Source organism: Robbsia andropogonis, from assembly GCF_034047095.1.
Taxonomy (GTDB): domain Bacteria; phylum Pseudomonadota; class Gammaproteobacteria; order Burkholderiales; family Burkholderiaceae; genus Robbsia; species Robbsia andropogonis.
This window is the reverse complement of record NZ_CP139166.1, coordinates 1,038,086-1,153,428: the sequence shown is the minus strand read 5'-3', so window position 1 is coordinate 1,153,428 and position 115,343 is coordinate 1,038,086. Positions and strand designations below refer to the sequence as shown.

96 protein-coding genes and 1 riboswitch (2 of these 97 running past the window's edge) are annotated in these 115,343 nt (G+C 58.0%); of the genes, 30 read left to right on the top strand and 66 right to left on the bottom strand.

Annotation, left to right across the window (positions count from 1 at the left end; translation table 11 throughout):
• The 14 genes from SJQ66_RS09835 to SJQ66_RS09770 form a co-directional block, all read right to left on the bottom strand.
• Window positions 1-34, bottom strand: partial view of an IlvD/Edd family dehydratase gene (locus SJQ66_RS09835; protein ID WP_024903844.1) — the 5' portion only. The gene continues 1,856 nt to the left of window position 1, outside the view; only the first 34 of its 1,890 coding nucleotides appear in the window; the start codon lies at window positions 32-34; the stop codon falls past the left edge of the window.
• Window positions 35-334: 300 nt separating this feature from the next.
• Window positions 335-994, bottom strand: coding sequence for an amino acid ABC transporter permease (locus SJQ66_RS09830; protein ID WP_024903845.1), 660 nt, complete (start codon window positions 992-994; stop codon window positions 335-337).
• Window positions 995-1,007: 13 nt separating this feature from the next.
• Entirely contained in the window at window positions 1,008-1,841 is an 834-nt protein-coding gene (locus tag SJQ66_RS09825; RefSeq protein ID WP_024903846.1) for a cystine ABC transporter substrate-binding protein, read from the bottom strand.
• A gap of 146 nt (window positions 1,842-1,987) precedes the next feature.
• The gene (locus SJQ66_RS09820; protein WP_024903847.1) at window positions 1,988-3,385 is read right to left on the bottom strand and encodes a GntP family permease; all 1,398 of its coding nucleotides are present in this window, start codon (window positions 3,383-3,385) and stop codon (window positions 1,988-1,990) included.
• A 275-nt stretch (window positions 3,386-3,660) separates the two neighbouring features.
• Complete coding sequence (locus SJQ66_RS09815; protein ID WP_320534001.1) at window positions 3,661-4,524, bottom strand: EamA family transporter; 864 nt, start codon at window positions 4,522-4,524, stop codon at window positions 3,661-3,663.
• 191 nt (window positions 4,525-4,715) lie between these two features.
• A complete protein-coding gene (locus tag SJQ66_RS09810; protein WP_320534000.1) occupies window positions 4,716-6,437 on the bottom strand; it encodes a cobaltochelatase CobT-related protein in 1,722 nt (573 codons plus the stop codon).
• Window positions 6,430-7,656, bottom strand: a complete 1,227-nt coding sequence (locus SJQ66_RS09805; RefSeq protein ID WP_024903850.1) for an AAA family ATPase — start codon at window positions 7,654-7,656, stop codon at window positions 6,430-6,432. The genes SJQ66_RS09810 and SJQ66_RS09805 overlap by 8 nt, the downstream gene beginning before the upstream one ends.
• Complete coding sequence (locus tag SJQ66_RS09800) at window positions 7,653-8,210, bottom strand: GNAT family N-acetyltransferase (protein ID WP_024903851.1); 558 nt, start codon at window positions 8,208-8,210, stop codon at window positions 7,653-7,655. The genes SJQ66_RS09805 and SJQ66_RS09800 overlap by 4 nt, the downstream gene beginning before the upstream one ends.
• 102 nt (window positions 8,211-8,312) lie before the next feature.
• On the bottom strand, window positions 8,313-8,954 hold the full coding sequence (locus SJQ66_RS09795) for a glutathione S-transferase family protein (protein WP_320533999.1): 642 nt from the start codon (window positions 8,952-8,954) through the stop codon (window positions 8,313-8,315).
• A 22-nt stretch (window positions 8,955-8,976) separates the two neighbouring features.
• Complete coding sequence (locus SJQ66_RS09790) at window positions 8,977-9,126, bottom strand: SRPBCC family protein (RefSeq protein WP_407691473.1); 150 nt, start codon at window positions 9,124-9,126, stop codon at window positions 8,977-8,979.
• A gap of 133 nt (window positions 9,127-9,259) precedes the next feature.
• Window positions 9,260-9,511 carry a hypothetical protein gene (locus SJQ66_RS09785; protein ID WP_320533998.1) on the bottom strand — a complete coding sequence of 84 codons (252 nt, stop codon included), beginning with the start codon at window positions 9,509-9,511 and terminating at the stop codon, window positions 9,260-9,262.
• Window positions 9,463-10,200 carry a DUF535 family protein gene (locus tag SJQ66_RS09780; RefSeq protein ID WP_320533997.1) on the bottom strand — a complete coding sequence of 246 codons (738 nt, stop codon included), beginning with the start codon at window positions 10,198-10,200 and terminating at the stop codon, window positions 9,463-9,465. The genes SJQ66_RS09785 and SJQ66_RS09780 overlap by 49 nt, the downstream gene beginning before the upstream one ends.
• A gap of 433 nt (window positions 10,201-10,633) precedes the next feature.
• Window positions 10,634-11,398, bottom strand: coding sequence for a flagellar brake protein (locus SJQ66_RS09775; RefSeq protein ID WP_024903854.1), 765 nt, complete (start codon window positions 11,396-11,398; stop codon window positions 10,634-10,636).
• A gap of 279 nt (window positions 11,399-11,677) precedes the next feature.
• Entirely contained in the window at window positions 11,678-12,313 is a 636-nt protein-coding gene (locus tag SJQ66_RS09770; protein WP_024903855.1) for a LysE family translocator, read from the bottom strand.
• Window positions 12,314-12,570: 257 nt separating this feature from the next.
• Here SJQ66_RS09770 and SJQ66_RS09765 point away from each other — a divergent pair, with 257 nt between their 5' ends.
• A complete protein-coding gene (locus tag SJQ66_RS09765; protein WP_320533996.1) occupies window positions 12,571-14,322 on the top strand; it encodes an exodeoxyribonuclease VII large subunit in 1,752 nt (583 codons plus the stop codon).
• Window positions 14,315-14,578: an exodeoxyribonuclease VII small subunit gene (xseB, locus tag SJQ66_RS09760; RefSeq protein WP_024903857.1), complete on the top strand. Its 264-nt coding sequence runs from the start codon at window positions 14,315-14,317 to the stop codon at window positions 14,576-14,578. The genes SJQ66_RS09765 and xseB overlap by 8 nt, the downstream gene beginning before the upstream one ends.
• 72 nt (window positions 14,579-14,650) lie before the next feature.
• On the opposite strand, the gene ppk2 is transcribed toward xseB, so the two are convergent.
• Window positions 14,651-15,574: a polyphosphate kinase 2 gene (gene ppk2 / locus SJQ66_RS09755; protein ID WP_024903858.1), complete on the bottom strand. Its 924-nt coding sequence runs from the start codon at window positions 15,572-15,574 to the stop codon at window positions 14,651-14,653.
• A 584-nt stretch (window positions 15,575-16,158) separates the two neighbouring features.
• Between ppk2 and SJQ66_RS09750 the strand changes: the two genes are divergently transcribed.
• Window positions 16,159-18,357, top strand: a complete 2,199-nt coding sequence (locus tag SJQ66_RS09750) for a TonB-dependent receptor (RefSeq protein ID WP_320533995.1) — start codon at window positions 16,159-16,161, stop codon at window positions 18,355-18,357.
• Window positions 18,358-18,488: 131 nt separating this feature from the next.
• Here SJQ66_RS09750 and SJQ66_RS09745 read toward each other — a convergent pair whose 3' ends face one another.
• Window positions 18,489-19,397, bottom strand: coding sequence for a LysR family transcriptional regulator (locus SJQ66_RS09745; RefSeq protein WP_024903861.1), 909 nt, complete (start codon window positions 19,395-19,397; stop codon window positions 18,489-18,491).
• A gap of 138 nt (window positions 19,398-19,535) precedes the next feature.
• On the opposite strand from SJQ66_RS09745, the gene metE reads away from it, so the two are divergent.
• Window positions 19,536-21,827, top strand: a complete 2,292-nt coding sequence (metE, locus tag SJQ66_RS09740) for a 5-methyltetrahydropteroyltriglutamate--homocysteine S-methyltransferase (RefSeq protein ID WP_253464425.1) — start codon at window positions 19,536-19,538, stop codon at window positions 21,825-21,827.
• A 116-nt stretch (window positions 21,828-21,943) separates the two neighbouring features.
• Here the strand turns inward: metE and SJQ66_RS09735 are convergent, their stop codons facing one another.
• The 6 genes from SJQ66_RS09735 to SJQ66_RS09710 form a co-directional block, all read right to left on the bottom strand.
• On the bottom strand, window positions 21,944-23,386 hold the full coding sequence (locus tag SJQ66_RS09735; RefSeq protein WP_236693461.1) for a PepSY-associated TM helix domain-containing protein: 1,443 nt from the start codon (window positions 23,384-23,386) through the stop codon (window positions 21,944-21,946).
• 97 nt (window positions 23,387-23,483) lie between these two features.
• The gene (locus SJQ66_RS09730; protein ID WP_253464428.1) at window positions 23,484-25,739 is read right to left on the bottom strand and encodes a TonB-dependent receptor; all 2,256 of its coding nucleotides are present in this window, start codon (window positions 25,737-25,739) and stop codon (window positions 23,484-23,486) included.
• A 232-nt stretch (window positions 25,740-25,971) separates the two neighbouring features.
• Complete coding sequence (locus tag SJQ66_RS09725) at window positions 25,972-26,538, bottom strand: hypothetical protein (RefSeq protein WP_320533994.1); 567 nt, start codon at window positions 26,536-26,538, stop codon at window positions 25,972-25,974.
• Window positions 26,539-26,589: 51 nt separating this feature from the next.
• Window positions 26,590-27,606 (bottom strand): sterol desaturase family protein, encoded by a 1,017-nt coding sequence (locus SJQ66_RS09720; RefSeq protein ID WP_024903868.1) that lies wholly within the window; start codon window positions 27,604-27,606, stop codon window positions 26,590-26,592.
• Window positions 27,607-27,613: 7 nt separating this feature from the next.
• Window positions 27,614-28,612: a YVTN family beta-propeller repeat protein gene (locus SJQ66_RS09715; RefSeq protein ID WP_024903869.1), complete on the bottom strand. Its 999-nt coding sequence runs from the start codon at window positions 28,610-28,612 to the stop codon at window positions 27,614-27,616.
• 93 nt (window positions 28,613-28,705) lie between these two features.
• Window positions 28,706-29,995: an SGNH/GDSL hydrolase family protein gene (locus SJQ66_RS09710; RefSeq protein ID WP_024903870.1), complete on the bottom strand. Its 1,290-nt coding sequence runs from the start codon at window positions 29,993-29,995 to the stop codon at window positions 28,706-28,708.
• Between the two features lie 414 nt (window positions 29,996-30,409).
• On the opposite strand from SJQ66_RS09710, the gene SJQ66_RS09705 reads away from it, so the two are divergent.
• A complete protein-coding gene (locus SJQ66_RS09705) occupies window positions 30,410-32,530 on the top strand; it encodes a hypothetical protein (RefSeq protein WP_024903872.1) in 2,121 nt (706 codons plus the stop codon).
• 577 nt (window positions 32,531-33,107) lie between these two features.
• On the top strand, window positions 33,108-33,353 hold the full coding sequence (locus tag SJQ66_RS09700; RefSeq protein ID WP_024903873.1) for a hypothetical protein: 246 nt from the start codon (window positions 33,108-33,110) through the stop codon (window positions 33,351-33,353).
• A gap of 47 nt (window positions 33,354-33,400) precedes the next feature.
• Here SJQ66_RS09700 and SJQ66_RS09695 read toward each other — a convergent pair whose 3' ends face one another.
• Window positions 33,401-34,753, bottom strand: a complete 1,353-nt coding sequence (locus SJQ66_RS09695) for a voltage-gated chloride channel family protein (RefSeq protein ID WP_046152853.1) — start codon at window positions 34,751-34,753, stop codon at window positions 33,401-33,403.
• Window positions 34,754-34,846: 93 nt separating this feature from the next.
• Window positions 34,847-34,949, bottom strand: a riboswitch (Fluoride riboswitch).
• A gap of 217 nt (window positions 34,950-35,166) precedes the next feature.
• Between SJQ66_RS09695 and SJQ66_RS09690 the strand changes: the two genes are divergently transcribed.
• Together SJQ66_RS09690 and SJQ66_RS09685 are read left to right on the top strand one after the other, a co-directional pair.
• Window positions 35,167-35,907 (top strand): sulfite exporter TauE/SafE family protein, encoded by a 741-nt coding sequence (locus SJQ66_RS09690; RefSeq protein ID WP_024903875.1) that lies wholly within the window; start codon window positions 35,167-35,169, stop codon window positions 35,905-35,907.
• A gap of 178 nt (window positions 35,908-36,085) precedes the next feature.
• Window positions 36,086-37,555 carry a reverse transcriptase family protein gene (locus SJQ66_RS09685; RefSeq protein WP_244141711.1) on the top strand — a complete coding sequence of 490 codons (1,470 nt, stop codon included), beginning with the start codon at window positions 36,086-36,088 and terminating at the stop codon, window positions 37,553-37,555.
• Window positions 37,556-37,566: 11 nt separating this feature from the next.
• Here SJQ66_RS09685 and gabT read toward each other — a convergent pair whose 3' ends face one another.
• From gabT to SJQ66_RS09645, 8 genes are all read right to left on the bottom strand, one after another.
• Window positions 37,567-38,853: a 4-aminobutyrate--2-oxoglutarate transaminase gene (gabT, locus tag SJQ66_RS09680; RefSeq protein ID WP_024903877.1), complete on the bottom strand. Its 1,287-nt coding sequence runs from the start codon at window positions 38,851-38,853 to the stop codon at window positions 37,567-37,569.
• A 61-nt stretch (window positions 38,854-38,914) separates the two neighbouring features.
• A complete protein-coding gene (locus tag SJQ66_RS09675; RefSeq protein WP_320533993.1) occupies window positions 38,915-41,917 on the bottom strand; it encodes an FAD-binding and (Fe-S)-binding domain-containing protein in 3,003 nt (1,000 codons plus the stop codon).
• 178 nt (window positions 41,918-42,095) lie between these two features.
• Window positions 42,096-43,577: an NAD-dependent succinate-semialdehyde dehydrogenase gene (locus SJQ66_RS09670; RefSeq protein ID WP_024903879.1), complete on the bottom strand. Its 1,482-nt coding sequence runs from the start codon at window positions 43,575-43,577 to the stop codon at window positions 42,096-42,098.
• Between the two features lie 62 nt (window positions 43,578-43,639).
• Window positions 43,640-45,391 (bottom strand): ABC transporter ATP-binding protein, encoded by a 1,752-nt coding sequence (locus tag SJQ66_RS09665; protein ID WP_253464439.1) that lies wholly within the window; start codon window positions 45,389-45,391, stop codon window positions 43,640-43,642.
• 2 nt (window positions 45,392-45,393) lie between these two features.
• The gene (locus tag SJQ66_RS09660) at window positions 45,394-46,356 is read right to left on the bottom strand and encodes an ABC transporter permease (protein ID WP_081764966.1); all 963 of its coding nucleotides are present in this window, start codon (window positions 46,354-46,356) and stop codon (window positions 45,394-45,396) included.
• 106 nt (window positions 46,357-46,462) lie between these two features.
• Window positions 46,463-47,419, bottom strand: coding sequence for an ABC transporter permease (locus tag SJQ66_RS09655; RefSeq protein ID WP_024903882.1), 957 nt, complete (start codon window positions 47,417-47,419; stop codon window positions 46,463-46,465).
• Between the two features lie 85 nt (window positions 47,420-47,504).
• A complete protein-coding gene (locus SJQ66_RS09650; RefSeq protein ID WP_024903883.1) occupies window positions 47,505-49,124 on the bottom strand; it encodes an ABC transporter substrate-binding protein in 1,620 nt (539 codons plus the stop codon).
• 57 nt (window positions 49,125-49,181) lie between these two features.
• Window positions 49,182-50,477: an NAD(P)/FAD-dependent oxidoreductase gene (locus SJQ66_RS09645; RefSeq protein ID WP_024903884.1), complete on the bottom strand. Its 1,296-nt coding sequence runs from the start codon at window positions 50,475-50,477 to the stop codon at window positions 49,182-49,184.
• Window positions 50,478-50,767: 290 nt separating this feature from the next.
• Between SJQ66_RS09645 and SJQ66_RS09640 the strand changes: the two genes are divergently transcribed.
• A complete protein-coding gene (locus SJQ66_RS09640; protein ID WP_024903885.1) occupies window positions 50,768-51,661 on the top strand; it encodes a GNAT family N-acetyltransferase in 894 nt (297 codons plus the stop codon).
• Window positions 51,662-51,808: 147 nt separating this feature from the next.
• Window positions 51,809-52,303 (top strand): Lrp/AsnC family transcriptional regulator, encoded by a 495-nt coding sequence (locus tag SJQ66_RS09635; protein WP_024903886.1) that lies wholly within the window; start codon window positions 51,809-51,811, stop codon window positions 52,301-52,303.
• A 94-nt stretch (window positions 52,304-52,397) separates the two neighbouring features.
• Here the strand turns inward: SJQ66_RS09635 and SJQ66_RS09630 are convergent, their stop codons facing one another.
• Genes SJQ66_RS09630 through SJQ66_RS09620 form a run of 3 tightly spaced genes read right to left on the bottom strand, consistent with a single transcriptional unit; the run spans window position 52,398 to window position 54,055 of the window.
• Window positions 52,398-52,751 (bottom strand): cupin domain-containing protein, encoded by a 354-nt coding sequence (locus SJQ66_RS09630; protein ID WP_024903887.1) that lies wholly within the window; start codon window positions 52,749-52,751, stop codon window positions 52,398-52,400.
• Between the two features lie 24 nt (window positions 52,752-52,775).
• Window positions 52,776-53,474, bottom strand: a complete 699-nt coding sequence (locus SJQ66_RS09625; protein ID WP_024903888.1) for an HAD-IA family hydrolase — start codon at window positions 53,472-53,474, stop codon at window positions 52,776-52,778.
• A complete protein-coding gene (locus SJQ66_RS09620) occupies window positions 53,471-54,055 on the bottom strand; it encodes a helix-turn-helix transcriptional regulator (RefSeq protein ID WP_157685770.1) in 585 nt (194 codons plus the stop codon). The genes SJQ66_RS09625 and SJQ66_RS09620 overlap by 4 nt, the downstream gene beginning before the upstream one ends.
• A gap of 582 nt (window positions 54,056-54,637) precedes the next feature.
• Here SJQ66_RS09620 and SJQ66_RS09615 point away from each other — a divergent pair.
• Window positions 54,638-55,615 carry a 2-hydroxyacid dehydrogenase gene (locus SJQ66_RS09615; protein ID WP_024903890.1) on the top strand — a complete coding sequence of 326 codons (978 nt, stop codon included), beginning with the start codon at window positions 54,638-54,640 and terminating at the stop codon, window positions 55,613-55,615.
• A 119-nt stretch (window positions 55,616-55,734) separates the two neighbouring features.
• Here the strand turns inward: SJQ66_RS09615 and SJQ66_RS09610 are convergent, their stop codons facing one another.
• Window positions 55,735-57,615 carry an AI-2E family transporter gene (locus tag SJQ66_RS09610; protein WP_253464442.1) on the bottom strand — a complete coding sequence of 627 codons (1,881 nt, stop codon included), beginning with the start codon at window positions 57,613-57,615 and terminating at the stop codon, window positions 55,735-55,737.
• Window positions 57,616-57,903: 288 nt separating this feature from the next.
• On the opposite strand from SJQ66_RS09610, the gene SJQ66_RS09605 reads away from it, so the two are divergent.
• Together SJQ66_RS09605 and SJQ66_RS09600 are read left to right on the top strand one after the other, a co-directional pair.
• Window positions 57,904-58,800, top strand: coding sequence for a hypothetical protein (locus SJQ66_RS09605; protein ID WP_320533992.1), 897 nt, complete (start codon window positions 57,904-57,906; stop codon window positions 58,798-58,800).
• A gap of 165 nt (window positions 58,801-58,965) precedes the next feature.
• Entirely contained in the window at window positions 58,966-61,056 is a 2,091-nt protein-coding gene (locus SJQ66_RS09600; protein WP_162199060.1) for a response regulator, read from the top strand.
• A 96-nt stretch (window positions 61,057-61,152) separates the two neighbouring features.
• Here SJQ66_RS09600 and SJQ66_RS09595 read toward each other — a convergent pair whose 3' ends face one another.
• Entirely contained in the window at window positions 61,153-61,335 is a 183-nt protein-coding gene (locus tag SJQ66_RS09595; RefSeq protein ID WP_157685068.1) for a hypothetical protein, read from the bottom strand.
• A 226-nt stretch (window positions 61,336-61,561) separates the two neighbouring features.
• The gene (locus SJQ66_RS09590) at window positions 61,562-62,842 is read right to left on the bottom strand and encodes an MFS transporter (RefSeq protein WP_320533991.1); all 1,281 of its coding nucleotides are present in this window, start codon (window positions 62,840-62,842) and stop codon (window positions 61,562-61,564) included.
• A gap of 201 nt (window positions 62,843-63,043) precedes the next feature.
• Between SJQ66_RS09590 and SJQ66_RS09585 the strand changes: the two genes are divergently transcribed.
• Window positions 63,044-63,988, top strand: a complete 945-nt coding sequence (locus tag SJQ66_RS09585; RefSeq protein ID WP_024903894.1) for a LysR substrate-binding domain-containing protein — start codon at window positions 63,044-63,046, stop codon at window positions 63,986-63,988.
• An 88-nt stretch (window positions 63,989-64,076) separates the two neighbouring features.
• Here the strand turns inward: SJQ66_RS09585 and SJQ66_RS09580 are convergent, their stop codons facing one another.
• From SJQ66_RS09580 to pdxR, 4 genes are all read right to left on the bottom strand, one after another.
• Entirely contained in the window at window positions 64,077-65,612 is a 1,536-nt protein-coding gene (locus tag SJQ66_RS09580) for a c-type cytochrome (protein ID WP_320533990.1), read from the bottom strand.
• Window positions 65,609-67,240 carry a GMC family oxidoreductase gene (locus SJQ66_RS09575; protein ID WP_320533989.1) on the bottom strand — a complete coding sequence of 544 codons (1,632 nt, stop codon included), beginning with the start codon at window positions 67,238-67,240 and terminating at the stop codon, window positions 65,609-65,611. Before SJQ66_RS09575 ends, SJQ66_RS09580 begins: the two co-directional genes overlap by 4 nt.
• A 77-nt stretch (window positions 67,241-67,317) precedes the next feature.
• Window positions 67,318-67,857: a sugar dehydrogenase complex small subunit gene (locus SJQ66_RS09570; protein ID WP_024903897.1), complete on the bottom strand. Its 540-nt coding sequence runs from the start codon at window positions 67,855-67,857 to the stop codon at window positions 67,318-67,320.
• A gap of 367 nt (window positions 67,858-68,224) precedes the next feature.
• Window positions 68,225-69,679 (bottom strand): MocR-like pyridoxine biosynthesis transcription factor PdxR, encoded by a 1,455-nt coding sequence (gene pdxR, locus SJQ66_RS09565; RefSeq protein ID WP_407691472.1) that lies wholly within the window; start codon window positions 69,677-69,679, stop codon window positions 68,225-68,227.
• 124 nt (window positions 69,680-69,803) lie between these two features.
• Here pdxR and SJQ66_RS09560 point away from each other — a divergent pair, with 124 nt between their 5' ends.
• On the top strand, window positions 69,804-70,730 hold the full coding sequence (locus SJQ66_RS09560) for a DMT family transporter (protein WP_046152794.1): 927 nt from the start codon (window positions 69,804-69,806) through the stop codon (window positions 70,728-70,730).
• A gap of 34 nt (window positions 70,731-70,764) precedes the next feature.
• On the opposite strand, the gene SJQ66_RS09555 is transcribed toward SJQ66_RS09560, so the two are convergent.
• The 3 genes from SJQ66_RS09555 to SJQ66_RS09545 all read right to left on the bottom strand — a co-directional run bounded on the left by SJQ66_RS09555 (window position 70,765) and on the right by SJQ66_RS09545 (window position 73,547).
• The gene (locus SJQ66_RS09555; protein ID WP_320533988.1) at window positions 70,765-71,343 is read right to left on the bottom strand and encodes a hypothetical protein; all 579 of its coding nucleotides are present in this window, start codon (window positions 71,341-71,343) and stop codon (window positions 70,765-70,767) included.
• 41 nt (window positions 71,344-71,384) lie between these two features.
• Window positions 71,385-72,146 (bottom strand): hypothetical protein, encoded by a 762-nt coding sequence (locus SJQ66_RS09550; protein ID WP_157685070.1) that lies wholly within the window; start codon window positions 72,144-72,146, stop codon window positions 71,385-71,387.
• 771 nt (window positions 72,147-72,917) lie between these two features.
• Complete coding sequence (locus SJQ66_RS09545; protein WP_036010403.1) at window positions 72,918-73,547, bottom strand: TetR/AcrR family transcriptional regulator; 630 nt, start codon at window positions 73,545-73,547, stop codon at window positions 72,918-72,920.
• Between the two features lie 176 nt (window positions 73,548-73,723).
• Between SJQ66_RS09545 and SJQ66_RS09540 the strand changes: the two genes are divergently transcribed.
• The gene (locus SJQ66_RS09540) at window positions 73,724-74,851 is read left to right on the top strand and encodes an MBL fold metallo-hydrolase (RefSeq protein ID WP_320534185.1); all 1,128 of its coding nucleotides are present in this window, start codon (window positions 73,724-73,726) and stop codon (window positions 74,849-74,851) included.
• On the opposite strand, the gene SJQ66_RS09535 is transcribed toward SJQ66_RS09540, so the two are convergent.
• From SJQ66_RS09535 to SJQ66_RS09515, 5 genes are all read right to left on the bottom strand, one after another.
• Entirely contained in the window at window positions 74,799-75,857 is a 1,059-nt protein-coding gene (locus SJQ66_RS09535) for a FecCD family ABC transporter permease (RefSeq protein WP_046152841.1), read from the bottom strand. The two genes, SJQ66_RS09540 and SJQ66_RS09535, sit on opposite strands and share 53 nt — an antisense overlap.
• Before the next feature lie 39 nt (window positions 75,858-75,896).
• Window positions 75,897-76,868, bottom strand: coding sequence for an ABC transporter substrate-binding protein (locus SJQ66_RS09530; protein ID WP_052738271.1), 972 nt, complete (start codon window positions 76,866-76,868; stop codon window positions 75,897-75,899).
• A 110-nt stretch (window positions 76,869-76,978) separates the two neighbouring features.
• Window positions 76,979-77,818: an ABC transporter ATP-binding protein gene (locus SJQ66_RS09525; protein ID WP_024903906.1), complete on the bottom strand. Its 840-nt coding sequence runs from the start codon at window positions 77,816-77,818 to the stop codon at window positions 76,979-76,981.
• 57 nt (window positions 77,819-77,875) lie between these two features.
• On the bottom strand, window positions 77,876-78,883 hold the full coding sequence (locus SJQ66_RS09520) for a TonB-dependent receptor (protein WP_320533987.1): 1,008 nt from the start codon (window positions 78,881-78,883) through the stop codon (window positions 77,876-77,878).
• Window positions 78,880-80,007 (bottom strand): TonB-dependent siderophore receptor, encoded by a 1,128-nt coding sequence (locus tag SJQ66_RS09515; protein WP_320533986.1) that lies wholly within the window; start codon window positions 80,005-80,007, stop codon window positions 78,880-78,882. The genes SJQ66_RS09520 and SJQ66_RS09515 overlap by 4 nt, the downstream gene beginning before the upstream one ends.
• A gap of 262 nt (window positions 80,008-80,269) precedes the next feature.
• On the opposite strand from SJQ66_RS09515, the gene ku reads away from it, so the two are divergent.
• Both ku and ligD read left to right on the top strand, forming a co-directional pair.
• Complete coding sequence (gene ku / locus SJQ66_RS09510) at window positions 80,270-81,199, top strand: non-homologous end joining protein Ku (protein WP_320533985.1); 930 nt, start codon at window positions 80,270-80,272, stop codon at window positions 81,197-81,199.
• Complete coding sequence (gene ligD / locus SJQ66_RS09505) at window positions 81,196-84,048, top strand: DNA ligase D (RefSeq protein WP_169786167.1); 2,853 nt, start codon at window positions 81,196-81,198, stop codon at window positions 84,046-84,048. Before ku ends, ligD begins: the two co-directional genes overlap by 4 nt.
• Before the next feature lie 40 nt (window positions 84,049-84,088).
• Here ligD and SJQ66_RS09500 read toward each other — a convergent pair whose 3' ends face one another.
• From SJQ66_RS09500 to SJQ66_RS09475, 6 genes are all read right to left on the bottom strand, one after another.
• Window positions 84,089-84,469, bottom strand: coding sequence for a RidA family protein (locus tag SJQ66_RS09500; RefSeq protein ID WP_024903909.1), 381 nt, complete (start codon window positions 84,467-84,469; stop codon window positions 84,089-84,091).
• 285 nt (window positions 84,470-84,754) lie between these two features.
• The gene (eutC, locus tag SJQ66_RS09495; protein ID WP_024903910.1) at window positions 84,755-85,603 is read right to left on the bottom strand and encodes an ethanolamine ammonia-lyase subunit EutC; all 849 of its coding nucleotides are present in this window, start codon (window positions 85,601-85,603) and stop codon (window positions 84,755-84,757) included.
• A complete protein-coding gene (locus tag SJQ66_RS09490; protein ID WP_036010426.1) occupies window positions 85,600-86,979 on the bottom strand; it encodes an ethanolamine ammonia-lyase subunit EutB in 1,380 nt (459 codons plus the stop codon). Before SJQ66_RS09490 ends, eutC begins: the two co-directional genes overlap by 4 nt.
• 33 nt (window positions 86,980-87,012) lie before the next feature.
• Window positions 87,013-88,149, bottom strand: a complete 1,137-nt coding sequence (locus SJQ66_RS09485; RefSeq protein ID WP_036010429.1) for a branched-chain amino acid ABC transporter substrate-binding protein — start codon at window positions 88,147-88,149, stop codon at window positions 87,013-87,015.
• A 12-nt stretch (window positions 88,150-88,161) separates the two neighbouring features.
• Window positions 88,162-89,421 (bottom strand): NAD(P)/FAD-dependent oxidoreductase, encoded by a 1,260-nt coding sequence (locus tag SJQ66_RS09480; RefSeq protein WP_024903911.1) that lies wholly within the window; start codon window positions 89,419-89,421, stop codon window positions 88,162-88,164.
• Window positions 89,421-90,854 carry an amino acid permease gene (locus SJQ66_RS09475; RefSeq protein WP_407691471.1) on the bottom strand — a complete coding sequence of 478 codons (1,434 nt, stop codon included), beginning with the start codon at window positions 90,852-90,854 and terminating at the stop codon, window positions 89,421-89,423. The genes SJQ66_RS09480 and SJQ66_RS09475 overlap by 1 nt, the downstream gene beginning before the upstream one ends.
• A gap of 268 nt (window positions 90,855-91,122) precedes the next feature.
• Between SJQ66_RS09475 and SJQ66_RS09470 the strand changes: the two genes are divergently transcribed.
• The 3 genes from SJQ66_RS09470 (at window position 91,123) to SJQ66_RS09465 (ending at window position 95,356) form a co-directional block, all read left to right on the top strand.
• Window positions 91,123-92,556: an aminotransferase-like domain-containing protein gene (locus SJQ66_RS09470; RefSeq protein ID WP_320533984.1), complete on the top strand. Its 1,434-nt coding sequence runs from the start codon at window positions 91,123-91,125 to the stop codon at window positions 92,554-92,556.
• Between the two features lie 104 nt (window positions 92,557-92,660).
• Entirely contained in the window at window positions 92,661-93,053 is a 393-nt protein-coding gene (locus SJQ66_RS29640) for a hypothetical protein (protein ID WP_024903914.1), read from the top strand.
• Window positions 93,050-95,356 carry an ATP-dependent DNA helicase gene (locus tag SJQ66_RS09465; protein ID WP_024903915.1) on the top strand — a complete coding sequence of 769 codons (2,307 nt, stop codon included), beginning with the start codon at window positions 93,050-93,052 and terminating at the stop codon, window positions 95,354-95,356. The genes SJQ66_RS29640 and SJQ66_RS09465 overlap by 4 nt, the downstream gene beginning before the upstream one ends.
• 41 nt (window positions 95,357-95,397) lie before the next feature.
• Here the strand turns inward: SJQ66_RS09465 and SJQ66_RS09460 are convergent, their stop codons facing one another.
• A complete protein-coding gene (locus SJQ66_RS09460) occupies window positions 95,398-96,192 on the bottom strand; it encodes an SDR family NAD(P)-dependent oxidoreductase (protein WP_320533983.1) in 795 nt (264 codons plus the stop codon).
• 183 nt (window positions 96,193-96,375) lie between these two features.
• Between SJQ66_RS09460 and SJQ66_RS09455 the strand changes: the two genes are divergently transcribed.
• From SJQ66_RS09455 to SJQ66_RS09440, 4 genes are all read left to right on the top strand, one after another.
• A complete protein-coding gene (locus SJQ66_RS09455) occupies window positions 96,376-97,131 on the top strand; it encodes a FadR/GntR family transcriptional regulator (protein WP_320533982.1) in 756 nt (251 codons plus the stop codon).
• Window positions 97,132-97,143: 12 nt separating this feature from the next.
• Window positions 97,144-97,911, top strand: a complete 768-nt coding sequence (locus SJQ66_RS09450; RefSeq protein WP_024903918.1) for an SDR family oxidoreductase — start codon at window positions 97,144-97,146, stop codon at window positions 97,909-97,911.
• A 61-nt stretch (window positions 97,912-97,972) separates the two neighbouring features.
• A complete protein-coding gene (locus tag SJQ66_RS09445; protein WP_024903919.1) occupies window positions 97,973-99,271 on the top strand; it encodes an MFS transporter in 1,299 nt (432 codons plus the stop codon).
• A gap of 87 nt (window positions 99,272-99,358) precedes the next feature.
• Window positions 99,359-100,606 (top strand): enolase C-terminal domain-like protein, encoded by a 1,248-nt coding sequence (locus tag SJQ66_RS09440; RefSeq protein WP_024903920.1) that lies wholly within the window; start codon window positions 99,359-99,361, stop codon window positions 100,604-100,606.
• Here the strand turns inward: SJQ66_RS09440 and SJQ66_RS09435 are convergent, their stop codons facing one another.
• A complete protein-coding gene (locus tag SJQ66_RS09435; protein ID WP_320533981.1) occupies window positions 100,607-101,752 on the bottom strand; it encodes a glycerate kinase in 1,146 nt (381 codons plus the stop codon).
• A 344-nt stretch (window positions 101,753-102,096) separates the two neighbouring features.
• Here SJQ66_RS09435 and SJQ66_RS09430 point away from each other — a divergent pair, with 344 nt between their 5' ends.
• Window positions 102,097-102,663, top strand: coding sequence for a GNAT family N-acetyltransferase (locus SJQ66_RS09430; RefSeq protein ID WP_320533980.1), 567 nt, complete (start codon window positions 102,097-102,099; stop codon window positions 102,661-102,663).
• A 58-nt stretch (window positions 102,664-102,721) separates the two neighbouring features.
• On the opposite strand, the gene SJQ66_RS09425 is transcribed toward SJQ66_RS09430, so the two are convergent.
• From SJQ66_RS09425 to katG, 3 genes are all read right to left on the bottom strand, one after another.
• On the bottom strand, window positions 102,722-103,000 hold the full coding sequence (locus tag SJQ66_RS09425; RefSeq protein ID WP_024903923.1) for a CppA family protein: 279 nt from the start codon (window positions 102,998-103,000) through the stop codon (window positions 102,722-102,724).
• Between the two features lie 322 nt (window positions 103,001-103,322).
• On the bottom strand, window positions 103,323-103,790 hold the full coding sequence (locus SJQ66_RS09420) for a pseudoazurin (protein ID WP_024903924.1): 468 nt from the start codon (window positions 103,788-103,790) through the stop codon (window positions 103,323-103,325).
• Window positions 103,791-103,842: 52 nt separating this feature from the next.
• A complete protein-coding gene (katG, locus tag SJQ66_RS09415) occupies window positions 103,843-106,023 on the bottom strand; it encodes a catalase/peroxidase HPI (RefSeq protein ID WP_407691488.1) in 2,181 nt (726 codons plus the stop codon).
• 1,378 nt (window positions 106,024-107,401) lie between these two features.
• On the opposite strand from katG, the gene SJQ66_RS09410 reads away from it, so the two are divergent.
• Together SJQ66_RS09410 and SJQ66_RS09405 are read left to right on the top strand one after the other, a co-directional pair.
• Window positions 107,402-107,956, top strand: a complete 555-nt coding sequence (locus SJQ66_RS09410) for a flavodoxin family protein (protein ID WP_024903926.1) — start codon at window positions 107,402-107,404, stop codon at window positions 107,954-107,956.
• A 174-nt stretch (window positions 107,957-108,130) separates the two neighbouring features.
• Complete coding sequence (locus tag SJQ66_RS09405) at window positions 108,131-109,000, top strand: DMT family transporter (RefSeq protein ID WP_320533979.1); 870 nt, start codon at window positions 108,131-108,133, stop codon at window positions 108,998-109,000.
• 108 nt (window positions 109,001-109,108) lie between these two features.
• On the opposite strand, the gene SJQ66_RS09400 is transcribed toward SJQ66_RS09405, so the two are convergent.
• Complete coding sequence (locus SJQ66_RS09400) at window positions 109,109-110,374, bottom strand: lytic transglycosylase domain-containing protein (protein ID WP_081764977.1); 1,266 nt, start codon at window positions 110,372-110,374, stop codon at window positions 109,109-109,111.
• Window positions 110,375-110,607: 233 nt separating this feature from the next.
• On the opposite strand from SJQ66_RS09400, the gene SJQ66_RS09395 reads away from it, so the two are divergent.
• Window positions 110,608-110,868 carry an aldo-keto reductase family protein gene (locus SJQ66_RS09395; RefSeq protein WP_320533978.1) on the top strand — a complete coding sequence of 87 codons (261 nt, stop codon included), beginning with the start codon at window positions 110,608-110,610 and terminating at the stop codon, window positions 110,866-110,868.
• Window positions 110,869-111,100: 232 nt separating this feature from the next.
• On the opposite strand, the gene SJQ66_RS09390 is transcribed toward SJQ66_RS09395, so the two are convergent.
• The 5 genes from SJQ66_RS09390 to SJQ66_RS09375 form a co-directional block, all read right to left on the bottom strand.
• The gene (locus SJQ66_RS09390) at window positions 111,101-111,712 is read right to left on the bottom strand and encodes a PqiC family protein (protein WP_253464475.1); all 612 of its coding nucleotides are present in this window, start codon (window positions 111,710-111,712) and stop codon (window positions 111,101-111,103) included.
• A gap of 148 nt (window positions 111,713-111,860) precedes the next feature.
• Complete coding sequence (locus SJQ66_RS29635; RefSeq protein ID WP_024903931.1) at window positions 111,861-112,127, bottom strand: DUF1883 domain-containing protein; 267 nt, start codon at window positions 112,125-112,127, stop codon at window positions 111,861-111,863.
• A 239-nt stretch (window positions 112,128-112,366) separates the two neighbouring features.
• Window positions 112,367-112,501 (bottom strand): hypothetical protein, encoded by a 135-nt coding sequence (locus tag SJQ66_RS09385; protein WP_269083085.1) that lies wholly within the window; start codon window positions 112,499-112,501, stop codon window positions 112,367-112,369.
• Between the two features lie 235 nt (window positions 112,502-112,736).
• Complete coding sequence (locus tag SJQ66_RS09380; protein WP_407691470.1) at window positions 112,737-113,297, bottom strand: lipocalin family protein; 561 nt, start codon at window positions 113,295-113,297, stop codon at window positions 112,737-112,739.
• A 216-nt stretch (window positions 113,298-113,513) separates the two neighbouring features.
• A complete protein-coding gene (locus tag SJQ66_RS09375) occupies window positions 113,514-114,053 on the bottom strand; it encodes a GNAT family N-acetyltransferase (protein ID WP_024903933.1) in 540 nt (179 codons plus the stop codon).
• Window positions 114,054-114,531: 478 nt separating this feature from the next.
• Between SJQ66_RS09375 and SJQ66_RS09370 the strand changes: the two genes are divergently transcribed.
• A protein-coding gene (locus tag SJQ66_RS09370) for an ABC transporter substrate-binding protein (protein ID WP_407691487.1) crosses the window boundary here: on the top strand, window positions 114,532-115,343 show its 5' portion. Its footprint extends 748 nt past the window's final position; only the first 812 of its 1,560 coding nucleotides appear in the window; its start codon is at window positions 114,532-114,534; its stop codon lies off the right edge, out of view.

The following is a 115,343-nucleotide window of genomic DNA, read 5'->3' as shown; positions in this document are numbered from 1 at the left end:
CAAGCCGCACGTCGGATGCGCGATCCTCGCTCATATGTCTCCTCCTGATTATTTTCCCTCATTATAGTCAGACTATTGAGACAGGTTATTCGGGTTAACGCGTTTATTAGGGCAAAGTTCGATCTTTGCCCGCATGTTGCACTAACAAAAGACCGACTATTGCAATGTTGTTCCGGCAAGGCGGTGAGAGCGAGCCGGCAATCGTGTCGCGTAGCCAGCTAGATCAGCGGTTCCGATATCTCGATAAGCGCATGGTGGCTTTGATGTCGACGCATGTCAGAACAAGATGATCCAGGTGATGCATGCGTGTCTTCAAGCTACTCTTCCATGGCGATCAATGTTTCCCAGGTAAAGACAGTCGCCGTTCCACGTGCCGCTGAATGATCTCGAGCACCGTACACATGATCCAGTATGTCGCCGCCGCGACCAGGTAGAAGGGCAGTGTGTAGAAAGTTGATGCGATCAGCTCTTGCGTGCTGCGCAACAGTTCCGTCACGGTGATCACCGACACCAGCGACGTATCCTTGATGAGGCTGATGAGGCTATTCGCCAGGCTTGGTGTGGCAATCCGCAGTGCCTGTGGACCGATCACGAAGCGCAGCGCCTGACCGCGACGCAAGCCGAGACTGTACGCCGCAAGCCATTGTCCCGGGGCGATCCCGAGAATCGCGCCTCGCATGCTTTCGGAGAGGTAAGCCGCCACGTTGGCCGACAGGGCAAGCACGCCCGCCGGTGTCGGATCCAACGAAATTCCCAGCGCGGGCAGGCCGTAGTACACGACAAAGATCTGTACCAATAAAGGCGTGCCACGCATCACACTGACATACAGGCGTGCGATGCCCGCGAGCAAACGATTGCCGCTGATGCCCATCGTTGCAAGGACCACGGCGGCGACCAACCCGAAGATCATCGACAAGACCGCGAACTTGACGGTCAGCCAGGCGCCTAGCGCCAACGCGGGCGCCGATTGAAGCAGGATGTCGGAGAAATTCATCGCCTGCCGAAACTCACTTTGCCGCAGTCGCTGACAGTGGCTTGGACACGTCCACGCCAAACCATTTGTCGGACAGTCTGGTCAATGTGCCGTCGCTGCGCATGTCGGCCAGCGCGTTATTCACCGCCTTTGCAAAGGCGGGATTATCCTTGCGGAATGGGATGCCCATCTCGGAAGGGTCGCCAGCCGTGCCGCTGGTACGCAACGGCAGTGCCGAATGCTTCAGCAGATAGGCGAGCATCAGGCGATCGTTCAGTGCCGCATCGATCCGTCCCGCCGCCAGGTCCGACAGATATTCCGGCGCGCCTGGGTAGGTGCGAACGTCGATGCCCGGCACCGCCTTGGCCATATCGTTATAGTTGCTGCCTAACGAGACGCCCAGCTTGTGGCCCTTCAAATCGTCAAGCGAACGGAATTGCCGGTCGTCGTTCTTCCGCTGGATCAGTTGGCCAATGGAATAGGTGTAAGGCGTCGAGAAATCCAGCATTTTCTGACGGGCGGCGGTAATCCCCACCTGATTGACGATCACATCGTATTTGCCCGCCTGGAGGCCAGCGATAATGCCGCTCCATTCGGTTGTCACAAAATGCGGCTTGACGCCGAGGCGACGGGCCAACTCTGTTGCAACGTCGACGTCAAAGCCTTGCAGGTCGCCGCCAGGCGCCTTGAAACCAAACGGAGGATAGGTGCCTTCCAAGCCGATTTCGAGCGTGCCGCGATGCTTCACGGTGTCGAGAAGATCCGCCGCATGCGCACATGGGGCGATGAAGGACAGCGCCGAGAGTGAAAACGCGGTGGCGCTGAAGAAGGCACGCGCCACGTTGCGCGGGGAAAAACGACTGGCCATTGCGACTCCTGCTGATGGAAAAACCGCCGGCGTCCGTCACGGACGCCGAGTTATCGGGACAGAGGAGGTCGAGCTTACCAAAAGATGGCAATCCAGGCGCAACGGCACGCGATATTCCCGCGCCGTATAAGGCTGGTCGTAAGATATCAAACGATACCGAACGCGTAGTACAACGCAATCACGAAGAATGCCGCCGCGATCTTGATCAAGGTCATGACGAAGATATTGCCGTACGACTCGCGATGACTGAGCCCCGTGACCGCTAGCAACGTAATCACCGCGCCATTGTGCGGCAAGGTATCCATGCCGCCGGAGGCCATCGCGGCGACCCGGTGCATGACTTCCATAGGAATATGCGCGGCATTGGCCGCGGCGATGAACTGGTCGGACATTGCCGCCAGCGCGATGCTCAGGCCTCCGGATGCCGAACCGGTGATGCCTGCGAGCAGGTTGATCGCGATCGCTTCGTTGATCAGTGGATTCGGAATGGCCTTCAGCCCTTCGGCGATCAACAGGAAGCCAGGTAGCGCCGCGATGATCGCGCCAAAGCCATATTCGGAGGCCGTGTTCATTGTCGCCAGCATGGCGCCGCTGACGGCGGTTTTTGTCCCCTCGGCAATGCCAGGACCATTGCGCATTCCGCGCCAACCGAAAATCAAGACAAACAGTGAACCGGAAGCCAACGCGGCAAGCACCGCCCAGATCCCGACGAGCTTCGTAGCGTCCACCGGGATAGGGGATGGCAGGCCGGGCAGGGCGAGTGAGTATACCCCCGGGAACCATACGGGGATCGCCCTGGTATAAATCAGATTGCTGACGCCGACGATGATCAAGGGGGCGAGCGCGATCAGCGGATGTGGCAACGCGATATTCGCCGGGGTTTCGGGTTCATTGCGCAGATTGGTGCCATAGCCTTCATTGGCCCGTTGTGCACGGCTGCGCGCCCGCTCGAGATAGACAATGCCGAGAATGAAGACGAAGAAGGATCCGAGAAGGCCCAGCCAGGGGGAGGCCCAGGCAGTGGTATGAAAGAAGGTTGTCGGGATAATGTTTTGAATCTGCGGCGTGCCCGGCATGGCGTCCATCGTGAAGGTGAACGCGCCCAAGGCGATGGTGGCCGGCATCAACCGTTTTGGTATGCCGCTCTGGCGGAACATTTCGGCCGCGAACGGATAGACGGCAAACACGACAACGAAGAGTGATACGCCCCCATAGGTCAGCAATGCGCACACGACGACAATGACAGGAATAGCGCGTTCGCGCCCGAGCAAGCGTATGACCGCCTCGACAATCGCCCGGGAAAACCCCGATAGTTCGACAAGCTTGCCGAACAGGGCGCCAAGCAGGAATACGGGGAAATACAGCTTTATGAATCCGACCATCTTGTCCATGAAGAGCCCCGAGAAAGCAGGCGCCACAGCGGACGGATCGGTGAGCAGTACCGCGCCCAGCGCGGCAAGGGGGGCAAACAGGATGACGCTATAGCCGCGGTAGGCAGCCAGCATCAACGCGCCAAGCGCGAGAATGGCGATGACGATGCTCATGGTCGAGGCTCGCTTTTTTTGTTGATATGTCGTCCGCTGCCGACGGCCGGGGCAGCGATGTGGCATCCATTCGGATAGCGTATCAGTGCCCCGTTGTCTCCAGTCGCTTCCGGCAAAATACCTCGAATTGGCGAACGTTCACGGCTAAAGTCAAATTCAGTGTAGCGCAGGAATGATGGCAGTGCGTCCTCGGTGCGAAACAAGCTGAGAAAATAGGTATCGACCTTGGCGAAACGCCGGATCCGCGCGGCGTCGGCTTACCCTATTGGACGCCGTCAGGTCCGGTGTCGCGAAAACCGCGCACTTCCCGCACAGGCCACGGTGATCGCACCGATGCCGAGACATTGCCAGGGGCTTAATGTCTCGCCCAGCACGATCCAGCTTGCCAGTGCGGCGATTGCGGGAGATGCACTCATCAGTACGCCAAAAACGCGAGACGGCAGGGCGTGCAGTGCAAACATGTCCAGTAGATACGGAATCATGCTCGACAGTAACGCGACCGCAAAACCGATCGCCAGGACAGGTCCTTGCCATAGTGTCGCGCCCGCCTGATGCACGCCAATCGGGACGGCGAAACTGGCGGCGATCAACATCCCGCTGGCCACTGCTCGGGTACCCAGATGGGCGACACGGGCGCCGAAGGTCATGTACAAGGCCCAGCATAGCGCCGCGGCCAGTGCGAAACCAATACCCCGTGGATCCAGGCCGCCACCTAGTGCGCTAAAGGGCAACAGACACAAGCCCACAACGGATAACGCAATCCATACCAGGTCGATCCTTCTCCGGGACAAGAGCAACGCCACGCCGAGTGGGCCAATCACCTCGATCGATACCGCGATGCTGACCGGGATGGTGGCGAAGGCGTGATAGATCATCAGGTTCATCAGGCCCAGCGTGACACCATAGCCTATTAACGCAGGCCAGATGCCCGGCGTGCGCCAGCAACGCCATGGACGGATCAGGGCGGCAAGCAACACCGCCGACAGCGCCAGGCGGAGTGCCGCCATGCCTTCCGGGCCCACCATCGGGAACAGCGTCTTGGCAAAGGCCGCGCCGGTCTGTACGGACACCATGCCGGCGATTGCCGCAAGGGACGCCAGCGATGCCGTCCGCGATGAGGTCTCATTTCGTTGGGGCAAAGCGTCTCCTCGACATCACACGTCCACGATGAAGCTTGGGCAATACCATGCATTGCCGGTCGTGCAGCATTTCACTTTCCAACGGATTATGCAAGTACGGATGGTGCGTGGCGGGCGTTGGACCTGAGGAGATGGTTTTAGGCGGATCAGGCGGGTGTTCGCCTGACGGCGAGACACTCCCTATGCAAATGTCAGCGATGGCGCCGCTTCAGCAAAGCCTTGCCGAGCAAGGTAAAGGCGCTATCCGGCAGGTCCTGTAACGTGTCTACCACGGCGGTCAAGGGATAGAACGACTCGACGGCATCGTTGAGGATACCGACGCCGACCAGCGCAACGCCTTGCATGCGCCATTCCTCCACCCGTCGCTTCAGGTCGGAACCCAGCAGGGCCGGGTCGCCGTCCGCGGTCGAGGGATAGCCGTCGGAGAACACCATCATCACGTGGCGTCGTTCGCGGCGGTCCATCAGTCGTGTTGCCGCCCAGCTAAGCGCTTCGCCGTCTGGATTTTCATGACCGCATTCGATGCAGGCGATGCCGGACAGGTTATGGGAATCAAAGCGCTTGTAGATTTGGAGATCCAATTTCTCGACGAAGCGGTTATACCCTTCCGGCTGATTTCCGGCGTCGCGCCAGCGGTGATAGAAATCGCGCATTTCCGGATCTTCCACCGAACAGTAGCCCAATACCTCGCATGCAAATCCAAGCCGCGTCACCGCGTCACTCAATGCCGCCACGCAGAGGCGCGCGAGCGCAATCTTGCTGGCGGCCATTGATCCGCTCCGGTCGACCAGCAGGGTGATCGCGGTATCGCGCGTGGGCATGAGGCGTCGGGTCTGGAACGGCGTGCGATATCCTGGGAATGCCGCAAACCGGAACAACGCCGCGCGATTGAGTTCGCCACGCTCCTGTTCGCTTCGCCAGTGCGTGGCTTCCTCGGACTGCAAGACGCGTTCGAGTGCTGCCCGTAACGGCGCGGTCTGCGCGCGCGCCGCATTGCGCAGTCGGCGCCAGGCCAGCGGGGCACCTTGCCCGGTTACATCGGTGACCGTATCGAAAGCCGTGGTGATCGGAATCGAGTGGTTCAACGGCATTGCTCCCGGCGGCGCGGAAGCACGGTCGGCAACATCGCCCGCCGACGGCGCCCTCGCTGATTCCGCCGAGTCGGCGAGGGCACCTGCCGCCGCGTCGCCAGCTTGTGGCGGCCGCGTTCTGTCTGCATCAGGCAAGGTGTCGCCCACGTCGTCATCCGATCCGTCCGCTGCGTCACCACCGCTGTCGCCGTCCGGGACGAACATCATCGCATTGACGCCATCGGTGTTCAGCGCACGGACGCGAGCGGCCAGAGCGAACGCAAAACGAATGCTGTCGAATGTCGATGACGCGGTACGCGCCGCGACAAGAATATCCGCGATGCCATCGAGAACCCGTCGGCTTTCCGCATCCGGATCATCGATGGTAGGGGTTGTCTGCCAGAGTGTTTGTTCGATGTGCCAGATTAAGCGTTGCCGCCAGGGCAGATCGGGCCAGCGTTGGCGCATCTGTCGTGCCTGCTCCGCCCGTGCCGCGGCGATGAAGCATCGCGCGCCAGGGTGACGCGCCGTCAGTCGCGCCGCGGTACGGTGATCGTCGAGAACCTGGGCTAGGCTGCGTAGCATCGGCGTGCGCAACGCATCGATTGCCGGCATGTCGGTGAAGCAGGCTCTGGCAGCGAGCTGATCGACATAGCCGATCATCGTCGCGAGCGATGCCCTCTCGTCGATCAATCGTGCCGGCAGCGTGATGTACCGGCCATCCCGCGACGCGCTGCCGGCAGTGAAGACGACCGTTGCGTCATTGACGCCAATCAGGGTGCGCGCCACCTTCGACAGGTGGTCGGCAAGCGCATGTTCTGACGTGAGCGGAGAATCAGGCATCGCCTTCGATATCGATGGCGATATGGTGCCGGATGATGCTGCCGATCAATGCGGCGTCCTCGGCATCCACCTTCGCATAGATCGTCGGTCCCGCCGCGATCTCCGGGTCGCCGGTACGCAACATCATCGCGGTCCAGTCAAGCAGCCGTCTCGTGGAGAAAGCGCTGCCGATGTCTTCGCGGATAAAAGCCGCCCGACAGTCCGCGGCGATGGCCGCAAGCGTGCGGGCCATGCCGTCGGACAGGCTGTTGAACGTCTGACGCAGTACGACGGCTTCGTCCTCGGGCGAGAGATAGTCGATCAGATAGACGCGCCAACGATCAAGAAATGCCTCGTTCATCAGGTTGGCCCCTTGATACAAGTGCCGGAAGCGGCTCATCGCACCAACGGCGTTGGCTGTGGCGAAAAGACGGAATGCAGGATGCGGCGCGATGATCTCGTTGCCTTTCTCCTTCAGCATCAGGTTGCCACCCGGTTCCAGCACCGCGGTCAGGACAGAGAGGATGGCCGGCTCCGCGAAATCGATCTCGTCGATGATCAGCCACAGGCCTTGTCGCATCGCGATGGGCAGCACACCATCGACCCATACCGTCTCGCCGCCCTTGACGGTCCAGAAGCCGACAAAATCGCCTACGCTCGTCTGGCCGTTCATATTGGCGCGCAGCACCCCTTGCTTGCAACGTGCCGCGGCCTGTTCGATCAGGCTTGTCTTGCCGGTGCCGGTATGGCCGATCAACATGATGCGCCGATTCTCGTTGACGTCTCGCAGCACGTCGTCCGAGCGTGCGGCGAACAGATAGGCATTGTTGACGGGAGGCACCAAGGGACCGCCCGTGCCGGTCGGCACCACCACGTGGCCGATGGTCACGCCAGCGCGATCGTTCGCGCGCTCCACGGCGTGCAAGCGTGCTGCCGCGTCACGGAGATCCGGCATGAAAGTGGGATGCGAAAAAGACGATGTATCGCGATCGACAGTGCGTTTGACGAATCCCTCGCGTTGCCATTTGTTGAGCTTCGCGTGTAGATTATCGAGATCGACGACGGTGTCCACCTTGACCGATTGTCCGGGTAGCCCATGCTGTATTCGGTAAAGATTCGGACGATCGGAGCGGGAGACATGCCAGCGTCCCGCACCCTCATTGCCCGGATGTGCATATTCTCCGAGTAATGCGTCGTCGGGTGCAAGAAGGGAAGCGGACGGAGAATGGCGAATAGTCATGGCCGAAAGGCGTGAGATGTGTGCTGCATGCCGGCAGAAGGTTGATCTGGCATTGGACGCGTGTCCAGCAGCAATTGCATGAAGGCAAGGTCGAGCCAGACGCCGAATTTGGTGCCGACTTCTTTCATGTGGCCCACTTGCACGAATCCCAATTTCTCGTGCAAGCGCACCGAACCTTTGTTGTTCGCTTCGATCGCCGCGACCATGATGTGCTTGCCGAGCGCTTGCGCACGGCAGATCAGTGCGTCCATTAATGTTTTGCCAATGCCTTGGCCGCGCTGATCGCTCCGGACGTATACCGAATGTTCGACCGTATAGCGATATCCATCGAATGCGCGCCAATCGCCGAACGAGGCATAACCTAGAACGGTATTGTGTTCATCCACGGCAACCAATACCGGATAGCCGGTTTCTCGACGAGACGTGAGCCATGCGGCGCGATTAGCCACATCTACCGTCACATCGTTCCAGATCGCTGTGGTGTGTTCCACGGCGTGGTTATAAATAGCCGTAATGCCTTCGAGGTGTTCGGCGGCGGCATCGCGAACGTTCATGTAAATCTCCCGTGTTGATCGGCATCATGATACCTAGCGTATCGAAGCTGCATACGAAAATGCGCCTGGACTGCCCGGGAATAGCTCATGCAAAAAGCGAATTTAGGCCAACATCGGTGTCAGGTCCGGATCGCCTTTGGCCATTGCACGCCGATACGCGGGGCGCTCGCCCATCCGTTGCAAATAGGTGCGAATGGCGGGATAGGGCGCGAGATCGATCGGATAAAACAAGCGCATGGTCGTCAGCGAAAAGACGGTCATGATGTCGGCCGCGGTGAACGCGTCGCCTGCGAGACAAGCATTTCGGGACAGATGGTCATTCATCAGCGCCAGCACTTTTGCAAGGCGTTCCTGCGTTGCCTTGATGGTCGGGTGATCGTTGGCGAGACCGCAGCGTCCGGCAGTCAACGCGCGCATGATCACGGGTTGCAGATTGCCGTTTGCAAAGTGGAACCAGTAGAGATACGGCGCGAAACCAGGGTGATCGGGCCCATGCTGCAACCTTCCATTGCCGAATTTAGCCAGAATATACTCGACGATTGCAGCCGACTCCGCAAGTATCAGGCCGTTGGTTTCCAACAGCGGTGATGCTCCCAGCGGATGCAAGGCTTTCAATTCCGGCGGGGATAGACGGGTAATCGGGTCACGTGTGTACTTTTCAATCTCGTACGGCACGTCGAGTTCTTCGCAGAGCCAGAGTATGCGCTCGGATTGAGAGTGGCCGAGGTGGTGGATTTTCAACATCGGAGGCTCCTGGTCGATACCGTTATTTCAGCGTAACGGCAAAATCGTCAAGCTGTGTGATCATCGCGTTCCATCCATCATGCAAGCCAAGCTTTTCGTGCCGTTCACGTGCCGCTTCGTCCAGAAGCAGCACGCGCGCAACGTAGCGGGTGCCACTGCCTTCGTCGGCCATCGTGATGCTCCTGTCAGGATCGTTTCGAGACTATCGCAAAAAACCAGGGTGGGTAGAAAAGTTTCCGCGCGGCCCATAGTGAAAAAGGCACATTGGCATGTTTGTCGTGCCGGCCAATAAGGCGCCGCCGCTGTCATTGCCGCAACGGCTGAGTGGGCGTGGTGGAAGCGATTGGATGATTGTTCCATGGGCTCTCGTCTTGCAGGCCGAACAATTCGCGCACCCTTTTTTGAATCTCTGCGTTAATCTCGGTCTTCAACTGACGCTTGCGCAAGGTGCGCGTGCGGTGCTTGCTGCGAATGGCGTCAAGAGGTTTTTCCAAAGCGCCCGGAACGACTACGAAATAGCCGTTATCAGTGTGAATTGCACCGGCTTCCTGCCACATCGCATAGTATTCAAGGAGATTTTCTCGCCAGCATAGCCCATCGCGGCTTGGCCGTCGGACGACACGCCAACGATATAGCCAATGCCCATCGCTTGCGCCAGGGCTTTCGACGCAACCAGCAACATCGCGTTGGGCACGATTTCGCCATTGGACTTTGCCGCCATGCGGATCTGCTCGCGGCAGTCGACGCCCCCTTGTACACCGCCGATGAAGATCACTTCGCCGTGCGGCAAATTGATGTCGCGGCCGCGCAAGAACGAGAACGTCAGCGTGCACAATGTCAGATCACCCATCGTAAAACGCAGTTGGCTTTCGCCTTCCATCGGCGAAAGCGCTGACTGTTCGACGACGATGTTGAAGGCATGTCCCAGTGCTTCGTCACGGCGCTCCCATAGCGTCGCACCGGTGGTCCATCGTGCACCGAGGCGAGGATCGGTGATTTTGCGCGTCAGGAATCCATAGTGATGCATTAAAATCTGGCGACGTGCCTCGGTGTTCATGAATTCCGAGAGATAGACGCCAAGATATTTCAGGTCGATCAATTTATCATCTGACGCAACACCGGCTTGCCGCGCCATGCGGATGACATGCAAATATTCGGCATGCTCGGCGCGATGTGACACGAAATGCAGCAATTGCCTTGTACGTTTGACGAGCTTGCGAGGCGAATTCAACAACCGGGCCAGCATGACATTTTCCCTGGGATGCGTGTTGCGTTCTTATTCTCATTGTTTATCGCGGCGCTTCTGATAAAGCAACGATTTTCTTAAAAGGGTACCGTTACCTTGTTTTCTTTCGGTAAAAACGTAAATGCTTGTCAAAAAAAGAAAATCAAATGCCTCGACAGCACAAGGCCGCGTCGATTATCCATAGACGTAATTCATTGGTCAATGACGGGATTGGTGCCGTGATTTTTGGCAGCCGATTTAAGCGTGCACCTGCAAAACACGTCTCATTAAGATATTGGGGAAGCGTGGCATGTATCCGGTGCGTGTATTGCGGATTGCCGTTTCCGAAGTTTTCGCGAATGGAGTGGAAAAACGTGATGACCAAACTCGTGTCGAAATGGCGATTGTTCGCTACGCCGAACTATGCCATTTCGTGATGCCAATGCCTGTGGCATCACAGGTTTTCTTCCAGTGCCTTACGCTGCGTTTCGAGTTGCATGATCACACGCTGTAATACACGCTCCGCCAAGGCGGAGCGTTCCACAAAGCGGCAACTAATCACGTAGCGAATTTCGCCTGTCTCCGAAGTTGCCTGCCTTGGTGCGATAATTTCCAGGTTGACGCTCAGTGAACCGAAATGCCCCAACTCGAGCGCCACATCGTGAAGTACGCTACCAATTTCGAGTCCGCTGAATCGCGCTTCATAGGTCCGCAGTGCAACGCCGCCGAGTGATAAGTCTTGCAATTCAAGCCTGAAAGCGCCACCGGCGGCAGCCGGACCGTGTGCCACGAAGGGATCCGCCACCGGCGTTGGTACGCGAAAATATTCCCGGCGTTGCACATAGAACAGTGTCTCCGGGAATCGTGCTTCAAATGCAGGCCGCCCGTCGAGTCGTACTTTCGACGCGGCGCCCGTCGTGAAATGGGTGTGAAGCGCCCCAGGCAAGCTTCGGAACGTCAATTCGTCGGCTTTGAGCAAAGCTTCGTTGTCGGCTTCCAAAGTGCCGTAGTCAAACATGAAAGTCCCGTTGCGCGGGTCAACCGCGAGCACGTGCGCGACGTACTGTCGTTCCGCGAATTCCACCGTCATGCGGTCGCGTCGCGACATCAGTGTGCGCAAGGACATGGAAATCTGCAACGGATCACGCTGCTCGTAGTCCGGGCCTATATCCTGCGACGGATCGGTTGCGTCAGGGCCGGGGACGGAATCGGTAGTCATCGTGAGGTCGGTGTGTTCATGGGGCTTACCTGTTAACGGCAGCGCGCCGGCATTCCTTGATAGAAACCGTTTTCTTGTGTGCCAGATTGCTTCATCGCGTCAAAAGGCGCAATATTATTGCGCATAAAGACAAACGTTCGAATTATTTGATGGAAATTCGCGGAATTTGTGAGAAGGATGCCGTGCCGTTGCGATGCTCATGAGCACCAGGTGCGTTCTTGGCGCCACCGCATGCACTTAAAGAGCGAGCGTACGACGAGCGGGGATGGGCAAAATCGCTTACGCGACAGGTCGGCGTACCATCGCGAGCAATATACCGAAGCTGACCATCATTGCGCCGCTGGCGCGATTTAGCCAACGGAAACCTTTCGGATGCTTCGCAAGGGAGCGCAGTCGTGCGCCAATAGCCGCATATATGGCAATCGCAACCCACTCCAACGCCAAAAACGTCGCACCGATGACGGTAAAGCTGCTCGCGTAATGCGTACGGTCGACAAATTGCGGCAGGAACGCAGTGAAAATCAGGATGGCTTTCGGGTTGCCTGCCGCCACGTAGAACTCCTGCTTGAAATCCTGGGACAAAGTTCTCTGTGTGTGGTGTGATGACGCGGTTGCGGCAAGCATGTCTATCGGCCGCGAGCGCAGCAACCTGATGCCGATCCATATCAAGTACGCCGCGCCTCCCAGTTTCAAGATGGTAAAGAGCGTCGCCGAGGCAAGTAACAGGGTGCTCAGCCCCAGGCCGGTAATGGTGATCATCACCGTGAATGCCAACAACCGGCCTGATGATGCCCACACCGCGTGCATGATGCCGCTACGCGCGCCGTTCGAAACCGACAGGACATTGTTCGGTCCGAACGACATGTTCAGCGCAAAGCAGGCAGGGAGGAAGAAAAGCCAGGCATGAAACGACATCGGTGCACCCGTCGCGGTATGGTGATCCGGCTATTTTACAAAGGTCGGCCGAGTGGGGCGGGAAAGTGCACGGCGCCCCCTGTTGGCTAGGCTGAATAGTCGAACCTGCCGATCGCTTCGAAATGGAACCGCCATCGCGGTGGTAAACTCGGAGCGATCATCGCAATCGGGCGATGATCGCGTTTGCGTCTTGATTTCGACGAAATTTCGGGTGCTCCAGTCGCATGCGCGGTGGATCTCCCGACCATCACTGGAAAATGAGCCAATATCTCGAGGTACCGTTCCGGGAAAAAGACGCCGCGAAAGCGCTTGGCGCCCGCTGGGATGGGAGTGCCAAGAAATGGTACGTCCCGGACGGCACGGCACTCGCGCCCTTCCAGGCTTGGTTACCCGCGTCGTCAGCCGCTGCGGGCGACCTTGTCGACGCGGCTTTGGATACCCTGCCTGGAGATGAGTCCGCCTCGCGTGATCTCGCCGTGCCGGAGAAGGGCATTCGGCTTTCGCAACTCCTGGCTGGCGTCTCCCAACTCGTTGCCAATGCCTATAAAGCGCCGGTGTGGACCATGGTTGAAGTCATCGAGGTCAGCAGTCGTGGCGGACATGTGTACCTCGACCTCTCGGAGCGTACATCGGAAGGCCGGGTCCTTGCGCGCGCACGCGGCATGATCTGGGCGAGCGTTGCACGGGCGATCCTGCCGGAATTCGAGCGGGTTACCGGCGCGACGCTCGCACCGGGCATCAAACTCCTGGTTCGCGGCAGGCCGGTCTTCAAGCCTGAATTTGGCTTCAGTATCGAAGTCGACGCAATCGACCCCGAATATACATTGGGCGACCTCGAAGCACGAAAACGGGAAATTCGCGCGCGCTTGCAGAAGGAGGGCATTTACGAAGCAAACCGCGCGTTGCCCGGTGTGTGGGACTTTAACGCGGTTCTGGTCGTTGCACCAGAGTCTGCCGCCGGTCTAGGCGACTTCCAGGCCGAGGCAAAACGTCTGGAAAGCCATGCGGTCTGCCGCTTTGTTTATGTCCATAGCCGATTTCAGGGGGAAGGGGCGGCACAGCAGATACGTAAGGCGCTGTTGGACGGTTTGGCGACATGGCATGACGCAAACGTGTCGCCCCCCGATGCGGTAGTGATTATCCGTGGTGGTGGCGCGGTAAATGATCTCGCCTGGCTCAACGATTATGAACTGGCGCAAACGGTTTGCACGTTGTCGATTCCTGTGTTGACCGGCCTGGGACATGAGCGTGACAGTACGATCCTCGACGAAGTGGCCAATCATGCGTACGACACGCCTAGTAAAGTCGCCGCCGGCATCGAGCAGACCGTCCGGCAGCGGGTTGCGGAAGTGCATTATCATTTTCAGCTTGTCGTCGATCGCGCCATGAGTGCCACCCGGGCGGCGGACGCCGTTGTCGAGCGCCAGTTCACGGCAACGCGGGCGGGTGCGGATCGGCAGATCGCCGCGGCGCGGCAAGCCACATCGGCCGTCTTGAGTGAAGTGCGATGGCAAGCCGGCAAGACGGTTCAAGCGGCAAAGTTCTCCGATCGGCAATTAATTAACGCAGTGGCTGATCGCGCCCGCACGTTGGTGGCTCACGCCAAGCAGCAGGTGCCCACGATGTTTGTGGATATCACCGTGAATGCAACGAAGACCGTGGCCCGATCGCATGAACAAGCGCGTTCGCAATATGAGGCGGTTTGTGATGTCACTGGCGCGGCAACGCGGCGGCGACGTGAAGCGCTCCAGTCGAGCATGCAGGATATCGGACGCGCGGCGCGGCGCACCGTCATACAAGCGAAAACGGACGTGGCATCGCACTTTCAGTCGGTCGTGGGAATGGGGCCAAACCGGACGCTGCAGCGTGGTTTCGCAATCGTGCGCGACAACGCGGATGCAACCGTGACGTCAGCGGCGCAAGCGGCGATCAAAAATGATCTCGAAATAGAATTCCGCGACGGCCGTATTGCCGTGCATATCATCAGGAAAGCAGGAAAAAATGGCTGAGCAAACTTTCAAGAGCGCCTATGGCATCCTCAAAAAGCACGCTGATGCGTTGCGTACTCAGCAGGAGCCCAACATTGACGATTTGCTGTCGATCGTGAACGAGTCGGTGGAAGCGTATAAGGTCTGCAAGGCTCGGATCGATGCCGTGGAGGCGGCGTTGGAACAGGCGCTTCGCGAGGGGGCCTACGAGGAAAGCGCAGAAATGACCCCGGTGGCGGCATCCGCGGACGAGCGTGACGACGACGTGCCCTTCTGAAAACATCGAACGCCAGCGTCGCTGCGCGCCAGGGCGATGCTGAAAAAGCTTGCTGCCTGGCGCGGCTTGCGGTCAATACACTTCCGGCACGATCATCGACGCGGGAACCGGCTGGCGGATATAGTCGTCATGGTGTTCGCGCGGGGGCAACGCGATCGTAGGGTGCGCAACGCCGTGGTAGGGGACCTGCGTCAGCAAATGTTGAATGCAGTTCAAGCGTGCGCGCTTCTTGTCCACCGCTTGCACAACCCACCAAGGCGCTTCCGGGATATGCGAACGCTGCAGCATGACTTCCTTTGCCTGCGTATAAGCCTCCCATCGGCGCCGGCTTTCCAGATCCATGGGACTCAGCTTCCATTGCTTTAACGGGTCGTGAATACGTGTCTGGAAGCGTACCTCTTGTTCCTCATCGGTAATCGAGAACCAATACTTGACAATCTGGATGCCGCTGCGCACCAGCATTTTCTCGAATTCAGGGACCGACCGGAAGAATTCTTCGTACTCGTCGTCCGTGCAAAAACCCATTACACGCTCTACGCCCGCGCGGTTGTACCAGCTTCGATCGAACAGCACCATTTCACCACCGGCCGGCAAGTGCGTCGCGTATCGCTGGAAGTACCACTGCGTTCTTTCGCGATTGTTCGGCGCAGGAAGCGCGGCAACGCGACAGACGCGTGGATTGAGTCGCTGGGTAATGCGCTTGATCGCACCACCTTTGCCTGCCGCATCGCGGCCCTCGAAAATCACGACCAGACGATGCCCGGTGGCCACGATCCAATCCTGCAGTTTCACGAGTTCACCCTGCAGGCGATACAGTTCGCGGAAATAGCTTTTCCGCGCATTCCGCGCTTCAAGATCGAGTTGCGCGTCCCCCTCGAGAATGCGATCGTCGATCTCCATTTCGAGCTCTTCATCGTAGGCGTCGATCATTTCCTCGTGAAAGCGATTGAGCCGTTCGCGAAAATAGTCGGATTCTTCGCTGGACCGATCACTCATTCCTGCTCTCCCAAAATAGCGGTATTGATTCTACGATTTTCAGCTCGGCGTATGGCAAACGCATGTATGTGCGCGTCAGATATTGCGTGCCCGGACCCGAAACACCGATTGAACGCAGTGTCGCGTGACAGGTCATGAAACGGCTTTTGTCGGCGAATTCCTTATTTTCAGGCTGATTCCGGCCGAAAAGCATCGAATTTTGTGTATTTTAAGAAAATTAGTCAAAAATCGCACACGGTGTCCGATTGTTAGCGGTCCAGGCTTGGACTCACGAAGCCGCTAAAGTGGTATGGGTGATTCGCGCCCTCGACCACGTCACATGTATCCAGCGCATGTCGTCAACCGTATTTCAGCGCGGTGACGGTCTCCACGCTAGCTCATGGACCCCGCGATTGACGCAGTTACTTGCGTGGCGATGAAAAACGCGGCCTTCTGCCGCGCGTGTTCACCATGGGTTTTTCCGATTCGTTAACACAACAATTCTTATCCGATTCGTAAGATTTCTATTGGAATCTTAAAATATCGTCGTTACAATCGCGAACGATTCTTATTCCGATAACACCTGTAATCATTAACCGATCGATATGTCTAACCGGATCACGCACTCGGGGATGCGCGTGCAGCGCACCGCAATTCCACGGGCCATCGGCCGCTTCTTGATTGGGGCACTCAGTGCCGCGACGGTTCCGGCAATTGCGCATGCGCAGGCTACGGTATCGCAGAATACAACGTCATCGACGGTGGACTCGGCCTTGCCGGCGGTATCCGTAAAAGCGAGCGTGGAACCGGGCGCACAGCCACCGGCGTATGCGGGCGGCCAGCTCGCCAGCGGTGGCAGCATCGGCATATTGGGTAGGGCAAAGGTCATCAACCAGCCGTTCAGCGTGGCCAACTACACAGAGCAGTTTATTCAGGACACGCAGGCCCGCACGATCGGTGATGTGGTGATCAATAACGCGTCGGTGCGTACCGAGCAAAGCAGCGGAGGTTTTGGCGATGCCTTCCAGATTCGGGGATTCGATGTCTCCGCGAACGATGTGGCATTGAATGGCTTATATGGCATGGTGTCCACTGCGCGCATGCCGGTAAACCTGCTGGATCGTATCGAAGTGTTGCAGGGGCCGGGTTCGCTGATGTATGGGATGGGTCCGTCCGGCAGCGTGGGGGGCGCGATCAATATCGTAACCAAGCGCGCCGACGACGTGCCGTTGACGCGTGTCACCGCACTCTATCAATCAAAGGGGCAGTTTGGCACCGAGGTGGACGTGGGGCGCCGTTTTGGCGATCAGGATCAATGGGGCATCCGGGTCAACGGCGCGTACAAGGATGGGCAGACCGGTATCGCGCATGGCAATCAAAGCCAAGGTGATGGTTCTGTTGCGTTGGATTATCGCGGCCGGAAACTACGGTGGTCGCTCGATGCGTATAACAGCTCGGAAAACACCGATCAGTATCGGTCACAGATCGGCTTTGGTCTCGCGACGGCGTTGCCAACGTCGCCGTCCGCCTACAGCAACCTGTATCCGGGGAATAAGCTGAAATTGCGCGATACGGCGGTCATGACGCGTGCCGAATACGACATCAATCAATATGTCACGCTGTATGGCGCTGTCGGGGAGCACTACGGCACGTCGGACCAGAACTTTCCGTACACGCCTGGCGTGCACAACGACGGTAATTTCTCTGTCTACAACGGCTACTACGACGAATACAACCGTACGCGCACCGTCGATGTGGGCGCACGCTTCCACTTCGATACCTTTGGCGTGAAGCATACATTGGTCGCCGGGGTGACATCGCTCAATGAAGAGCAGGGGTATTTTTATGCCTTGTCCGCCACCAGCGCCGCGTCGAGCATCTACAATCCGTCGCCACTCCCGGCGATGACCGTTGCTCGCGATGAGCCGCAGCGCAACAGTCATACCCGTTTGTTCAGCGAGCAACTGGTCGATACGATCTCCCTCTGGAATGATCGGCTTTTGATCACGGGCGGCTTCCGACATCAAACGATCGGTTCCGATACGTATGACACTACGTCGGGGGCACAAACCGCCAGCTACACGAAGGAGGCCATCTCGCCATTGGCCGGCATCGTCTTCAAGCCGCTGTCATATGTCTCCGTATATGGCAACTTCACATCGGGATTGACGGACGGCGGTAGCGCACCGGCCTATGCGGCGAATGCGAACCAGGCGTTTGCACCGTACAAGTCGAACCAGTATGAGGCGGGTGTCAAGGCCGACTGGGGGCGTGTCATGACGACTGTGTCAATCTTCCAGATAGCACAGCCGAATTACACCACCAACGCGGTTACCAATGTCTATGGCCAGGAAGGCAAGAAGCAGGTGCGCGGCTTGGAATTGTCCGCATATGGCCAAGCATTCCGCAACCTGCGGCTGATGGCGAGCGCCACGTTCTATGATGCCAAGCTCAAGGATGTCACCGATGGCAGCGCGTATGGCGACCACGCCACGAATGTCCCGTCGTTCACATTCAATTTCGGTGCGGATTATGACCTGCCGTGGGTACAGGGCTTGAGCGTCAATGCACGGATTATCCACAACGGCGCGCAGTACTATAACGGTGCGGCCGAATTCCGCATTCCTGCCTGGACTCGTTATGACATGGGTGCCCGCTATCGCACACAGATCGCGCGAAAGAAGGTCGTGTTCCGCGGCAATATCGAAAATCTGTTTGGTAGTCGCTATTGGCTGCAACAAGGGACCTATCTGACGACGGCCGCACCCCGTACGCTGTTCCTGTCGGCGCAGGTCGATTTCTGAGATAAAAAGCGGAGCACGCTTGATGCCGACGACTGTCCCGTCGACTTCATAGCAGCGTCATGCGCCCGTACGCCGTTGCCGCTTCCGTTCAACGGGCGTGTCGGGGCCGAATGTCGATCGATTCGTCATCACTAGGCGCGCACCCTGGCATTCCGGGTATCGGCCGCTCGCGCGAATGCAACGAACGATGCAAGATAGTCGATCGATGCGTCTGCTTCCCGCATTCCCAGAAATATCTGCTTGGCGATGCCATGCTCGCCCAGCTTGACCGCGGTCACGGCCATTCTGTCCGCGTATTCTTCGGCAAGCCAGCGCGGTAATGCCGCCACGCCACGGCCGTTTGCGACCATTTGCAATTGAATATCCGTCGTTTCGATGGTCTTGTGACGATGCGGCGTGATGCCGGCCGGCCTCAGGAACTGGTTATAGATGTCGAGGCGGTCCGTTTCAACCGGATAGGTAATCAGCGTCTCGTCGCGCAATGCCTCTGGCTCGATATGATCGACCCCTGCAAGCCGGTGCGTATCGGCAACGACCAACACCTGCTCGTAATCGAAAACGGGTTCGAAGCGCAGCCCGGGTCGGATCAAAGGATCCGGCGTGACGAGCATATCGATGTCATAGCCAAGCAAGGCGCCGATGCCGCCGAACTGGAAGCGCTGTTTCACGTCGACATCCACGTCAGGCCAACGCGTCAGGTATGGCGACACGATGTTCAACAGCCATTGGTAGCAAGGGTGGCATTCCATGCCAATCCGTAATGTCCCACGCTCGCCTTTAGCGAACTGCCGCATGCGTATTTCCGCGTGCTCGAATTGCGGCAACAAACGTTCAGCGAGTGCCAATAGGTACTGCCCCGCTTGTGTCAGTCGCAAGCTTCTCCCTTCTCGATCCCAGATCGGCGTGCCAAGTTGCTGTTCGATCTTCTTGACTGTATGACTCAGTGCCGACTGGGTCAAATGCAAGACGCTGGCGGCGGCGGTCAGCGAGCCCTGACGTTCGACCTCCCGAATGATGACGAGATGAAATCGATCCAGCATGGCCGTGTGCATCCCTATCGATGAAAATTATTAATGGATGAATGAAATAATGCCATTATATTTCATCGATGCAAATCCCTATCATCATCTTCAGCGCGAAATCAGCGACTCCTCTACCTCTTTCAGGATGCCAGTGTCATGGTGATGACTCACAATCTCGGATTCCCTCGTATCGGTGCAAAACGTGAACTCAAGTTCGGACTCGAACGTTATTGGGCGGGCACGTCGTCGCGCGATGATTTGCTGGCATTAGGCGCTCGGTTGCGTGAGCGCCACTGGAAAGACCAGGAGCGACTCGATCTTTTGCCGGTGGGCGATTTCGCGTTCTACGATCAAGTCTTGGACATGAGTTTTACGCTGGGTAACTTGCCGGGCCGGGTGCGGCACTTCCATGGCGATGCGCTCGACAACTATTTTCGCGTGGCTCGGGGGCGTTCCGCGCAAAGCGTCGACGCACATCTCGCATGCGATGGGGTTGCCGCCGGGGAAATGACAAAATGGTTTGATACCAATTATCACTTCATTGTTCCGGAATTCCATCGGCACACGACATTTGAACTGGATGCGTCGCGACTGGTCACGCAGCTTGCCGAAGCGCGTGCGCAAGGGCGAAAAAGCAAGCCGGTCATCATTGGACCACTTACCTATCTATGGCTCGGAAAAGCGAAGGACGATTCGGATAAGCTGGCCCTGCTGGCGCGGCTTTTGCCGATCTATTCGGCCTTGCTGGATACCCTTGCCCGGGAAGGCGTTGAGTGGGTACAGATCGACGAGCCGGCATTGGTCATGGATCTCGACCCGCAATGGCAACGCGCTTACATCAGGGCCTACGATGTGCTGCAGACATCAAGCGTCAAGCTGCTTCTCGCGACGTACTTTGGCCCGTTGCAAGACAATCTCGACCTTGCCGCGGGACTACCTGTCGACGGGATTCATATCGACGCCATCAATGCCGCCGAAGAGGTGCCGATACTATCTCAAAAAATGTCGGCACCCCGCGTGCTGTCCGTCGGCGTGATAAACGGTCGAAATATCTGGAAGACCGACCTGGAAGCCGCGCTGGCATGGCTCGAGCCATTGGCGCGACAACGTGGCGCGGCGTTGTGGTTGGCGCCGTCTTGTTCTTTGTTGCATGTGCCTGTCGACCTCGACAGTGAAGTGGCGCTCGAGCCGGACATCAAGGCGTGGTTGGCGTTTGCGCTGCAGAAGCTCGATGAATTGAACATTTTAGCGATCGCGTTGAAGGAGGGACGGGATAAGGTGGCCGAGGCGCTCGCTGAAAATGCCGACGCCATGGCGCGGCGGCGCCACTCGCCGCGCGTCAACAATCCCGTGGTCAAGGCGGCAATCGCCGATATTGATGTCACGCTGGGCCAGCGGAAAAGCCCTTATCCCGCCCGCGCAGCGAGACAATCCGCGTTGCTGCAACTGCCACCGTTTCCCACGACGACGATTGGTTCATTTCCCCAGACGCCGGAGATCCGGCAGGCACGCAGCGAATACAAGTGCGGCGCACTCGACGAGACGCGCTATCGTGATGCAATGCGTGCCGAGATCGCGCGCAGTGTGCGCGAGCAGGAAGCATTGGGCCTGGACGTGCTCGTGCACGGTGAAGCAGAGCGCAACGACATGGTCGAATATTTCGGTGAGCAGTTGGACGGTTATGCGTTCAGTCAGTTCGGCTGGGTACAATCCTACGGCTCACGTTGTGTGAAACCCCCTATTCTGTTCGGAGACATCAGCCGGCCGAAGCCGATGACCGTGGAGTGGATACGATACGCACAATCACTGACGTCACGGCCGATGAAAGGCATGTTGACGGGCCCAGTGACCATATTGAATTGGTCTTTTGTTCGCGATGACCAACCGCGTTCGGTGTCGTGTTACCAGCTGGCGCTGGCGATTCGCGATGAAGTCCGTGATCTTGAGAAAGCAGGTGTACGGATCATTCAAATCGACGAAGCGGCGTTGCGGGAAGGTCTCCCATTACGCCGTTCGCAATGGGATCACTATCTGCGATGGGCCGTTGAGGCGTTTCGCATCGCGGCAAATGGTGTCAACGACGAAACGCAGATTCATACGCATATGTGCTATTCAGAGTTCAACGACATCATCGCATCGATCGCCGACATGGATGCGGATGTCATCACCATCGAGACATCACGCTCGGACATGGAATTATTGGATGCGTTCGATCATTACCAGTATCCGAATGAAATCGGGCCTGGTGTGTATGACATTCACTCCCCCAATATCCCTACCGAGGCGCATATCGTCGCGTTGATGCAGAAGGCGGCAACGCGTATTCCCGCGCAGCGATTGTGGATCAATCCAGACTGCGGCCTGAAAACACGTCAGTGGGCGGAAGTCATTCCGGCACTGAGAAACATGGTGGCTGCAGCGAAGACGTTGCGTGCCACGGTGCAGTAACCCAGGCGGCATGGGTTGTTGGCAGGCCATGTCCGGACAAAGCATGACGTTGGCGGAGGAACGCATGGCGGATGGCGTCCGACTCGCTTCCTTCGCGCGCCAGTCCGCCGCTTCGATCAGACTGGCACGGTGCCGCGATCGTGTCTTCCCGCGATCCAGTTATCGAACAACCATGTCAATAACAATGTCAGGCCGAGCAGGGGGAAAAGAATCCCAAGCCCGGCCAAGCCGACGATCCAGGCCCGCATCGCCGGGACACTGGCAGGACGGGCAGGGGCGGCCAGTTGCCCTGTTGGGCGACGTTTCAACCATAGCCAAAAGCCACTGAGCGCCAGCGCCATGATGCTGAGAGAGATGGCGGTGCAAAGCAGTTGATTGGCCAGGCCGAAGACACGGCCCATATGCAAGCTGGTGCCGTATGAGACGGCTGCGCCCATGAAGCCATAATCGCGAAAGCCGATATCCTTCAGCACGCGTCCGTCGTAGCGGTCGATGTGCAAGGTGCGCTCGTCGCGAGGATCAAGGGCAAAGTAGGTCACCGTATAAACGTCGGTCGGCCGTTTCGGCAGCACGATCTGATAGCCGCTTGTTACGTGATGCGCCGCCGCCAATGCGACAACGCGATCGATGGAAATCGACGGTGCGTTTTCCGCTGCCGTCGTGGGAACAGGCAATGCGCCTACGGCCCATGGCAGTTGTTTCACGGGCAAATCGTCCATGACCATGCCCGGCATGACGTCCGAGTGCGCGTCAGGTTGGCGAGCGGCAGACGGCGCTGCACCGGGTGGCAGGGAATGAACGCTCTGGGGCGCATAGGTGTCGAGTGGATAGCCGACCCTGGCGGTGGTCACCACTTGCTTGAACCACTTGCCCCAGGTACTGGTCCAGGGCAGTCCGGAGAGGACGAAGGCGAGGGCCCCCATCACGACCCAGGCACCCAGTGCCATATGTGCGTCGCGCCACCAGGCGCGTCCGGTGCGGCGCTTGTCCGGCCATAAACGGGCGGGCTGTCTTGATGACGGCCACCACATGGCAACGCCAGTGCCCAACATCACCAGCGTCCAGCATCCGACCAGTTCCATGACGATCTCGCCTGGCTTGCCTAACAGCAAGCCGCGATGGATCATCCGCACTTGTTGCGTGAAGCGATGTTCGACGCTGAGACGGCCCAGTATCGCACCCGTATACGGATTAACGAATACGCTTTCTTTTTCGCCGTTCGCGAGCTTGAACCGATATTCGACCGAACGGTCGGGGGCGCTTTCAACGGATAACGTGGTGGCGACTGCCCGACTTGGTTCGGCGTTTTTCGCCTTATCGAGCAAGATGTCATAACTCAGCCGTGGTCCCGTCGACACCGGTACGACGAACAGATCGCGATGCAACAACCGGTCGATCTGCGGCTGGAAGCAATACAGGATGCCTGTAACCGCGAGCACCACCAGGAAGGGCATGACGAACAAACCCGCATAGAAATGCCAGCGCCACAGCATCCTATAGCGTGCGGCGGCTTGCGCATCGTCACCACGTGGCATCGGGGAAGGGTGGGTTAGCTGCATGTTGTGCCTCTCTCATCAATACGGTACGGGAGTTCGCATTGCCGGGTCCGGGTAGGATACGCCTGTGCCAAGAATGCGAACCTAGCCTGAGCGCGTCTCAAAATCGGTAGTCCAGCAACAACTCGAAGCGTCGATCGTTCCCGAGCAAGTACTGCGTCTCGTTGTAATAGGCGCTTTGCACATAGCGTCGATTCAATATGTTGTAGCCGCGCAGCGTGATTGTCGTATCGCGACGTGCTTGCCATGCCAGGCCGAGATCGACAGTCGTGTACGACGGCATGCTGTATTGGTTTGCGCTATCGGCGTAACGTTTTCCGACAAACTTCAATCCTGCAATGGCGGTCCACGCTGGCTTGAAGCGATATCGCAACCAGAGATTGCCCAGTCGTTGTGGCACACCCGCCGGGACGTTGCCAGCCTGCGATACAAGCGCGCCATTGATATTGGCTGCGTAGTCGTCGTATTTCGCGCGCAGCAGCGATACGTTGGCATCGACATGAAGGTTGCGCGTGATATCGGCACCGACCGTCGCCTCCACGCCCCGGGACGATTGCTGACCGATTTGTATCGAATTGTCGGGGTTCGCGGGATCGGGGGACACCAAGTTGTTCTTGACGATCCGATAGGCTGCCAGTGTCGCCTCCGCGCGGCCGTCAAGGAAGATCTGCTTGATGCCGACTTCAATCTGTTTACCCGTGCCCAACTTGTATTGGGCACTGGTGGCGTTCAGCATCAGCAGTGAACTGACGGGATCAGCGGCTTCGGCATATTGCGCATAGAGGGCCGTATTCTCGGTCAAGTCAAAGACAGACCCCACACGCCAGCCGGTGTTGGCGACAACTTTCGAGAAACCCCCGCCGTTGACGAGGTCGATCCGATTGATTGAAGCATGGTCATAGCGGACGCCACCAATCACGGACCAACGGGATGTCAGGTCCAGCCGATCTTCCGCGAACAGGGCGAATGCGTTCGATTGCGATCGGTATTTCGGTTTCGTGCCCGGAATATTGATGAACAGTCCTGGATCGAAATCGTATGCATCAACGGTCGACGTACCGGAATACGGTGAGTTGTTGTCGTGCTGGAACGTGGTGTGATTGATGTCGAAGCCGACGGCCACCCGATTCTTCAGTCCACCGATATCATGTGTCAGCGTGGCGGACGTGGTATTGCCGATCTGTTCCTGGTCGTGGAAGATCTCCGTGTAGTCTCCGCGGGCGATCTGCCCGCTGGATGGCACGTAGCTGTAGTCTTCGACATCCCGCCAGTGGCGATTGCTTTTCATTCTGTAAAACGTACTTGAAATGCGCAGCGCATCACTGGGGCGCCATTGCGCTGCCAGCGTGGCCCAGCTGTCGCGGTAGGAGATCACGCTGTCGGCTACGTTGTAATTCTTGTTGTATAGCGACCGGTCCAACGTGCCATTGACCAGTGGAATACCGAAATAGCGCATGGGATGTTGATATCCTTGCGCGTAGGATGCAGTGACATCCAATGTGGGCGTGATGTCATAGCGTACGGCGGCGGAGAATGACAGGTCCTTGCTGTTACCGCGATCTACCCAGTTGTCGGAGCGATTGCCGCTGACATCGAGTCGATAAGACAGTTTATCGTTGATGGCGCCGCCGCTGCCGAACGCCACGCGTGCGGTCTTTTCCGTACCAACACCAAGCCGTATTTCATTTTCAATCGGCCCTTGCGTTGGTTTTTTTGGCACGATGTTCACAATGCCGCCAATCGCCCCTTCGCCGTATATTACCGAGGCGGGGCCACGTAGGACGTCAATATAGTCGACGGACCAGGTGTCGAATGGATAGGTCACGCCAATCGCCCCGTATGGCTTTACGCCGTCGAACAACTGTGTGACTGAACTGCTGCCGATGAAGCCGCGCGCCGCCAGCTCACTGCCGCCGTTTCCAGGATGTGGCGATTCGCTGAAACCGGCGGCCCGGCTGACTGCGTCGGTGATGTTTTCATCACCTCGCGTTCGAAGCGTCTGTTGATCAATACGCTCGATGCTTGCTGGCGTTTCAAATATCGAAAGGCCCAGATTGGAGCCGGTGCTCGTGGTGCGATCGAGCGTGGTCTCGCGTACGGCCTTTACCGAAACCGCAGGCAATGCGCTTGTATCCCATCGATGCGTCGAGTCACTTGGGATATCGGTCGATTTTTGCACTGCTCCGTCCACCGAGGACGGAAAAGTGTTCGCCTGCGCGAGCGCATTTTGGGCCATGTATAGCGTTGCCAGCAGACCGATGATCTTCAGTCGTCGTGCGAGAAAAGTAGAGCGAAAGGGCGGCGGGACCCAGGGGCCGTATGCCGAGCGCATCGGCATGTCGCGTCGAGAAAACATGAAAAATAGCGTAATGGATACTGTTGTCGTTCATCAATGGCAACATGCGATCCTTTGTCGAAGACGAGTCGCCCCATGGCGCGAACAGAATTTCTGGTATGCGCCGCATCGTCACGCGTACGTGCCTCTCGACAAGTGCGAGAAACGAAAAGCCAGCCGGAAAACGTCGGCACGAGCGTCGACGTGCCTGGCGCGCAATGCGCCTGGCAGGCAAATCAGGGCGAACGGATTATCAAGCGGGATGCGGGGGAAAGGGCGGCGCGCGGCTAAGCGGCAGTGAGAAAGGCAAGGGCGTTCGGATGACAACTCGAACGAATCGATTACGCACGCGTCGGATGGTCGGCAACGCGACCATCAGCAAAAGCGCGACAAACAGTGCGCCAATGCCGGTCAGCAAGGCCGCGCTAAATGCACAGATATTGCTTACGGACGTGGTGCCATGCATCGGCATGCTGTCTGACATTGCGCCGGGAATGAGCGTTGACGAGCGGTCTGAATCCGTCGATGTGACGGTGGACATCGGCATTGGCATCGACATGTCCATTGCCATGTCGGTGTGACTTGCCGCCCTGTCATCCGGCATGGGCGGCAAGTGGTCGTTCGGGTCTTTCGCGGTCGCCGGAAACATCGGGCCAAAGCCGGAGCAGATGACCAGCCCGAAACTACCCGCTGGCGCGTTCATGTCGAACATGACGGCACCGCAGAGCAGTCCGCGGCATAGCATTACCAGTACGGCGCCCCATCGAAGCAGACGCGCACGGTAGCTATTGCCACGGCAAAGGGACAGAACAGGGAACATAACCCCGCATTCTATCCTTTTTGAGACGATGATTACCGTCTATTTCCGCGATTACAAAGATGGCGTGCTGCGTTGGGGCGGGATACGGCGGCCAAGGATTCGCCGCGCCGCGATGCGCTGAAGTGCTAAGCATTGCTGCGCGAGTACCCCGTTTCCGTAGTATCGGCCTGGCTGGCCACCTGTGCGCAACTGATCGCGTATACCGGTTGGCTCGATCGTTTTCGTCCAGACAGCTGTTCGAAACAGCATGTCCCACCATGGCAGCAGCACGCCGAAATTACAGCCGTAGTGCATGCCTTCATGGCCATAGCCTATGGCGTGGTGCCGGCGATGGAATGCCGGACTGACGATAACGCGCTCCAGCACCGATCCATACGGCAACCGGGCATTGATATGTTGCACGCTCTGCATGAAATTGCCTACGGCGACCAGCACGACGAATTGTGCCGGCTCGACGCCGATAAACAGAGAAATAAGTGCGAAGAACGCCGCTTGCAGGAAGGTATCGAGGATATGATTGCGGTCGTCATTCCAGAACGACATTTGACGCTGGCTGTGGTGCACCGCGTGCAATTCCCACCATACGCCGAACTTATGCTGCCAGCGGTGATACCAATAGCCGGCAAAATCCAGAATGACGAGATAGAGGCAGAATGAAACCAATGGCTGATCGGTCAGGCCGGGCCACAGCGCATCGATGTCGATATTCGGAATGCCATACAGCGTGATCAAGCTTTGCCAATGGAAGAAAAGTGGTTGAAACAGAACGAAGAACGCCAGGTTGAGCAATCCCAGCTTGGCAATCCACGTGTACACCACGTCGGCGTGCAGCGCTTTGCGTTCCGCCCAATGCTCTACCGGTCGCCACGCTTCCAGCGGACGTAATACCGCGTAGGTCAGCAGTACCTGGATTGCGCCGACGATGACCATGTACAACGCGTCATAGGTGTCCTCGTCGTAACCCATCAATCCAAAGCGGAAGAACAGCGGCTGCACTACGTGCTCGTATAGTTGCGTCTGCAGAAACGATACCGCTGTATCCGCGAGCGTCAGGATGTGGTCGATCATGTCCGCCTCAATCGGGATTCGGGGACAGGATCGGCGCGCGATCCGCCAGGAAAATACCGTGTGGCGATCGACCGACGCGGATGGTATCGATCAACTGCCGCGTGCCGAGGTCGATGATGCCCACGTGTTTGGCGAATCGGAACGTCACCCACAGATAGCGGTGATCGGATGTCAATTCCATGTCGTCCGGTCCGGGCAACAGGCCGGTGATATCTCCGGCGTTGGTCAGCGTGTTGTAATCGATCAGGCTGATCGTATTGGCAACGCGATTCGATACCGCGACGTGCGAGCCATCGTCCAGATAGCGGAAATTATGTGCCCCCCGCCCGGTGTGGATGCGTTTTACAATCTGGCGATTCCGCCAATCGACTACTGCCACATCATCCTCGCCGGTCATGCCGACCAGCAGGTAGCGATCCTGGGGAGTCATCCACAGCCCGGCCGGTTGCGTGCCGACGGGCATGCGCCACAAGATCGTCTGCGTTGGCAGGTCAATCGCCGCCAATTCACCGGAATCCTGCAACGTGACGAAGACGGTCCGGTTGTCGGATGCAAAGGTCAGGTGACTGGGCGTCATGCCAATGGGAATGCGCTTGACAAGGGTCACGTCGGTGCCGTCGTAGCGATAGATATCCACGCGGTTTATCCGCAGGGCGGCGGTGACGAACCACTTGTGATCAGGGGAAAAGCCGAGTTGATACGGGTCCTCGATATGTGGAATCGTGCGTTGGATGTCGCCAGTATGCGGGTCGACGAGCATCAGATTATTGGATACCGAGTTCGCCACCATCAGAGATCGGCCATCGGGTGTGACCATCAGGTGGTGCGGCTCCTTTCCGGTCGCGATATTGCCAACGACGGTTCGGGTGGCGGGATCAATCAGTGTCAACTGCGCTTGCGCGGAGTCAAGGACAATGACGCGATCCGTGGCGCCAGCCCGTCCGGCGAGGCAGAGACTCGTGACGATCACGGTGACGAGGGCATGACAGACACGGTTCAGCGGCATGGATGATCACGTTGGCGGACAAGACACGCCGACGCGGCGTGCTGTGTGATCGTAAAACGTGAGAGGCGCCAAAATGGTTGACGTACTTTCGGGTCAATCAGCAAAAAACGGCAGTGGAATGGCAGCGGCCATTGCGCGGTAGCCGGCATCGTTGGGATGGATGTGATCGCCGCTGTCGTATTTTCGCAGCAGCATCGACGGATGAACAGGGTCTCGCAGCGCCTGGTCGAAGTCGATGATACTGTCGAATCCATTGCCTCCGCGTATCCATCGATTGACAGCCAGGCGAATCTTTTCGCGATCCGGTGGCAGCGACGCCGGCGTCAACGTCGCGCCGGTCAACCGTTTTCCTGCGCGATGCGCGCGCATGATCAGATCTTTGTAACCGTCGATCAGGTCCACGGCCGTGACTTTCGTATGGGGGAAATCGCAGTCGAGCCCGGCGCGTGGCGGCATCGCCTGGAAATTGATGTCATTGATACCGATCAGGAGAATAATGTCACGAGCGCCCGCGATCTCCAACGCATCGTGATCGAACCGCGCGCGTAATGCCTTGCCATAGCATGGGGAATCGCTGAGTAAGCGATTGCCGCTGATCCCCATGTTTACAACGGTCGGGTTGCCGCGGGCGTCGTTGGCATTGCTTTGAGCGGCGAGGCGCTCGGCCAGCCGGTCCGGCCAACGCGCATTGGCGTTCAGTGTCGACCGCATGCCGTCCGTGATTGAATCGCCAATGGCGACGATGACACCGGCCGGCGGCTTTGTGGCGACCAGCAACATGTCCATGAAAAGCCACGATGTCGGACCGATGTGAAAGGCACTGGCCGCGCGATCCTTGGTGCGGTCGCCTGCGGCGACGAAGGTGACCTGGCTCGACAGTTTATGCCAGGTCCGCGGTGCCGCGGTGCCGTCGTCTATCGCCAAGCTGATCGATAGCGGGCCAGGCTGCAAGGCGGCGGCGATCGGATCGCTCAACCGCTCCTCGCCCGGTGCAAGCGTAACCGATCCCGCGGTGCCGAATGTCAGCGGGAGGGGCGTGCCGGCCAGCGCTGCCCCATTCCGGGCCTGGGCCAAGGTGCCGGCGGTAATCGTGACCGGCGTTTCGCCGTACCGATTTGATAAACGGAGTCGCCAGAGCGTGCCTCCTGTCCGCACCTGAATGACTTCGCGCACTGTCCGGCCTGCGACAGCCGGCGCGAGATTATAGAGTGGTGCATGGGTGGCGGGAGGCACGGACTGCATCGCCGTGCCCCACGCAGCCTGCCATGTCTCATCATGCGTCGTCCCGGCACCGCTGTCAGCATGTGCCACGCGTAAAAACGCGATCGCGAAAACGAGTGCCAGGCACGTATGGCGCAAACGCGCGTCAACAGGGTGGATCATCTGTGATTCACTTTGTTTTGTAGTGTTTTCCGTTGCATCAACAGGTGCGATGTTTGCCGGAGAGGATGCGCCCGCCGTCAACTGCCGGCCAGGCAGGACGTGGACGCACTGGGTCGATCCAGCATCAACATTGCCGGCTCCGCGATTATCTCTCGTCTTGCTCGACCGTCAAGCGTCTCTCGCTGCGCAAACGCCGGTTCAGGCTTACAGCCACGCATGGCCGTCTCATGGCATCGATTCCGCGCGGATGTTGGCTGTTGCTGCAGCGGTATCGATGTGCCGGACTTCCCTCGTTGCGGGCAACGCGTAAAGAGATCGCAAGCTCACAATCAGCGCTGCAATTTTGCGACTACATTGAGGAAGCGATGACCGACGGCAAGCGTCGGAGACAACAATACATGAAGGAGTAACGGCATGGACGCTTCAACGGCGCGATATTCCGATGCGTTTTCCGCTGAACCGTTGGTCGCCGATGGCGCGTGGCCGACAACCGGACGTTGCTTGGATGAGGACATCGCGTCGCCGCCCATGTTTCCTTTCCGTAAGGAGCATGCCGCTACGCTACCCGGCCTCCCCTTCGAACTCATCGGTTCAATCAGCGAGCACCTGGACGCGCGTGGCGCGGCGTTTTTGGGGATGTCTTCCCAGTCGACATTGGCAGCAATGCAAATCAGCCTGGCACGATTCGTTCAGGTCGCCTCGGTGGCGGATAGAATTTATCTAGCGTCCGGCGAGAGGAGACTGTCGGGTTTTATAGAAGCGCTCAAGACGATTGCGCTTTTCCCGTTCGACGCACGGCCTGTGGCGCTGCTGCTGTTGGTCCAGCGGCTTGCGCATCGGCAGGGAGATTTCGAGAAAGAATTGGGCGTCGCACCCGCACAATCGGAGATTGTCAGTCTCTGGCGTATGCCGGTATGCGAGCATAAGGACGGTAGTCCCGCGTTGATGGCATGCAAACAATGGCGCGCGGCGGCGGATGTGATCAGGCAGCACCATGCCGTGTCCTCATCATCTTCACCATTACTGCGCAATACGGCCTTGCAGCAGTTGTGTAAGGCGGAAACCTATCTGCCTTGGTTGAGTCTTGTTCGCTATCCTCTATGCCATCTCGACCACGTTTTGAAAGTCACGGTCGGGCTACCGCTATCGTACTGGCCGGACATCTTGTCATTGGTGCAGCCGCTGTTGGGCATGCCGGTATTTGCAAAGCTCAATCGGGCCTTTCATTGGTTTTCAATCCGTTATCGGGAAGTGTCGGAGCCTGTACCGCGGGAGCTGTTGGTCAACGTGCTTCGCTACCTCGTTTCGATCGATCAACGTGATACGGTACGTGACGCATTGGTCACGCGTTTCAGCATTTCCGCGACGCGGGATTCCGCGGGCATCGTGTCGGCGGTTGCGAAGACCATTGCGATGACGTTGCTAAACAAGGGCAAAAACCCGTTCGGAACGCCAGTTGACCGTCGATCACGGCTATCGGATATTCTCGTTGAGCAATTGACGCGATGGGACATTGACGATGACGGAATGTTAAACGAAGTAAATCGTTTTCTGGTGGATGGGGTCGCGAGACAATCGCATGCATTGGGGGATTGCTGGGAAAACTTTTCCCCAAAAGTGCAAAAGCATTACCGCGATAAAGTGCTGGGCGCGCCCGATGACGTGGTGCAAGCATGGGGCCATGCACGGCAAACAACGTTGCCGTTCTGGTCTATCTATCTCGATATAACGTGCACACCGGAATTCGACGACCTGACGGTGTTATGGGAACGTATCAATGTCGCACCGTGGCAATTGCAAGGCACCCTTGTTTTGCGGTTATGGACGGAGTATAGACGGCGTTCTCTGCATTTCTCTGAAGATTTTGCCTTTGAGATGTCTTCGCAATGCGTTGCATGGGAAGGTCGGCAGAGTACGAACGCCTTGAATGCTCGCACGCCCGCGCTGGCGCTGCGGGCGATTTTGGCGTCCGTGCAATGGCAGGTGACGTGTGCCAGGCAAATGCGCGATGATTGGACACGCCACGAAAATTGGGATCAGGAAACGTGCCGGCCGCGATGCCCGATAATCAGCGACCCTGGCGCCGGGGTGATCGAGCAGGTCTCGGCTGTGGATAGCGTCGAGCTGATTGGCGCGCTCGTGGCCATGCGTGAAAGCATGGTCACCGCGGGATTTTCATGGCGCTACGACAGCTATATACAGTCGAGCTTGCGGGACTTGCTATGTGATTGCAATACGACTTTATTGCGGCCGTCGTGGAAAGTGGCATGCGCTATCTCGGAAGCGGTCGCCGATGTGTGGTGGGATATCCCCGATGCCGCCGACGAACATCTGAGTCGCTTCGACCGTTTTGCGCGACGATTCGATTTGCCACCAGATGCGCGTGATCGCGCATGGCAGCGCGTCGTGATGCATGCCGTCATTTGCATCGGACGTGGCGATTTCACTATCGACATGGCGATCACCCACGGCGGTTTCTCAACGGAGGCGGAGCGGAAGACGCTGGCTTTTCATCGCTCAAGGATGGGCACTTGAACGTCTCGGCATTCAATGACGCGTCGGCCACGACGAACATGATGATTGGTGTAGATCAGTCTTGAAATCCACCGCGTTTACTAGGCCTATGGTTGAAAAGTTTATGGTCCGAGGTGGCGGGAGGAAGATCCGCGGTAAACGCCCCGTGCACGACAAACAGGCGCTTGCTCTGGAAGAATCGGGTGTCGTAGTAAAATGCACTGTTTGATATAGAAGGCATCCCTGACGGACGAACTGTTGTCAAATGTGTATTAAACGACTCTTTGTATTATTTCCTAATACGAAGGGCTTGGCCGACATTAATCATCCGCAATAATCATCGCGTAAGATTTTTTCCCATTAGTCGACTAAAACGGCTTAGAATGCGATCTATCGCCAAGGCGCGGTTCCAGGCTTTTCGCCATAAGGCCCAGAGTGGATTTGTCGTTTTTTCCGGAACGACATTGGCTGGTTAGGCTGGATCTGCATCGTCAGGCGCAGGTTTTGCTAAAATATCGATTCGATAAGACCGCTAATCCAAATCGGTCCGGTACGGGCAATCCGTGCCGTCGTAGTGCAATCGGAGAGTAAATCCATAATGAAGGACACGCGCTTTCCCACCGACAAGGTCGCGATGCGCAGGAACGACGATGCAATCGCGCGGTTTAATGCGCTATTCAAGTCTCGCAGCGAACTGGAACGTGACGCTGAAGAAGCGGAGCGGGCACAACGCGCCGCGGAAACTGCTATCAAATGGCGTGCTCAGCGCGATGAAGCACTGGAAACAGTGCGTGCGTCGATCAGCGCGCACGGTTTTTCTCAAGCTGAACTGTTTGATCACTGATTCGTAAGGTTATCTGCCGCGTTGCGTCGATGATTATCGAATCCGAATCAAACGCTATTTTCGGGGTTTTTCGGGCTTTTGGCATCGCCAACAGTATCGGCGCGTCCGAGTTCCGATAGACGCAGCGTTTCAGGAATATACCGTTGGTTCGAGCGATATTTGCCTGAGCCGAAGCGCTGAGCGTGATAAATCCCGGTATGGCCTGAAAAAAAGTAGGCCATGACGCAGGCTATGGCGGCAAATGGGCCGATGTCGACGCCAAACAACTCGATGGCCATCAGAATGGTCGCCACGGGCGTGTTGGCCGCTCCTGCGAATACGGCAACAAAGCCGATTCCCGCTAGCATCGATATCGGCAGGTGCAGGAATGGCGCCAGTGCATTGCCAAGCGTTGCACCGATGTAGAAGAGCGGTGTTACTTCTCCGCCTTTGAACCCGCTGCCGAGCGAACCAACCGTGTAGACAAATTTTCCGATGAAGTCCCACGGTCGCATGGGCTCGTTGAAAGCAAGGACAATGTCTGGAATGCCCAGGCCGATGTAGTGGTAGGTATCGAACACCCAGACGGCAGTGGCGATCACAGCCCCACCGAATAATGGGCGAAATGGCGCGAAAGGGATCATACGCTTGATGGCCCTACCTAGCGCGTGCGTTGCATTTGCAAATACCCTGCTGACGAGACCGAACAGTATTCCCGCAAGCATGACGGTGAAGGCGCTATGAAAACTGATCGATGTGATCTCGGAGACGAGATAGTGGGTGTGAACCGCACCCCATGCGCGGCAAACCTGGTCCGCCACCAACCCCGCGATCAGGCAGGGTAGCAACGCGTCGTATCGCATCCGGCCGATTGCCAATACTTCCAGGCCGAAGATCGTACCGGCCAGCGGCGTTCCAAATATTGAGGCAAACCCTGCGCTGATGCCACTCATCAGCAGAATGCGCCGGTCTTCGTGCTGGAGTTTGAACACATGCGTCAATTGATCGGCTAGCGCGCCTCCCATCTGAACAGCGGTGCCTTCACGGCCGACCGACGCGCCGAACAAGTGCGAAGCGATGGTTCCACCCAGCACGAGCGGCGCCATCCGCAGAGGGATGACCCGCTTCGGATCGTGTATCTCATCGATCAGCAGGTTGTTGCCACCATCTACGGACTGACCATAGCGGTGATACAGCAGACCGACTCCACAGCCGGCAAAAGGCAGCAGCCAGATAATCCAGCGATGCGCTTCACGCCAGGACGTGACGTGGTCGAGTGCGACCAGGAATAATGCGGACGCTGATCCGGACAGGACCGCAACAATACTGGACAGCGTGAACCATTTGCCAAGATACAGCAGCGAGGCCAGCGGTTCCGGAGGAACGCCAAGGCGTTGCAGTAAGCGCAGAAAAATCGGCATGGCGGCACAGGCAAGGAAAATAAGGGCCTGACGCACGCTGGGGTGGGGGCGGCGACAATGCGCGCGCGCCTACAGCCCCGGACGTAAATCAGGGAAACTGTAGGCGCCATCGGCCTCGCGTCCTGCGGAATAATATATTCAGCGATCGACGGGGCGGTTTGTCTAAACCAGGAGGAGCACCATCTCCTGCGCGGCTGGTCCTCTAGAAAAGCCGCATGCCCGCATTATTCCCAAATAGCGCCAACCTGTCCAGTCTGTCAGGACGGCACCGTGCGGTGAAATGCGTGGCGGTACAATCGCAGGCAACCCATGCGCGGCGTTGATCAGGCGCCTCCTGCAGACCAAGTTTCGGCTTTGAGGACGATTATTGCCTCGGGGACGCACGCGCCGACGAAGAACAGGGAGACGATGGGATGGTCTGGTTGTGTTGCGCATTTTTGCTGGCGGGTCTGGTCAAGGGGATTTCCGGGATGGGATTGCCGACTGTCGCGATGGGATTGCTCGGCAGTGTGATGTCGCCAGCCAGCGCGGCGGCGATTCTGGTGATTCCTTCGTTCGTGACGAACGTCTGGCAATTGGTGGCTGGCGGCGGGTTACATGTTTTATGGCGGCGTCTATCGAGGATGTTGCTAGGCATCGTTATTGGGACGGTGGCCGGTGCTGTATTGTTGGTGGGCGGATCGTCTCATTATTCTGGCGTCGCGCTGGGTGCGGCGTTGATCGTCTATGGCGGTTATGCATTGCTTGGACCGTCCTTGCGTGTGCCGCTCGCCTGGGAGTGGTGGTTATCTCCGGTGATTGGCGTGGTGACTGGCCTGATTACCGGTGTGACCGGCGTGTTCGTCATGCCTGCGGTCCCTTATCTGCAAGCGTTGGATATGGATAAAGACCGGCTGGTGCAGGCGCTCGGTTTGTCATTCACCGTATCGACGATTGCGTTGGCGTTAGCTTTGCTCTTGCACGGTGGCCTGCCGATCGCACGCGTGGGGCTGTCGATATTGGCCGTGATCCCGGCGTTGATCGGTATGTGGATCGGGCAGAAAGTGCGAAACCGTATCAGCGCACGCGCGTTTCGTCGTGGCTTTCTCATTTTTCTGATTCTCCTTGGCGGTGAACTTGTGGCGCGCGGCATCATTGGCCTGATTCATTCGTGATCCGGCGCGGTTTCCGCGATGAGTCGGCGCATCCTCATCCGTGGAAGAGGTCAGCCGGTCTTATTGACAGCGAGTCGCTCTCGGCGATAAGGTGCTTGCCTGGAGCACGGATCAAGCTTATTCCTCGGGCGCTGTCATTTTGGCCCAGGACCACGGGGCTACCCCGTGGATGATTTGGATGTCGCATTGCACCGCAAGAGCCCCGTTGCGCACGGCGCAAGCCCGCTCTCGCCACACCGGTACGTTGATTCGTGGCTCCTCTTTTACTATGCAACTCGATCTATCAGCTGCGGTACAGCTTATCGCGGAAGCTGCCCTTGCAGGCCCGTCCAAACACGCCAGTGTCGTCGAGCGGATCGTAGCGGTAGTCGGTGCCGACCCGCCGTGGTGTCACGATGTCGCGACCCTTGCCGTGCAACGCTTCGCGTATTGCTGGCGGGAGGCATCACCGGAAGACCTCGCACTGCTGATCGTCGATGTCCCGGCCTTCGCCGCGGCGTGGTCTGGCGTGGATCGTCCCACATTCGTTCGGGTGTTGAAGCGCGTCCCCACGCAAGTCGCGCCCCCCGTCTCGCTGGCGCATATCTCGATCCCGCTGTTGCCGACACTGGCAGACCTCGCCGATTGGCTGGAGTTGCGCTCTACCGATCTGGAATGGCTTGCCGATCGTTGGCGTGTGGAGGGCCATGCGCGCCGGCTGCATCATTACGGCTATCACGCTTGCGAAAAACGAGACGGCCGCTACCGTTTGATTGAGCGGCCGAAGCCGCTGCTACGTTCGGCCCAGCATAAAATCCTGCATCAAATACTCGATCATATTCCCGTGCATGCTGCCGCGCACGGGTTCTGTAAAAGGCGCAACATCGTCTCATTCGCGGCGCCGCATGCCGGGCAAGCGATGGTGTTGTCGTTTGATCTTCAGGATTTCTTCAGTTCTGTGACAGCCGGGAGGGTGCATGCGATCTTCCGAACCCTGGGCTATCCATTCGCCGTGGCGCGCGCGATCACGGCCTTGACGACAAATCGTGTGCCAAGTGCATATTTCGACGCGCCTCCGTTACGCGGAAAATTCACATGGCATGAACGTGAGCGCTTGCGCGCTCGGCATTTACCGCAAGGTGCGGCGACGTCGCCCGCGCTGGCCAATTTATGCGCATTTCGACTCGATATGCGGCTATCCGCATTGGCTCGCGCCCTCGGCGCACGCTATACGCGCTATGCCGACGATCTGGCGTTCTCCGGCGGCAGCGTACTCGCGCGCGCCAGCGAGCGGCTATCCATCCAGGTCGCGGCGATTGCTTTGGAGGAAGGGTTCGAAGTGCATTCGCGTAAAACGCATGGAATGCCGCGAGGCGTTCGGCAACAGCTTGCCGGTGTCGTCATCAATCGACATCCGAACCTGGCGCGTGATTGCTACGACCGATGCAAAGCCGTGCTGCATAACTGCGCGCTCCATGGTCCCGCATCTCAAAATCGTGAAGCACATGGGGACTTTCGCGCTCACCTGATGGGAAAGGTGGCGCACGCGACAATGCTCAATCCGCGACGCGGCGCAAAGCTCAAGGTTTTGTTCGATCGCATCATATGGCCTGAGGACGCCCCGGCCCGACCGCCGGACGACGGTACGGTGCACGCGATGCCGCAATGATTATCTTGCCATCATGCCGCGCGGCAATGTGCAATCGCGCTATCGAGGATAGCCAGCGCTTCCTCCGCGACCGACTTCGGTGTGTTCAGCGGCGCGAGCAGGCGTAACGTGTTGCGATGGACCCCGCACTTGATCACCAGCAGGCCTTCCTCGCGGCAGCGATCGATTACCGCCTGCGCGAAGTGTGCGTCCGGCTGGAACGGATCGGCATCCTTGACGAATTCCAGCGCTGCCATCGGTCCCACGCCACGCACGATGCCCACTTCCGGCGACGCGGCGGCGATACGCTGCAGACCGGCACGAAGTTGCTCGCCCAAAGCACGTCCTTGCTCCAGGAGCTTTTCCGCCTCGAAAACATCCAATACCGCGAGAGCAGCGGCGCACGCAAGCGGATTCCCCGCATACGTGCCGCCGAGACCGCCTGGTAGTGGCGCATCCATTATCTCGGCACGCCCGACCACGCCCGACAAAGGCAGTCCACCTGCGAGCGACTTCGCCACCGTCACGAGATCCGGTTGAATACCAAAATGCTGGAAGCCGAACATTTCGCCGGTACGGCCGAAACCGGACTGGATCTCGTCGAGAATCAGGACAATGCCGTGTTTCCGCGTCAGATCACGTAATGCATGCATGAACTCCTTGCCCGCCGGCAGGAAACCGCCGTCGCCTTGCACCGGTTCGATAATGATTGCGGCAACGCGGTCCGGCATGATTTGCGTGGCGAACAGATCTTCCAATGCACGGATGGCATCCGCTGCGCTGAAGCCGCGATAGTCATCGGGATAGGGCGTGTGATACACATCGCCTGCCAGTGGTCCGAAATTCTGCTTGTAGGGCGAACTCATGCCGGTTAGTGTCGAGCCCAACAACGTACGGCCATGGAAACCGCCTCGGAACGCGATGATACCTGGCACATTGCGATAGGCCCGCGCGATCTTTACCGCGTTTTCTACCGCTTCCACGCCGGTGGTCGCGAAGAACGTCTTGTACGGTGTATCGCCGCCAATCATCTTGTTCAGCTTTGCCGCCAACGTTACATAGCCGTCGTAACCGACGACCTGGAATGCCGCGTGCGTGACACGCTTCAACTGCTCATGCACGGCCGCGATCACTTTAGGATGTGAGTGACCGATATTTTGCACCCCGATACCGCCGACGAAGTCGATATAGCGACGACCTTCCACATCCCATAACTCCGCGCCCGCCGCCTTGTCGGCGAAGATCGGATGCGCGGTGACGACACCTCGCGGCACGTGTTGTTGACGGAAAGTGTTGAAAGCGGCGTTATCGCGGGTCATGACGAAAAGTTCTCCAGAAAAACAGCGGATCGGACCGCAAATAAGGTGTCGAGACGTGAGCTCAGGGCGTGGTGCGAGCGGCACTGACCGTTGTTGGGTCAGGGACCGCGGACGATGTGTCGTGGTCTTCCGGGGGCAGCGACGCGGCCAGGATTTCCGCGAGGTGGCGCGCGTGGCGCCCACTGAGGCGTTTGATCTGCGTGCGGCAACTGAAGCCATCCGCGACCACGGTGCTGTCGGCCGACAGCGAGTGGAGTGCGGGCAGCAATTCGCGTTCGCCGACCGTCTTAGCCACCGAGGCGGTTTTTTCGTGATAGCCGAAGGCACCCGCCATGCCGCAACAACCGGTATCGAGCACATTCGCGCCAATCGCTTTTTCCGCGCCGGCACCGCCGCAGGCGCGTTGATGGCAATGTGGGTGCAAGTGCACGGCGTCGTTAGCCAGTGCGTCCACTCGCAGCCCGTGTTTCCGCGCGTATTCCGCCATCGTGATGCAGGCTGCCGCCAACGCGTCGGCACGCGCGTCATGGGCAATCAAGGCGCGCATTTCGTCGCGGAAAACGGAAAGGCAACTGGGTTCCAGAACCAGGATCGGCACATTCGCCGCCACTGGCGGGCCCATCATGTCGAGGATGGCGTGCAACTGCGTGCGCGCCTCGTCCAGCAGGCCGACGTCGTACAGCGGGCGACCACAGCAGACATGGCGCGGTGTCAACCGTGGCGTGCCCCCCGCGGCACGTACCACTTGCACGGCGGCTTCGAGCACTTCAGGCGTAAAGCCGTTGTTGAACGTGTCGGTCCAGATCACGACATCGTTCTCGCCAAAGCCGTTCGACCAATCGGACGACAGCGTCTTCGCCACCACGCCGTCACGAAATGCCTTGCGCGCAATATCGGGGAACTGCGCGGTCTCGGCCAAGCCAAAGCGACGCGCGGCACGCTTGACCACGGGGTTGCGCATGGCGCCATTCAATACGCCGCTGAAACGGGTGGCAAGGGGCAACCAACTGCCGATACGACCCACGGCCGCATCCATCGGCGCGCGGCGCCGGGTCTGATAGTAGCGATGCAGAAACTCCGCACGGTATTTCGGGATGTCGACATGGGTCGGGCAGTCGTTCTTGCAGCCCTTGCACGACAGGCATAGATCCATCGACTCCTTGACGGCATCGGCATCGCGAGATTCACTGATGATTTCGCCGTTCAACATCTCGAAAAAGAGTCGGGCACGACCTCGTGTCGAATACCGTTCCTCGCGCGTGGCTTTGAAGCTCGGGCACATGGTCCCCGCATCGAGCGACCGACATTTTCCCATGCCGATGCAGCGCTCGGTTTCGCGTCCGTAACCGCGATCCTGCTTTTGTCCGGTTTCGGAACTGTCTCCGGAAACGGTATGTGCCGCCATCGGATACGTGAAGGCACCCGTAATATCGCCACGGCGATAGTCCGGGCCCATGCGCAGATGGGCATCGGCAGGCATGGCGTCAATCAACTTACCGGGGTTCATCAACTGTTGCGGGTCCCACAGTGCCTTGAATTCCCGAAAAGCCTGCATCAGCGTGGGTGGGTACATCAATGGCAGGAACTCGCCTTTGGCTTGTCCATCGCCGTGTTCGCCCGATAGCGATCCCTTGTACTTGACGACGAGTCTGGCGGCCTCTTCCAGGAAATCGCGCCACGACCGCACGCCGGTTTTGGAGCGCAAGTCGAATGTAATGCGGGAATGGATGCAGCCGTCGCCGAAATGACCATATAGATTGGTCTTGTAACCGTAACGCGCTACCAGTGCGGTGAATTCACGCAAGTAAGGGCCAAGCAAAGCGGGTTCTACCGCAGCGTCTTCCCAGCCCACCACCGGATCGGGCACCCCAGGAATGTGAGATAGCGACGTGGCCGAGGCACCTGTTTCGCGAATCGTCCACAGACGATTCATCAACGTGGCGTCGTCGACAAAGCGCACGCTTGGGCGTTGCGGGAAATGTTGCGCGGCTGCCACCATCGTTTGTGCTTGCGCAATAGCTTCGGCACGCGTTGCCGCGCCGAATTCGACCAAGAGCCAGGCATCGCCGGCGGGAAGTTCCGCAATGTCGTCCAATTTCAGACGCAAAGCCTTCAGACCGCCGATGATGCCCTGGTCTAGGCCTTCCATCGCGATAGCGCCCAGGGGCAGCAGATCGGGGACGCTGTCCGCCGCGTCGAAGATCGTCTCGAAACCGAGCACTACGAGCACGCGCTCCGGGCGACCTTCCACGAGCGTCGTCTGTGCCCGCAGCGTGGTGGCGAGCGTGCCTTCGCTTCCTACCAGGGCACGGGCAATATTGAATCCGTTTTCCGGTAGCAGTTGATCGAGGTTGTAGCCCGATACGCGTCGCTTTAACTTCGGGAAGCCCGCGCGGATGTCGTCCGCATACCGGGTGACCAGATCACGCAGACCGGCGACGATGCGGGCCTGGTCGCCGCCCGCCGCCATATGTGCCGCATACGCCGCGTCGTCGGTCGCGCCAACCCAGAAACGTGCGCCGGTGGTGGTCAAAATCTCGAGACGCTCGATGTTCTCGACGGTCTTGCCCGCCATCACCGAATGGGCGCCGCACGAGTTATTGCCGATCATGCCGCCCAGCGTGCATCGGCTATGCGTGGCCGGGTCCGGGCCGAACGTCAGGCCATGTTTCGCGGCGGCTTTCTTGAGTTGATCGCAGATGACGCCGGGTTGCACGATTGCATGGCGCGCCGTGGCATCAACATGCTCGATTTCGTGCAGGTATTTCGAATGATCGATACAGATCGCATCATTGACGGACTGGCCACACATCGATGTACCGGCGCCGCGCGGTAACATCGCGATACCCAATTCCGCGCAAAGTCGCACCGTTTTCTCGAAATCGTCGGTCGAACGTGGCACGACGACGCCAATCGGCGGTTGCCTGTAGTTCGACGCCTCGGAAGCATAGACGGCACGCGTCGCTGCGTCGAAACGCACCTCGGCAGTGGTTTCCGCTTGCAATCGACGACGCAATGTCATCATGCGATTCAGATCCGCGCCGCGTGTGAAGGACGATTTCATTGATCGATTTAGCACCAGAAGAGCACGAAGTGCAGTACCTAGTATAGGAAGTCGCGGTGACGCGAAACTATCGAAAAGACCGTGTGGTGCGGCACCGGATGCTGAATTTCAAGGAATGACGGCAGATCCTTCGATCCCCTTGCCGGACCTTGAGGGCGCCGCCGTTGGTGAGCGGTTTTTAACGCAGAGAGCCTTGGCAGATGTACTTGATGTGCATGTATTCCTGGATACCGTGGCGCGAGCCTTCACGGCCGTAACCCGAGTCCTTGATACCGCCAAACGGCGCCGCTTCAGCGGCGAGTGCGCCTTCGTTTACGCCAATGATGCCGCTTTCGATTGCATCGGCCAGGCGCCAGATCCTGCGCACATCGTTCGAGTAGAAATACGCGGCGAGACCGAATGGGGTTGCATTCGCGTCGGCGATCACGTCGGCCTCGGTCGTGAAGCGCGTCACGGGTACGACGGGGCCGAAGGTTTCTTCGCACGAACAATCCATCGAAGGAGTGGCGCCTGTCAATACGGTGGGTGCAAAGTAGTTTCCGCTCTTGATATGCGGCCCGGTGATGCGTTCGCCGCCCACCACGAGCTCTGCGCCCTGTTCAACCGCGTTGCGTACATGGCGCGCTATCTTGTCCACGGCTCGTGCGTTGATCATCGGACCGATCTGTGATGTCGGGTCCGTTGCGGGTCCGACTTTCAAGGCCGACACGCGCGCCGCGAGCTTGTCGACGAACGCGTCGTGCACGCTGTCCTGCACGTAGATACGATTGGGGCAGACACAGGTCTGGCCGCCGTTGCGGAACTTTGCGATCATCAGCCCCTCGACGGCCGCGTCGAGGTCGGCGTCGTCGAATACGATGAACGGAGCGTTGCCGCCGAGTTCCAGCGACAACTTCTTCAGTGTGTCCGCACTGCGGCGTGCCAGATGCTTTCCGACCGGTGTCGAGCCGGTGAACGTGATCTTGCGCACGCGCCTGTCATCGAGCCAGACGTCGACAACATCGGGCGTATGCGCGCGCGAGGCGGTGACGATATTCAAGACGCCCTTCGGCACACCGGCCTGCTCGGCGAGCTTTACCAGTGCCAGAGACGTCAGCGGCGTGTCTTCCGCGGGTTTGCATACCACCGTGCAACCGGCGGCCAGTGCCGGGGCGATCTTGCGGGCGATCATCGCGGCGGGGAAGTTCCATGGGGTGACCGCGGCAATGACGCCAACCGGTTCACGCAAGGCAAACATCATGCGGCCCGCGGCAGGAGAAGGGATGATGTCGCCGTCTGTCCGGGTGGCCTCCTCCGCGAACCACTCGACATAGCTGGCGGCGTACGACACTTCGCCTTTGCCTTCGGCAAGCGGCTTGCCCTGTTCGCGCGAGATTAGCTTGCCCAAGTCATCGGCGTGCTCGATGATCAAATCGTTCCAGCGTTTGATGATGCTCGCCCGTTGCTTCGCCGGCACTTTGCGCCATGTGGCGAATGCGCGATGCGCGGCATCCACCGCGCGTCGGGCATCCTCGGCACTGCTGTCCGGGACCGACATGAAAACCTCATCCGTTGCCGGGTCGGAGACACCGAAGGTGGCGCCATCGGCCGCGTCGACCCATGCACCGTCAATATGATTCTGGCCCAACAACAGGGCGGCGTTTTTCATCGTCAAAGACATGATCGATTTTCCTCGGATTTGTACGGTAGAAGCGCGTTATCGCGCCATGAATGTGATGTCGGCTAGACAGCCAATGGTGTATTTCGTGCGGCTTCTTCGGCCAGTGTTCGTACGCCGCGAAGATCGACTTCGTCGATCCATCCCCGTCGTAGTTCCGGCACCGACTTGGAAAGCAACGCATAGTAGGGATGCGGCTCGGGTTGGTCATAGTCGGCACGCGCGATCTGCGTGACTTTGCGTCCGTATTGCATGACGACGATTTCATCGCAGATCGCGCGCACCGTGTGCAGATCGTGGCTGATGAACAGATACGATACACCCAGCTCCTTCCGGAGTTCCGCCATCAGGTCCAGTACCGCCGCGGCGACGACCGTGTCCAATGCGGAGGTGACTTCATCGCACAATATCAAGTCGGGTTCCGCCGCCAAGGCTCGCGCGAGGTTGATACGTTGCTTTTGCCCGCCCGACAACGCGGCCGGATAGCGATGCATCGTATCGCGCGGCATGCGTACCATATCCAGCAACGCTGCAATGCGCGTCTGCAGCGCCCGCCCTTTCAGCCCGTGGTAGAACTGCAGTGGCCTGGCCAGGATGCGCTCGATCGTATGACCCGGATTCAACGCGGTATCGGCCATCTGGAAAACGATCTGTATACGACGCAGTTCTTCGCGGCTGCGCCGGCCGAGGTCGTGCGCCAGCGTTTGGCCGTCGAAGCGAATGCGCCCCTCGTAAGGTGCGATAAGCCCGGCGATCGCGCGTGCGAGCGTCGTCTTGCCCGACCCGGATTCTCCAATCACGCCGATTGCTTGGCCACGATACAGTTTCAAGTCGACGCGATCCAGAATCTGGTTTTCAGGGCGACCCTGTTTATCGAGGCGACCATAGCCGGCGCAAAGCACGTCCACTTGCAGCAATGGCTGTTTCGGCGTCACCGTTCCCCTGGATGTCACGTCGGGCGATGTCGACGATGCCCCGCTCACCTCTGAAGCGGGCGCTGCCATGGCGGCACCGTCTATGACATGGCCACTTCTAACCCGTGTGTCAGGCCGCACGGCCGCGAGCAGCCTGCGCGTGTAGTCGTGGGTTGGCGCATGCAGGATCTGATCGGTGTCGCCGAACTCCTGCATCTGGCCATTGCGTAAAACCAGAATGCGGTCGGCCACCTGTGCGACAACCGCGAGATCGTGGCTGACGTAGACCGCGGTTGTTTGACGTTCGCGCACCGCCCGCTTGAATGCACGCAACACATCGACCTGCGTGGTCACGTCAAGTGCCGTTGTGGGCTCATCGAGAATCACGACATCGGGGTCCGTGATCAGCGCCATCGCCGCCATCAGGCGCTGTAGTTGGCCCCCGGAGACTTGGTGCGGGTAACGCGCCCCGATGTGATCCGGGTCCGGCAGCGACAACTCGCGGAACAAGGCCACTGCCTTACGTTCGGCGGCATCTCGCGTCATCGTCTTGTGGATCAAGGCGGGCTCCACCACTTGATCGATGATCGTCCGCGAGGGATTGAACGACGCCGAGGCGCTTTGCGCGACGTAGGTGATCTTGCGGCCGCGCAAAGCACGCTGCGCCTCCGCGGACAGTTCCAGCACGTGAACGCCGCCTACGTCGATTGTGCTGTCGTCTGCAATCGCACAACCGCTGCGGGCATATCCCATCAATGAGAGCGCGGTGGTTGTTTTGCCGGAGCCGGACTCGCCGATCAGCGCCAGCACTTCGCCGGGACGAATATCAAAATGCAACTTGTCTACCAGCACGGCATCGCCAGCGGTGATCGTCAGGTTATTGACGTGAATCGAGACGCCCATTATTACTTCTCCGAGTGCGTGTCGCCAGTGCGGTTCATTACGTCTATCTTTGCTTTACGTTTAAGCAACGTCTTGCCGCCGGCGAGGTTGTCGATCAGCACGTTCACTGCAATCGTGAGGCTGGCGATAGCCAATGCCGGCGCGATCACGGCGAGGCTGCCTTCGGCCAAGCCATCGAGGTTCTCCCGTACCAACGAACCCCAGTCCGCGTTGGGCGGTTGAATACCCAGGCCAAGGAAACTCAGGCTCGCCAATAACAAGACGACGTAGACGAAACGTAGGCCGAGATCCGCCAGCATCGGACCGGCGATATTTGGCAGAATCTCCTGTGTCATGATGTAGGCAAGCCCTTCACCGCGTGTACGGGCAACGGCAATATAATCCATCGCGTAAATGTTGACGGCGAGTGAGCGTGCGATGCGGTAGGCGCCTGGCAGGTAGATGACGGCCGCGGTCGCCCCCAACATCCAGGTGGACGATCCGAACGCCGCCACCATGATCAGCGCGAACATTTTGCTGGGAATCGCCGTCAATGTGTCCAATACCCGACTGAGCGTATTGTCCACGGTGGTGCCGCCCACGGTTGCGATCAAAGCCAGTGCCGTGCCAAGGCCGCTCGCTACCAGTGTTGCAACTAGCGCCAAGCCAACGGTATAACGGGCGCCCATGATGACACGCGCCAGCATGTCTCGGCCAAGATAGTCGGTTCCCAGCCAATGCTGTGCGCTGATGCCGGCGAATATCTGGACATCGCCATTGCCGTAACTGGCGCCGTTCGCGCCACCGAAGGCCGCGCCGAAGATGGCGGCGCTGACCCATCCCACAATGACGCATAAGCCCGCCCATCCCGCAATGCCAAGGCGTGCACGGCAACGGCGAAACGGGGCAAGCAGGCCGCCGGCCGGCACACCCGTCGGTTCCGCTGCGACGCTTTCGTCGATGCCGCTTTGCGTGGCTTTGTTCATCGATTCATACTCCATCCAGTAACGTGAAAAGCGGTGCAGTGCGTGTGGCGTCATTTCCGGGTGCGCCTTGCGAAAACACGGGCACACGGGAAGCCTGTCCGTCCATTCAACGATGACGCAGACGCGGGTTTGCGACAATGCCGAAGATGTCCGCGGTAGTGACCAGAATCAGGTAGCCGGCGCAAAAGATCATCGCGCATGCCTGAACGATCGGCATATCTCGTTGACTGACACTGTCCACCATCAACTTTGCAATGCCGGGATAGTTGAATATCGTCTCGACAATGATGACACCGCCCAATAGATAAGAGAGGCTCAACGCAACCGCGTTCGCAATTGGCCCAACTGCATTGGGCAACGCATGCAGCATGACCAAGCGTACCGGCGATGCACCTTTCAGGCGAACCATCTCGATATACGGCGCCTGCAGTTGATCGATCAACGCGGCGCGTGTCATGCGCACCATCTGCGCGACGATCACGCAGCACAAGGTCATCACGGGCATGGCCATTGACCGCAACATCTTGCCGAGTGGGTCGCCGTCGTTGATGTAAGTCAATGCAGGCAACCAATGCAATTTCACCGCAAACAGCAATACGGCCAGTGTGGCTACCAGAAACTCGGGGACCGACACGACGCTGACAACCGCCACGCTGACGCCCCGATCGAATGCGGAGCCGCGACGCACGGCGCAGAGAATACCGAGGCCCAGCGCGATGGGTACGGAGATCAGTGCGGTCATGCCCGCCAAGAAAAGGGAATGGGCCAGACGCCCCCCCACCAAGGTTCCCACCGATGAATGCGTGACCAACGAGTCACCCGGCTGACCGGTCATCAGCCCACCTAGCCAATGCCAGTAGCGCACGGGGGCCGGTACGTCGAGTCCCATCTGCGCCCGAAGCGCAGCCACCGCTTCCGGCGTGGCGTCCTGACCGAGTTGCGCTTGCGCTGCATCTCCTGGAAGAACGGCGGTGATGGCGAATACGACGACCGAAATCGCCAGGAGCGACAGTACGGCTGCAGCGATACGCCGCACGAGCAGTTGGAGGATGGCAGTGTTCACGCGAAATCTCCTTCGTTGAAGCGGGCAGGCACGCGCGGCGGGCGGTGCATGGACGTGCGTGGGGCAGTGGATAAGCCGCTGGCGCTTACGTCTCCAACCAGACGTGTTCGGCGAATGAATAGCCCATCATTCCGCCCAGGGGAATGGGCGACAGACCCTTCAACTTATTGTTATAGCCATCGAGCGATGCAAGGAATAGGGGAATGCCAATACCCGCATCGGTGCGGATCATCGATTGCATGTCGCCGTAAAGTTGTTTGCGTTTGGCGAGGTCCGTCTCCGCGCGGGCCGCGAGCAGCAATTGATCGAACTTCTGGTCTTTCCAGCGCGATTCATTCCACGGCGCATCCGATTTGAAAAATTGCGTCAATAGCGTATCCGCATTGGGCCGTGGATTCACGGTTCCAAAACCTACTGGTGCAGTCAGCCAATAGTTCGACCAGAAACCGTCGGCAGGCATGCGCTTGACGTCCAGATTCAATCCCGCCTGGCGTGCCGTCTGTTGCAAGATCAACGCCATGTCGACGGAATACATCGCCGCGGGGGACGCGACGACCGGGATGGGTGCACTGCCGAGGTTTGCTTTCTTGAGATGGAATTTCGCCTTGTCCAGGTCGAGCATCGTCTGCGGTTGTCCCGCCGCATAGAAGCGATTTGTCGGATCGATCGGCTGGTCGTTGCCAATTACCGCGTAGCCCAGCGCAATCGACTGCTTCATCAGGTTTCGATCGAGCAGCAACTTCATCCCTTTGACGAAGTCCGGGTTCGCGCCCGGTCCGGCGTCGCGATGCATGATCAGATCGGTGTACAGACCCGATTGCGTGACGAATACCGCATGGTCGGACGAACCCTTGATCCGCGTCACCGAACGCGGATTGATGCTGGCGATCAGGTCCATGTCGCCGGATAGCAATGCATTGACACGGGCACTTTCGTCGCCGATGCCGACGAATTCGATTTCATCGAGATGTGGCAGACCCGGCTTCCAGTAACCCGGATTTCGAACAACAACGGAGCGTACCCCCGGTTGGAACGTCTGCAGTTTAAACGGCCCGGTGCCGATGCCTGTCGAGAAGTCGATTGTACCGTCCTTGACGATATGAAAATAAAACGTGCCGAGGATAACCGGAAAATCCGCGTTGGCGGCGCTGAGCACGACGGTTACCTCGTTGGGCCCACTGGCTTTCACGCTTTCAATCTGGTCCGCGAGCGTCTTCGCTTTTGACGCGACTGCAGGATCCTTGTGGCGCATCAATGAGAAGACGACGTCGGCCGGTGTCAAAGCCTTGCCGTCATGGAATGTGACACCCTTGCGTAGTTTGAAGAGCCAGGTCTTGGCGTCCTGTGTCGTAAACGACTCGGCAAGAGAAGGCTGAGGCGTCAGCGTGGCGTCCAGCTCGGTCAGATTGTTGTAAAGCATCGTGCCGCGGCAGTAGTCGGTTTTGTTCGACTGCTTTGCCGGGTCGAGCGTATCACTGGCGGACGTATTATCGCCCGCGACGCGTATCTTCCCGCCGCGACGTGGCGTGTCGGCGTGCGCACGGGTTGCAACCCCGGCCAGGCTACTGGCAAGCGCCAACTGCATGCCGCCCGCGGCAAGAATCGCGAGCACGTCGCGCCGCGTGGCGCCGCGATTCAGGGCGGACATCAACTGATCCGATTGCCGTGTGCCAACTAGGGTGTCGAGTTGCTTGCGCTGCGTCATGGTGTCTGGTTCCCGGGAGCATTGCGATGCGCTTGTTAAAAAGGGGGCAGGTCTCACTCAGGCCAATGCGTCCTTCATTCGATAGTACATGCCCATCAACGGCAAAAACCACGGCGGTCCGAGATGTCCCGGAATAGCGGGCCAATTGCGATATCGCCATGGATTCGCCTCTGTCTCGCCCAGCATGACCCGCGCGATCCGTTGACCGGTATGGACGGACATCTGTGTACCGTGACCGCTGAAGCCCATGGCGTAGTACAGTCCGTGTCGCACGCCGGCGTGCGGCAGGCGATCTCGTGTCATATCGACGATGCCGCCCCAGCAGTGCGTCAATGGGACGTCTTGCAATTGCGGAAAGGTCTCCAGAAGCCCCGCCTGTAAAATCTTGCCACTTGCGGCATCGGACAGCGGATTGGAGATCGCGAAGCGCGCGCGACCGCCGAAGATCAGACGGTGATCGGGCGAAATGCGGAAGTAATGATGCAGGTTCGATGTGGTGACGTAGGTGCGTCGTTCGCGCAGCAGTGCGGTGGCGCGTGCTTCACCCAACGGCGCGGTGGCGACGATAAAGCTCCCGATCGGCACGATGCGTCGGCGTATCCACCCAAAGGAACCATAGCCGCCGTGACGCGAGGCGCCGGTTGCAAGCAAGACGCGATCTGCACCGATCACCCCGCGCGGTGTGTGTACCCTATACCCGTGCGCGCTGCCGCCTATGCGCGTCAGCTTTTCGACCGGTGTCGCCAGATGCAGCGTCGCGCCATGCCTGACGGCGGCTTCGGCCAGGCCTCGACCAAAACGGCCCATATGCATCTGGCCACTTTTCTTGTATAGCAACCCGCCGTGATATATATCGCTGTCCACTTCGGCGCGTACGGTGGCTTGGTCGAGCAATGCCATATCCGTATCCACGCGATCGTCGGCCAGCCGTTTGAAGCTGCGGGCCAGCGCCTCGAAATGCGCGGGACGGGATGCGAGCTTCAGTTTGCCGTGCCGCAGGAAATCGCAATCGATCTGTTCCTGCCGCACCAGCCGTTCGACGGTGTCCACGGCATCGTCATAGACATGATAGATCGCGCGGGCCTGCTCGGTCCCCAATTTCTCGGCTAACGTGGCGTAATCGACGGCAAGGCCGTTATTCACATGGCCTCCGTTGCGGCCCGACGCTTCGGCCGTCACGCTGTCATGGGCTTCAAGAATGGCAACACGCAAGCCATTGCGCGCGAGTTCCAGGGCGGCGGAGAGGCCACAGAATCCCGCACCGATCACCGCGACGTCAACGGCCTCTGGTAGCGCGCTTGTGTCCCAGTGCGCCGGAGCGAGTCCTTCTTTCCAGTAAGAATCGAGTTTCATCGGTGCCGGGCAGTCCGCAGAAGGTGTGGGGGAAATGGTGACCGCATTGTGTCAACGGAATAATTGAATCACGTCAAAACCATGGCTTCGTCTCGTATTGACCATGTTCCGCAGCGGGAACTGCGGTTTGATGGGTCGTACACGGCATTGTTTGCGGTGCCCGAGCAATTATTTTGATGGGACTGGCTCGCGTCGCAAAGAGAGCCGAATTTTCCTAGCCTGTTCTGGTGGCGTATCCGCATCATCAAATCTGGCCTGCACTTCCTGTCGCATCCGTTTTACCTCGAACCATGAGCGCTTCGACGTCCTTTCCCAGCCCAACCGATGTCGGTCCTCCGATCTCGGGCATACGCGATATGACCGCGGCGGACCTTGCCGCCGCGCTGCATTTGTCCGAAGACATTGGATGGCCGCACAGGCTGAGTGACTGGCGTTTGTTCAGTAGCCTGGGTCGAGGCCGAGTCGCGATGGTTCAGGGTAGAGTGGCGGTGGTGGGGCAACGTTGGACTTGGGGTGAGCAGGCTGGCACGATTGGCTTGCTTGTTACCGCGCCGCCGTTTCGCGGTAGTGAGATCGAACAGCAGTTGCTTGCGGACCTGATGGCTGGCATGGGCCGCCGGACGATGCTGATATACCCGTTCGGCGGCCTCGAACAACTGGCGCGACGTGCCGGCTTTCAACACGATGGCGGCGTCGAGCAATGGCAGGGACGACCCCGTCCCGCGCCGCTCATGCCGCTGCCGGACGGGGCCCGTCTGCGCCCGGCGAGCCGCAACGACCTTTCTGCATTGACGGGCCTGGATGCAAGAGCGACGGGTTTGTCGCGAGGGCCGATGATTGCTGCCTGGCTCGATCATGCGGTCAACGCCATCGTCCTCGATCAGGGTTCGGCGGTATCAGGGTTCGCCATCATGCGTCGTTTTGGGCGTGGCGTGTATATCGGCCCCGTGGTGGCGCCCGACGTCGAACAGGCCCAGTCAATGATTGCGCACCTGTGCAGTGCTGCAACCGGGCGATTTTTGAGAATCGATATTCGAAGTGACGTGCTCTCCGGCATGCGCACTTGGCTGACCGGATTGGGGCTGAGTTGTGTAACAACGGTGCCGATGATGCGCCATGGCCCGGCACTTGAAACGGATCCGCGTGTGCGAAATATCGCCATCGCGGCCCAGGCGATGGCGTAGCGGTGCCCGCGGGCCTATTGGTCCGAGCGCATCAGGGTTGCCTTCATACGGGGCCGCGCGGTACTCTCCTAAAATTGTACCCCATCGGCGTGGCGGGGTACCGTTTGCGTGGCAGCGAACCAAGACCTCCTTCCTGGCTGGAATTTCATGGCAGCAAATCTGAAACTCGATCGACTCGATCTCCGCATACTCAGCCAATTGCAGAAAAACGGCCGGATGACGAACGTTGATCTGGCCGAAGCAGTGGGCTTGTCCGCGAGTCCTTGTCTTAATCGCGTCAAGCGGCTTGAGCAGGGGGGCTTCATCGATGGCTATAGCGCGCAGATTCGGATGGAGAAGCTGGGCGATACATTGACCGTCTTCACCGAGGTAACGCTATCCGACCATCATCGTGAAGATTTCATCCGTTTTGAAAAAGCGGTGAAGGAGATGGACGAAATCATCGAATGCCATCTCGTCAGCGGCGGATACGATTACTTGTTGAAAGTTATCACGCGCGGAGTGAATCACTATCAGGAATTGATGGAAGGGCTGCTTGAACGCAATATCGGTATCGAGAAGTATTTCAGTTTCATTGTGATCAAGTCTCCTTTCATCAAGACGCACTATCCAATCGAGCGATTATTCTCGCCGCCGGCCTAGCGCGTGAAGATACACGATGCGCGTCTGCATACCGTCGGACGCGCGACAATGCACGCGCCTGTTCATAGCAGTACGCGCACGTGTGTTGACCGTTTCACGCTGCCATTACCACATACACTTTGCGGATCGGTGATGTGACATTCCAGACACCTTCTGTGTTTGCCGGGAAGAATAGCGTATCGCCCGAGCGAATCTCCAGTGTTTCACCACCCGTTGGCGTAAATGTGCATTCGCCGGACAGAATGTGCATGACCTCTGCATTGGCGAGTTGGCGTTCGAAGCGTCCGATGCTGACTTCCCAGATGCCGGTTCGATTTTCTCCCTGGCCTTCCAATGGCACCTCGTGGCTTTTCGCCACGGCGGCGGGGGCGGACAATGGCCGCGCGACCGGGCCATCTTCGGTCAACGTATTCAGAGTTGCAGATTGACGCAAAATTGTGATCGGCATAATGGGGAGCGTTTCTACTGTAAGTTATTGATTGGCGTCCACCGCATCGGCTAATTGCGCGAGCGTGTGAAAGTGGTAATCCGGAATCGTATGCTCGGATTCGATCGTGCCGCCAGAGCCAGTCTGGCCGTGCCGTCGTTCGATCCAGCACGTTGCAATACCGAGTTTTTTCGAGATGCCGATATCGTGATACTGGCTCTGCGCGACGTGCAGGTTATCTTGCTGTGTATAACCCCATTTCTCCTCAAAGCGGCCGCGCGCATACGCGAAATATTGGGGGTCCGGTTTTTCGCAACGGGAATCATCAGCGCTTAATTGCAAGTCGAACGGCTGATCGAGCGTTGCTGCAAAATGTTCGAGAGCCCAACGTTGCCCGTTTGTCATTGTCACCAGTCGGAAGTGCCTGCGCAACCGTTTCAGCGCGTCGATGGAATCTGGAAATGCCGGCCATTGTGACACCGAGTCTCGGAATCCTTGCGCAGTGGCGTCATCGTCAGGTAACCCCAGGCCTGGCGCCACGATGTGCCAGCAGTGTTCAATATCATCCGGATACGCAATGGTATCAGGGCGTTTGCGCGCTTGGCGGTAGGCAGCGAGGAACGCCTCATCCTGCACCTTTGAATCCGGCGCGACTGCGCGCAGGTAGTTCAACATGCCACGCTCGAAATCGATCAGCGTGCCGACGACGTCGAACGTCAGGACCTTGAAACGCTTCAGGCTCATGAACAATGCTCTGTAAGAGGAAGTGGAATAGCGAGATTTCCAACGAGGACGCCTGGTTCGTCCAGGGCAGGAAATATCGGCCGTTGCAGTAAGTCGAATGCGTGTTGCGTGATCGGGCGGCGTATTTGCAACGCGGCGCTGATGGCTTTCACACTTCGCGAGAGGTGACTTTGATCGTAAAAACCGCTGGCCAATGCAGCCTGCAGAGGTGTTGCACCATGTTCCAGCAATGCGAGGGCATGCCTAATCCGGACCAAACAGACATACCGATGAGGCGGCATGCCGACTTTCTGTTTGAACACGCGTGCGAAACGGCCCACGCTCAATCGCGCAATGCCCGCCAGGCGCGGCACTGCGTGATTATCCGCCGGTCGGCGATGGATGTGCTCACGTACCGTGTGAATGGCCAAGTTGTTGCGTTGCGATACCTTCTCACGCGCACTGCCTGCCGCGAGGTCAGGCGGGGCGCCGAAATCGTCGTGCAAGATAAATGTACCGGTCCCGGCAGGTGCTCCACCAAATCGTGGCGCGTGTGCTGTCACGGGAACCGGGGGCGTCGCGAGCGTAGCGGAAGCAGCCATGGCGATTGGGACCATCGAGTACATGCAGCAAAGCATAAGCGAGTCCGAGCCGTCGAAAAAACTGATTTCGCGCGCATGCGCCGCAGCGAATAGCGATAAGGCAATGCATCGCCGCAGAATCTATGCCGTCTTGCCATGACAGTGAGTGGCAGGGCGACCGATGCTGATTCCAGTACTGATCGTGCATGCGGAGATTATCCGTTAAGGTCTGGCTCACGGCGTTGATGTGCGGTCGGATTCGTCGATGCAAAGTCATTGGCGTCGTGGGCACTTCTTGGTAACGGAAAGGGCGAAGACAATGCGGAGCGTGATACGTCTAGGAGACGCGACCAGCCGCGGCAGCAAGGTGTTGAATGGGCGACCGGCAGCCACGTAATGGACCGTCCCGTACTCGATTCGAACGCGCGCTCGATGCGCGTCACACACTTCTCTCACGGACTACGGCGATTATTTGTTCGTTCATAAATGAATTTTCTGGCGGCTTCGAATATAAATTAATTCAGCAGTTGATATGGTAAATTTGCGGTATTGGAATGCGCACCACGCTGCGGGTTCATCAGCCTTGTTCCTTATTGACTCCCCATGCAAACGGATTCTTCAGACCTTCCTCGTGCATATCTTTGTCGCCGCTTCCCGGTATCGATCGAGGCGTCGCTGCGCGAAAAGTATCAACTCTCCGTCAACAATGAAGACAGCATCTTGTCTCCCGCCGGGATTGCCCGACAGGCGCAAGGTGTGTCGATCTTGTTTGTTTCGGCGACTGAGCGCGTTGATGCATCGGTGATTGCGTCTTTATCGCCGACGCTTCGCACGATCGCGACACTGTCGGTGGGACTCGACCACATCGACATTGTCGCCGCACGTGTGCATGGGGTTAGCGTGTTGCACACACCGGACGTTTTGAACGATGCATGCGCGGAAATTGCCATGCTCCATGTCCTGAACACGTGCCGTCGCGGTTATGAGGGTGACAAAATGATTCGGGATGGCGCGTGGCAGGGTTGCGCTCCGACGCAAATGCTAGGCAAGGGGCTGGTTGGCGCACGACTGGGTATTTTCGGAATGGGGCGCATCGGTCGTGCCATTGCGCGACGGGCCCAGGCGTTTGACATGGTGATCCATTATCACAATCGTAGTCGTCTCCCGGAGCGCTTGGAGGCCGGGGCAGTCTATCATTCCACGCTGGACGAACTCGCGACGGTATCGGATGTGCTAGTCATCGCGGCACCGGGAACGCCGGAGTCGCGCGGCGCGATCAATGCGGATCGCATCGCGCTGTTGCCGAAAGGAAGCGTTGTCGTCAACATTTCGCGGGGTGACCTCGTCGACGATACGGCGCTGATTGCGGCATTGACGTCTGGACATTTGATGGCAGCCGGGCTTGACGTGTTCGCTAACGAGCCATACGTCGATATGCGTTATCGCACTCTGCCCAATGTCTTTATGACTCCCCACATCGGTAGCGCGACGCATCAAACCCGTGAAGCGATGGGCCAGATGTTGATTGACGGGCTTGATCAGTTGGCGGCGGGAAAGCGGCCTACGAACCTTGTCGTCTGACTATCTTTGCGCACCAGTCTGGACCTGCTAGGTCCTCGTCAAGATCTACCTGGCCGAAAACGGTAGGGCTGTCATGCCAGGTCCGCACTACGGCCCAATCCGCGCACTGTTTGGCATGATCAGAAGATCTTGCCTATGGCGGCATTGTCATCCACCGCCTGCAGGGTGAAATCGAGCGCATCGCTGAATGAGGTAACCTGTTTCTCCACCGCCGCTGGCGGTGGGGCTTTCCCATTATCGGTAAATGGATCGACGATCCGTACCGCGGCGCGAGCCGCGTCCGGCACGCCTGCTGCGATTTTATTGGTTAAATCGGTGACACGCGCCTCGGTTTCCGCATCGCTAATGGTATAAAGCAGCAGGCACACGCCGACCAATGCCGGGTCCGCATCTGGTGGCGGGGACAGGAACTCCTCAAACGTGAGGTGACGTGCGTCGAGATCGCGCGCGCGCAGTACCCTTACCAGAATCTCGGCAAGCAATGCGTCATGTATGGGATGGGACGGTATGACGAGAATCAGCGAGCGGGGTGGGCCGTTAACGGGACCTTGCATCTTGCCCAGCATTGCCTCACGTCGGGATCGCAGTATTTGGCCCAGGCTCATGCCATCGCTCAATGTGATCTTGGGCATGCGCTGACGTCGTGTCGTGCTTGTCGTAATGTCCTCGAGGACCACGAGGATCGAATTCCCCACCGCTTGGCGCTCGGTTTCGCCAATCGTGCCACGGTCCAGATCGGCCTTGGCAAGCATCAGTGCCGGAAGCAAGACCTTGTCGCAATACGCTGCCAGGGATCGCTTTCGTATGTATTTGCGCGCATCACGGCTGATCTCGATGGCGTCGTTCGACAACGCGCGTTGGTAGAATCGTTCCGACAGCGTCAAGGCGGGAAGATCCGCGAGCAATATCTCGAAAATACGCAGGGATTCGAAGTGGCGACCGAAGACGACAAGGCAGAGCGTGAGTGGCGTGGATAGCACGAGGCCCACGGGACCCCATAACCAGGCCCATACGATAGCGGAAAGCACGACTGACAGAGGCGAAAGGCCTGTACTATGTCCATAGAACAGCGGTTCGACAAATTGCGAAAAGACCAGTTCCACGCTGATAAAAATCACGAGGACTGTAACGGCGAGCGTCCAGCCGTCGGATGAAATCATGCCCATGAAGGCGGCGGCCGCCGCCGCAATCAGTACCCCGACATACGGTACATAGCGGAATACGAAAGCCAGAATACCGAATAACAGCGCGCCGGACAGATCCGCGATCCACAGCGCGATTGCGATCGTAATGCCAACACAGGCGTTGACGATCAGTTGTGAAACGAAATAGTGGGACAGTTTCTCGCCCGCTTCGTTAACGGCCACCGTGGTGGCGCGGATATCGCGGGTGCCGGTAACGCGGATAAATCGGTCACGCAACGCCTCATGTTCGAACAGCACGAATACGAGGACTGCCAGTACCACCCCGGTCGATGACAATATAGGCCAGGCGAAATGGATTGCCCAGCGCAAGAGGAAGCGCGGATCGGTGGCAAGTGCCATCTCGGTTGGGGGTACTCGCGCCGCCGCGCGAGCGCGTGATGAGGAACCACCCATCCGTTCCAATGTTCCATAGTCAAGTACTGACCGGAACCGCTCGCTCAGCCAGTTCGTGCCAACGTCGGCGAAGTTCGAGAGCGCGAGCAATTTTTGATGCAGTACCGTCGCATAGAGGGGCATCTCCGCAGCGAGTTGAACAACGCGCGACGCAATCAGGATACCGATGAATCCGGCGACGATCACGGCAATCAGTACCGCCAATGCAATCGACAGATTATGACCGATGCCGACACGACGCAGCCGGGCGACCAACGGCATGATCAGGAAGCTTAGGATGATCGACAGCGTGACGGGGATCAACACTTCGGCGGCAAAATGCAATGCGGCGACAATGATGACGAACGCAATCGCATAGACGCTGCGCTCGAAAAGCGTTGAGGCGGGGTTGGTTTTCTGCACGGTCGGATCGGTCAAGTCAGTGCGAGGGCAGGGGTGGCGGGCCAGGACACATTGGCATCGGCGTGTGGTTACACGCTTCAAGCTCACGTCGCAATGGTCATCTTTGTAGCGGATGGTCCGAAAGAGGCGCGTTTGCAGCCTGTTTGCATCTGCCTTGCTAATCTACCACGCTGACTACCATCTACTGCAGGCAAGATGTCGCAAAAGTGTTGCTATCCTTCCAATTGTAACAAATAATTATTTTATATTACAATTGCGAAAAATGAAGTGTGGTCTTGCCTGTGGTGGGTGACAGGGCTGTTTCATTCCGTAGTGATGGAGGCCTTCTTCACAATTTCTCGAAAAACCTTTCAAGCGTTCAGTGAAATGTACAAGCTACGACTGGGGCATTATTTCAAGATTAGTTGGTCCGATGGAACGAGAGCTATCTTGAATCGGCCACTTTTAAGTGTCGGAATTTTTGCGGCAATTTTCGCTTCGTCCTTGTGGCGAACCGAAATTGTTGAAATGGCGCGCGTTGCCGGGGCGGCTCGGGGCCAGGGCGGCATGCCGGCATTGATTCACATACTTCTTGCTCGCGTATTACAGTCATTCGCCACGATGGCGTTGACGGTCCATGTCATTCGGTATGCATTACTGGGCGGAAATGGGAGCGGACACGTATCCATGCTTCGCGGCATCTGGCGGGCATATCGCGTAACGTCGTTACTAAGTGTGTTCGCGGTGCTTGGTGGCGGCGTGCTTGTGCTACTGATGTTTTTTACGCTTCACCATCTCGCCTGGGGTGCGCACCACGGCATCGCTTCAACCTTCGTCAGCATCACTTTTCCGATAGCGCTGTGCTTTTTTATTATGGTACGGCTATCGTTTCTGACTTGTAGCGGCGCGATCGGGGAACGATTGTCCATATCCGCAGCCTGGCATCTCACCGAAGGGCATTTTTGGGCGCTCGCACGCATGCACTTTCTTGTCGGTGCGCCGTTGGTAGGAATGGTCATTGCTCACGCGTGCATCGACATCTTCCTGGTGCGTCATATTTCACATGGCAACTTCCTGCTGGAAACCAAGGCTGTAGAGGCGATCTTAGTGATATTGGGCGTGAGCGTGGGTGCTACCTGTCTTGCCTGGCTTTACCGCGACATGTCGGCTCACGCGACCGTCCTGGCGGTAAACGCCGACCATTGATCCCGCGGCGGCATCGGGCCCATTCTTGTCACATTCACCTTGTTCGCCGTTTTTAATTACTGATCGGGCGTGGCGATATGTCGCTTTCGGATGACTTTCATACGCGCATCGGCCAGGAGATATGATAAAAAGGACCGTGAACTATTCCTACAGGTTTTGGCCGGCATGCGAATTGATCCCGTGTCAGAGATTCGTCCTACAAAGAACGATCGTATCTTCCAGGTGACGCAAACGGGAGCGCGGCTATTGCCGATCATGGCGATGGTAGTCGTATTATTTTCGTTATGGCGACAAGCCGGTGCACCAGGGCGGGCCGAAACCCAGCCAGTAGCCATGGCAATGTTGACGTCTATCGGCATCGTGTGCCTGTCATGCTCGGGTTTATTGCACCCGCAGAGCGCGGAACGTTCGATTCGCGCCTTGAATGGCGCGGCATTGGCAACGGCACTGATCGCCTTGCTTTCGCAGGTTTTCACCGGGGCCGACGTGATCAGTCCTGTGCTCTCGAAATTGGCCATGCCGCGCGGCGCCGCATCGCAGGCGCAGACGTCCATCGCCACCGCGGTCACCATCGCGCTGCTATCCATCGGTCAATTACGGCGCCTTGCACAGCATACGACTTCGGCCGACTACTTGACCGGGGCAGCCATGCTGTTTGCCAGCGCGGCGTTATTAGGATCGGCTCTTGGGGTGCCGGATTTGCACCACATTTTCCTTTATTCGACAATGGCGACGTCCACCGCCATGGCACTCTTCATTCTTGCGCTTGCTTTCGTCGTTGCCGATCCCACGCGTGGTTGGGCCGCACTGATCACGTCGACAAGCGGGGCGGGGCGGGCCACCCGACGTCACTTGGTGTTGGCGCTTTTCCCCATTCTGGTGGCCGCTGGTTTGCTACGCGGTGTTCATGCCGCAGTGCTGAGCGTGGAAGCCGCGATGACATTCGCGATCTTGTTGATCCTGGCGCCATTAGTGATCTTGACATTCCGGGAAGGAGGCGCGCGCGAGAACAGGGAAAAAGCGACTGATGCGTTGGCGCGGTTCCAGCAGCAAGCGGCGACCGATCTTAAACGGCAGTTGGCCGAGCAAGCCGCGTTGCTGCTGACAGAGGGCGAGGAACGCCGTAAGGCGGAGTCGGGCATGTATCGTGCGCAACGGCTTGAAGCGCTCGGTCAGGTGACCGGCGGCATCGCGCATGACTTCAACAACGTGCTGATGGCAATCAGTGGCAATTTGCATCTGATGCGTCAGTTCGTATCCGTTACGCATCCCGGACACGGCTATCTTGAAAGCATCGCGATGGCAGCGCAGCGCGGCGCAAAGCTGACCAAGCAGTTACTGGTTTTTTCCCGGACGCAACTGATCGATGTACGGGCCGTGGCGTTGGACACGGTTATCGAAGGTGCCCGTGAGCTCGTCGGCAATGCGCTTGGTCCCGATGTCAACGTGGTGCTCGATCTGCAAACCGCCGATGTCTGGGTACGTACCGACCCAGAGCAACTGCAACTGGCTATTCTCAATCTTGCGATCAATGCGCGCGATGCGATGCCGAACGGCGGCAATCTTCGCATTGGAACATCGGCGTCGGTCATCGAGGCTGTCGACGGACAGCCTCGTCAATTTGTCGCCGTACACGTCGTTGATGACGGCATCGGCATGTCCGCCGATGTCGCGGCGCGGGCAATAGAGCCTTTTTTTACAACGAAGGAAGCAAGCAAACGGTCGGGGCTCGGTCTGGCCCAAGTGTATGGCGTGATGCGGCAAAGCGGCGGTGAATTGCGCATCACCAGCGATGTCGGCAGAGGCACGACCGTTGATTTGCTGTTGCTACGGACTGACCCGGTCGGACACGCGGAAGATATCGCCCCGCCGTCGACGCCCCCCACCATTGGGGTGGTATTGAAAGCGCCGGTCCTGCTAATCGACGATGACGACGAGGTGCGCGCCGCAATGGCAGAGCTGTTCCGCTGCAGTGGCTATGATGTCGTCGAAGCCGCGGACGGCAAGATAGGACTCGAGGCGTTGGCATCGATCAAGCCCGCCGTCGCAGTAATCGACTATCTGATGCCGGGTCTTAACGGCGCACAGGTTGCGCGGTTGGCGCGTGATGCGCATCCAACATTGCCGATCATTTTTGTCAGTGGCTATGCTGACACGATGGCGCTCGATCAACTTAGCGACGCCGTCGTGTTGCGCAAGCCGGTGCCTATTGACGAATTGCTTGCCACCGTTGCTCGGTTTGCTGTCGAGCAATGACGGCGGACGCGGAGGTTACTGTCTTTCGCCATGCGTGGCTGCCTGGATGAGCAGCTTACGTACCATTGTCGCCAGCGCTTCCAGATTGTAAGGTTTCTACAGCAAGCTGACTACGTTCCGAGATGGCTTGCGCAACACGTTGTTCAGGTGCCGTGTCAATTGCAGCAAATCCGCTTCTGCCACGGCACGTTGTCGCGCGGCGACCAGACCCTCCGTGGTTTCGATAACGACGGCAACAACACCGGCCGGCGCGCCATCTCTCCACACCAGCCTTGACAAGCATGATCGTTACGCAACACCCGCATGAAGCCTCGTCTTTAGTACGATGATTCGGCAGCGTCCGACACCGGCGGCACCACGTCAATGTACGTGATGTCGCTAAAATATCGGAAAATACAGGCGTTGTTGCTATTCCAGCGGGTCGATACAGCGTAACGGCACAGCGTTGTAATGGCAGGTAATGCCGGAGCCGTGAGCCTGAAACGGACGGAGACTGTCGCCATGCCTATGGCAAGTAGCGGCGCAGGCCCAAAGCCAGCGGCAATATGGCAATCGCGGTTAAGGCTGTTGCGAAGGTCGCACCATGAACGCCGAGATGGTCTCCAAGTATCCCGTAGATAATGGGGGCGATCGCACCGGAGCCAATCGTGCCCGTGTAGAAAATGGCAAATGCGCGCTCGGTATGATCGGTCGATGTCAATTCCGGGACGGTGCCGTATAGCACGGAAGAGGTGCCGTTCAGCATCACGCCCAGCAGTGGTAGCAGCATCAGCGTCAGCGGCAATGAACAGAACATGACCGCGATAATGCAGATGGCCGTCCCGCTTTCGGTTGCCAGTACCGTACCAATAACGCCCGTTCGAGCACCTAGCCAACCGCACGCGAACTTGCCGGCCGCGCCGCCGATGAAGACCAGTGCCAGTGCCGTTCCAATCAATGATCCGGCCGCTCCTTTTTCCTTCAGCAGGAAAGGCAGGAACGTCAGCAGGCCCATACGTACGCCGGTGTCGAACACACCGATAAGGAACAGCATCATGAAGCCTGGGTTCAGCGCACTGTGCGCGCGCCGTGCTTTGACCTGTGCCGTGGTGGCTGACGCCGTCGGTGAAGATATGGGCGTCGGCGATAAGGGCATTGACGCATCTGGTGAAGTGTCTAGCACCGCTTCTCGCGGGATTGCCGGAAAACAGCGTCCGATAAAGAGTGCGACGGCAACGCCCAGTGCCGACACGATCCACAGTGCATGCCGCCACGGCATCACCGTGACCAGTAGTGATATCGATGCTGGCAACGCCGATTTGCCAAGATCACCGGCAAAGTTGTAGATGCTTAAGGGGCCGCGTGCGTTGGCACCGTAGATACGCGAAACCGCGCCCGATGCGACCGGGTGCTGCGTGCTGGAGCCTATCCCTGAAAGGGCCAGCGCCGCGCCAAGTGCGAGCAGGCCACCCGACAGTCCGGCAAAGGCATAGCCTAGTGCAGCCAAGAGCGTGCCGAGCGCCAAGGTGGCACCGTTTCCGATCCGCCGGGCCAACCGCCCGGCGGGCAGTTGCAGGGTGGCCATCGTGCCTGCATAAATCCCGCGCAGTACCGCCAAGGCGCCGTAATTCAGTCCGAAGTCCGACTGCCATATGGGCAAAAGTGCGTAGATCATATCGGTATAGCCATCGTGCAGCGCGTGCGCGGTGCAAGAGAGCGTCAGCACGCGTCTACGCGCTGCCGTGGTGGTGGCGTCAAGTTTGTCGTCGATGCCGACAGTTGTTCGAGGTAGTCGGAGCAGACGCATGCGGTAGGCCTTTTATAAGCTGCATCGATGTGACGGCGGCTCCTGTCAATGGAAAAAAAGATGCGTGGCACGCCGTTTTGATGAATATGATCATTGTATGACGGGCGAAAATAGCCGCCAATTGACGTAATATCGCGCAATGGGAGAGAAAAAGTCACGTTTGGACGTATTTATTACGTCGTGTGGGGAGCGCGTCAGAGAATGAATACTTATCGTGAAAAGATGCCGCCGTTGAACGCGCTACGCCATTTCGAAGCGGTTGCACGTCACGGCAGTTTTGCCGCGGCGGCCGTCGACCTCCATGTGACGCATTGGGCCGTGGGCAAGCAGATCCGTCTGTTGGAGGACTGGTTCGGCTTACCGCTTTTCGAGAGGCGTGCGAGCGGGGTCACGTTGACCGACGAAGGCGCCGCGCTGCTGGAGGACGTCAGCGGTGCGTTTCAACGTCTTGGCTCGGCGGCAGCCCGCCTGCGTGGTGACACGTCCGCGCGGCGTATTTCGGGGCTGGTGCGCGTGAACGTGTTGGCCAGCTTCGCGCTGTGCTGGTTGTTGCCGCGGCTTGGGGATTTCGAGGCGCGTTATCCTGATATCGACGTGCGGCTGAGCACGACATCTCGTAAGTTACGCTATATCGGCGACGCCTTTGATATCGGCGTGCGCTCGGGGCCGGAAGCCGGCACTGTCATTCACTCACGATTCCTGATGTCGGACATTCGTCTGCCTGCATGCAGTCCCACGCTGTTACGTAGACGACCTATCCAGTGTGTACAAGATCTACGCCACTATACGTTCTTGCATGCGGCAAGCACTCGGAACGGCTGGGCGCAATGGCTGCGGACGGCTGGAGAACCGGATTTGAAGCCGGTGCGCAACGTCGAGTTCGACCACACGTATCTGCAGCTTGCCGCCGCCGTCGAAGGGTTGGGTGTCTCGCTGGTCTCGCTACCATTGATTCAGCGCGATCTGGCCGCGGGTCGGTTGGTGTGCCCGATTGCAACACCGGCGTGGCGCGCGGAAGACTATACGCTGATCGTCCATCCCGATCGGGTTGACGATGATGCGGTAAGCGTATTCGAGGCATGGATTACCGAGATGGCCGCGCAAGATGCGCGGAGGCTACAGGGTGGTGTAGCCTCCGAGTCGTGAGCGTGATAAAACAAAGGGCGCACCATTTAACGCCGGTGCACCCCTGTCGCTTCAGTGCCTGTCCACCACTCGTTTCATCCCATGCGCATCAACGCTGCGCCCGACCTTGCTTGCGACGCCCACGCATCAGCAGCGAGCCGATGGCGATCAGCACGACCACCATGCCGACACCGATACCGACACGCGTCATCGTCAACAGGTTCGAACGCGGTCCACCTTGACGGATTACTGCAACATCCGCCGGCGTTACCGCTCGCGCGCTATTGCCATACTGCGTCAACACGTAGTTGGCCAGTGCGGCGACATCCTCGTTGCTCAGGTTCGTGACGGCACCGGGCTGGCTGCCAAACGATGGCATGAACACGTGGCCGCTTGCCGTCTCCCGATCCACACCATACAGGATTGTGGCAAGCAGGTTGTTCGGATTCGCGCCGGCGGTGGCCGAATTATGGAACAGGCTCGGGTAATAGCCGTCTTCCGAACCTTGTCCGTTATAACCATGGCACGAGGCGCAATTCGCGGAGAATAGCACTCCGCCACGGTTGCTGCTCGCCATGCCGGCTTCGAAGCCCTTACCCCGGAACGCCGCCAAGTCACTTGACGCCTTGCCCTGGTCAAAACGAGAGCTCGTGGCGGGATTTTGCGTCACACCATCGCCAATCGCCGGAATATGCATCATATATACGGCAATCGCATTGACATCGGCATCCGTCAGATAACGGAAGCTATGCGTGATTGCCTCCGCCATGCTGCCCGCGGCCTGTGCCTTGCCTGGCAGGCGCCCCGTCTTCAAATACGTGACCAGATCTTTCTGTGTCCAGGTGCCAATGCCATGCGTGGCATCAGCAGTGATGTTCGGTGCATACCATGGCCCTACTTGCGCACCGGCCATCGACAAGTCCTGCTTTTCCTGCATCAGGACGCCGCGCGGGGTGTGACAGGTACTGCAGTGTGCGGCGCCATCCACCAGGTACCGGCCGCGATTCCATTCTTCCGATTGACTCGGGTCAGTGACATACGGCTTGTCGTTCAGAAACAGTGCGTTCCAAATGCGCATCGACAAGCGGATGTTCATCGGGAACGGCAGATGCGTTGCGGCGGTTGGCGTGTCCACCGGCGTCACGCCCTGCATGAAGTAAGCATACAGCGCATGGATGTCGTCGTTGGATAGCGTGGCGTACGCGGTATATGGCATTGCCGGATACAGGTTCGCACCATCTGCGCGCACACCTTTGCGCAGCGCATCGGCAAACTGTTGCTCGGTATAGTTACCAATACCATGCGTCTTCGATGGTGTGATGTTCGAGGCGATGATCGTGCCAACGGGTGATGCAATGGCTAAACCGCCGGCCATCGGCCGGCCACCGGTCGCCGTGTGACAGGCGATGCAGTCGGAGGCGGTGGCCAGGTAACGCCCTTTCTCGACCAGGCTCGGGGCGAAAAGGCCAACTTGCGGCGCGGCACTCGATGCCGCAGTCGGCGTGGTAACCGCCGAAGCAGTGGCGGCCGTGACGTTCGCGGTATCGGCCGCGTATGCCGTCGACGCCATGGCGCCCATCAACGCCAGAGAAACGGAAGCAGTGCACAGCACGCGGGTAAGCGATGTCATTGTCATTCGCATCATGCGCCTCGCGTCTGGCCGACGATGGCGTCTGCGGCCTTGAACGCCAATGCCGTCATCGTGATGGTGCTGTTGCCGCAAGCGGTGCTGGGCATGGCGGAGCCACCTGGCAGCCAGAGGTTTTCATGATCGTGCGCGCGGCAGTTGGCATCGACGACCGAGTTGCCGGCGTCGTTGCCCATGATCGCGCCACCCATGATGTGTTTGCTCTGCGCGAACTTCGCTGCGAGTTTAGTGTCTTTCGCGCCCATTGCCGCCGCGAGCTTTTTCGCGATCGGAATCGAGTACGTGTCGGCCGATTTACGTACGTAGTCGCCTACGTCGTAATGCACGGCCGGACGTGGCAAGCCCAGCCAGTCCTTTTTGTCCGAAAGTGTGAGGCGATTTTCCGGATTTGGCAGGATTTCGTGCGCGAGCACGATATCGACCGTGCATGCCGACAGGCGGCGAATCTCGGCATCGAGCGCTTTGCCGACGAGGCCCTTCTTCAACGCACTGAATGTCACGAAGCGGTTGCGGCCGAAGTTATTGAAACGGAAGTAGGCACCGGCGTGTTCCGATCGGAAGGCGCCTTGCGACGTTTCCATGATGCCACTATTGACCACGGGCCCCACGCCCGACCAGAACGGGTCCTCAAGCGTCAACGTCATGGTCAGTTGCGGATGGTCCATCATGTTGCGGCCGACTTGGTCCGAGCTGTTTGCCAGTCCGTTCGGATTGCGCTCGTCTTTCGACATCAGCAGCAGTTTTGGCGTTTCAATGCCATTACACGCCAGTACGAAGCGCTTGCCGGTGACGCGATGGCTTTGCCTGTTCTGGTCGAGATAATGCACCGCTTCGATTTGATTCTTGCTGTTGGTCTCGACGCGATATGCAACCGCATTGCACAGGATCGTCGCCCCCTTGGCTTCCAGTCGCGTGAGGGCGGTGGACGCATCGTACTTCGCCGCTACCGGGCATACGGGTACACAGTTATTGTTGGCGCAGCAGGCTGGGCGATCGTCGTATGGCATGCCGCTATTACGCGCCTGCGCAGTGGGAATGTTGTTGTATCCCAGGCTTTTTGCGATTTCGGTAAAACGTTGTTCACCCGGTCCAAAAGGTAATGCCGGCATCGGATAGGGGGCCGAGCGTTGCGGCGGCCATTGCAATGCCGGGTCTGACGGACCGCAAATACCCAGGTAATGTTCGGTACGCGTGTAGTACGGCTCGAGGGTCTGGTAGTCGAATGCCCAATCGCGACCAACGCCAAAGTTCGAATGCAGGCGCATGTCTTCCGGCGTCAGGCGCCAGCAGGTGCCTGCCCAATGCCAGGTCGAGCCGCCCGCATAGCGGATGTACGACTGCGCATAGCTATCGACGCCACTGAGTTGCAAATAGTGATCGTGTGGGTCTTCATGCGACCACATGGGATGTGGCGCCCATTTGGCTGGTGGATAGCACGACGACGGGTCGCCTTTTAGCGAGAGAGGTAGATTCCGGAAATTCTCGACGATCTCGCCGCGTTCGATGCGTGGGCCGGCTTCAAGCATCAGGACAGACGCACCCGCGTCGAGCAATTGCTCGGCAACGGTGACGCCGATGACGCCGGTTCCGACGATGACGACGTCGGCACTCTCTTTGTTGGGCATTGTGGGGTACGGATAGTTGCGATTACCGGAACGCACCCGCAATGCGAGCGGGCCGCACCGGCATCGTCATGTCGATCTTAGAATTGGGGCATTGCATCCAGCGGAGCATTCGAACGCGTCCAGGCATTCGGCCCGGAGAGGCCGTACGAAGGAATTTGCGTCACGTCCTTGGTTACCTGATAGGTCAACGCAAGTTCGTACGTGAATACCTCGGCATCATGGCTTGCCGACGATGAGCCCGAATACCAGGCCGCGATGATCCAGTGCGCCAGATCCTTTGCAGCGCCGTCTGGAATGTCATCGAAGAAATCCTCGACGGCCGTTGCCTTCTTTTGCTGTGCGATGGCGATGATGCTGTCCATCATCCTGGATAAATCGGGATGCGCATTCGATGCAAATGCGGCAATCCGTGCACCAACGCCGGCATCGAGATGGTGATTAATCAGCAACGACGAAAGGCGCATGAATTGTGCATCGATCGCTGCTGGTACGGCAAAGGTTCCGGGTGCCACGGTTGTCGGCTCGGACAATGCCAGACACGGAAATCCGGACACGGTCACATACGTTCCGACAATCGCCGCGCCCCCGATAAGAAGCTTACGTCGCGCAATTAACATCTTTTTGAGATTCTTTGTGGCAACGAGGAGGAATGTTGCCACAGAAACAAGTCATGCTGCGACGAAATGGCCGGGTTAACGCGTAGTGTGGCGGATGTGCTGCACTCAGTTTGCATGGACGGAGCAGCTCTTAACGTCAGCATTTCCTCACAGTTACGCGTAGTCGTGTTGATACCGCCGCCATATGACGTAAGAGACGCGCGGCGCTAGAGACGCGGATGCGGCACAAGCGGGCTTGCGCGAAGCGATAGCCAGGCGCGAGGAAGAACAAAGATATAAATCGCAACTAACAGCAATATCGAGCCGCTACTTGGTGACGCTCGCGGGATGAAGTTGAACGTTTGGGGCGGGCGATCCATGGCGCGCGCTAGCGTTTGGTTCCTCGGGGTTGCAGTAATCGCGCAAGCACCTGGATGCCTTCCCACATTTCATCTGGCCGCCACGCCGCGAAGCCGAGAACCAGCCCTGTTTCAGCGCCAATGGGAAGGCAGTTTTTCGATAAAGACCGTGCTATCACGTTTTCGCTTGCCAGCGCAGCGGCAAGCACGACGTCATCGGCGTCGGTGGCCAATCTAAGCAGCAGTTGCATGCCACCGGCCGGTGGGGAAATCTGAATCGAATGGGGCAGCACGCCACGGAGCGTCTCCACCAGGTAATCGCGTCGACATTGGTAGACGCGTGTCATCCGGCGAACGTGTGATAAAAAATGTCCGTCTTCCACGAAGGTTGCCAGTGCTTCCTGTGCGGCGGCAGGTACGAACTGCCCGGTGCTGTGCTGTGCCTTGTGAAAGATGTCGACAAGCCAGTCAGGAACGATGACATAGCCAACACGGATATCAGCGAATGTCGTCTGCGCAAACGTTCCAACGTGGACCACACCTGTGCCGAACGTGTCCAAGCTCTGCAGGGCCGTGAGACGATGCCCCTCGTAGTGGAAATCGCTATCGTAATCAATCTCGACGACAAGGGCATTGTGCTCAGCCGCCATATGCAATAAAGCTTGACGACGCGTGACTGACATAAGAGCACCCGTTGGATACTGATGAGAGCGCGTCACGAATATGACCCGGGGGCGGCCGTGTCGAACGTCGCCGCTCATACCGGCCCGATCAACTTCGACACCTACTGGATGTGCGCCCACTGACCGTATTGCCGCGCGTACTCCGCGGTAACCCGGACTTTCGATCCATGCAACGTCACCTGGATTCAAGATGGTCCGTGCGATCAATTCGAGAGCGGATTGCGCGGATGGCAGTATGAATATCCTGGATGTCGTGGCGCGTATGCCTTTTGATCGTCCTAGATACCGAAGCAAGGCCCACTGAAGACGGTGGCAGTTGATGGGTGAGCGCGTCGCCGGGGTGATGGCGTTCCTACGGGCGCCGCTGCGTAAGCAACGCGCCCATATGTCATGTGGAAATTCTCTTGGGTCTCCAAATCCTGGGGTAAATGGAAATGTGCGTGGCAGCGTGGGAGGCGGACAGTCCATTTTTGAAATGCGCATGGCCCACTGCGATTGGGCAGGGTGGTGTCGCGCAACCCATTTTTTTTCTGCTGAAACAACGGATTTTTCCACGCTTGGCAGTGCGGAGACGCGTGGGCGCCTGCCGCGGCTTGCGCTGAGAAAGCCTTCCATCACAAGCTGGTCGATAGCTGCGGCAACCGTGTTGCGCCCAATATTGCAAAACAACGCCATTTCCCTGCTGGAGGGCAGTTGGAATCCTGTCGCCAACCTGCCTGCCATGATATGGTCCCGCAACTGATCACATAATTGCCGGAACAGTGGAACAGGAAGTTCTTTATTCAACGTGAGGTCAAGCATCCTTGAACGTTCCTTTCTGACGCTGACTGGCATGGATATATTCCATCAACCTGCTCTGTGCGACAGCATGGGTCGAGTTTACCATTCGATTAGTTCTACTTTTATTTTATTAAAAGGCGGAGCAATGAAGGAAAATGCGATCAAGGCACGTGGTGCGATATTGTTGCTATGCCTCGTCGTTGTCACCTGGGGCGTGAATTGGACGCTGACCAAATTAATCGTCGACAGCATTCACCCAATATGGGCGACCGCTATGCGTTCCGCTATCGCATCGGTCGCACTACTGCTATTGCTCATGCTGCGTCGACAATTGACGCTGCCGAAAAGAGACGATGTTCCCGTTATCATGGCGATATCGCTGCTCCACATGGTCGGGTTTTCCACGCTGGTTGCTTATGGCGTAACCTATGTTCCAGTTGGGCGCTCCATCGTTCTCGCCTACACCACGCCGTTCTGGGTGGCACCGGCGGCGTGGTTGTTTTTAAAAGAACCGATGAGTCGTCTCCTTATTTGCGGGTTATGCATCGGCCTTACGGGGGTCGGGGTATTATTTAATCCGATGGCATTCAATTGGGGCGATACACGCGCGCTTTTAGGATGTGGCTTGATTCTGTCAGCAGCATTGTGCTGGGCATGCAGCATTGTCTACGTTCGCACATGTCGCTGGACTTCAACGCCGCTTCAACTGGTTTTCTGGGAAGCGTTGTTGGCGACGATGGTGATGTCGGTGCTTGGCGCGACGATGGTAGGACGTCAAAACATTGATTGGACATACACGTTGATATGCGCCTTGCTGTTTGCCGGCGTTGCCGCAACGGCCATGGCATTCTGGGCGATGGCGTTGGTCAATCGACGCTTGCCTGCAACAACCACCGCGCTTGGCTTGCTCGCGACACCGGTCGTGGGCATAACGTGCTCCACGATCTGGTTGGCCGAGCCTTTGGATGTAACGCTGATCATTGCGCTGTTTCTCGTGATCACCGGTATTGCCATTGGCACGGCCAGGGTCGGCATAAATGTAAAGCGCGTGTCGTCAGAAACGTCGAGGTAATACCTTCCATGCACGTGGCCGTGGTGCACCAGCTTCACTGCAAATTACCCCAGCGCTCGGTTGCCGGCTCGGCTTGTGCCCATTTCCATTTTCCGTCAGAGCGCTTGCAGACGGTGGTTTGGAACCACTGTACGGACAGCGTCGTGGAAGTTGTGCCACCCGCCGGCGCGGGAACCGGGGGAACCGCGCCCGGTGCGCCCGTGTCGTTAGTGGAAGGGAGGGGGACATTGTTTGCCTGCCGTGCCGTCCGCTGCTTTTTCGTCAGCGCCGAGAACAACACGACGCGACAAGGACTTAACGGGTTATCGATATCGGAGACCACCTGCATGTCGCCTTGTTTGTCCGGCAGGGGCCAGATTTGCTTTGCGATCCATGGTGCACGCTGTCCCACCGGCAAACTGCCTGCCTGAGCGGCAAGCCGATCCTGTTCGCCCGTTTTCATGTGCCGGAAGATGGCATCGAAGAGCGCGTCGACGCCTGCGCGTAACGCGATACCTACGCCGATGCCAACGGCAGGGTTCGCGCTGGCGCCAGCGGCGGCAACGCCGCCTACCGCACCGGCATAGCCCCCGATGCCGCTACAGCCGGCCAGCATCGACACTATCAAAGTCAACGTTATCGCTGTGTGCAGCGGGAAGGACACACCGCGCGACCTCACTGCAATGCTCCCCAGCGTTCGGTGGCGGGTTCCGCGCTGGCCCATTTCCAATTCGCGCCGTCCCGGCAGATTGTCGCCACGTAAAACGCGCTGATGGGTTCGCTATCTGTCTGGACATGGTCTCGTGGTGCCTGGTGGGTAGCTTGGTCCGCAAGCCAACCATCGCTACTCCTGCTCCCCTGACTGGAGGCCGTGATCGGCTGTGTTTTGACCTGATGCATCACCGTATCGACCGAGAAAACAATTTCCTTACAATCCAGGCCTTGCGCGGCAATCACGCGGCTCACGGTCACGCGTCCATGTTGTTCCGGTTCAAGTTTGACCCGGGGATCGAATTGCCAGTCGGCGACTTGTCCCGGCGCAAGCGGACCGGCACGCTGCGCGATCGTATCCTGCTGTTGCTGGTGCGCGCGTTTTTCGACGTACTTGGCGCCAGATTGCGCCGCTGCAAGGGCGCCGAGGCTGATGCCGGACGTCACGGCAGCGCTGGCGGTCAGTTTGCTCGCCACCGTTGCACCCACCACGCCCGCGCCCGCCGCGGCACCCTCGTCGAACAAAGAGCCACACCCGCTCAATGCCAATGGCAACGCGACCAGAATGGCGAGCCACGCCGGTCCGCGCCATGGAGGCGGTGCCGGATCCCTCAGAACGGCCTGACTGATCAATGGCCGCGCGCCGTGCGATCCGTGCGCAAACCGCAGCCACGTGGCCAAGCGGAACCGGCGCGACGCGCCAGCAGGGCGGTCAGCAATTTTCACGGCGCAGCGTCTCCATCGTAATAGTGGCTTTATCATGCACATCGTGCCGGGTTCCGGCCGGCAACGCACATTGCTTACTTCCAGCATGCCTGATATTACGGATTTTTGCAGGCCAACGATGTGTCAGCAAGTCAAGCAGGCAGTCATTCCGTCCACGGCCAGGCCATGATCATTTGCCCGCCGACAGCACCTCACGTCGTTACAGTTGGCCGCGATCGAGATCGCGCCTGGCGGGGTGTGTCGGACAGCCCGCCTGCGCTCCGACATGAGTGGTCCGATCGTGCAATCCCAATAATAGGTCGTCGATCTGCTTGAGGTGGTGTAGCCGACCGTGCCCCCGCGATCTACTGCACCGCGCTTCGGCGCGATGACGTTATTGCCCGTGCGCCCCTGCTTTGCAAGGTAGCTTTTGAATGGGTTACCGTCCTGAACCTGTTTGGCATGGTGCCAAACGCGTCGTAGATCATTGAAAACCGTGCGATTGGTCAGATCGCAGTCGTGTTTTTTGATCGGTGAAGGACGTATGCTATATATTAGGATTACGATGATTTAAAGAATGCGAAGAATGATCGGTCGCCAGCTCAATGGTAATGAAAGCGATTTCCCTAATGACATCATTATGTCCATGAAATAAGGCTGATCGTTTCGATATGCCCGCGACCAAGCGGGTCGGCGTTGTTCACGCGTTCACGCACCGTATGCGTTTGTCTCCACACGAATGGCCGGATTCGATGGTTACGTCACACGATCATGCTAAGGCTGGGGGGCCGTTTATCGCGCGTACCGGGCCAGGAACAGCGCCGCATTGGCCGCTGCCACGCGTTGTTGTTCGGCATCCGTTAGCGGCGCTTGTCCCATGGTGACCTGTGGCCAGAAAGCAAAACCTTTGACTAGCCACTGCAACTGCTCCGAGGCGAACGCGATATCATCGATCTGAAGCTTGCCCGCCGCGACCGCTGCACGAATCCAGATCGTCAAGTCTTCTTCGCGCTCTCCCAAGCGCGCGATCATGTCGCGCGCACGCTCAGGCGAATGGATGCCTGCGGCAATGGCGACACGGGCCAAAGACAATAATGCTTCATCGTTCAATAAGCGCATTTTATTGTGCAGCAGCGCGCTGAGCTGTTGTGCCAACGGCCGGTCGTCATGGTAGACGACAGTGGCATTGCCGCAACTCGCTTCCCATAATTGCATCAGGATTGTCGCGAACAACGCCTCTTTGCTGTCGAAGTGGTTGTATACCGTTCGCTTGGACACGCCCGCCCGCGCGGCGATTCGATCCATGCTCGTGGCGTCGAAACCCGTTTCGCGGAACGCGTCGATCGCGGCGGCGATGATCGCCGCCCGTTTGCGATCGGTCAGGCGCGTTGGTGTTGCAGGAGAGGGGGGCACAATTTCCATCCGGGAATTCTACACCGGGTAGTTTACCTTTCGATGCATTCGGACTACACTAAAATTAAACTACACCGACTAGTATACATTTTTCGATTTCCAACAGGAAAACCAAGGGCATGAACGATGTTTCGGAAGCGGGCGTGGACACGCGGTCGCGTGATGGCAATACTCCGGTGCGGGATATGCCGACGGCGTCGCTGGCGTCGCGATTTTTAGACGTTCTCGGTGCGCATGCATCTCGGCAAGGTCGGCGATGGTTCGGTCGTTCAAGACAGCACGACGGGCAGCGCTTTCGTAATGTGAAGCCGCGTCCGTCCGAACCGTTCGGAAAGACCCTCGGCATCATCTGGGACATCCTGTTCAACAAGCCGCGTGATACGCGTCCGGCAGAGGGGCCCGACGCGATCCCTGTCATGCCGTTGTCACGCGCCGCGCTGGACGCCGCACCGGATTTCAGTCTCTATCGCCTCGGTCATTCCACGCTGTTGTTCAAGCTGCGCGGTGCTTTCTATTTGACGGACCCAGTGTTCGCGGAGCGGGCGTCACCGTTCAAGCACTTGGGACCAAAGCGCTTCCATGCGCCACCCATCACGCTCGACGCGCTGCCGTCATTGCGAGCCGTGTTGTTGTCGCATGACCATTACGACCATCTCGATCGCGAAACGGTCTGCGCGCTGGCGAGCAGGACCGACGTTTTCTTGACACCACTGGGCGTGGGTGACCGGCTTATCGCGTGGGGGATTGATGCCGCAAAGGTGCGGCAGTTCGACTGGTGGCAGGGCACGGCCGTGGATGGCATCGCGTTCACCGCCACGCCGGCGCAGCATTTCTCCGGGCGCAGCCTGCTCGACGGCAACAGCACGCTCTGGGCATCATGGGTCATTGTCGATGGGGCAAAGCGCTTTTTCTTCAGCGGCGACACGGGCTATTTCGATGGTTTCAAGGAAATCGGCGCGCGGCTGGGACCGTTCGACGTCACGATGATGGAGACCGGTGCCTATGACAAGCGCTGGCCTTATGTGCATATGCAGCCGGAGGAAACGGTGCAGGCACACATCGACCTGCAGGGGCGTTGCATGGTGCCGATTCATAATGGCACCTTCGATCTCGCGATGCATCGCTGGCAGGATCCGTTCGAGCGGGTCACCGAACTGGCCGCTGCGTGCGGCGTGATGGTATCGACGCCGCGTATCGGTGAGCGGCTCGATCTGGACGTTCCCGGCAGGGGCTCACTTTGGTGGGAGGAGGCCGCGGCCCCTAGAACCGGCGAACCAACACTGTCAACGCTGCCCCGCCAGCCAGCGCGGTAATCACGCCGATGGGCAGATCATCGGGTGCAATCAACACACGCGCGCCGACATCGGCCCATACCAGGAAGATTGCACCGAACACGGCACAGAGCGGCAAAAGGCGTTGATGGGCCGCGCCGCCGAAACGGCGGCACAGGTGCGGGATAACCAGACCGACAAAGCCAATCGCACCGCTGACCGAGACCGTGATCGCGGTCAGCATCGCACAGACGACGAAGATTTCTCTACGCATCCGTGCCGCGTCAATGCCGAGTGCGGTTGCCGACAGGTCGCCGCTCATCATCGCGTCGAGCGCGCGACTGCGCGTCCAAAGCCATGCGATGCCGGCCACCGCGCACGTCGCTGGAATGCCGAGCAATGACCAACGCGCCAGACCAAGGCCACCCAGCATCCAAAACAGCACCGACGTGGCGGCTCGTTGGTCCCCTATGTAAAGCAGCAGGTTGGCCAAGGCACCAGCCGTAAAAGCAATCGCAATACCGGACAGCAGCAAGCGCGCAGGCGTCAGGCAGCCGCGCCAGCCCGCCAGCAGAAGCACGAGGGTACTGGCGATCAACGCGCCGATAAACGCAAATAGCGATAGCGTCCACTGTCCGGCCATGTTGCCGGCAATGACGACCGCGACCACCGCGCCACATGCCGCGCCGGTGCTGACGCCAAGCAGATGAGGGTCTGCCATCACGTTACGCGTGGCCGCTTGCAGTGTTGCGCCGGTTACGGCCAACGTCGCGCCGACGATCACCCCCAATAACACGCGCGGCAAGCGGATCAACCAGACGATGCCATCGGTCGCGGGTGATATCGTCGCTTCCATGCGATGCAAGCCGAGATGCGCGAGCACCACTTGTAAGGTATTGCTCGGTGATAGCGTGACCGGTCCAAGGGCCGTCGCCGCGACAATCGATATCAGCAGTCCGGCAGTCGCCAACGACAATGTGACAATCCAGGTGCGTGATGCGCCTCGGGGATGCGCGGGGTGCGAAACGGATTTGCCCACCGGTCCCATGGACATGCGATGCCAGTCGCGCTTGGAGGCACGTTTCATCTAACGTGATCCTGGTTGGGCGTCGCGTGCAAAGGCGTGCGGATGCAATGCGTGCGCGATGATTCCCACCGCCTCGGCATTATGGATGCCTGGCGTGGCGGCGTCGTAGGGCAAGACAATAAAGCGGCCGGCACGGATGGCGTCGATGCCTGCAAGCGCCGGGTTATCGCGCAGGAAGTGGATTTTTTGTTCAGCGGTCGTGGGGCCATAGTCGACGATGATGATCGCTTGGGGGTCGCGGTCGACGACACTTTCCCACCCTGCTTGCGTCCAGCTTTGCTGTACGTCATCCATCACGTTGCGGCCGCCCGCGGCTTCGATCAAGGCGGTCGGCATCGCCAATGCGCCTGCCGTAAACGGCTTGTCCTGACCACTGTCATAAACGAACACGCGCACTTTTTCCGGTGTGCCGGAAAGCGCATGCCGCACCGCGGAGACCTGCGCCTGCATCGATGCGATAAGCGCCTCGGCCCGTGCATCGACATCGAATATGCGGCCGAGGTTGCGCAGGTCATTATAGGTGTCATCGAGCGTTGCCGCCTGACGAGCCATGACGTGCCCGCACGACTCCGTTAATTCATAGGTGGCGATGTTGAGCGGCGCCAGGGACGATGGCGTGACCGGACCGCCTACCCGCATGCCGTATCCCCAGCCCGCTACATACAGGTCGGCGTTTGCGCCAACCAACGTTTCCAGTGGTGGATAGCGGCGCGCCAATTCGCGAAGCGGACCGAGCGCGGCGGTCAGGGAGGGCGATGCGGTTTTCCATCCTGAAATGCCGGTATAGCCGACCATTCGATCCCGCAGGCCTAACGCCAACATCATTTCGGTCAGGTTGATGTCGTTACTGATGGCGCGTCGCGGAGCATGGGTAAAGGTCACGGTCCGATTGCAACTCTGAATTGTCACCGGATAATGGTTGGGATGGGACAATGCCGGCGGGGCCTCTCGTGTCTGCGATACGACGGACACCTTGCTACCGGGTGGCGCGGCTTGCGCTGCCGCGGCGATGCTCAGCGCAAGCGTCGTAATCCAGGTCGCCAGGGATCGTTGTCTGAATTCAAGAATAAGCGTTGTCACCGTTACTCCGTGATCAAGGTGATACGGGGATGCCCATGTACCGGATGGTCGTCTATCAATGCGTCGACACCGTAGTACTGCTTGAGTCGTTCGGTTGTCAATACGTCACGCGTCGTGCCGTGCGCGACAATGCGACCTTCAACGAGCAAATACAGCCGATCGCAAAAGGCGGCTGCCAGATTGAGGTCATGCAGCGCGGCAAGCGTGGACACGCCACGCGCCTTGACACGCCGCAGCAACGCGATCTGGTGGCGCGGATCGAGGTGATTCGTGGGCTCGTCGAGCATCAGCACGCGCGGCTGCTGGACGAACGCGCGCGCCAACAACGTGCGTTGTCGCTCGCCGCCCGACAGCGTGGCGAAAAGGCGGTGCCGATAGTCGCCTAGATCGACATCGTCCAGCGCCTGCTCCACGAGCGCCAGATCCTCCTGCGTCACGCCGTCCAGCAGGCGCTTATGCGGCGTGCGTCCCATCGTCACTACTTCTTCCACGGACAAACCGAATTCGTCGGGCGGATCCTGCAGCACGACGGCAATGTGCTGCGCGCTCCAGCGGGCGCTCGCCTGCCAGATATCGGTGTCGTCCAGCAACACCTGCCCACTGTCGGGACGCGCATGGCGAAAGGCGCAGCGCAACAAGCTGCTCTTGCCGCCGCCATTGGGGCCGATCAGCCCGACAAACGCCCCCGGCGCAACGGTCAATGACACGTCATGCAACAGGTCGCCCGATGCGTCGCGGGATTGATCTCCATGATGCCGGGTCAACACACGTCTTGCCTGATGGGTGCGTGACCCCGGGCGCCAATGCAATCCTGTGATTGTCAACCGCGCGGTTTCTTGCATGCGTTGTCCTTGTCGTGCCGTGCGCCGATGCGAACGCACGGCCCGTCGATGATAGCGTCAGAACGTCATGGTAGCGGTGACGCCGCCTGATCGGGGTGTACCCAGCAGCCATTGCGTCCCGCTATTTGACGAGGTGACAACGTAGGTACGATTGGTCAGGTTGCGCAGATAGAGCGCCAGGGTGAGTTGGTGGGAGACCCGCCAGGATGCGCTCGCATCAAACAGTATGTAGGACGGAATTCGCACCGTGTTGGCCGTGTCCCCGTAGCGGCTGCCAACATACCGCACCCCCGCGCCCACGTTCCACCCTGGCGCAAACGCCCAGCGCAGCCAGACATTGCCGGTTTGCTGTGGCACGTTATATGGCACGTTTCCGTCGCGCGACACGGTCACACCGTTGACCGATTCGGAAAAGTTGTCATATCGGGCGCGCAACACCGAAAAATTCGCGTCGACGACGATGCCGTGCGGCAACGTCAATGCACCGGTCCATTCGATGCCGCGAGAGGATTGCTGGCCTACCTGGATCGTCTGCGTCGGATTATCCGGATCTGTAGTGAGCAGGTTCTTTTTGACGATCTGATAGAACGCCAGTGTCCAGTCGGCGCTGCCACCGGCAAGGATCTGCTTTATGCCGGCTTCCCACTGGTGACCGGTGGACAGCGAGTAGGCGCTGTTTGCCTGCGACAGTGTGATGAGCGACCCCACCCCGTCGGAGCCAGTGGTGTATTGACCGTAGACCGATAGGTCCGGTGTCATGGCAAAGACCAGGCCGGTGCGCCAACTGGTGTTCGCAAACGTGCGGCTGAAGGACGTTGCAGCGGTGCTCGACGTGGCAAATGTGTCGCGACGATAATCGATATGGTCGTAGCGCAGGCCGCTGACCCAGGCAAGGCGGTCGGTCACTTCCAGGCGGTTCTCGGTAAAGACCGCGGCCTGGTTTGTTCGTGTGCGGAACACCGGGACCGTTGCGTCGCTGCTGGCGAAGACACCTGGGTCGAAGCCGAGTTGCGGGACCACCGAGCTGCCATCATAGGGCGTATTGCTTGTGTCGACGAAGTTCACGGAATTGAACTCGGTGCCGATGACAAAGCGATTCCGATGTCCGGCAATGCGACCATCGAGGGTCGCATCCAACGGTCATAGTACGCTATTCGCGCGTCGCTCACGTTGTAGTTTTGCCGGGTCAGCGCGGACGAGTAAGCGCTGTTTTGGACAGGAATACCAAAATACGTCGTGGGCATCTGCCGTGCGTAGTCGTAGTCCAGCGTGAACCGCAGTGTAGGCGTGGCGTCCAGTTGCAATGCACCGCCTACGGCCGTGCTGTGCGATTGTCCGCGTGGCAGCCAGCCGTTGTTGCGATCGTCATTCAGGTAGAACCGGTAAGTCAGCATTGGACCACCCGGACGGCTGGCGTCCACGGCGCCCGTTGTATCCAGTGCCATGCGTTTCTCACCGTAGGCGCCAACGCCCAGGAGGACCGTTGTGCTGCGTTCGGCCTGCGGTGCTTTCGGGATGACGTTGATGACGCCGCCCATTCCGCCTTCACCATTCAATACCGAGGCCGGCCCGCGGAGTACTTCGATTCGATCCACGGACCAGGTATCGAACGGAAACGTCACGGTTCCAGCGCCCACGAACATTTTGGTGCCGTCGAATAGCGTCGTGATGGACTCCTGGCCAGTGAAGCCGCGCACCGACACCGCCGTGCCGCCGTTGCCGGGCGCCGCATTGTTCGCATAACCGGCTGCGCGGGTGACCGCATCGACGACGGTTGTATCGCCGCGTGCACGTATCGCGTCGCCGGCCAGCGTCTCGACGCTGGCCGGCGTATCCAGGCTCGAAGTGCCAAGCCGACTGCCGGTGTGCACCGGCAGGGCCAGGCGTTCCTTGCCGGAATCCGCACGCGGGGCAGCAACGATAACCGCCGGCAGGGACGATTGGCGTGCTGCTTCATGCGCCGAAGGGAGCGGGGTATTCGGGTCGACCGAGTCGGCGGCGTATGCCACATGCATTGCACCGATCGATTGCAATGTGGCCAAGACCGCCATCGCCGGCAACCTCGGCCTTGGCGTGCGCGCACGCCGCTTCGTGTCGATGATCTTATAGCCGTGAACACGGCGAGGGGAAAGCGAAAGAGATGCATCAGCCGCGGATGCGCCTGTCCGCAGTCGGACAAAGGATTTCACGCAAATGACTCCATGGGGTTACGCGCCCCGTTGGGTTGGATGGATACATGTGCGGAGCCAGGTCTGACTTCCGGCGCGCGAGGAGGGGTTCATCGCTTTATGGCCGGTCACAGTGGCGCGACCGTGCTGGATTTTCACCCGCTTCCGGACTTCGCATAGCGCGCATTGTACTGTGCAAATGGCGTCGTGCAAGGATCAATTCGTCCTCAGGTACATAAATTGCGCTGCTCGCCTTACCGTTTTATGTCCCGTAAGGAATGCGATGGCCAAGATCCTCTGGAAAGGTGCGATAGCGTTTGGACTGGTGCATGTCCCAGTGCAACTGTATCCGGCGACGCGGGCATCCAAGCCGTCATTTCATTTACTGGATGGCCGGTCGCTCGACCCCATTGGTTATCGCCAGTACAACAAGCGGACCGGAAAGGACGTGCCGCGCGATAAGATCGTGCGGGGTTTCGAATACGAGAAGGAGCACTTTGTCGGGCTGAGCGATGACGAGTTGCGCGCAGCCAATCCAAAATCCACGCAAAGCATCGATGTCATGTGCTTCGTGCCAGCCTATCAGGTCAATTTTGTGTACCTCGACACCCCCTATCGTCTCATGCCGGATACGCGAGGAGAGAAGGTTTTCAAGATGTTTCGGGAAGCCTTGGATCGGTCTGGCAAGATCGGGATCGCACTCGTCGTCATGCACGAGCGGCAGCACCTCTGCGCGCTGGTTCCCACTCCCGACGGCCTGTCCTTGACGACATTGCGCTGGGCAGAGGAGGTCCTGGATGCGGAGGACGACGGCGATGCGCATGCATGCGCCTGGCGTGATGCCAGCGTCAGCGCACGCGAGCGCGAGATGGCGGTGCGTCTGATCGACGATATGACCGCGGATTTCACGCCGGACGGCTACAAGGATCGCTTTCGAGACGACGTGCTCGCGTTGGTCGAAAGAAAGATTCGTGCTGGCAAAACAACGACCGTGGAAGCGGTGCCGATCCCAACGGACGATCGCACGCAGTCCGCCAATATCCTTGATCTCACCGCCTTGCTGAAACGGAGCCTGGGTCAACGCGGCGGGAAGCGTCACGATGACGATCGCACGGCTGGCAAGACGACGCGTCAATCACCGAAGCGTGCCACTAGTGCACGGAAGAATAGCGGCAGGTCCGGTCGGAAGAAGACCGGCACTGGAGGACCATGATGGCGGAAGACTATCTTGCGACCTATCGTGGAAAACGGAGATTCGTTGGCGCGTCAGCCACCCGGGAGCCCGACGGCGGTTCGGTTGCGGTCACGGCATGGAGAAAGGGGAGTGGCACGCGTGCTGGCGGCCGGGAAGCGTTGTTGTACGTTGTTCAGGAACACCATGCAAGCAGCCATCATTTTGATTTCCGCTTGGAATTGGATGGCACGCTGAAATCCTGGGCCATACCGAAGGGGCCGAGTGAGGACCCGGCGGTCAAGCGTCTTGCGGTTCATGTCGAAGATCATCCCATCGCATACGGTTCATTCGAAGGCACCATTCCCGCAGGGCATTATGGTGCCGGCGACGTCAGCATATGGGATAAAGGCTCTTGGGAACCAGAGGGAGGGCTGGCTGCGGCGAGGGAGGGCTATCGATCTGGAAAATTGGTCTTCCGATTACATGGTCAGCGCCTGCATGGGTCATGGGCGCTTGTACGTACACGGATGCGAGGAAAACAGGCGCAGTGGCTGCTGCTGAAGGAGCGCGAATCGAAAGAAGGGACGGTAAAGCCGAGAGCAAAAGCAGCAAAGGCGACCGTGGCAAATAAGCGTGGACGGGTAGCGGAGAATTGGCAAGACGTGTGGGCCCGGGTCAAGCCCCACGCGGTGCGCCGTGGCTGTCCGGAGACGATGAAGCCCCAATTGGCGACTCTCGTCGCAGCGGCGCCTGAGAACGGAACGTGGTCGTACGAGATCAAATTCGATGGTTATCGGATTCTCGCGCAGTCGCGCCCGGCTGCTTCGAAGGCGAAGGAAGAGCGTCATCGGGGCCGTCTTTTTACGCGGCAGCAGAACGATTGGACCGCCAAGCTGCCCGAGCAGGCGGATGCATTGCGAGGATGGACGGAAGCCATTGCCAAGGAAATGGGCGGCCCGTTTGGCGGGGCGTGGTTCGATGGCGAGGCGGTGTCGTACAACGAAACAGGCGTACCTGATTTTCAGTCGTTGCAGAACGCGTTCGATGCAGATCGCAGTAGCCACATCGTTCTCTATCTTTTCGACGTGCTTTATTTCCACGGATATGATCTGCGCGATGTGCCGCTTTTTGAACGCAGGGCGCTGTTGCGTGCCTTGCTTGCCGATATCCCCGTGCCAGGGGACGCGAATGCCACCAAGGCGACTGATCTCGCGCGTGCTCCCGCAAGCGCCACGCGTGCGACTGCATCGAAGCGCAAGGCCGCGCGTGTCGCCTATGCAGCGGATGCGGTGATCCGATTCTCCGACGACTTTGACGCGCCCCCGGCCGAGTTGCTCTCACATGCTTGTGCGCTGTCGCTCGAAGGGGTGATTGGGAAGCGCATCGACAGCGCTTACCGGGCGGGGCGCACGCAAAGCTGGATCAAGCTGAAGTGCCGTCGGCGGCAGGAGTTCGTCATCATCGGATTCACTGAGCCAACAGGTTCGCGTCGCGGTTTCGGTGCGTTGTTGCTGGGCGTCAATGCCAAGGACGAGAAGGGCCGATCCGTATTGCGCTACGCGGGACGCGTGGGAACCGGCTTCAGCGCCGCGATGCTACGGTCGTTGAGGAGCAGCATCGATAAACTTGTCTACAAGGGCACTTCGAGGCGCCAGCGCGTTATTGATGGACCTGTTCCACGCGACGCGGCCATGATGCATTGGATCAGGCCGACATTGGTGGCGGAGTGTGAATTTTCCGAGTGGACGCGCAATGGCGTATTGCGTCAAGCGTCGTTCGTGCAATTGCGGGCTGACAAGTCAGCGAAAGATATTGTTCGAGAGGACCCCCAGATGCCTTCACACAGCCGCACTATCTTGTCCGAGACAAAACGCAGTGCGACAGGTGGACGCAGGCACCTAGCCGCCCAACAGGACGCGACGCAGAAGGTCTCCAGAAAGCATTCCGCCTCCAGCGAGACGATTGCCGGGGTGCGCATCACGCATCCCGACCGTGTGATTGATACACACAGCGGCGCACGGAAGATCGACCTGGTTCGCTACTGTGAATGGATCGCCCCTTGGTTGCTGCTGGAACTCGCAGGGCGGCCGGTATCGCTGTTGCGCGTTCCGGCCGATATTGCTGGTGAGAGCTTTTTTCAGAAGCACGCGCCAACGTTATCGATTCCCCATGTCATGCAGCACGCGAAGCTCGACCCCGGCCATCCGCCGCTGCTGACGCTCGATAATGTGGCGGCGCTGGTTGGTGCCGCCCAGATGGGAACGGTCGAACTGCATACGTGGAATGCCCGGGTCGACTCCATCGAGAAACCGGACAGAATGGTGTTTGACCTCGATCCCGGCGCGGGGTTGTCCTGGAAGAAGATGATAGAGGCGGCGCAATTGACCCGCGCATTTCTCGAAGAAATCGGCCTGCGGTCGTTTTGCAAAACCAGCGGGGGAAAAGGTCTTCACGTCGTTGTGCCGCTGACACGTCATGCGGTGTGGGGCACTGTGCGGGATTTTTCGCAGGCTGTCGCGCAGCATCTTGCAGGAACGCTCCCCGAGCATTTCAGCGCAAAAATGGGTGAGGAAAATCGTAAGGGCAAGGTCTTTGTCGATTATCTCCGAAACAATAGGGGTGCCAGCACCGTGGCCGCGTACTCGTTGCGTGCGCGGCCGGGATTGGGCATATCAATTCCAATTAATTGGGATGAGCTGACATCGATTCGTGGGGGAGATCATTGGACGCTGGCCAATATTCACGAAAGAATGGCAGATTTGGCTGATGCTTCCGTCGTGGAAAACGATCCGTGGCATGACTACACTAAGACGCATCAACGTATCACGGCAGCGATGCGAAAGAGGCTGGCAGATGCACGGAAGGGGGTCTGGCGAGAGGCCAATTGATGCATTGGGTCAATGCACGTAGTCACAAGTCCTCGCCCACTTATTCGGCATTTCTAACAACTGCGTGGGCGACAATTTCTATCTTGGCGCCAGGGACCATCAGACCGGCAATCACCGTCGCTCTGTTCGGATAGGGCTTCGAAAACGCGCGTCTGTAAACCTCGTTCATATCGTCAAAATACATTTTGTCAGTGAGAAAAACCTGAACTTGTGTCACATCGTCCATCGTGCAACCCGCAGCCTCCACAATCTGCTTGAGGTTGTTCAGTGTCAACTCAGTCTGTGTGATGATGTCGCCGTCCTCGATCGAGCCATCCGCGCGTACAGGGATGCTAGCTGTATAAAGGGTTCCGTTCGAGATTGTCGCCCATTCAACAGGTGCATTTCCCTCGGGCAAGCCGGTTGCAATTGTCTTGCGCATATTCATATTCCTTATCTACCGTACAGATACATTCCGAATAAATAAAAAGTGGTGCGGTTGATTTGTAGATGGCTATTAAGTGACGACCAGGTAAGCGAACGCGAGCACTGGTCATGTAGATCTGAACAAGTTCTCCTGATGGTCGTATCGAAAGAATGTCATCGCAAGCTAGATGGCATTTTGCCGATGCTGCCCGGCAACGCGCCCTTGATCGGCTTGCTGCTGTGGGTAAAGCGCTATCTAGAGCTGCGCGTTGCCGCAAACGCTTTAACGACGAACCAAGTGTTAAATTTCGTGTTGCGTATTGGATTGGCGCTTGTCTGGGACAATTCTCCGCTGGTCTTCGCCGCCCGGTAATGCTTCGTATCCGCTATCGTCTTTCAGATTGACACCGGTTATCTTCCGCGTGCGCGCGGCATCGGCCAGATACGCGAGCTTGAAGGCCGCCGCGTCGTACGTGAGACCCTCTGGCCTCACGTTAGAGATGCAGTTCCTTTCGGCGTCGCTGCATCCAACTCGTGGAGCGAAAGTCAGGTAGACCCCGAGGCTCGCGGGTGAACTGAGCCCAGGCCGCTCGCCGACCAATACGGCCACCATCCTGGCCTCTAATATTTCGCCAACGACGTCGCCTGCGGCGACTCGGCCCTGGGTGACGATTACAACCGGTCCGATACGCCAGCTTGGCAATCGCGCAATGGTTCGTTCAATGAGCGCCACGGCGTGGTGAGCAACCGCTTGCGATGAAAGACCGTCGCAGATGACAAAAATTAGGTCCGGCTTTGTCTCAATTTGCTTGGCCATTCGGAATAGACGAGATTTACTTTCTTCGTCCAAGTGACGACCAAGGTCGGGTCGTCTCAGAAAGATATCGCGGTTAGTGGCGGCGCTCTTTACTTCAAGCGTCTGTAACGATCGCGTGTGGAAGTCCGCTACCAGCTTGGCGACGTCTAGCGGTGTATGCACCGCATCACGAGCGCGAGCGTGTGCAAGATTAAAAGCCAGCAGCGGCGCGGTGGGTAAGCTGCTCCCTGATCGTCCCAGCGCAATGCGCGCATCGGTAAACTTTCTCAATGCGCCCCATACATCGGGCTTTACATTGCCGTCGTCGTCTCGACGCTTCGGTGTATCGCTCATGAATCGACCCAACCCAGCAGTGGTTGAGTATGCGACTGGCTGCTGATGCGTCCCATTTGATCGATAATCTGCATCGACTCAAGCCAGCTTTCAAACTCTGGTGCTCTCTTCAGTCCGAGTACTTGACGCACATACAGCGCATCATGGAACGACGTGCTTTGATAATTGAGCATGACGTCGTCCGCGCCCGGAATGCCCATTATGAAGTTGATATTGGCAGCACCTAGCAATGTCAGTAACGTATCCATATCGTCCTGGTCCGCTTCAGCGTGATTCGTGTAGCAGATGTCACACCCCATCGGTACGCCAAGCAATTTCGCACAGAAGTGGTCTTCCAACCCCGCCCGAATAATCTGCTTGCCGTCGTATAGGTACTCCGGACCGATAAAGCCGACTACGGTGTTGGTTAGAAAAGGATCAAATTTCCGAGCGACGGCGTAAGCCCTGACTTCACATGTCTGCTGATCTAGTCCATGGTGAGCGTTCGCTGACAACGCGCTGCCCTGACCCGTTTCAAAGTACATGAAGTTGCTTCCCACGGTGCCACGCGCAAGCGAACGACCGGCGTCATACGCCTCTGCAAGAAGCGACAGCGAGACGCCGAAGCTTGCGTTCGCTTTTTCGGTTCCCGCAATCGATTGAAAAATCAGGTCGACCGGCGCACCTCGTTCGATTGCCGCGATTGTGTTCGTTACGTGCGTAAGGACGCAAGTCTGCGTGGGCACGGCATACGCCTGACGGAAGTCGTCCATCATCCGGAGCAATGCAGTGATCGCGGAAAGCGAGTCGGAAGCCGGGTTTATCCCAATCATTGCGTCTCCACTGCCATACATCAAACCATCGATCATGGATGCTGCAATGCCTTTCACGTCGTCGGTAGGATGATTGGGCTGGAGTCGGACGGACAGGTGACCAGGCAGACCCACGGTATTCCGAAAACGCGTCACGACGGGGCGTTTTTTTGCAACGAGGATGAGATCCTGATTGCGCATCAATTTCGATACTGCCACGGCCATTTCAGGCGTTACGCCATTGGCAATGCCGGACAGCGCCGACGCGTCAACATCCTCGCTCAGCAACCAGTTTCTGAAATCACCGACTGTCAGGTGGGAGATCGGCTTGAATGCTGCATCGGAGTGACTATCCACGATCAGGCGCGTGATCTCGTCTTCCTCGTACGGTATGAGCGTTTCATTGAGAAATACTTTTAGCGGCGTTGCCGCAAGCGCGAGCTTCGCGGCAACGCGTTCTTCTTCCGAAGATGCGGCAACCCCTGCCAGTTCGTCACCCGAGCGGCGCGGGCCGGCTTTGGCTAGCAACGATCCTAACCCATCGAACAAGTAGGTTCGCGCGCCGATGGTTTCACGAAAAATCATATGCGGTTCCTGGCAAAGGAGAGTGACAAAACCTTAATTGATTGTCTGCTCACTTTTCCATTCGCCCTGTTTTACCTCGAAGAGCGTGTAAGGCGGATTCACGAGGTCACCGCGAGAGTCGAAGGCGATTTTACCGGTGACGCCCTGGACCGTGACCTTTGGCAACGCAGCCACGATTCTTGCTCGATCGGTTGAATTGGCTTCATGAATCGCTTTGATCATGGTAAGTGCCGCATCGTAGGCAAATGGCGCATAAAGCTCGACATCCTGATTAAATCGCACTTTGTATCGTTTGGCGAAATCAACAGCCGACGGAAGTTTGTCCAGGGCAGGACCGGGCTCCAAATCCTTGGTGCCTTCCCCTGCTGGCCCGGCTATGCTCAAAAACGCGTTGCTTTTGAGCGCCCCAGCACCAAAGAGCTGCGTCTTCATGCCAAGTGAGCGCATTTGCTTCACAAGCATCGCGCCTTGTTCGTCAAGTCCACCAAAGAAGATCAGGTCGACCTTCTTTTGCTTCATCGTTGTCAGGATCGCGCGAAAATCTATCGCTTTGTCGTTTGTGTATTCCCGGCCGACAATATTTCCTTTGACTTCACCGACGCCTTTCACGAAAGCGTCGGCCAGACCTTGGCCGAATGCAGTCCGGTCGTCTATGACACCAATTCTGTTCGCTTTCAATTGCTCGACGGCGAAACGTCCCGCGATGACACCGCCCACGCCATCATTTCCCATCGTCCGGAACACATTGGCAAATCCTTGCATCGTCAGCGCCGGGTTTGTTGACCCAGGTGTGATCATTGCCATATTGGCATTATGATAAACAGCTGACGCCGGGATACTGCAGCCTGAGTTGTAGTGGCCGATCACCCCCACCACGCCGCTGTCGACAAGCTTCTGGGCAACTTGTATCGCAACGCGCGGATCGGCCTGGTCATCTTGCACGTCCAGAACAAACCTGACAGCCTTTCCGTCGACTACAGGCTTACGCGCATTTTCCTCGTCAATGGCGAGTTGCGCTCCGTTCTCCAGGTCTTTGCCAACGCGGGCTACAGCACCGGTGAGAGGTCCGGCGTAGCCAATCTTGATGATTTCTGGCTCCGCGGCGAAAGCGGACGTCTGGGCATATAGCGCGCCAACAGCCAAGCTGATTAGCAGATTGCGACGATTCATGGTGCAGCCCCTTCAGAAGCGGTGGTTGATGGTGTTATGCGAGAAGCGTTTTGCGCTGTAGCGACGCAAATCAATACAAGGTTCTCGACCTGAAATCAGGTCGGCTACAACCGAACCAGTTATGCCACCCAGTGTCAGGCCAAGGTGCTGGTGGCCAAATGCATACACAACGCGCGAGGATCTATGTGAGGTGCCTATGACGGGAAGGCCGTCTGGCAAACTTGGGCGAAAGCCAAGCCATTTTTCACCTGATGGTCCTAGGTTTGGCAAAGCCGCCCGCGCCGACGTCTCGATCAGGCCGAGCAGGTCTTCGTTCTTGCGGTCTACAAATCCTCCGAGTTCCACCGTTCCTGCCGCGCGTATTCCGGAAGCCATTGGCGTCATGTAGAAGCCGCGCTCCGCCCAACCGCAAGGCCGCGATATCAACGATGCGGTTCCCGGAAAGCTCACGTGATAGCCGCGCTCGGTATCAAGCGGGATAGCGTCGCCACATTGCTTTGCGAACCGGCGGGAAAGGGCCCCGGCGCATACGACAACGTGCGATGCTTCAAATTTCTGGCCTGTGTCATCGGAGATAGATACGCCCGTCATCATCGGATCGATCTGGTCAATGCCGTTTCGTTCGTGACGCATTCCTTTTTTGATTAACGATGCGTGAAGCTGTTGCAAAAATCCACGCGGGTCACTCAAGAACCAACTACCGGTGAAAAGTGTTCCTTGTCTGAAAATGGGTGCGAGATTTGGCTCATACTCTTGAATTGCTTCTTTTTCGAGATTGTCAAATTCGATGCCAAGAGACCGTCTCAGTTCCAAGGATGGATACGATGCTTCGAACGCAGATTTGCTGGAGTAGAGATAAAGGCACTCACGTGGCTGGACAAACGCCAATAAGCTGGAGTCGATAAGCATGTCGCGATAGCCTTCTTGCGCGCGGGAAAGTAAGCTCGCTAATGCTTCCGTGCTGTTGCGATAGCGCGACGGCGTTGAAGAAAGCAGAAAGCGCATCAGCCATGGCGCAAGTGTCGGCATGTACTCCCAGCGGATGCGCAAGGGACTGGCTGCCGAAAGCAGAAAGCGCGGAATGCCGGCGAATACCGAAGGGTTATTCACGGGGATGCAGGCGTAGTTGGCAAAAGTACCTGCATTTCCATATGACGCGCCCTCTCCTGGGCCTTTGGGGTCGAACAAAGTGACGTTATGGCCTTCGCGCATCAACCAGTAAGCGCTGGAGAGCCCGATGAAGCCCGATCCGATAATTGCTACGTCGGCCATTACTTTTTCCAGTTCGAGGCGGGTTTTTCGAAATGCGGTGAAACAGATCCCAGGCGCTTTTTGCGTGTGGCAACGTAAATGAGAGACACAACGGCCAGGCTAACAAGGCTCGCCACAAGTTGCATTGACAATTCTTTATCGAAGGCCATGGCGAGGAGTACGCCTGCGATAGCGGCAACCACCAAGTAAGACAGCCAGGGAAATAGCCACATCTTCAAAGAGAGACGCTGAGGTGCCGTTGCCTCTAGTCTTTTGCGGATGATGATTTGCGAGATGGCGATGAACAGATAGACGAAGAGCATGACTGCGCCTGATGCGCTGACAAGGTAAAGAAATACACCCTGAGGCGAAACGATTGCGGCGAGAATCGCCACGTAACCAATGCTGCTGCTTGCAACAACCGCCAAACGTGGCACTTTGCTGGATGTCAGCTTCACTACCCGACGAGGCGCATCACCTTGCTCCGCTAAGCGAAACATGATGCGAGACGATACATAGAGGCCGGAGTTGAGTGCAGACAACACTGCTATAAGCACGATCATGTTCATGATGTCGGCGGCACCATGGATATTCATCACGGACAGCGCCGCGACGAACGGTGACGTGCCAACTTTAATGTGAGCCCAGGGAACAATGCAGGCGATCACAAGCATCGACGCTACATAGAATGTGATAATCCGCAGAATGACGGAGCGAGTCATGGAGGCGACATTCCTGCTCGGATCATCGGATTCGGCGGCGGCGATTGTTGCAATTTCCGCGCCGCCCACGGCAAAAATGACCGTCGGAATTCCCGCGAAGACCGACATCCATCCGAACGGCAGGAACCCGCGATCCGCGAAGAGATTTCTGGAGATATGACTCCAGTCACTGAAGCCAAGGAGGTAGCCGACACCTACAATGATGAAAACCACAATGGCGATGACCTTGATGGAGGCGAACCAATATTCAAACTCGCCGTAGGACTTGACCGACATCAGATTAATTGCGGTCATGAGCGACAGGAGAATCAGTCCGATCACCCACACGGGCAGGGGCACCCAACGTTGCAGAATGCCGGCACCCGCCACCGCTTCGACAGCGACTACAATGACCCAAAAGTACCAATAGAGCCAACCGTTGGTAAATCCAGCCCAGTTACCGAGGGCAAGGCGCGTAAACTCCGTGAATGAGCCCACGCCAGGGCATGCCAGTGCCATCTCGCCGAGCATCCGCATGATGAAGAGTACGACGATGCCTGCTGCGAGGTAACTCAGGCAGGCAGCCGGCCCCATCGATGCAATCGTCGCGCTGCTTCCAACAAACAGACCGGCACCGATGATTCCGCCTAGCGAAATCATCGTCACATGACGCTTGCGCAGTGCGTGACCTAATGTGTTTTGGCTTGGGGCCGTTCGCGTGTTCGAGCGTGGATCAGACTGCAAATCTTTCACAACGGTCTCCAAGGCGTATAAAGTGCTGGTACGATCGCAGTTCGTACAAACATTGAGAAACATACTCACACAAAGTTTTTTTGAACGCAATTACTTGTTTTTGTGTGAATGTAGGCGTTTTCCCCAGCTGCTAACGGGCCTCGTCGGAATAATGCTTGCGAATTCGGGGAATTTAAGATGCGTAAGGCCAAGATTCTGTGATGATGGAGCGATAAGTCAGTGCCGCATTCGTCTATATATGACTTTTTTGTACGGAGATTTTATCTAGATGATTGTCGATGATAGTCACACAAAATCTGCTAAATCGGTTCAAACAAAGACGCGTCAAGCAGCGTATCTGGAGATTTCTCATAACCTTGAGCAGCAAATCAGAAGCGGGCAATACCCTCCCGGTAGCAGATTGCCTCCGCAACGAGACCTGGCTGTTGAGCTGAAAATCAATGTGTCCACTGTGTTGCGTGCATACAAAGAACTGCAGGCACGTGGGCTTGTCGTAGCCAGCAAGCGACGTGGATCCATCGTGACGGGTGGCGCGATGCCCGCCGTGAAATTGGCGCAGGGCCGCAACGAGGAGACATCACGTGGCGACGGTTTGGTGACTGGCGTGGTCGACCTCACAGTGAATCGGCCAGCCACAGGAGCGTTTCTGAGCCAACTTGGTAAAACGATGGCCACGATCGGACAAGATCCCCGTTTTCCCGAAACGCAGGAATATCAGCCGCCACAGGGACCCGATTGGGCCAGGCTGGCGGGAGCGAAGTGGATCTCGACGGGGACGTTCAATCCATCACCAGACAATGTGGTGGTTACGAGCGGCGCGCAACATGGCATATACGCGGTGTTGAGTAGTCTCATGGGACACGAGGGCATCATTCTCTCGGACAAGCTTACTTATTACGGCTTGAAAGCACTGGCGCCTGTCTTCCAGTTCGAACTAATGGGCATTTCGAGCGACGAACAAGGTTTGCTGCCGGATGAATTGGAGGAAGCTTGTCGAACACGTCGGGTAAAAGCGATATTCGTCGTTCCGAACTTGCAGAACCCGAGCGTCGTGACGATGAGTCTTGCGCGACGCATTGCGCTGGTGTCGATCGCCCGCAAGTATCAGATCGTGATCATTGAGGATGACGTGTACGGCCCTCTCGTTAGCAAGCGATTGCCAACTATTTGCAGCCTTTGCCCGGAGCTGACCTTCCATGTCGCGTCGACCTCGAAGATTCTGGCACCTGGGTTGCGGGTGGGATACGTGCTTACACCAACTCACGGCGCCGCGCTTGCCGCTGAGGCTGTGCGAACCACGGCTTGGATGCCGTCGCCTTTATCAACGCTGATTGTCACGCGCTGGATTGAGGACGGCACGGCCAAAATTATTCTGGATGCTCAGCGGACCGAGTTGAAGGCTCGTCAGGAATTGGCAGGGCAGTTACTTCCGAACGAGCTGCTGCGCAGCGACCCAGAGTGCATGTTTGTCTGGTTGCGTGTTCCAGAGCCCTGGCGGTCGGAAGACTTCGCGGCAAATGCCTTAGCTCGCGGCGTCAATACAATGCCTGCCTCTGCGTTCGCCGTGGATCGATCTCCAATCGAGCACGGGGTACGTATTAATCTTGCATGCGCGTCTTCTCGATCGGAATTGTCCCGCGCGCTTGGCACGCTGGCACAGACGCTTCGCGACCGACCTCGGGCCTTATTCGGAACGATCTGAGCCTAGGGGATCATCGCTTGCAGGTGCCAAGCAGCCTCGGGATATCCGGTAAACAATGTCGATCATCACGCGCTAGGGCTTTTCGGTTTTTCCAAACTTGAGTGATGTCGGCGGCTCACAATGTTCGAGGGGGCATCGTCGTCGAGGTCTGCTATGATGCTGTACAAAAACACAGTCTTCTTCGTACCTTGATCCCTGTGCCCGCCGCTCAGTCATACTACCCCTACCATTTCACCTGCGCGATCGATTGGAGCGTGCGGCGTTATCAAGACCTTCTCGATGCGCGCGAGCATGCTGTCATTGCCGCTTTAAAGATACTGCCCGTGGTGTTTCAGGCGTTGCTTATACGCAGGATGACGCGGCGGGGCAGGCATTTCCCGTCGCGCGAGCACCGTTACGACGAAAAAAGATATCCGGTTGACGTTGCCGGCGCCACGATGGAATCGCTTGCTGCAATCGGTCGCGGCGTTACGATAGTTGCAATGCTGTTGCCATGAACTATGTCATTGCCGTGCGCGCCCTCTGCGAATTCACCGCTCGTAGCGGTGATCTCGATATGCGTTTTACCCCGGCGCCCACGGCATCCGAAGGCATGGCTGGGCATGTCACAGTTGCGGCACGCAGGGCGAAAGGGTACGAGGTCGAAGTGGTGTTGTCGGGCGTGTACGGGGACCTTACTGTGCGGGGACGCGCGGATGGGTATGCCAGCGATGAAAACCGCCTCGAGGAAATCAAGACCTATCGCGGTGATCTGGACGCCATGCCTGCCAATCATCGCGCATTGCACTGGGCGCAAGCGCTGGTGTACGGTCATTTGCTCTGTGAATCGCGCGCACTGACGACGTTGACGGTCTCGTTGGTGTATTTCGATATCCGTAGTGAGAAGGAAACCCTGCTGACGCAGTCGCACACGGCGGCGTCGCTTAAAACATTCTTTACCGTGCAATGTGAACGGTTCCTTGCGTGGGCAGTGCAGGAGGATGCGCACCGTCAAGCGCGCAACGCCGCATTATCCGGGCTGGCGTTTCCCCATGCATTCCGGAAGGGGCAGCGTGACATCGCCGTTGCGGTGTATCGTGCCGCGCGCGACGGGGCAAACCTGATGGTTCAAGCGCCCACCGGAATTGGCAAGACTCTGGCGACCCTGTTCCCGCTGTTGAAAGCATGTGCCGAAGAGCGGATCGACCGCATCTTCTTCTTGACGGCAAAGACATCGGGCCGGGCCCTTGCGCTCGATACCGTCGCGTTGTTGCGCGGTGGCGCGAAGGGCTTGCCGCTAAGGGCACTGGAACTGGTGGCGCGTGACAAGGCGTGTGAACATCCGGACAAGGCTTGCCATGGTGATGCCTGTCCGTTGGCGCGCGGCTTCTACGATCGTCTCGCGGATGCGCGCGCGGCGGCATTGGAACATGGACAGTTGACGCGGGAAGTCGTTCGAGAGACGGCGCTCGCACATGATGTCTGTCCGTATTACCTGGCGCAGGAGCTGGCGCGCTGGAGTGATGTCGTTGTTGGGGACTATAACTACTATTTTGACAGCAGCGCATTGCTGTTCGGATTGACTCAGGCCTATCAATGGCAGGTCGCGGTCCTGGTTGACGAGGCGCACAATCTGGTGGATCGGGCTCGCGGCATGTACAGCACGGCGCTTGACCAGACGGTGCTGCGAGAGATCCGGGCAAAAGCGCCCGCTATCCTGAAAAAGCCACTGGATCGGTTGAACCGTGCCTGGAATGCGATCAATCGTGTGCAACAGGAGGACTATCAAGTACACGAGACGATTCCCCAGCCCTTGCTTGCCGCCGTGCAAAACCTAGTGGAAGTGGCAAGCGACCACATGGCGCAGGCTCCACTTGAGGTCCCGCCTGCCGCACTGCGTTTTTACTTCGATGTCATGCATTTCGCCTCCCTAGCGGAAGGATTTGGCAAGCATGCGATATTCGACGTGATGCTGTCGCCCCGGGATCGGGACAATGCGGGCGCGCACGTTCATTTGCCGCGGCAAGGCGCTGCAAGCCGCCCGTTGGAAGCGACCACGCTCAGCGTGCGGAATGTCGTGCCTGCCCCTTATCTCGCGACGCGGTTTGTCGCCGCGCGCGCCACGGTGCTTTTTTCGGGCACGTTGGCACCAGGACAGTTTTATCGGGATACGCTGGGACTGGCGGAAGGCACGGAATGGCTTGAGGTGGAAGGTCCATTTCGCGCGGGACAACTTCGAGTGGAAGTGGTGGGGCATGTGTCCACGCGGTGGCGCGATCGGCAGCGTTCGTTGTTACCCATCACGGACGTGATCGCAGGCCAGTATCGAGCACATCCTGGCAACTACCTTGCGTTTTTCAGCAGCTTCGACTATCTGCAGCGAGTCGTGGAAACGATGGCATTGCGTCATCCGGACCTGCCCATGTGGGCGCAAACACCAGGCATGAATGAAGCCGCACGCGACAGTTTTCTCAATCGGTTTCAGATCGATGGGCGTGGGATCGGGTTCGCGGTATTGGGCGGTGCGTTCGCGGAAGGCGTTGATCTTGCTGGTGAGCGCCTGATCGGTGCGTTTGTCGCCACGCTGGGTTTGCCCCAGATGAATCCCGTCAATGAACAGATGCGGGCATCGCTCGAACAGCGCTTCGGGCGTGGCTATGACTACGCTTATCTGTTTCCGGGGCTGCAGAAGGTCGTACAGGCCGCCGGGCGGGTGATACGCACCGAACAGGATCGCGGCGTCGTCTTCCTGATAGATGATCGTTATCGTCGCGCCGATGTCAGGCGCCTTCTCCCGCGCTGGTGGCACGTGCCCCGTTGATTCGCCATACGGCGGTCGATCCGAGGCACGTTGATCCGGCGTCAGACGATATCGTCCACTACGCCACCATCTACCCGCAATGCCGCGCCGGATGTCGCGGACGCTTGCAGAGAGCTGATGTAGACAACCATATTGGCGACTTCCTCGACGGTAGCCGCGCGTTGAATGATCGATGATGGCCGGTGCGCCATGACGAACGCCTTCGCGATCTCGTCCACTGACTTGCCGGTGCGGGCAACCTCATCCTGCATCATCGCCGCGAAGCCGTCGGAGAGGGTCGGTCCCGGCAATACGGCATTCACGGTGACACCGGTGCCGGCAAGGCGTTTTGCCAAGCCCCGAGACATGGAAAGTTGCGACGTCTTCGTCACGCCGTAGTGGATCATGTCCGCTGGAATGTTGCGAGCCGACTCCGACGAAATAAATACCACGCGTCCCCATCCCTTCTTTACCATCGCCGGGGTCAGCGCGCGGGAGAGCCGCACGCCGCTCATCACGTTCGTCTGCCAATAGCGTTCCCACGTGTCGTCGTCCGTCTCGTAAAAGTCGCGCTGCCCGTAAATACCCGCGTTGTTTATCAAGATATCGATGGGCGGACATTGCGCCACCAACGCCTGGACGCCGTCGTTCGAGCCAAGGTCCGCGGCAGCGACATGCAGGGAAGCATCGGCCACCTGGGCTGCGAGCTTGTCCTTGGCTTTATCCACGGAATTCTTCGTTCGACCGTTGATCACGACCACCGCACCGCTTTCCGCCAAGGCTTTCGCGATCGCGAATCCAATGCCTCCGGTTGATGCGGTGACCAGCGCGGTCTTGCCTTTTAAATCGATTATCACGGAATGGCTCCTTTCATTTGTTCACATCGGTGGCTACCACGCGCGGTACGCATGCAAACCATCATAACGCCATGCATCGAAACGACTGCGGCAGAGAACTTCGAAGTCAAGGGTTTATCCGCATTGAAGGACATTTGTGAGATGCGATAGTTTGTCATTACATCATACGTATGGCAAATAACCATGATGACGGTATATCGGCAAATCTTGGATCGAATTGGCGAGCAGATCTGCGCGGGACACTTTGCGCCAGGGGATGTGTTGCCGGCGGAGCCGGCGTTGGCGGAGCAGATGGCGGTCAGTCGCATCACGATTCGGGAGACGGTGAAATCGTTGTCGGCAAAAGGCATGTTGGACGTGCGTCGTCGACATGGCACGGTGGTGACTCCGCGAGCGCAATGGCAGTTGTTCGATCCCGATGTCATCGGCTGGCGGGCAAAGTCCGGGACTGTGGATGCGACACTGATCCGCGATTTGATGGAATTGCGCCGGATCATCGAGCCGCAAGCGGCGAAGTTGGCGTCGACACGCGCGACGGACGCCGAAAGGCGCGCGGTGCGCCATGCCTATGACGCGATGGCGGAGGCGGTCGCCGGACGAGGTGCCTATGTCCCTGCGGATCTGGCGTTTCACAGTGCGATCTTGCTGGCATGCCACAACCAGTTCATACAGCAAATGCAAACGGCATTGTCCGCGATCCTTCAAGCAAGTTTTGCGCTGAGTTCCGAAGTGGAAGGGGGGCCGGCACGCTCTCTGCCGTTGCACGAGACCTTATGCGTGGTCATTGAACGTGCCGATCCCGATGCGTCGGAAAGGGCCGTGCTGGCATTGATCGATCGCGCGGCGGACGATTTTGCCGACCGCGACCGCCGTTTGCACGCTGCGAATTTCTTCAATCAGTCGGTGGCACCGCAAGCGGCGCGCACCAACGCTACATAAAGGATGCCCCGGATGCGTTCTCTATTCGACCTGACGGGCCGTACTGCACTGGTTACCGGTTCCGCTCGCGGAATCGGCTTTGCATTGGCGCGCGGACTGGCGCAGGCCGGCGCGAAGGTGTGGATCAACGGTACACGCGAGGAAACGGTTGCGTCGGCCGTCGCGACAATACGCGAGGAAGGGTTCGACGTTATCGGACGCCACTTCGATGTGACGGACGAAGCGCAAGTGGTCAGCGCCTTTGAATCGTGGGATGACGCCGGGGTGCGGATTGATATCGTCATCAACAATGCAGGTATCCAGTTTCGCAAGCCTCTAGTGGAGCTTGCGTTGCCCGACTGGCAGCGAGTGATCGATACCAACCTGACCAGCGCATTCATTGTTGCCAGGGAGGCCGCACGCCGCATGATCGCGCGCGGCGCTGGCGGGAAGATCATCAACATCGGCTCGCTGACCAGTGAAGGCGCACGGGCCACGGTCGGGGCCTACACGGCGGCAAAAGGCGGCATCAAGATGCTGACGCGTGCCATGAGTGCGGAATGGGCGCAATCGGACATACAGGCGAATGCAATCGGTCCCGGCTATATCCTCACAGACATGAACAAGCCGTTGGTGGAAGACGCGCGTTTTGATGCATGGGTCAAGAGCAGCAATCCGTCGCAACGATGGGGGCGGCCGGAGGAATTGGTCGGCGCGGCCGTCTTCCTTTCTTCGGCGGCGTCGAGCTATGTCAATGGACAAATCATTTATGTCGATGGTGGGTGGTTGTCGGTCTTGTAGAAAAAAAGCGGCGAATGAAATCGCTTGCCGCACGTAAATAACATTGGAGACGAGGCATATCATGAACGACGTTCAACCGATCGCTACCCGCAGATGGTGGTATTTGATGCCGGTGATTTTCATCACCTATAGTCTTGCCTACCTGGATCGTGCCAATTATGGATTCGCGGCAGCGGCGGGGATCGATAGAGACCTGGGCATTAGCTCCGCGACGTCGTCGTTGATTGGTGCGCTGTTTTTCCTTGGTTATTGCCTGTTTCAGGTGCCGGGCGCGATCTATGCGCAGCGCAACAGTGTGCGCAAGCTGATTTTCTGCAGTCTTGTATTGTGGGGCCTCTGCGCCGCCGCTACTGGCATGGTCAGTAATATTCCCACGCTGATGGTGCTGCGGTTCGTCCTCGGCGTGGTGGAGGCAGCGGTGATGCCGTCCATGCTGATGTATATCAGCCGCTGGTTCACGAAGACCGAGCGCTCCCGGGCAAACACGTTGTTGATCCTGGGCAATCCGGTCACCGTCTTGTGGATGTCGGTGCTATCCGGTTATCTGGTGCATAGTTTCGGATGGCGTCATATGTTCGTTCTGGAAGGGCTTCCTGCGCTCATCTGGGCCGTGGTTTGGTGGTTCACGGTCAGCGAACGTCCGTCCGAGGCCGGGTGGCTGACCACAGACGAGAAGCGTGTGCTACAGGCGCGCTTTGATGCCGAGCAATCTGGTATCGCCCCGGTGCGCGACTACCGGGGCGCGTTTCGCTCGCCGATCGTCTTGAAATGCTGTGCGATTCACGCGCTGTGGAGTGTGGGCATCTACGGCTTCATCATGTGGCTACCGTCTATTCTGAAAGCCGCTTCGACGATCGATATCGTCTCGATCGGCTGGCTGTCCGCGGTGCCTTATCTCGCAGCCATTGTGTTGATGTTGTTGGCCTCCTGGTTGTCCGACCGTACCGGCAACCGCAAGCTTTTCGTCTGGCCATTGCTGCTGGTCGGGACGGCGGCGTTCGTCGGTTCGTACTTGCTTGGCAGCACGCATTTCTGGTGGTCGTTCACGCTGCTCGTGATCGCCGGTGCGACGATGTATGCGCCGTATGGACCATTCTTTGCACTGATTCCCGAATTGATTCCAAGTAACGTGTTGGGCGGTGCAATCGGCCTGGTGAATGCATGCGGCGCGTTGGGTGCGTTTTTAGGTGCTTACCTGGTGGGTTATCTGAACGGCGCCACCGGCAGTCCGGCCGCATCGTACATTTTCATGGCCGTCTCCTTGCTTGCCTCTGTGTTCCTGATGATGACGGTGCCTGGCGGCACGGCATCGCGTCACGTCGGCGAGCGTCCCATGGCAGTAAGTCCCTCGTCGACCTGAGTCGCGCCGCGATACGCCCACGCAGTCGGCGCGATGCATGAAGAGACGTCGACCGAAATCAACCACGTATCAATGACGAAACGTACCGTGACAACACTGATCACTGATTTGAAGGTCATCCTCACCGCGCCGGAAGGCATCAACCTGGTCGTCGTGAAAATCGAGACCAACCAGCCCGGGCTTGTCGGCTATGGCTGTGCGACATTCGCCTATCGTCATCTGGCGGTCAAATGCGTGTTGGAGGATTATCTGCGCCCGTTGATTATCGGACGTGATGCGCATGCGATCGAGGATCTATGGCAGTTGATGCATCAGAACGGCTATTGGCGAAACGGGCCAATCGAGAACAATGCCATCTCGGGTGTTGACATGGCGTTGTGGGATATCAAGGGGAAGGTGGCGGGCCTGCCGTTATATCAACTGTTTGGCGGTAAAAGTCGGGAGGCCGTGCCGATTTACCGGCATGCGGAAGGGCGGGATGTGGCGGCATTGTGTGACACGATCGCCCGCTATCGTGAGGAAGGTGTCACGCATATACGATGTCAAAGTGGCGGCTATGGCGGCGGCGGTTTCGGCAAGGCGCCAATGCATGCGCCGCACGGTGCGCCAGACGGTATTTATCTCGATGCCCGGCAATACATGCGCGACACGCTGAAGTTATTTGATGGCCTGCGTCGGAGGCTGGGCTTCGACGTCGAACTGATCCACGATGTCCATGAACGTCTTGCGCCGATCGACGCGATTCGCTTCGCGCGTGCGCTGGAGCCGTATGCGTTGTTTTTCCTCGAGGACGCGATTCCGCTGGAAGAGGGCGAGTGGTTGCGGCAGCTTCGCGCGAAGACGACGACACCGTTGGCACAGGGTGAATTGTTCAATCACCCCTTCGAGTGGCGTACGCTGATTGCCGACCGGTTGGTCGATTTCATCCGAGTGCATTTGAGCCAGATAGGCGGGATCACGCCAGCCCGCAAGCTGCAGATTTTTGCCGAACAATATGGTGTGCGCACCGCGTGGCATGGACCAGGTGACATGTCTCCTTTCGCCCATGCAGCGAATATCCATATCGATCTGTCCGCGCGCAATTTTGGTGTCCAGGAATGGTCCGGCGTGGAACCGCCGAATTTCGTCATCCAGGAATTGAAGGGGCCGCACGCGGCGTTACTGGATGTTTTTCCAGGTTTGCCGGAATATCGGCACGGCTTTGTCTATCCGAACGACGCACCAGGCCTTGGCGTGACGCTCGACGAAGCACAGGCAAAAAAGTTTCCCTGCTCGAACGCCGTCACAACCTGGACGCAAACCCGTCTACGCGATGGGACGTTACAGACGCCATGATCAATGCTGGCAAAAACGCAGACGTGTCAATTGCGCGGCTGCGTTGTGCAACAAAATCGATGTATCCGCCATGGCCGCTTCGAGCGACATCGGACCATCGTTGATTGCAAAACAGCCCGCGAAGTGTTGCCCGAGCAACGGACCCGCATCCCGGGCAATCGCGCCGGACAGCAAGGTTGCCGGTACGCCGGCGGCCCGCGCGCGCATCGCTGCGGCGAATGGCGCCTTGCCGCGCAACGTCTGTGTGTCCGACCGACCCTCACCGGTGATTAACCAATCGGCGCCCTCGAGTGCCGTGCGAAGATCGATTTGCTCCGCAACGATGTCGGCGCCTGATTGCAGCGTGCCACCCACCATGCGGATTGCAAATCCGAGACCGCCCGCAGCCCCTGCGCCGGGCGCATTCGAATATGCGCAACCCATTGCGGCTTCCAGTAGCCTGGCAAAGCGGCCGATGGCGGCATCGTGAGCGTTGGCACTGTCGGCGCGTATCCCTTTTTGCGGTCCGAATACATGCGTTGCACCGTGTGGACCTGTCAGCGGATTATCGACATCGGCCATACCGACGAGCCGGCATTTCGCCAGCCTGGCATCCAATCCCGATGCGTCCACGCGCATCACGTGCGGCAGACTGTCCAGCGTGGGCATCATCCGGTTGCCCGCCGCATCGAATATTCCCACACCAAGCGCGCTCAGAAAGCCCGCACCACCGTCATTGGTGCTGGTGCCTCCCAACGCGATGAAGCAGGTGCGAATACCCCGGTCGAGTAATTGAGATAATGCCTCACCGAGCCCCGCGCTGCTGCGTGCCGTCACCGGCACGGACATGCCTGCCGGGTCGGTAATGCCGATAATATCGGCGGACTCGACAATGGCCGCGCCTTCCGGCGTGAGCCCCGCTATCGTTTTCCGACACGCGCCACCTGCGCCTTGCACCTGCAACGGCAGACATTCCCCTCCGTTGTACAGTAAGGCGGCGCGAGTGCCTTCGCCGCCATCTGCCATGGGGTATTCCCGCACCACCGCATCCGGTAGCACGGTTCGAATCCCGGCGGTAATGGCGCGCGCGACGCCTTCCGCATCAAGGGCACCTTTGAACGAGTCCGGTGCGACGACGATGATGGGTTGGGCAGCAGGTATAGGCATGGCGAGCGACGGGAGAACGGAACCAACCGTTACTGTACCGGATCAACCGGGCGGCGTTGCAGGCGGTGAATGCAGAAACTCTTGGCGACGTCCTGCCGAGACGATACAAGCGCCCTATCTGGCATTCGGGACAGTGGATGCGAGTTTGTGTTTTCCGATCCGCATCGTTGTCCTGGTTGTCGTACGCAAGCGATCCTGATGACATAGGATAGCGGGCGCGAAAACCGGTCACCGTCGTCGGTGGTGGGCAGATTAGCCGTATGGCCATATCGTCAGGCGTGGCAGGGAACCGGGAGCATCGAACGTTACACTCAGCACCTGGTAAAACGTTGTTGGGAGACAGCATGTATTTCTTGCGGAGGGCCGACCCGGCCGACGCGGATGCGCTACGCGTCCTGACCGCGGATGATGACGCCGCCTGGGGATATGCATGCCCGTTACTGCCTTCTACGGAATGGTGGCGTAACAAAATCAAGCGTGCCGAGGGCCTCGGTTTGTTTATCGTCGCTCAGCGGTCGAACAGCAATGAGCTCGTGGCTTTCATCGAGATTGGCAATGACGGTTTTCAGCCGATGCGGCGTCACGTCGGATCAATTGGGTTGTGTGTACGCCGGGACTATCGACGCAAGGGCATCGGTCGTGCGTTGTTGACAAAGGCGATCGAGTGGTCCGATCAATGGCTTGCCTTGTCCCGTTTGGAAATTACCGTATGGGAAGCCCATGTCGCCGCGATCAGTTTGTACGAGGCACTCGGCTTCGCGCGAGAAGGCGTACATCCGGCGTACGGCCATGGCGCGGGCGGCTATCGTTGCGCGGTATCGATGGCCCGTCTCAAACCGTCGGGTTCGACCGATGCCGCAATGGCGGAGGCGGTAGCAACCAAACATCAGGCAACGACACTGATCGCCTAGTGAGTTGGTATCTCTTCGCACCATGCCGGCTTCGTCCTGAGTACACCCCATGCCATCGTTACTGGGGCTTACCTGGCGTTGTGCCGCCAAGGCTTTCGCGCATCACGGCAAGATAATGATCGGCCACGGAAAACCGGGCGTGATCGCGAGGTAGTGCACGGGGTGACGGTGGCTTCAATCCCAGATAGCGGCATACTGCCGACACATACGGTTTTGGGTGATTTTCTGAACTGAGTCGATGGGCGGCGGCTGTCAGGCGCGGTGCTCCAACTTGCTCAAGCAACCATTTCAGCAGTTGACGGTCTCGTTCATTGATGACGCGAATGAGGTGTTCCATCGTTGGCTCCCAGTTGGCACTTCATTACTGTATAAATATACAGTAATTGTGGCAAACCTGCCAGACTCGGCCAGAAGGTCTAGCCCACAATGGTGCCGATGTTGCGCATGGGCAAAAGCCTTACCACCGCACTGCCAAAGGGGAGCAGTCTTTCGGATCAATTGACCGTGGGACTGTTTCGATAGCAAAAACGAGCATTGACGCCATCGTTCGCGCTAAATCAACCTACCCATCTCGCAACGGATCCTCGATAGTTGTTCGCAATCGATACGCGTATCTGCTAGCCAGGTACGACCGTTCGTGGTTTCGTGCCCAGCTTGTGCTAGGGACTTTTAGCCGCGGTCCGCTTGGCATCGAGTTCAGCGAAAAGCCGGTCGAAACGGGCTTTCGCATCGCGGGGTTGCGCGACATTGCGGGCTGCTGCCTCGTTCACGGGATCCCCGACCACCACCAGTCCCACCATGCCCATCATGTAATGCGGGACGCAACGATAGCCGTAGACGCCTGGCCGATCGAACTTCACCGTCAGGTCTTCACTGACCTTGCCGGCGAACGGTTTGGCGCCGTCCGGAATCATGCCGGGAATCGATTGAACGCTATGTCCCTTGTCGAAAGCCACGAAATGCACGCTGTCGCCCGGTTTGACGTGGACGATCGCGGGTGCGAATCCCCGTTCACCGTTCGAGTCTTCGTTCAGCATCTTGACTTCGGCGTCGGCGGCAAGGCAGCCGAATGACGCTAGCAACCCGAAACTCAGGATTGCTGCGGAAATCCTCGATTTGTGACGCATACGTTTCTCCTGCGCTCCGGCCGAAAGAAGCACTCTCTCGGCCTTGGGGATATCAATCTCGCTTCAAGTCGAAGCGGTCGAGGTTCATCACTTTCGTCCATGCACCGACGAAATCACGCGCGAACTTTTCATGTGCATCGTCCGACGCATAGACTTCGGCGACCGCTCGCAGCTCGGAGCTTGAGCCGAACACCAGATCGACCGGGCTTGCCTTCCATTTCAGGCTACCCGTCTTGCGATCGTGTCCTTCGTACACGCCGTCGTCGTTCGCGGACTTTACCCACTGGGTCGACATATCGAGCAGATTCACGAAAAAGTCGTTGCTCAAGGCGCCTGGTCGGTCGGTCAGAACACCGAGCCTGGCATGGCCGGCATTGGCATCCAGCACGCGCAGGCCGCCGACCAGCACCGTCATTTCAGGCACCGTCAGATCGAGCTTGCTCGCCCGGTCGACCAGCAGATCGGCGGGCGAACGGTCGTTACCGGTCGCATAGTAGTTGCGGAACCCGTCGGCGGTCGGCTCGAGTACGGCGAAGGAATTGACATCGGTCTGTTCCTGCGTAGCATCCGTTCGCCCCGGCGAGAAAGGTACCTTGATGTCGTAGCCGGCCTTGTTCACCGCATCTTGGACCGCGGCGTTACCGCCGAGCACAATAAGATCAGCGAGCGATACCTGTTTGCCGTCGGTTCTGTTGCGATTGAAGTCGGCCTGGATGCCTTCCAACGTTTTAAGGACACCGGCCAATTCCGTCGGGTCGTTGACCGGCCAGGCATTCTCCGGAGCAAGCCGGATGCGCGCGCCGTTTGCGCCGCCCCGATAATCGGTTCCGCGGAACGTCGCGGCAGATGCCCACGCAGTCTTGACCAACGCCGATTTAGGCAGCCCGGATGCCAGTATCTTGTTCTCTAGTGCCGCCACGTCCTTCTGGTCGATCATCTTGTAGTGGGCGGAGGGAAGTGGATCCTGCCAGATCAGATCGGCGCTGGGTATTTCCTTGCCGAGATAACGCGCCTTCGGTCCCATGTCACGATGCGTCAGCTTGAACCACGCCTTGGCAAAGGCCAGCTTGAACTCCTCGGGATGTTCTTGAAACCGCTTTGCGATTCGACTATAGGATGGATCGACTTTCAATGCGATGTCCGTCGTGAACATCATCAGGGGATGCAGCTTCGACGGATCGTGAGCATCCGGTACGATGTTCTCCGCGTCCTTGGGCTTCCATTGATGCGCACCGGCAGGGCTCGTGGTCAGCACCCAATCGTGCCCGAGCAAATTATCGAGATACTGCATCGTGAAGTGCACGGGGTCGGCCGACCAAGCGCCTTCAAGACCGCTCGTGACCGTGTCAGCGCCATTGCCGGTGCCGCACTTGTTGACCCAGCCAAGGCCTTGCTGCTCGAGCGCCGCTCCAGCAGGCGCGGGGCCGACGCATTTAGCGGCAGACACTGCGCCATGCGCTTTCCCGAAAGTGTGGCCTCCTGCAATGAGTGCCAACGTCTCTTCGTCGTTCATCGCCATGCGGCCAAATGCATCACGAATGTCTTTTGCCGCGGCAACCGGGTCCGGCTTGCCGTTCGGCCCTTCCGGATTGACATAAATCAATCCCATTTGCGTTGCGGCCAGCGGCTTTTCGAGTTTCCCGCTTTTATCCCGATTGCTTGACAAGAACTTAGTGCCGGCACCCCAATAGACCAAGTCGGACTGCCAATCATCTTGCCGGCCACCACCGAAGCCGAAAGTCTGAAAACCCATGGATTCGAGCGCGACGTTGCCTGTCAATACCATCAGGTCGCCCCACGAAATCTTCTCGCCATACTTTTTCTTGATTGGCCACAATAGCCGCCGTGCTTTATCGAGATTGGCGTTGTCGGGCCAGCTATTGAGGGGTTCGAACCGTTGCTGGGCGCCATCGGCGCCGCCCCGGCCATCATACGTGCGATAGGTGCCAGCCCCGTGCCATGCCATGCGGATAAAAAACGGCCCATAGTTGCCATAGTCTGCCGGCCACCAGCTTTGTGACGTCGTTAAGGCGGTTTTGATATCGGCCTTCACGGCGTCTATATCGAGACTATTGAATTCCTTAGCATAATTGAAGTCCTTGCCGTACGGATTCGACTCAATATCGTGCTGACGAAGTGGCGAAAGATCAAGCGTCTCCGGCCACCAGAAGCTATTTGGTCGTGGCGTGCCATCGGCCCACACCAGAGTGGTTGTAGTTCCAAGCGTCGTGATCGCTAGGATTGCAGTGGAATATTTAATCAGGTGTGCTAGTCGTATTTTCACTTTGATTCCCTTTAAGTGATGTTGAGGCCTGGCGCGGGGGACAGTATCGACGCTTATTTGAATCGATGACCAATAGAAATATTTCATGGTGTTTATAAATTCGCGCTATCAAATGCAGTCACTTTGTATCAGTCTTATGTCTCTCAAGTCGTGTTAATGTTTGATGAAAGTTGAAGTACTATAACGCATGGAATTATTTATACGATCAACTAATAAAAGTGCCTGATGGGTGGTTTGCTTTGCAGTTGCCTTCCATCTTCCATGGGGCAATCGAAGGTAGCATCTTCACGCTACCACGCGGGATGTATCGTAATGAAAGCTTGTGCACCACCGAATAGGCTGTGCTCGACGCGTAATGGAACGATGATCCCGATTGATCATATTGTTCGGATATGTTCCCAACGGATCGTGATGGGCTGTTGGCCAGCAGTGTTGATGCGCTTTAGCGTGGCCGGGATCATGGTGTTTTTATCAACCGTTACCGTCTTGGGTAGATCGATTTGCGTCCGCCCTCAATGGCATCCCGGTGCTGGGCGCTCGACCAACAGTGCATCGTCGTGTTCATTTGAGCGTCTTCCTGATGATTTAGCGCAGTTTCTAACGTCTTGCCGCACCAACGCACCAATGCTGTTGGCGCCATTGATGTTACGTGGAAAAGTAATCTCCCGATTGACCGCGCACGCTTGTTTCGTCGCTGATCCCAGTAGCGTGTTGGAGGGTAGTGCTAACGAGTAGAACAAAAACGCGACAGTCCAGTTCAGACTTACCTAGTGACGGCTAAACGCCGATGAGCGTGTCGGTTGCATCGACCATGGCATGTTTTTCAGATAAGCGGGGCACGGTGTTGGCTGTTATACATTGATCGTCGCGCTCCTTGGGCTATTCCTGTGCAAGTCGTCGTACTTGTCGATGTGCATGTTGCGAGAGCGCACGGTAACTGATATATCGACGCCCTGATTCAATTCATGCTGCACATCCCCAAAGCTGAAACACGGGATTTTTATAAATGCTTGTGCCTTATTAACGAAGTCACATTGCCGCCGCTCGGTTTAAAAAATAGATAAGCAGGCCGGCCGCCGATAGATCGGTTACGGGACTGTTATAATAAAGAAAGCGAATTAATCGATAAAGTTTGGCCAATCGATTCGATACAAGGTCATTGCAGTCGATTGCCGCAGGCAAGCGGTCACCTTGCTAGAGTAAAAAGGGGGGCTGGGAAATGTGCAGGTGTGGCACTAACCAAAAAGTAAGTAATTGTTCTAGGAGCATGGAAGTAATACCATCCAAGCGATACCCTAGCGTTATTTTTTCCAAGTGAGAAAGCCTAATGTCCAATACAGTCGTCATCTTTTTTAGCGGGTATGGTCACACCAAACGCATTGCGGAAGTTGCCGCAAAGGCGGCCGACGCAGAATTGATTCAAATCGATGCTGAAGGCAATGTTTCAGAATCGGCATGGGAAAAGCTTTCTGCCGCGGAAGCCATTATTTTTGGGGCGCCCACATACATGGGTTCGGTGCCTTGGCAGTTCAAGAAGTTTGCAGATGCGACATCGAAGATCTGGTTTACACGTGCGTGGCAAGACAAGGTATTTGGTGGTTTCACAAATAGCGCCAGCTTTAACGGCGATAAACAAGTAACGCTAATCTATTTGCAAACCTTGGCTTCTCAGCATGGCGGGATCTGGGTGAGTCTCGGTCTGCCGCCTACAAACAGCAAGGCGGCCACCCGTGATGACGTCAACAACCTGGGTGGATCGGTCGGCGCGCTTGTGCAGTCGCCATCGGATGCCAGCGTCGAGGAAATCCCGACCGGCGATCTGGATACGGTTGCCTCCTATGCGGCGAGAGTCGCTGCGGTCGCAAAGCGCCTTCATGGCTAATACGTCAATGAAAGCCGACGATCAAATCGTCCGCACCTGAAAAAGCATGATGCAGGGGGCGTTTTCTGGCAGGCGGGGAACGCCGGTTGTCGGCCGTTCGGTCAGCACGGAGCCGGACGCCCGAGGCGACTTCGATGGGGTCAATTGATGACTTGATGTTGCCTTCGACTCGCGATGCTTGCCAATTTGATAGCTGCTGTCTTCGTTTTGCTTTGGTCAACCGGGTTCGTCGTGGCGCGCGCGATCAAGCCCTACGCCGATCCCAACCTGTTCCTGCTGTGGCGATTCAGCGGCACAGCCGTGGTGCTTGCGCTGGCCGCGTGGGCAGCACGCGCCGCCTGGCCACGCGGACGTGCAATCAGCAAGCATCTGCTTGCAGGCGCGCTGATGCAGGGTGTCTATCTCGGTGCCGGCTACTGGGCGGTCGCGCAAGGCTTGAGCGCCGGCGTCATGGCGCTGCTCGGCGCCCTGCAGCCGCTCTTGACCGCGGCGCTGGCGGTGCCGCTCTTTAACGAGCGCCTGTCGCCGCGCGGCTGGGGTGGCATGGCGCTAGGGCTTGCCGGCGTTGTACTTGTGCTGGCACCGAAGATCGCCACCGTGGCACCCGCGCATGCCGGTCATGTACCGTCGTGGCTCGTCGTCGCGATTTCGATTCTCTCGGTGGGGGCCATCACGGCCGGGACACTGTTTCAGAAAACTTCGCTTGCGAAAGCCGACATCCGCAGCGCGGGTGCCGTGCAGAACCTCGGCGCAGCGCTTGTGGCTGCGGTGCTCGCATTCGCTCTGCGTGAACAACGTTGGATACCGTCGACCACACTCTGGATATCGCTCGCGTGGGGAATCGTGATGCTGTCAGGCATCAGCGTGACGCTCCTGATGTGGATGGTAAGGCGCGGCCACGCGTCGCGCGCTACCTCCCTGCTGTTTCTCGCACCGCCGCTTGCGGCGCTTCAAGGCTATGTCGGGTTCGGCGAAGCGTTGTCGGCCCTGCAGATTGCGGGATTTGCCGTGGCACTCGCGGGAGTACTGCTGGCGCGGTCGTGAGCGCGCTCGCTGGACTGCCGTGACATTGCTGCTCCGACGCCTGCAGCAATGGCATCGCGCACGATCAATCGCGAATTTTGCCTCTGAATCAACTTTCGAAATAATGTGCTAGGGCTTGGAGAGCGGCTCGACGTACCAAAGCGCACTATCGGCATTGGCCGCCGCGGTTGGATGCGATGCCGCTCTTGACGATGACATCGCGGAAGTCGTCGTCGCGCTCGTCATCGGCTCAGTTGATAGGTCGCGTGTCGTCTCGGCAGGCTGGTCGTTTGCCCGAGCAGCGCGCGCAGCACCGCTAGCCTGATGCGATGTGCCCTGCGGGCCAACTGTCGCAAACCATAAGGCACCAGCCACGGATGTCTGTTTGGCCGATGTTACGCCCTGTGCGACGGCGTCCGGCGTGTTGCCCTTGGTCACATTGCTCTCCTGCTGGGAGAACGGTTGAGTGCTGGCGGCTACGTTTGAGGGTATTACGGCGGTACGTTCTGCCTTGGCCTGAGCGCTGCCCAATTGGAATACGAGATGGGCTTGCAACGAGTCGATCACTGCGTATGGCGGATGCCTTTTCCACGACAACAATATCCGTCCCTGCGGCGTGTCGGCGAAAATAGCCGGTGCGTGTGCCAAGTCCTGTAACTGGACAAAAGTTTGCGTGCCATCATCAAAGACCTGGACAGGCCGGACATCGGGCGTACCTGTGATGGTCCAGCCGAAATGATATTTGCCGGGCGCGACGGTCATGGATTTCATGTCGGGTGTCGTGCCTGATGCGGCCGCGTTGGCATCGGCTGCGATCTCTGGCGACTTGGCGAATCGTATCCGGTCAACTTGCAAGGTCTCGAACGGATTATACGATTGCGGCGGCGTGTAGGACGGGGGAAGAATTGGCATTGGAGAACTCGGCGGGCTAATGATCGAATGCGCAGCGTCGACTACTTTTTGGGCGTATGCGAGCTGCTTGCTCGGCGAGGACGCGTTATAGGCTCCGATGGCGACCCACGTAGGCCCGAATCGATGGATATTTTCAGAGAGAATCCAGGCCGCCACATAAGCATTTGTGCAGGGATCGAAGAGCGACTGTTCGCTGATGCCCTGCCGCGCAAGCGCGGGCAACCAGGCGCTGTTAATTTGCATCAGGCCGATGTCATAGCTACCGTTCGAGTTGGTGCTGATGACACGCGTATGCGTGCCGGTCTCGACCTGCGCGATCGCTCGCATCAGGGAGACGTTGACGTGCTGGAATGCCGCAGCGTCGTCGATACAATCCGCGCGCGCGCTGACGATGCCAGCCGCGGTAGCACCGCAAACACATGCCACCCAGATTGCTAGGCGGGCAACCTTCGGATGACATCTCATCGCTTTTGTTGAAAACATATCATTACGGCCGGCATATGAACACATGGATTTTCTTCACCGGAGCGGCGTGACAATGCTTGCATAGATCCCGGCCATTGACTGCATCTCGTTGTTTTTACGGGGAAAATATAGGCGCCCAATATTTTTTAATGCATAAAATAGCTGATCTTATAGGATACCATTCTCCGCGTTGGCATTATCCCCATCCATGCGCAAAGAGCAGCGAAGGGTTTTACCTCGTCCAAGTCTACGTGGTCGACGTTCTCGGCGCTGTCGCGACTGAGCATAATGCCAGTCGGGCTCAGATTGCCCGCGCTTGGCTCCTGGTACAAAAGGGCTGGATCGTGCCCATTTCCGGGACAAAAAAGCAAATTCGGCTAGCGGAAATTCTGGGCGGTGCCATCCGCGAACTAAGGGCAGAGGATCTTATTGAGAGCAACCGCGAAAGTGCCAAAATTCAGATTGAAGGAGAGCGATTGCCAGAAGCTTTCCCGAAAATGACAGGTCTGTAAACGGCAACACTCTGATTGTAAAGGGAGGTCGCCAGAGGTGCGCTGACGTGATTCCGTTAGCCAGGGGGCGGAGAGTGTAGTGCGGTTATACTCGCGTGCCTTGAAAACATCTGCCCTCAGACGGATCGGCGGTCCCTGCGGGGCGGATACTTCTTATCTCGAAAAATTGCTTTTCATTCGAACAGGTATTTTCCAATAGCAGTAACACTTCACGCCGCGCATGTCGGCTACGTCAGTTGGCGCAGTCGTTACGTCCGGATGTGATCCATGCCTGGATCTCAGCGCTCATTTTCCTGGCGAGTGTCTGGACAGCGGCCTGCTGCGCGCCGACGATTGTCGACAGTCCACCTGGCGCGGGTTGCGATATCGTTTCGCTGCAAATCAGCACGGGATTATTGCCGCCGTCCTTGGTCAACGTTGCGCTCCATGCTGCATTGATCGCAACGGACTGGCCAGGCCAGCTATCGAATCGACGGATCTGCAATTTGACATCAACCACGCGGCTCCACGGGGACGTCTGTAATCCCATGATGTCCTGCGCATGTAATTCGTTCGCCAATTGCAGCGAGATGGCAGTGCGCACCTCATCGCCGAAAGGGGTGGTCCAGTGCTTGGAGGTGAGGACCTCTGTCTGCGTCGATCCTCGACGAACGACGATATTCCTGCTGTCCAATTGCGGCGGAATGCCGACTGGCAAGACATTCAACGCAAAGTCGGCCGTCTTCGCCGCATTCGCGGTGGACGCCATCGGCGTGATCAATGTGTAACTCGATGGGCCGAACCAAGCGCACCCGGACAAGGCGAACGAAAACGTTGTAATCGCGACTGTTGCAAACGACTTCATTATTGAGGTTCCATCGATGACTGGCGTCAACTCGAGACACGGCGATGGATTGTATCGCATCGGCTGTCACTCTGATGCGAGATCCCCGGCCACACGTGGTGGCCGGGGCGACGCGTCCACGCACGGCTGACGTCGCTTGGCCGACACGCTATGGCAGCTTCATGAAGTCGATTGAGTAATGCATGCCTTGGGCTGTGCCCTCTACGTCGATGACGACATTCCACCAGTCCATCCGGTCCGGTGAGAGTATGGCCGGATAACGCTGGTACTGACCGCCGAGCGATTTATAACGTCGGCCTGCCTTGTAATTCCCATACTCTGCGTCATCCAGGAGGATGACATTCGCTTTATGAGAGCATTCGACCAGAACCGAATCACCGTGCTTTAAAAATTCTCTCTTTCGTATATGCCGCATCCCCGTTTCCCTTGAACGCGAATCCCTTTTAAAGGACTTGAAATGAATGCCGGCATTATACTTAAAATCGCGGTAGGATCGTACGGGATTGAAATAGTCGAGGGATGGCAGCTGATTGAATCAGTGGCAGCGAATGGATTGCTTCGGAGAAGGGACGGACAAGTATTGAAATACCAGAATTATCTTATTGGTTATCCTGCCTTGAATGAGTATTCCCCCATCAATAGTCGCGCGATGCGTTAAGTATAGTGGGTCCGCACCACGGCCTCATGTGCGTGACGACCATTCCGGATCACCTCGTGATTGCTTTCTGCGAGCGAGGACAGCACATGCAGCACGCGTTCGGCGCCGGTGACGAAGGAAGAAATACTCACGGCATTTTCATCAGGAAAGGCATTTTTATCAGGAAAGAGGGGCGCAGTATGGCACGCGCTTCTCTCCGGATAAAAATAGTGTTCCTATCTGATGAGAAACCTTCAGTGCAGTTTTTTGGGAAATTGAGCGATGGACGCCTCGAGGTGATCCCTTGCCGCATGGCGAAATCACCGTTGTACAAGCGTCCTTCGGGGGGGGGCGTGTGACTTGCAAGTCAATAAATGTCCGAAAATATTATTGCTGCGTTTTGCGAATCTTCGAGGCGTCGTAGCCAAGCTGCGTTGCACGAACGATTAACGCATCGGCAAGTGTTTGGCTGGGTTTTGCGTCACGGGTGAGAATCCACAGGAATAGCCCGGTCGGTTCACCAACTATGGACCAGCTGTAATCATCGGCGTGATCAAGTACCCAGTATCTACCAACATAGAAAGGTCCGAAGAAAGACACCTTCAACTTGGCGTTTTGTGAGTTCTCGATGACTTGCGCCTTGCCTTCGATTGACCTGGCCGGACCGGTCGCGCTTCCCTCGCGACATACGTTGACAACGCGAATCAAGCCGTCATTTCGTTTCTCATATTGGGCCGTCACGCCCTCACAGTTTCTCTCGAACAAATTGTCGTAGCGTGCGAATTCATACCAGTTGCCAACGTATCGATCGAGATCCACTGCCTTTGCAGGTTCGGGAACGCGGTGGTTGCCAACCATTTCTTCTGCCTTCGCCGGGATGCCCGTGGACAGCACACCGCCGGTTATTACCGCCGCGACTATCCATTTGCGCCACTGTTCATATGCCATTCCGTCACCTCATATTGCAAAAAATTGAGTGCTTGAGTCAGTACGGTGTTATATAACCGTGTAATACGATCAAGTAAGCCTTATTGCTCAAGAAATCTCATTACATCAGATGCGATGTCTTTCTGTATTCACTGAAAAGTGCTTCATTTATTCGGTTGCGTTGCACGGATGTCGTGCGAGGCATCGGACATCCCGTGATGGGAGGGCACGTGGTATTTAGCGTATTTTGGCGTGCGTCATCACGTCGGCAGCGGACAAGAAGACGCGGGCCATGTGGATTTCGTCATGCATGATGCCGTCTGCGAACAGGCCGTTGCGCTCTTCGCCGAACACCTCAAAACCGAGGGATCGATAAAGGCCTGCAGCGGCAACGTTCCCCTTCGTCACTGTAAGCGTGACCTGCATCACCCCAGGCATTGCTTGTGCGAATGCCATTGCGGCATCCACGAGTTTTCTACTGATGCTGACCCCTCTATGTCCAGGATGGACATAGACGCCCCATAGCGCCGCCTTATGACGATACTTGAGCAGGTTCTGTCTACGCACGCCGGCCACGCCAACCAGCGCTTCATCAACGAATGCACCGATGACAGCTTGCTCCGAGGTTTGGGTAAGGCGGCTGGCAACGTCATCGACTGAGCGATGCGCTTCTTCCTCATAGCTTGACCCAAATGCCGCGGGAGCCTCTTGTAGTCCGAGAAGGCGGATCCCCTGGAATGCGGCAGTATCCGAGGGTGTCAATCGGCGAATGAACATGGCTTTGCACGCCTTATTTACTGGGGAGCGAGATACCATAGTGTATTGCAACCCATGCATTCAGGCGAGAGCGGGGCGCAGTGCGCGCCGGGACGGCGCACTGCCAAAAAAATCGACTTCGCGATAAGCGTTATCGGGGGAGCGTCGCTCGGAAAATCGCGCTCGCCAAAAAGACGCCAGCATCATGACGCGTCACCAAATCGAAATAAAGAAAGCAGGAAAGCTTGGTATGCATGGTTTCCGATATTGACTATGCTTTTTCTCCCACCATGCTGGAGACGGCGGCGGCAAATATCGTGGGCGATGGAGAGAACGATCAGCACCGATGCCGTTCGCGTAATCATGAGGAAGAGGCTATATGGCGAGCTTGATTGATACGACTAAAAATACAAGGCACTGCCAGCGATTTTTATCCCAGACCTGGTTCGGGCAATCGCGGAGTTCGGCGGCACGTGGGCCGCGCGGCATTGCCGTGTTGATGTTGGCCTTTTTCGGTCTGTGCGAGTTTTTTGCCTTCAGTGAAGCTGCGGCGACATCCCGCGGCGGGATTCTGACGATGGTCGTCAGCCCGGAGCCCCCTACACTTGTATCGTTTGCGTCGACGGCCGTCAACGTTCTAAAAGTCAGTCCGAAGGTGGTCGAAGGGTTGCTGGAGTACGATTTCGATATGAATCCTCGCCCATTGCTGGCGACCTCCTGGGACATCAGCGCGGACGGAAAACGTTATACGTTTCATTTGCGGCATAACGTACTCTGGCAGGATGGAAAGCTCTTTACCTCTGCTGACGTTGCGTATTCCTTGCGATTGTTACGGCAATATCACCCCCGCGCCAATTCGACCTTTGCGAATGTCGCGGAAGTGCAGACGCCGGATGTGGATACTGTCACGTTGATCTTGTCGAAACCAACTCCGTATTTAATTCGAGCGTTCTCGGCATCTGAAACACCGATTTTACCCAAGCACCTGTATGACCATGGCGATCCTTTGTCCAATCCTCACAACGCGGCACCAATCGGTACCGGCCCCTTCCTTTTCGTGAAATGGGTGCGCGGTGACCATATCGAATATGTGCGGAATGACAATTATTGGGATAAAGGAAAACCTTATTTGGACGGCTTGATCGTTAAAATCATTCCCGATGCGGCGGCTCGTACGATTGCATTCGAGAGCGGTGCCGTGCAACTAGGTGGCGATAATCCTGTACCCTTATCCGATCTGGCGCGGATCAAGGCGAATCCAAAGTTGGGGATTGATTCCAGGGGTTATGAATTCAGTGCTGGTGTCTATCG

Bases quoted from the DNA above. Each gene is read 5' to 3' on its own strand.
- gabT (WP_024903877.1), bottom strand. From the start codon at position 38,853: ATGACCCGCGATAACGCCGCTTTCAACACTTTCCGTCAACAACACGTG.
- SJQ66_RS09660 (WP_081764966.1), bottom strand. From the start codon at position 46,356: ATGAACAAAGCCACGCAAAGCGGCATCGACGAAAGCGTCGCAGCGGAA.
- SJQ66_RS09600 (WP_162199060.1), top strand. From the start codon at position 58,966: ATGCGAATTGATCCCGTGTCAGAGATTCGTCCTACAAAGAACGATCGT.
- SJQ66_RS09380 (WP_407691470.1), bottom strand. From the start codon at position 113,297: ATGGCATATGAACAGTGGCGCAAATGGATAGTCGCGGCGGTAATAACC.
- SJQ66_RS09420 (WP_024903924.1), bottom strand. From the start codon at position 103,790: ATGCGTCACAAATCGAGGATTTCCGCAGCAATCCTGAGTTTCGGGTTG.
- SJQ66_RS09635 (WP_024903886.1), top strand. From the start codon at position 51,809: ATGGCAGCAAATCTGAAACTCGATCGACTCGATCTCCGCATACTCAGC.
- SJQ66_RS09685 (WP_244141711.1), top strand. From the start codon at position 36,086: ATGTCGCATTGCACCGCAAGAGCCCCGTTGCGCACGGCGCAAGCCCGC.
- SJQ66_RS09765 (WP_320533996.1), top strand. From the start codon at position 12,571: ATGAGCCAATATCTCGAGGTACCGTTCCGGGAAAAAGACGCCGCGAAA.
- SJQ66_RS09430 (WP_320533980.1), top strand. From the start codon at position 102,097: ATGTATTTCTTGCGGAGGGCCGACCCGGCCGACGCGGATGCGCTACGC.
- SJQ66_RS09480 (WP_024903911.1), bottom strand. From the start codon at position 89,421: ATGGCCGACGTAGCAATTATCGGATCGGGCTTCATCGGGCTCTCCAGC.
- SJQ66_RS09390 (WP_253464475.1), bottom strand. From the start codon at position 111,712: ATGAAGTCGTTTGCAACAGTCGCGATTACAACGTTTTCGTTCGCCTTG.
- SJQ66_RS09770 (WP_024903855.1), bottom strand. From the start codon at position 12,313: ATGTCGTTTCATGCCTGGCTTTTCTTCCTCCCTGCCTGCTTTGCGCTG.
- SJQ66_RS29640 (WP_024903914.1), top strand. From the start codon at position 92,661: ATGTCGGCGGCTCACAATGTTCGAGGGGGCATCGTCGTCGAGGTCTGC.
- SJQ66_RS09575 (WP_320533989.1), bottom strand. From the start codon at position 67,240: ATGCCCAACAAAGAGAGTGCCGACGTCGTCATCGTCGGAACCGGCGTC.
- SJQ66_RS09540 (WP_320534185.1), top strand. From the start codon at position 73,724: ATGCCGACGGCGTCGCTGGCGTCGCGATTTTTAGACGTTCTCGGTGCG.
- metE (WP_253464425.1), top strand. From the start codon at position 19,536: ATGGTGATGACTCACAATCTCGGATTCCCTCGTATCGGTGCAAAACGT.
- SJQ66_RS09570 (WP_024903897.1), bottom strand. From the start codon at position 67,857: ATGTTAATTGCGCGACGTAAGCTTCTTATCGGGGGCGCGGCGATTGTC.
- SJQ66_RS09650 (WP_024903883.1), bottom strand. From the start codon at position 49,124: ATGACGCAGCGCAAGCAACTCGACACCCTAGTTGGCACACGGCAATCG.
- SJQ66_RS09410 (WP_024903926.1), top strand. From the start codon at position 107,402: ATGTCCAATACAGTCGTCATCTTTTTTAGCGGGTATGGTCACACCAAA.
- SJQ66_RS09695 (WP_046152853.1), bottom strand. From the start codon at position 34,753: ATGCCGATTTTTCTGCGCTTACTGCAACGCCTTGGCGTTCCTCCGGAA.
- SJQ66_RS09445 (WP_024903919.1), top strand. From the start codon at position 97,973: ATGAACGACGTTCAACCGATCGCTACCCGCAGATGGTGGTATTTGATG.
- SJQ66_RS09425 (WP_024903923.1), bottom strand. From the start codon at position 103,000: ATGGAACACCTCATTCGCGTCATCAATGAACGAGACCGTCAACTGCTG.
- SJQ66_RS09405 (WP_320533979.1), top strand. From the start codon at position 108,131: ATGCTTGCCAATTTGATAGCTGCTGTCTTCGTTTTGCTTTGGTCAACC.
- pdxR (WP_407691472.1), bottom strand. From the start codon at position 69,679: ATGCTTGACCTCACGTTGAATAAAGAACTTCCTGTTCCACTGTTCCGG.
- SJQ66_RS09580 (WP_320533990.1), bottom strand. From the start codon at position 65,612: ATGATGCGAATGACAATGACATCGCTTACCCGCGTGCTGTGCACTGCT.
- SJQ66_RS09705 (WP_024903872.1), top strand. From the start codon at position 30,410: ATGGACGCTTCAACGGCGCGATATTCCGATGCGTTTTCCGCTGAACCG.
- SJQ66_RS09750 (WP_320533995.1), top strand. From the start codon at position 16,159: ATGTCTAACCGGATCACGCACTCGGGGATGCGCGTGCAGCGCACCGCA.
- SJQ66_RS09730 (WP_253464428.1), bottom strand. From the start codon at position 25,739: ATGTTTTCTCGACGCGACATGCCGATGCGCTCGGCATACGGCCCCTGG.
- SJQ66_RS09665 (WP_253464439.1), bottom strand. From the start codon at position 45,391: ATGGGCGTCTCGATTCACGTCAATAACCTGACGATCACCGCTGGCGAT.
- SJQ66_RS09485 (WP_036010429.1), bottom strand. From the start codon at position 88,149: ATGAATCGTCGCAATCTGCTAATCAGCTTGGCTGTTGGCGCGCTATAT.
- SJQ66_RS09545 (WP_036010403.1), bottom strand. From the start codon at position 73,547: ATGGAAATTGTGCCCCCCTCTCCTGCAACACCAACGCGCCTGACCGAT.
- SJQ66_RS09620 (WP_157685770.1), bottom strand. From the start codon at position 54,055: ATGGCTGCTTCCGCTACGCTCGCGACGCCCCCGGTTCCCGTGACAGCA.
- SJQ66_RS09640 (WP_024903885.1), top strand. From the start codon at position 50,768: ATGAGCGCTTCGACGTCCTTTCCCAGCCCAACCGATGTCGGTCCTCCG.
- SJQ66_RS09715 (WP_024903869.1), bottom strand. From the start codon at position 28,612: ATGCCGCTGAACCGTGTCTGTCATGCCCTCGTCACCGTGATCGTCACG.
- SJQ66_RS09630 (WP_024903887.1), bottom strand. From the start codon at position 52,751: ATGCCGATCACAATTTTGCGTCAATCTGCAACTCTGAATACGTTGACC.
- SJQ66_RS09690 (WP_024903875.1), top strand. From the start codon at position 35,167: ATGGTCTGGTTGTGTTGCGCATTTTTGCTGGCGGGTCTGGTCAAGGGG.
- SJQ66_RS09775 (WP_024903854.1), bottom strand. From the start codon at position 11,398: ATGACTACCGATTCCGTCCCCGGCCCTGACGCAACCGATCCGTCGCAG.
- ku (WP_320533985.1), top strand. From the start codon at position 80,270: ATGGCCAAGATCCTCTGGAAAGGTGCGATAGCGTTTGGACTGGTGCAT.
- SJQ66_RS09525 (WP_024903906.1), bottom strand. From the start codon at position 77,818: ATGCAAGAAACCGCGCGGTTGACAATCACAGGATTGCATTGGCGCCCG.
- SJQ66_RS09535 (WP_046152841.1), bottom strand. From the start codon at position 75,857: ATGGGACCGGTGGGCAAATCCGTTTCGCACCCCGCGCATCCCCGAGGC.
- SJQ66_RS09810 (WP_320534000.1), bottom strand. From the start codon at position 6,437: ATGCCTGATTCTCCGCTCACGTCAGAACATGCGCTTGCCGACCACCTG.
- SJQ66_RS09780 (WP_320533997.1), bottom strand. From the start codon at position 10,200: ATGCTGGCCCGGTTGTTGAATTCGCCTCGCAAGCTCGTCAAACGTACA.
- SJQ66_RS09645 (WP_024903884.1), bottom strand. From the start codon at position 50,477: ATGAAACTCGATTCTTACTGGAAAGAAGGACTCGCTCCGGCGCACTGG.
- SJQ66_RS09500 (WP_024903909.1), bottom strand. From the start codon at position 84,469: ATGCGCAAGACAATTGCAACCGGCTTGCCCGAGGGAAATGCACCTGTT.
- SJQ66_RS09625 (WP_024903888.1), bottom strand. From the start codon at position 53,474: ATGAGCCTGAAGCGTTTCAAGGTCCTGACGTTCGACGTCGTCGGCACG.
- SJQ66_RS09490 (WP_036010426.1), bottom strand. From the start codon at position 86,979: ATGATTTTTCGTGAAACCATCGGCGCGCGAACCTACTTGTTCGATGGG.
- SJQ66_RS09435 (WP_320533981.1), bottom strand. From the start codon at position 101,752: ATGCCTATACCTGCTGCCCAACCCATCATCGTCGTCGCACCGGACTCG.
- SJQ66_RS09800 (WP_024903851.1), bottom strand. From the start codon at position 8,210: ATGAACGTTCGCGATGCCGCCGCCGAACACCTCGAAGGCATTACGGCT.
- SJQ66_RS09455 (WP_320533982.1), top strand. From the start codon at position 96,376: ATGATGACGGTATATCGGCAAATCTTGGATCGAATTGGCGAGCAGATC.
- SJQ66_RS09670 (WP_024903879.1), bottom strand. From the start codon at position 43,577: ATGTCTTTGACGATGAAAAACGCCGCCCTGTTGTTGGGCCAGAATCAT.
- eutC (WP_024903910.1), bottom strand. From the start codon at position 85,603: ATGAGCGATACACCGAAGCGTCGAGACGACGACGGCAATGTAAAGCCC.
- SJQ66_RS29635 (WP_024903931.1), bottom strand. From the start codon at position 112,127: ATGCGGCATATACGAAAGAGAGAATTTTTAAAGCACGGTGATTCGGTT.
- SJQ66_RS09700 (WP_024903873.1), top strand. From the start codon at position 33,108: ATGAAGGACACGCGCTTTCCCACCGACAAGGTCGCGATGCGCAGGAAC.
- SJQ66_RS09725 (WP_320533994.1), bottom strand. From the start codon at position 26,538: ATGTTCCCTGTTCTGTCCCTTTGCCGTGGCAATAGCTACCGTGCGCGT.
- SJQ66_RS09805 (WP_024903850.1), bottom strand. From the start codon at position 7,656: ATGACTATTCGCCATTCTCCGTCCGCTTCCCTTCTTGCACCCGACGAC.
- SJQ66_RS09400 (WP_081764977.1), bottom strand. From the start codon at position 110,374: ATGTTTTCAACAAAAGCGATGAGATGTCATCCGAAGGTTGCCCGCCTA.
- SJQ66_RS09820 (WP_024903847.1), bottom strand. From the start codon at position 3,385: ATGAGCATCGTCATCGCCATTCTCGCGCTTGGCGCGTTGATGCTGGCT.
- SJQ66_RS09825 (WP_024903846.1), bottom strand. From the start codon at position 1,841: ATGGCCAGTCGTTTTTCCCCGCGCAACGTGGCGCGTGCCTTCTTCAGC.
- SJQ66_RS09375 (WP_024903933.1), bottom strand. From the start codon at position 114,053: ATGTTCATTCGCCGATTGACACCCTCGGATACTGCCGCATTCCAGGGG.
- SJQ66_RS09830 (WP_024903845.1), bottom strand. From the start codon at position 994: ATGAATTTCTCCGACATCCTGCTTCAATCGGCGCCCGCGTTGGCGCTA.
- SJQ66_RS09785 (WP_320533998.1), bottom strand. From the start codon at position 9,511: ATGTGGCAGGAAGCCGGTGCAATTCACACTGATAACGGCTATTTCGTA.
- SJQ66_RS09790 (WP_407691473.1), bottom strand. From the start codon at position 9,126: ATGGCCGACGAAGGCAGTGGCACCCGCTACGTTGCGCGCGTGCTGCTT.
- SJQ66_RS09585 (WP_024903894.1), top strand. From the start codon at position 63,044: ATGAATACTTATCGTGAAAAGATGCCGCCGTTGAACGCGCTACGCCAT.
- xseB (WP_024903857.1), top strand. From the start codon at position 14,315: ATGGCTGAGCAAACTTTCAAGAGCGCCTATGGCATCCTCAAAAAGCAC.
- ppk2 (WP_024903858.1), bottom strand. From the start codon at position 15,574: ATGAGTGATCGGTCCAGCGAAGAATCCGACTATTTTCGCGAACGGCTC.
- SJQ66_RS09710 (WP_024903870.1), bottom strand. From the start codon at position 29,995: ATGATCCACCCTGTTGACGCGCGTTTGCGCCATACGTGCCTGGCACTC.
- SJQ66_RS09745 (WP_024903861.1), bottom strand. From the start codon at position 19,397: ATGCTGGATCGATTTCATCTCGTCATCATTCGGGAGGTCGAACGTCAG.
- SJQ66_RS09450 (WP_024903918.1), top strand. From the start codon at position 97,144: ATGCGTTCTCTATTCGACCTGACGGGCCGTACTGCACTGGTTACCGGT.
- SJQ66_RS09560 (WP_046152794.1), top strand. From the start codon at position 69,804: ATGAAGGAAAATGCGATCAAGGCACGTGGTGCGATATTGTTGCTATGC.
- SJQ66_RS09465 (WP_024903915.1), top strand. From the start codon at position 93,050: ATGAACTATGTCATTGCCGTGCGCGCCCTCTGCGAATTCACCGCTCGT.
- ligD (WP_169786167.1), top strand. From the start codon at position 81,196: ATGATGGCGGAAGACTATCTTGCGACCTATCGTGGAAAACGGAGATTC.
- SJQ66_RS09735 (WP_236693461.1), bottom strand. From the start codon at position 23,386: ATGCAGCTAACCCACCCTTCCCCGATGCCACGTGGTGACGATGCGCAA.
- SJQ66_RS09795 (WP_320533999.1), bottom strand. From the start codon at position 8,954: ATGTTGAAAATCCACCACCTCGGCCACTCTCAATCCGAGCGCATACTC.
- SJQ66_RS09615 (WP_024903890.1), top strand. From the start codon at position 54,638: ATGCAAACGGATTCTTCAGACCTTCCTCGTGCATATCTTTGTCGCCGC.
- SJQ66_RS09675 (WP_320533993.1), bottom strand. From the start codon at position 41,917: ATGAAATCGTCCTTCACACGCGGCGCGGATCTGAATCGCATGATGACA.
- SJQ66_RS09470 (WP_320533984.1), top strand. From the start codon at position 91,123: ATGATTGTCGATGATAGTCACACAAAATCTGCTAAATCGGTTCAAACA.
- SJQ66_RS09590 (WP_320533991.1), bottom strand. From the start codon at position 62,842: ATGCGTCTGCTCCGACTACCTCGAACAACTGTCGGCATCGACGACAAA.
- SJQ66_RS09720 (WP_024903868.1), bottom strand. From the start codon at position 27,606: ATGATCGACCACATCCTGACGCTCGCGGATACAGCGGTATCGTTTCTG.